Genomic DNA, 115,343 nt, shown 5'->3' with positions numbered 1-115,343 from the left:
TGAGTATTCGGAAGGCTAGCGCTTTTCATATTTAGGAGGAACCCAATGTACGCTTACATAAATGGCGAGTTAGAAACCGTAACCGATGAATATATTATTATTGATTTAGCAGGTATTGGCTATGAAATTATCTGCCCAAATCCACTGCGTTTTCAAGAGCGTTTAAATCAAAAAGTGAAAGTCTATACGTATTTTTACGTACGAGAAGATCAACAATTGTTATATGGCTTTAAAGAACAAGAAGAAAAAGAGTTATTTAAAAAGCTTCTAAACGTTTCTGGGATTGGTCCCAAAAATGCACTTAGTATCGTTGGTCAAACTTCTGCACATGATTTTGCAGTAGCAATTGAGCAGGAAAATGATACGTACTTAACCAAGTTTCCTGGTGTAGGTAAGAAAACAGCCAGACAAATGATTCTTGATTTAAAAGGTAAAGTACAAGAATGGATGTATAGCGATGGTGCTACTGAAACAGACGTTCAACAAGTACCACATGGTGCTTCTGGCTCAAGATCTTTAGATGAAGCAGTCGAGGCCCTAATGGCTTTAGGATATTCGAAAAGAGAAACAGATGAAGTTCGAACGAAGCTACATGCTTATTCTGACGAATCAACGGATGATTTAGTGAAAAAAGGCCTTCAAATCCTTATGCGATAGAAAGTAGGTGTAATGATGGATGATCGGATGATTTCAAATGAACAGAAAATAGAAGATGTTGATGTAGAACAATCTTTAAGGCCGTCTAATTTAGATCAGTATATCGGACAAGATAAAACCAAGGAAAATCTAAGTATTTTCATTGAAGCTGCTAAAATGAGAGAAGAACCTTTAGACCATGTGTTACTATATGGACCACCAGGATTAGGTAAAACAACTTTAGCTTCCATCATTGCTCATGAGATGGGAGTTCAATTTCGTACGACTTCTGGACCTGCAGTCGAACGGGCTGGAGATTTAGCGGCTATTCTATCTTCGCTAGAAGCGGGCGATGTACTATTTATAGATGAAATCCACCGTTTACCAAGGTCTGTAGAAGAGATTTTATACCCCGCAATGGAAGATTTCGTTCTTGATATTGTCATCGGTCAAGGTGATAGCGCGAGATCAGTTCGACTTGAACTACCACCTTTCACGTTGGTAGGAGCTACAACAAGAGCCGGATTATTATCTGCCCCTTTACGTGACCGTTTTGGTGTACTTAGCCGTCTAGAATTTTATAATGAAAAAGATTTAAAATATATTATTGAACGTACATCAAAGATTTTCGATTATCCAATTAATGATCAGGCTGCATCTGAAATTGCATCTAGATCTAGAGGCACCCCGAGGATAGCTAACCGATTATTAAAGCGAGTGAGAGATATCGCTCAAGTGAAGGGGGAGGCATCTATATCAATAGATACAGCAAAAAAAGCCCTAACGATGTTACAAGTAGATGCTTCAGGCCTTGACCATATTGACCATAAATATTTATTAGGTATAATTGATAAATTTCGTGGTGGCCCCGTAGGAGTGGATACGTTAGCTGCTACGATAGGAGAAGAATCTCAGACTATAGAAGATGTTTATGAACCGTATTTATTACAAGAAGGGTATATTCAAAGAACTCCTAGAGGCAGGGTTGCCACACATTTAGCGTATGAACATTTTAACCGGGAGGTACGTTAAACTTGACTGGTTTTGGAAAATTGTTTATTTTGTTAGGTGTTATCTTTATCATTATTGGTATTGTATGGACTGTATTTGGAAGATTACCAGGTGATTTAATTTTTAAAAAAGGAAATACAACGATCTATTTCCCAATTGTGACGTCGATTATTATTAGTATTATCTTAAGTGTTTTATTTATGATATTCGGTAGGTTTAGATAAAAGGAAGTGCGAGTTAAAATGAAAGTGGAAGATTTCGATTTTACATTACCAGAGGATTTAATTGCCCAAACACCTCTTAAGGAACGAGAGAGTTCCAGGATGATGGTGCTGGATAGAAACAAAGAGTCGATTCAAAATGAACAATTTACTAAGGTCGTAAATTACTTAGAAGCGGGTGACTGTTTAGTAGTCAATAATACAAAAGTTTTACCTGCTCGCTTACTAGGCACGAAAGAAGAAACAGGAGCAACGATCGAATTGCTACTCCTTCATCAAAAGGATGGAGACACGTGGGAAGTACTTGCCAAACCCGCAAAGAAATTTAAGCCAGGTGCAACCGTGTCTTTTGGTGATGGAATGCTTCAAGCCACTTGTAAGGAAGATCTGGACCAAGGCGGAAAAATTGTTGAGTTTGAGTATAATGGTATTTTCTTAGAAGTGTTGGATCAATTAGGTGAAATGCCGCTCCCTCCATACATTAAAGAGAAATTAGAAGACCGGGATCGTTATCAAACAGTATACGCTGAGGAGGTAGGTTCTGCAGCAGCTCCTACCGCTGGCTTGCATTTTACTAACAATATCCTAGATCAGTTGAGAGATAAAGGAGTACAGATTGCATATATAACTTTGCATGTAGGACTTGGGACATTTCGCCCTGTTCAAGTAGAAACAATTGAAAGTCATGATATGCATGCAGAATACTATCAACTCGATGAAAGTACGGCCGAAACGTTAGAACGCACAAAAGCCAATGGTGGAAAAGTGATTGCGGTAGGAACCACTTCGATTAGGACATTGGAGACGATTATGCGTGATCATCATAAATTTGTTGCAACTAGTGGATGGACTGATATATTTATATATCCCCCATATGACTTTCAGGCAGTTGATGGACTAATTACAAATTTTCACTTGCCAAAATCAACGTTAATTATGCTTGTGAGTGCATTTGCTTCAAGAGAATTAATTTTAGATGCCTACAAAGAAGCGGTGCAACAACGGTACCGGTTTTTCAGTTTTGGAGATGCGATGTTAATTATTTAAAAGTAGGAGAATAGACGACAATGGCTATACGATATGAATTGATCAAGACTTGTAAACAAACAGGTGCTAGACTTGGTAAAGTACATACACCACACGGATCCTTTGAAACACCCGTTTTTATGCCGGTGGGTACTTTAGCAACCGTAAAAACAATGGCTCCAGAGGAATTAAAAGACATTGGGGCGAATATTATATTATCCAACACCTATCATCTTTGGTTACGACCTGGAGAAGATATTATAAAAGAAGCAGGTGGACTGCATAAATTTATGAATTGGGATGGGTCTATTTTAACTGATTCTGGAGGATTTCAAGTATTTAGTTTAAGTGAGATCCGACAAATAAAGGAAGAGGGCGTCCATTTCCGCAATCATATCAGTGGAGAGAAATTATTTCTTTCACCGGAGAAAGCGATGCATATTCAAAATTCACTCGGGTCAGATATCATGATGGCTTTTGATGAATGTCCGCCATATCCAGCAAGTTTTGATTATATGAAAGCTTCTGTGGAAAGAACTAGTAGGTGGGCTGAAAGATGTCTAGAAGCTCATAAACGACCACAGGATCAAGGATTATTTGGAATCATTCAAGGTGGCGAATATGAAGAGCTTCGTAAACAAAGCGCTCGTGATTTAACGAGTTTAGATTTTCCAGGCTATGCTATTGGTGGATTATCAGTAGGTGAACCTAAAGATGTTATGAATAAAGTTTTGGATTTTACCACTCCGTTACTTCCGGATGATAAAGCACGTTATTTGATGGGGGTAGGTTCTCCAGACTCATTAATAGATGGAGCTATTCGCGGTGTGGACATGTTTGACTGTGTGTTACCAACTAGAATTGCTCGTAATGGAACTTGTATGACATCAAATGGTAGATTAGTGGTTAGAAATGCGAAATATGCAAGGGATTTTACACCGCTTGATGAGAATTGTAATTGCTATACGTGTCGAAATTACACAAAAGCTTATATTCGACATTTAATTAAAGCAAATGAAACACTAGGATTAAGATTAACTACTTATCATAACCTATACTTTTTGGTAGAATTAATGGGGCAAGTGAGAAATGCTATCATGGAAGATCGATTAGGTGATTTTCGAGATGCATTCTTTGAGCAATATGGCTTTAATAAGCCTGATGCGAAGAACTTTTAGAAAGGAGGAATAAATAGATGGAATTATTAGCGACGTTAGCACCGATATTGTTATTTGTACTGTTGTTTTGGTTTATTTTGATTCGTCCACAACAAAAGCGTCAAAAGCAAGTGAATGAAATGCAAAGCAACCTTCAAAAAGGTGATGAAGTGATTACTATTGGAGGATTGCATGGTTTAGTACATGCACTTGACGAGGGAACTGTCGTACTTGAAGTAAGTGATGGTCAAAAGCTTACATACGAACGTTCTTCGATTCGTGAAAAGAAAAATAATATGTAAGTAACGAGAAGAAGGTAGCTTAAAAGCTACCTTCTTCTTATATTTACGCCAAGGATTCCACCCGTGGTAGCAGCAAGTACAAATAATAGTAAATAGAAAGCTTGATTCGAGAATAGCCATGTGTCATGTGCTAGGAACTGATATAACAAAATAATAAATGCATACATTGTTCCTGTTAAAAGGCCTGTTAACCATCCACGGCCACCTGACATTGCCCCGCCAATCATTCCCCCAATGAATAAGATAACGATCCCTACTATAGAACTAATTTGACTCATATAGGTTGTACTCATGTCTAAAGTAGAAATAAGTAAGGTGAAAATGAAACTTACAGTAATCATTAATAATAAAACAACTAATAGACTAATACTTAATGCCTTTGTTCTCGTTTGCATGACATCTCTCCTTCATCACCATTTACTCTAAAGTATGCATGTTTGTCCTAAAAAAGACGTATGAATGAGTATCATGTATTTAAAGGAGAATAAACCGTGGAGGCATTATTAGCAATCATTGTTTTTGTCATTAGTTATATATTTTTACTCCAAGACAAACTTAACAGAGCTCTAGTAGCTTTATCAGGGGCCGCATTGTTAGTTTTGTTTGGATTGTTTGAACTAGAAGAAGCATTAACTACTTACGTTGATTGGGGAACGATTATACTTTTGTTCTCTATGATGGTCATTATTACGATTACTCAACGGACTGGATTGTTTGAATACATTGCATTGATGTTAATGAAACGAGTAAACGGGAAGCCTATTCCATTATTTATATGGGCTGGCATTTTAACAGCTGTTGGATCAGCTTTTTTAGATAACGTGACGACAGTCTTATTGTTTGTCCCGATTCTTCTACATATGATTAAACGACTAAACTTGCCGGCTTTTCCTTTCTTAGTCATGGTCATTATAACTTCAAATGTTGGCGGTACAGCAACTATGATTGGTGATCCACCAAATATTATGATAGGTCAAGCAGTCGAGCACCTAACTTTCACTTCTTTTATAATAAATTTAGGTCCAATCGTTTTGATAATTTTTGCCTTAACGATGCTCTTTCTATTATTGATTTTCTATAAACCTCTTCAACTTGCGGGTATGGAAGATCAAAGGGAAATACTATTGCACATCAACCCTAATGAAGTACTTAAAAAGACCCCTCTGTTTTATCAATCTATTACTGTATTAGTTGCAACTATTATCGGTTTTACACTTCATGGCTTTCTCCATATAGAGTTAACTATGGTAGCTACCGTAGCGGCATTAGTTCTACTTTTGCTTTCCGAGAAAGAAGTGGATTGTGATCAAATATTTTCTAAAATCGAATGGACGACATTATTTTTCTTTGTAGGCTTGTTCGTATTAGTAGGGGGATTAGAACAAGTTGGGATTATAGATTGGATTGCTGTACAGTTTATTGAATTGACAGAAGGGAATGTAATGACTTCTTCTTTTGTGATTCTGTGGTCGGCAGGGTTATTATCTGGATTTGTAGACAATATCCCATATGTAGCATCAATGATCCCTGTTTTATTTGAATTAGAAGAATACGGTATGGTAACAACCGATTCCATGTGGTGGGCGCTTGCGTTAGGGGCCTGTTTAGGAGGAAATGGTTCTTTATTGGGAGCTTCTGCCAATGTAGTAGTTGCTGGAATCGCAAGTACTCAAGGAGTTAAAATAAATTTCGTTAAATTTATGGGAATAGGTTTGTTGGTTGTTGTTGGTTCGTTAATCCTTGCAACGATTTACTTGCAATTAAGATATTTTTAAAGAGAACTGTATACTCTTATCTGCGAATGGAGAATATAAGAAAGAGACTCCATGTGGAGGGTGAGATATGCAAGAAGTCATTTTATTAATTATACGCACAGTAGGAGTATATATAGCTATTTATATAGTCTTTCGTTTCATGGGAAAAAGAGAAATTGGCGAACTAAGTGTCATGGATCTAGTAGTTTTTATAATGCTTGCAGAAATAGCGGTTCTTTCCATTGAGCAAGTGGAGGAATCGTTTTTTTTGATGTTAACTCCTATGTTTATTCTTCTAGGAATTCAATTACTTACTGCTTATGTATCGATTAAAAGTAATAGGCTCAGAACTTATTTGGACGGAAAACCGTCGATCATAATGAGGGAGGGTAAAATTGACCAAGGAGAAATGAAACGTCAGAGGTACAATTTAGACGACTTGTTATTACAGTTACGAGAAAAAGACGTAATCGATCTTCGAGAAGTGAGTTTAGCAGTGTTGGAAACAAGCGGTAAACTATCCGTATTCAAAAAAAAGGACCACCCTCCATCTACGATTGAACCAATAATCGTTGATGGGGTGATCCAGCAACAAGCCTTAATAGACCATAACCTATCTGAGGATCAATTATTAAACGAACTTAAGAGCAGGGGAATCACGACTCATAAACAAATATTGCTAGCTCAACGGTTTGACGATGGGTCCTATTTTTTGGATTTCAAAAATTAGCCTTTGTTTGAAAGACGAAAGTGACGAAATTCATCTTTTTGAATTAATTTGAAGCAAAATAGTAAGAACAAATATACAATGGATAGGATCAAAATAATGCTTATGATTGATAAAATGCTTCCATCTGTGAAAAAGATTTTTAAATTAAATCCTGTAGTATAAGTTATTCCTAATACTAATAGCATTCTGACAAAAAGCATTAACGGGAAAGTATAGTGAATTAACTTATATAAACTAATAAAGTGAAGTAGGGTAACTGTGATGATTCCAATTAGTAAAGAAAGCATGACCCCATCCATTCCAAAAGATGGATTTGTAGCAAGGATCCAAAGCGTAGCTAGTTTTACTAAGGCTCCAACTAAGCTATTCACCATAGCTTGTTTGGCGAAATTTAAAGCTTGTAGTGTAGCTTGTAATGGAGCTTGGAAATATAATAATAAGAAAAATGGAGCCATGAAAGTTAAAAAGGTTGCACCGCTTTGACTGCCGTACATTACTTCTAAAATGGAAGCTGCTAATAACATGAATACAATTGTAGCTAGTCCACCTGAAGCAAAGGATATTCTTAAAGCCTGCGTTAATCGGAATCGAATCGTTTCTTGATGGTTTAAACTATTTGATTCACTAATAGAAGGTATTAACGCAACAGATATCGAATGTGTAATAAATGTAGGTAGTAATAAAAGCGGGAGTACATAACCTGTCAACTGTCCATAAAGCTTCGTACTTTCTGCAATTGTATATCCTGCGATTAACAAACTCTGAGAAACTAAAATAGGTTCAAGAAAATACGTAGTCGAGCCGATCATTCTTGTCCCAGCCGTAGGAAGAGCAATTTGTAAAATGTTCACAAAAGTTTCTTTGCACTTTTGGATTGGTTTCCTTAAACTTGTAAAGATACTTATGTGTTTATATTTCTTAAAGCAGAGTAGCATGTAACAAAGGGATAGCAGTTCTCCAAGAACAACAGAGAACATTGCGCCAGCTGCTGCCCACTCGATACCATAAGGTAGTAATTGTTTTACAAATATTACTACTAAGAGAATTCGAAAAACTTGTTCAATGACTTGAGAAGTTGCCTGAGGAACCATATTCTGCATGCCTTGAAAGTATCCTCTTATGACAGAGGATATGGCGATTATTAGGATGATCGGAGTCATGACTAACATCGGTATGAACGTGCGGGAGTCTGTAATGAGATACGTTGTAACAAATGGTACAGCGACTACAAATAAGGCTGATAGTAAGATACTTAAACAAATAGTGATTGAGAAGGAAATCAATAGTATTAAACGTATCCTCTTTTGATCATTAACTACATTGGCTTCTGCAACTAGTTTAGAAACAGCAACAGGAATTCCTATTTGAGATAAAGTAATCATAAGAAACAAGGCAGGAAGTGAAAGCATGTAAATTCCAATTCCATCTTCACCTAAGAGACGTGCCATAACTATTCTGTTAACGAAACCTAGTAATCTGCTGATCATTCCAGCTATTATTAAAATTATTGCACCTTTAATGAAAGTCTGTTTGGACAATTTAGTAAACCTGCCTTCTCAAAAGAATGAATTTTCGGTACAATAATCTATATGCTTGTCTTTACCAATATCATGATTAATCTTTGATATTAATCATAGGGAGGCCAATATTATTGGAACCAATTAAAAAGCATGTAAACCAGTGGAGACCTTACATTCATGAAGCGATGAATAGTAAGATAGATGAATTAGAGATGCTCGGGTATGAACGCCCTACAAAGAAAGAATTATGGGAATGCCTGGAAGCAAAAGTGTGGAGAAAAGAGAAGGAAAAGACATTGCATCAGGTAGTACAAGATGTGCTTCATTTGAAAGACGCTATTTATATGAGTTATTTAACTGTAGAAGCACAGAAACAAGATGATAATTTAATGGAGTCAATTCAGGCATTAACAAATAAGCAAGGGAAAGGACAGTAAGTTTATTAACTTACTGTTTTAAGGGGGAAAACTACATATGAAAAGGAAGGGCAGAATCGTCGCCTTTTTTATAATTGTTCTTCTATTAGGAGGACTGATTGGAACGACGACGAATTCCATCACGAAAGAAATACCCTTAGGATTAGACTTGCAAGGTGGATTCGAAGTCTTATACGAGGTAGAACCGTTAAATGATTCACAAGAAGTGAATGACCAAATGCTAGAAGCGGTTGTTCAAAGCTTGTACCAACGTGTCGATGTCCTAGGTGTTAATGAACCTTTAATTGATATTGAAGGGGATAATCGAATTCGAGTACAATTAGCAGGTGTGAGCGATCAAAACGAAGCAAGAGAGATATTATCCACGACTGCTAATATATCTTTTCGTGGCGTAGATGATGAGCTTTACTTTGATGGTTCTGAGTTAGTGGAAGGTAGTGCAAGGCAAGATTTTGACCAAACGAATAATGCGATTGTAACGCTTGAGACAAAGCGAAATTTCGGTGATAGTGATTATGATAATTTTGCGGATGTAACGAGAGAAATTTCGCAAATGCCCGTTGGAGAAAACAGGTTAGTAATTTGGTTAGATTATGAAGAAGGAGATTCGTTTGAAGATGAAATTGGTTCAGAAGATCCTAAGTACATCTCTGCACCTTCTGTTGACCAAGTGATCTCTAGTACCAATGTGCAAATCACAGGCGATTTTACGATTGATGAAGCCCAAACTTTAGCAGACCTTTTAAACTCTGGTTCCTTGCCAGCTGATTTAGAAGAGGTTTATTCCGTAGCAGTTGGAGCTCAGTTTGGTGAACAAGCATTAGATCGAACCATCACTGCTGGTATTTTAGGTGTTATTTTAATATTAGTTTATATAATCGCTTTTTATAGGTTCCCAGGAATCATTTCAGCAGTAACATTAAGTGCTTATATTTACTTAATTTTAGTCGTTTTCGAGGCGATTAATGGGGTCTTAACCTTACCAGGAATTGCAGCTCTGGTGTTAGGTGTTGGTATGGCTGTAGACGCTAATATCATCACGTTTGAACGGATAAAGGAAGAGCTGAAGTCAGGAAAAACACTTCGTTCTGCCTTTAAAGCAGGTAACAAGCGATCGTTATCTACAATTCTAGATGCGAATGTGACAACCATTTTAGCAGCAACCGTCTTATTTATATTTGGTACGAGTTCTGTTAAAGGTTTCGCAACTATGTTGATTATAAGTATCCTATTAAGCTTTATTACAGCTGTATTTGGCACAAGGTTGTTATTAGGGCTATGGGTGAACAGTAAAGTGTTAAATAATCGCCCAAGATTATTTGGTGTGAAACCGACAGAAATTAAAGATATAAATAAAGGCGAGGAAGTAGAACCTCACCTCTTTGGTAAAACGTTTAATTTTGTGCAACATCGAAAGAAATTCTTTGCTATTTCAATAGCTGCCGTTCTCGCAGGTATACTCTTCTTATCTACTGCTGGACTAAACTTAGGAATTGATTTTGAAAGTGGTTCTCGAGTTCAAGTGTTAGCAGATGATACATTAACTCAAGAAGAATTAATAGATGAGTTTGCGGAGATCGGTCATGAACCAACACAGATTGTCATGGCTGGGGATGATGAAGAAATTGGAATGGTGCGATTTGATAAAGTGTTGTCGCAGGATGAGATTGCTGAAGTGAACTATCACTTTGAAGAAGTTTATGGCAATCAGCCAAGTGTAAGCACGGTCACACCAAAAGTAGGACAGGAACTTGCTATGAATGCCGTTTATGCGGTTTTATATGCTTCTATTGGTATTGTGATTTATCTAGCCTTTAGGTTTGAATTGTTCTTTGCAATTACTGCTATTGTTGCATTATTGCATGACGCATTTTTCATACTCGCGTTATTTAGCATATTCCAATTTGAATTTGATATCACTGTGATAGCCGCCATACTGACGATTGTCGGTTATTCGATCAACGATACCATCGTAACCTTTGACCGAATACGGGAAAACTTACAATTAGAAAAACGAGTGAAGACATTTAAATCACTAGCTGCGATTGTTAACAAGAGTTTAATGCAAACGCTGGCAAGAAGTTTTAACACAGTGATTACAGTAGTATTTGCAGCACTAATGTTATTTATATTTGGTGCCCAAGCCATCACTTACTTCTCGTTTGCTTTAATAGTTGGGTTACTAGCAGGTACGTATTCTTCCTTATTCCTTGGAGCGCAACTTTGGCTTGTATGGAGAGGGAAATCGATCGATAAGAATCCAGTTAATTATGAAAAGAAAGAACCTACAGGTGGTCCACAGGTATAATGAGTAAAGGTGAGGAGCTTATAATAAGCTTCTCACCTTTTTTAAACTGATTGGATCTTAAAATAGTTAAATTTCAATTACTACAACGAAAGCACTTAAGGAATATACTTCGTCTTCAAGTTTCTCTTCCAACTAAATAGGGAATATAATGAATATTATAATAAATAGTTATGAATAAGGAGGAATAAAATTGAAACAGCAATCATGGATCATCTTAACCTTAGTATTCGCAGTTATTATTGCGGTGTTTGCGGTAATTAATGTGGAAGCTGTCCAAGTAGATTTCCTATTTACAGAAACAGATGCTCCACTCATTTTAGTGATTTTATTTTCAGCATTATTAGGAGCACTATTAGTTACAGCTTTCAGTATTTCAAAATTTTATCAAATGAAGCGGGAGATTAAAGTATTAAGTGGCAAAGAAACGAAAGACGAATCTGCAACGGAGCCAAAAGATCCGCAATACGAACATGAAGATGATAATTCCGTTATCCATCATGATCAAAATGATTGGACAAATCGGTAATGAGGTAAGGGCAATTAAGTAAATAGTAAGATTGCTACCCCTGGTCTGCTCTTGTATAATGAGTAGGTCAGGGGTGAGTTATTTTGTTAGATAGTAAATATAATTGGCAGTTTAATGATGATATAGAGGATACGACTATTGATTTAAACATTTCGAATATAATCAAGAAAATTTTACATAAAAGAGGGATTAAGAATACACAGGAAGCTGAAGAATTCTTATATCCTAAAATTGAAAATCTGCATGACCCATATCTATTTCAAGATATGGACTTAGTTGTAAATCGAGTGTTTCAAGCGATTGAAAACCAAGAAAAAATTCTTATTTACGGTGATTATGATGCGGACGGTGTAACATCGACAGCGGTATTGGTTTATACCCTAAGAGAAATGGGAGCACTTGTGGATTACTATATTCCAAATCGCTTCACTGAAGGATATGGGCCAAATGTAGAAGCTTTTCAACTAGCAAAAGAAAATGGTGTATCAGTAATTATTACGGTTGATAACGGTATTGCTGCACCTAAAGAAGCAAGTCTAGCTCGTGAACTTGGTATTGATTTGATTATTACGGATCACCACGAGGCACAAGATGAAATGCCAGAAGCATATGCGATTATCCACCCAGGATTAGAAAAAGAATACCCTTTTAATGAGTTAGCAGGGGTGGGGGTTGCATTTAAAGTAGCACAAGCATTATCTAAAGAATTTCCGAAACACCTATTATCACTAGTTGCAATTGGAACAGTGGCAGACTTAGTTTCACTTAGAGGAGAAAATCGAATTTTAGTAAAAAGTGGACTAAAAGAAATGGACCGGTCAAGTTTTCCAGGGATCCATGCATTAAAGAAACTTGGTAAAATCGAAACGGAACTAACTACAGAGCATATAGGCTTTATCATTGGTCCAAGATTAAATGCGGTTGGAAGGTTGCAAGATGCCTCATTAGCAGTGGATTTATTACTAGAATCTGATGATGTGTTAGCTAATGACATGGCTGAGGAGATTAACGCAATTAATCAAGAACGTCAGCAAATCGTCCGGAAAATAGCAGAAGAGGCGTTTGAAGAAATAGAAGCAACAATGAAAGATGACGATATAATTATCGTTGCAAAAGAAAATTGGAATCCTGGTGTATTAGGTATCGTAGCATCTCGCATTGTAAATAAATATCATAGGCCTGCAATCGTACTTGGAATTAACGATGATGGTGAAACCGCAAAAGGTAGCGCTCGTAGTATCGATGCATTTGATTTATTTAAAGAATGTATGAATGTAAAAGATTTGTTCCTTCAAGTTGGTGGACATGCGCAAGCAGCGGGCATGACAGTAGAGTTAAGTAAATTGGAACAGCTGAGAGAAGCATTAAATGAACGTGCCTCTTTACTGACTAAAGAAGACTTCCAACAACATCTTATCGTGGAAGATACAGTACAGTGGAAAGACTTAGACCTGGAGTTTCCAAAAGAATTAGAACTATTAGCACCATTTGGGATGCAAAATGAAAAGCCGTTATTTCAAATAGAATCGATTGATTTAAAACATATACGTAAAATTGGAGCAAAGAAAAATCATTTGAAATTAACAGGGGAAAAAGAAGATGCAGCGATCGAGATGATTGGTTTTCAATTTGGTGAAGTAGCTGATGCTTTAACACCTGGTGCTTCTATTGATGTATTAGGTGAGATTGAAGTGAATGAGTGGAATGGAAATAAAAAATTACAAGTAAAATTACAAGACATCCGTTGTAGACAGTGGCAATTGTTTGATTTTAGAGGAAAAACAGTTCCTTTTGAAGTAGAAAAATCACTCGCTACAGAAAATACACTTGCAATAAGTTTTAACCAAAGACTAAAAAACGACTGGATCAATATCATACCTTATGAAGAGGTTCAAAGTTCTGATTTAGAAAAAACAAAGCGTTTAGCTCTCTATGAACTACCGAATAATATGAAGGAACTAGAATCCATATTACATCTATCTACTTACGAAGCTATTTACTTGTGTTATCAAAATTCTGATTCTCAACTGCTATCACGACTTGCAAACCGAGATGACTTTAAAGAATTATATATTACATTAAAAAAGCATAAAAGAATCATGGAAAACCAAAAACCTCAATTAGCAGAAGCAAAAAACTGGAGCATGAATCAAGTTGATTTTATGATTAAAGTGTTTTTTGAATTAAACTTTGTTAAAATAACTAATGGTGAGATTATTTTTCACCAAGAGAGTGAGTTCAAACCACTCGAAGAATCAAAAACATATCTTAGGAAAATAGACCAAAGAGAAGTAGAAGAGTTGCTTTATTTCTCTAATTATAAAGACATCAAAAGTTGGTTTAATGAGCGTTTACAGGCAAAAGCCTCGGAAGGAGAAGTAGTATATGAATTTTAAAGATTATATAACAATTGTGGAAGACTGGCCTAAAGAAGGTATTAGGTTCAAAGATATTACTACATTAATGGATAATGGCCCAGCTTTTAAGGCTGCTGTTGATGAGATTGTGAAATATGCAAAGGAACAGGATATAGATGTAATTGTTGGCCCTGAGGCTCGTGGGTTTATTGTAGGTTGTCCTGTATCATATGCACTAGAAGTAGGGTTCGCACCTGTTCGTAAAGAAGGGAAGCTACCGCGTGAAACCATTAAAGTTGATTATGGCTTAGAATACGGAAGTGATGTATTAACCATTCATAAAGATGCTATTAAACCTGGTCAACGTGTATTATTTGTTGATGACTTGTTAGCAACAGGTGGTACAGTTGAGGCGACGATCGATTTAGTAGAACAATTAGGTGGTAATATTGTAGGTTGTGCCTTCTTTATTGAATTGACATATCTTGATGGTCGTGACAAGCTTAAGGATTATGATATACTTACACTTATGCAATATTAATAAATTCTCTTAAGATATAATGAGATGGCTGACTCTTTTAAAAAGAGAGTCAGTCTATTTTATTCAAGAACATACTTTTCAAATACTTTACAATGAATATGTAATTAGGAATAATAGAAAAAAGAATACATAATAAAGATTTAAAACTACAAACTTCTAGGTGATCTTATGGCTAAACATGGAACGAAATCAATTGAAGAAGTTATTGAAGAGGCAAGCTGCTATTTGAATGAAGAAAATACAGCTTTTATTCGTCGTGCATATGACTTTGCTTATAAAGCTCACGAAGGGCAAACTAGAAAATCCGGAGAATCTTATATTGTCCACCCTGTCCAAGTAGCTAGTATTTTAGTTGAACTAGAAATGGACCCAGCTACGATTGCTAGTGGCTTCCTACATGATGTTATTGAAGACACGGGTATTACATTTGAAGACTTAACGGAATCTTTTAATGAAGAAGTGGCATTATTAGTAGATGGAGTTTCTAAATTAGGTAAAATAAAATATAAATCAAAAGAAGAACAGCAAGCTGAAAATCATCGTAAAATGTTTATCGCTATGGCAAAGGATATTCGTGTCATTCTAATCAAGTTAGCTGACCGCTTACATAATGTCAGAACACTAGATCACCTACCAGAGCATAAACAAAGACGTATAGCTAATGAGACATTGGAAATTTTCGCACCGCTTGCACACCGGTTAGGTATTTCCACAATCAAATGGGAGCTTGAAGACATTTCTTTACGTTATTTGAATCCTAAGCAGTACTACCGAATTGTAAACTTAATGAAGCAAAAGCGTGATGAAAGAGTTCATTATATTGAAAAGGTAATAGAGGAAATCAATACGCAGTTACATGACGTAAATATTACTGCTGAAATATCAGGAAGACCGAAGCATATTTACAGTATATTCAGGAAGATGGAGTACCAGAAAAAAGACTTTAATGAAATTTATGATCTATTAGCAGTTAGAGTTATTGTGAAAAGCATCAAGGAATGTTATGCCGTCTTAGGTATCATTCATACTTGTTGGAAACCAATGCCGGGTAGGTTTAAAGATTATATTGCAATGCCAAAGCCTAACCTATACCAATCCCTTCACACCACAGTGATTGGTCCTAAGGGTGACCCATTAGAAGTTCAGATTAGAACCCAAGAAATGCATGAGATTGCTGAATATGGTATCGCTGCTCACTGGGCCTATAAGGAAGGTACAACTCAATCTGAAAATCCAGAAGATATGTCTAAGCAACTTGCGTGGTTTAGAGAAATTTTGGAATGGCAAAATGAGACGAATGATGCGGAAGAATTTATGGAATCGCTTAAAGTGGACTTCTTTTCTGATATGGTCTACGTTTTTACACCAAACGGAGATGTGATCGAACTCCCTAGCGGTTCGGTACCACTAGACTTTGCTTACCGAATCCATACAGAAGTAGGGAATAAAACGATTGGTGCTAAAGTTAACGGAAAAATGGAGCCATTAGATTACAAACTCCATACTGGAGATATCATTGAAATGGTTACCTCTAAGCATTCCTATGGTCCATCAGAGGATTGGCTGAAAATAACTCAAACTTCACAAGCTAAAAATAAAATCAAACAATTCTTTAAGAAACAACGCCGAGAAGAAAATGTTGAACGCGGCAGAGAATTAATTGAAAAAGAATTAAAAAACATGGGGCTAAGTCCTAAAGAAGTACTGAATGAAACGAATATTAATCATGCGTTAGATCGATTACATCAGAATACACTTGAAGACTTATTTGCGATTGTTGGCTACCAAGGTGTTACTGCACTTCAAGCTGCCAACCGTCTAACGGAAAAGATAAACGAGAAGAAAAAACCTGTAGATCTAGAAGACACGTTAAAAGAAGTACAGCAAGAAGTGGAAACAAAGAAGAAGCGCTCTACTGGGGCAGGTGTAAATGTTAAGGGAATTGATAATTTATTAATTCGATTATCAAAATGCTGTAACCCAGTTCCTGGTGATGAGATTGTTGGTTTTATCACAAAGGGTCGTGGCGTATCGGTCCATCGCTCGGACTGTCCTAACATTTCAAGTGAGCCAACGGAACGTCTTATTGAAGTGGAATGGGAAAATGAAGTTCAACATAGAAAGAACTATAGTGTTGATCTTGAAATATCAGGGTTTGATCGCAGTGGATTACTTAATGAAATTTTACAAGTAGTCAATGAAACAAACACTGATATTGTTGCTGTAAATGGAAAGTCTGATAAGAATAAAATGGCGACCATTCATTTAACTATTTTAATTCATAATGTAGACCATTTACGTAAAATTGTAGACCGAATCAAAAAAATCCGAGATGTATTCACGGTTCAACGAACGGTTCATTAAGGAGTAGAATTTATGCGTGCAATTGTACAACGAGCTTCTAATGGTGAAGTGAAAGTAAATAATAAATCCACAGGTGCAATTGATGTTGGTTTAGTAGTTTTACTAGGTGTTACTCATGAAGACACAATAGAAGACGCAAAATACCTAGCGGATAAAATTGCGAATTTACGTATTTTCGAAGATGATGAGGGTAAAATGAATTTATCTGTTAAAGAGATAGGTGGAAAAGTACTCTCCATTTCGCAATTCACTTTATATGGGGATACTAAAAAAGGCAGACGTCCTAATTTTATGCAGGCTGCAAAACCACCTGTTGCTGAAGAGTTATATGAAAGCTTTAACCAGTGTATTTTAGACCAAGACCTAGGATTAGAAACTGGTGCATTCGGTCAATACATGGAAGTCTCTTTAACAAACGATGGGCCTGTGACTTTAATTATCGATTCAAACGATAAAAAATAACTTGACAACTTCATATTTCATTTATATGATATGTAGAACATTTTAATACGAAAAGCCGGTGAAGGAAAAAGTAAGAAGGATACGCGCATTTAGAGAGAGTTTATCATGGCTGAAAATAAACTTATGGGCGAGCTTTGTGAAAGACATTCCTGAGGCATCTAATCGAACTGGGTGAACCCCCATAGTAGGTTTTGATCGCGAGAAGCGTTATGCAGAAGAAGTGAAAGCAATATTTATTTGCTTTAATCAGGGTGGCAACACGGGTAATCTCGTCCCTATCGATCTATAGGATTGATAGGGACTTTTTTATGTTTTGTCTCAAATTTTACATAATTCCAAGGAGGAATCGACCATGAATATAAATGTTCCAAGAGGTACAGAGGACTTATTGCCCGAACAAACAAAAAGGTGGCAAGTGATTGAAAATACATTTAAAAGACTAGCTGAAGTGTATCATTATCAGGAAATACGAACACCAATTTTCGAACGTACGGAATTATTCCAACGCGGTGTTGGAGACTCTACTGATATTGTACAAAAAGAGATGTATACATTTGAAGATCGAGGTGGAAGAAACTTAACACTTAGACCCGAAGGCACTGCTTCTGTTGCAAGAGCCTATGTTCAGCACAAATTGCATGGCAAAGTTGATCAACCTTCGAAATTGTATTACATTGGTCCGATGTTTCGTTATGAAAGACCACAACAAGGTCGTACTAGACAATTTACACAGTTTGGAATCGAAGCTATTGGGAGTGCCGACCCAGCAATTGATGCAGAAGTAATAGCTTTTGCAATGGATAGTTACCAGGCGTTAGGTTTAAAATCATTAAAATTAGTACTCAATAGTTTAGGTGATAAAGAAAGCAGAGAGGCACATCGTCAAGCCTTAGTTAACCACTTCACCCCTTATAAGAACGAATTATGTGGGGATTGCCAAAATCGATTAGAACAGAATCCATTAAGACTGTTGGATTGTAAAGTAGATCGTGATCATCCTTCTATGAAGAATGCTCCTTCTATTCTTGAATATTTAAATGACTACTCAAGTAATTATTTTGAAGAAGTGAAAAAGCATTTAGATGCCATGGAAATAAAGTATACAGTTGATGAAACTTTAGTTAGAGGGTTGGATTACTACACTCATACAGCATTTGAAATCATGAGTGAATCTGAAGGTTTTGGAGCAATCACCACTTTATCTGGTGGTGGTCGATATAATGGATTAATTCAAGATCTTGGTGGACCAGAAATGTCAGGGATCGGATTTGCCTTAAGTATTGAGAGGCTACTTATGGCACTTGATGCGGAGAAAGTAGAGTTGGAACAACCAAAAGAGTTGGATTGTTTTGTTATTACTCTTGGTGATGAAGCGAAATATGCATCCTCGAAGTTAGTAAATACACTAAGGAAAAATAACTTAAAAATTGACCAAGATTATTTAGGAAAGAAAATGAAAGCTCAATTTAAGGCAGCGGATCGATATAATGCAAAGTTTGTTGTCATCTTAGGAGAAGAAGAGGTTCAATCTGGTGTTGTAAATGTTAAAAATATAGAAACTGGAGAGGAACAATCTGTTGAATTTGACGACGTAGCGAGACTTATTAAAGAGAGAGTTTAAGGAGGATATATCATGCATGAACGAACAATGAGTGGAGTATTAAGAAAAGAACATGTAGGTGAAACTGTAACGTTAAAAGGCTGGGTACAAAAAAGAAGAGATTTAGGTGGTTTAATTTTTATTGACCTTCGTGATCGATCTGGAATTGTGCAAACGGTCTTCAGTCCTGATCATGCAAAGGAAGCTCTAGAGATTGCCGAAAAAGTCAGAAGTGAATTTGTGTTAGAGATTACCGGTACAGTAAAAGAGAGAGATCGTTCTACAGTAAACGAACGCATGGATACTGGTGAAATAGAGGTACTAGCAGATCACATTAACATTATAAATCAATCGAAGGCATTACCGATAAAAATGGATCAAACAGAGGACTTAACAGAAGAAACAAGGTTGAAGTATCGTTATTTAGATCTTCGAAGACAGACGATGCAAGAAACAATGATGCTAAGGCACCAAACCGCTCAAGCCGTTCGTAATTACCTTAACAGTAACAACTATCTTGAGATGGAAACACCAATATTAACGAAAAGCACTCCAGAAGGTGCTAGAGATTATTTAGTTCCTAGCAGAGTCCATCCAGGAGAATTTTATGCTCTACCACAATCACCGCAGTTATTTAAACAATTATTGATGGTTTCAGGTTACGAAAAGTACTATCAAATTACTCGTTGTTTTCGCGATGAAGACTTACGAGCAGATCGTCAACCAGAATTCACTCAAATAGATATCGAGACTTCTTTCTTGTCTCAAGAAGAAATTATGCAAATGACGGAAGAGATGCTTCAGTCTGTCGTAAGACAAGTAAAAGGACAAGAAGTTACTGTTCCTTTTCCAAGACTGACCTACACAGATGCAATGAATCGCTATGGCTCTGACAAACCAGATACTCGTTTTAATTTAGAACTTGTTGACATGAATGAAACGGTTAGAAATAGTGGTTTTAAAGTATTTAATCAAGCTGTTGAGAATGGCGGCCAGGTAAGTGCCATTAATGTAAAAGGGCAAGCATCCCATTTTTCTCGGAAAGACATCGATAAGCTAACTGAATATGTCGCTGTGTACGGAGCGAAAGGACTTGCTTGGGTAAAAGTAGCCGATCAAAGCTTAACAGGACCTATAGCTAAGTTTTTCTCTGAGGACGATCAAGCAGCAATAAAAGACCAATTAGATGCAGTAGATGGGGACTTATTATTGTTCGTCGCAGATCAACCTTCTGTCGTACATGCAAGTTTAGGCGCTTTACGTTTGAAACTTGGAAAAGAACTTAATCTTATTGATGAAACGAAATTTAACTTCTTATGGGTAACCGATTGGCCATTATTTGAATATGATGAAGAGGAAGGCAGATACCATGCAGCCCATCACCCATTCACTCTGCCCCAAGAAAGTGATATGGAACTATTAGATTCAAATCCGCATGAAGTGAAAGCACAGGCTTACGACGTAGTGTTAAATGGGTTTGAACTCGGTGGTGGTTCCCTTCGTATTTATAAAAAAGACATGCAAATGAAAATGCTAGAGCTTTTAGGATTTAGTCAAGAAGAAGCGAAGGATCAATTCGGATTTTTGTTAGAGGCATTAGAGTTCGGTGCTCCGCCGCATGGAGGGATAGCGTTAGGGTTTGACAGACTTGTTATGTTACTTGCAGGGAAATCAAACTTACGAGACACCATTGCATTTCCTAAAACTGCATCTGCTTCTGATCTACTAACGAAGGCACCATCTAAAGTTAGTACCGATCAATTAGAAGAGCTTCATTTAAAAACAAGTGGGAAAGCAGTAAACGAAGAATAATTGTAGAATTTGTAAGGTGATTTAGCTTGAATAGCGAGATCATATATGCTATTATTCAATTACAATATAAATAACTAATCCTAATGTGTTCGTCTCATCCGAATATGTTTTGACCGAACACTTATATCTTTGGGAGTCCAACGTTTCCATGGTGCGTAAATGCCTTTTATAGGACTTACAACAGTACATGGAACAGGACACCCACCTGCCTTGAGCGGGTTCAAAACCACAAGGATGAACGGCACAATTGGGATTAATACATAAAGTCATTAAAAAGCTACTTCAAAGTTGAAGTAGCTTTTATTTTGATCTGATTGCTATTTAGCTAATTGTTCAAGGTTACCGTTTTTCTCCATTTTAAAAGCTGGAGAGTGAAGTTCTTCTTCTTTTTCATCAAAAAGCATCATTTTCCTAGCACGTTCCATCATATTAATAAAAAGTTGATAGTCTTGTTGTAATTGTTCATACGAATCCTGTAATCGCTCATTTTTCTTTTGTAATCTTTGATTCTCTTCTCTTAGTAACTTATTATCTTCTTGTAGTTCACGAAGTTGTTTTTCAGAAGATTGATTTAACACATCAGAAGCTTTCAAAAGTTCCAATTGTTTAATCATTTCATCTATTTTTATGTTTATTGGCTTAGAGTGACTCTGTTCCTTGTTTAATATATTCATTTCTTTTGGTTTATTAGATTTTTTGTCTGCATTCGCTTTTTTGTAAGTCTTTCGTTGTCTTTTAGCTAAATCTACTGCTTTTTCATAGTTTTGTCTTACTTCAGCATTCCATCTAAAACCACATGCAGCTGCAGTTCTATTAAGTTGATCTCCAACCTCCTCAAATGCAGTTAATTGCGTGCTTCCTTCCCTGATATGTCTCAATACTGTTTCTGCTAAAAGTAAATCATCTTCGTGTGACCAAGCATCTTGTCTAACTTTTACCATTGTGGTCATTCCTCTCTATTTAATAGTATCTTGTTTCTATCATGTGCAAGAGATTTTCATAATATACATACTTTCAATGGTGAATATTCGTCAGATCTCGCTATCTTATAGTAAAATAAGTAAGAATGTATGAAATGAAGTAGGTGAAAGTTCATGTTATATAAAGAACCCTTAGCATATCGTATGCGACCAGAAATTATTGATGAAGTAGTTGGTCAACAAGATTTAATAGGAAAAGACCAACCATTATATAGAATGATTGAAAAAGGACATGTTCCTTCTATGCTTTTATATGGCGAGCCTGGAACAGGGAAGACCTCATTAGCTTTTGCTATAGCTGGTTCTACCAATATGGAATTCTATGCTATCAATGCAACGACAGCTAGTAAAAAAGATGTCGAAGAAATTATAGCGAAGGCTAGAATGTCTAATAATGCCGTATTATTTATTGATGAAATCCACAGATTTAATAAGAGTCAGCAGGATTATTTGTTAAAGGCATTGGAAGAAGGAGTTATTACGTTGATTGGGGCAACTACAGAAAACCCTTTTCATAGTGTGAATAACGCAATTCGTTCTAGGTGTGGACAAATCAAACAACTGTCTCCACTAGGTAAAAATGATATTCTTTCTTTATTGCTAAGAGCTCTTAAGGATGACGAAAAAGGTCTAGGCGACTTATCTATAAACATTCAGGATGTGCACTTAGAGAAAATTTCTTCGATTACTGGCGATGCTCGAACTGCCTTAACTCTGCTTGAAGATATTGTATTCGCTTCGTTAGAAGATGAGGATGGAGTCTATCAAATAACAGATGAAACAGTGGAATATTGTTTAAAAAATAAAGGATTCACTCATGATAAAAAGGGTGATATTTATTTTAATCTACTTTCAAGCTTTCATAAAAGCGTCAGAGGAAGTGATGTAGATGCATCTCTTCATTATTTAGCAAGGTTATTAGAAGGTGGAGATCTTGAATCGATTACGAGAAGATTATTAGCTATCGCATATGAGGATGTTGGTTTAGCTAATCCTCAGGCAGGAGCAAGGGTACTTTCAGCTATTGAAGCGGTTGAAAGATTAGGCATGCCAGAAGCAAGGTTACCATTATCGGTTACAACAATAGAACTATGCTTATCTCCCAAATCGAATACTGCATATAAAGCTTTGGATAAAGCGATAAAACACGTTCAAAAAGGGGTTACTAGTGATATACCTGACCACCTTAAAGATACACATTATCAAGGGGCGAAAGAATTAGGTCATGGAGAAACGTATAAATATCCACACAATGATGAGCGTGGTTGGGTCTACCAAGAGTATTTACCAAAAGCACTTCAGCAAGCTTCCTATTATGACCCAAAGGAAATTGGAGAAGAAAAAAAGCTAGCTCAAGTTCATGAAAAGTTAAATAAACTGAAGCAAGACATGCGCAAAAAGAAGTAAGTGCATCCCGCATGCACAACCGTATTAAATGTGCTATAATCACATGTGGTTTTTTGATAAATGACGTCTCTTAAAACGAAACATGGCTTATTTGCTCATGTTATAATGGAATAGAGGAAACAGTAAGGAGGGCCATGTGTGAAAATCTCGACTAAAGGTCGCTATGGATTAACTATTATGATTGCTTTGGCTAAAAATTATGGTGAGAAACCATTACCATTAAAAGCAATTGCAAACGAATATAACCTATCAGAACATTATTTAGAACAATTAATCGCTCCTCTTCGAAATGAAGGGTTAGTTAAAAGTGTTCGAGGTGCCAAAGGTGGGTATCTTTTAACGAAAGAACCTAAACTGATCACAGCAGCAGATATCATCCGCACATTAGAAGGCCCTATTCGACCGGTAGAAGAAATGGATGATGAAGAGCCTGCTAAAAGAGAATTATGGAAGAGAATTCGTGATGCTGTTAAAGATGTACTTGAAACTACCTCCCTTCAAGATTTAGCTGAATATGAAAAAGGTGATTATCAAGAGGAACACATGTTTTACATTTAAGCATCCAGTTAAGTAGGTGATAAAATGGATTATATATATTTAGATCATGCAGCAACAACCCCTCTACACCAAAGTGTCCAATCGGAAATGAAAGAAATGATTTCCAAAGCTTTTGGTAATCCTTCTAGCATTCATCACTTTGGTAGAGAAACGAGAAAAGTATTGGACCGTGCCCGAGAAAACGTTGCAACTAGCATCAATGCAAAATTTAATGAAATAATATTCACAAGTGGTGGTACGGAAGCTAATAATCTTGCTATCTTTGGAGCAGTAGAGGCTAATAAGGATAAGGGTAACCATGTGATTACGAGCGAAATAGAACATCATGCAGTGCTTCATCCGTTTGAAGAGTTAGAACGCAAAGGGTATGAGGTTACTTATTTACCAGTAGATACTAGTGGCACCATTTCAATGGCTGATTTTCAAAAAGAACTACGTGACGATACTATTTTTGTGAGTGTAATGACAGTTAATAATGAGACGGGCATCCGTCAACCAGTTGAGAAAATTGCCGATCAATTAAAAGATCACCAAGCAATCTTCCACACAGATGCTGTCCAAGCTTATGGAGTAGAATCTATTGACGTTAATGAACTTCCAGTAGATTTATTAACCGTTTCTTCTCATAAAATTTATGGGCCAAAAGGAATTGGTTTTTTATATAAGAATCATTCGATCCATGTGAAGCAACAATTATTTGGTGGGGAACAAGAACGTAAATGGCGTTCTGGTACAGAGAATGTCTTAGCTATTGTAGGGTTTGATCAAGCAATTCGTTCTTTAAAGGAAGAATTAAATAGTCGCAAGAAACACTATGAGAAGCTTTCAAATGAATTCATTAAACAGTTACAAGCATCTGACGTGATCTGTTCTATAAATGGTGAGACTTCCTTAAGAAGTCCTCACATCGTGAATGTAAGCTTCGAACAAACAGATGTGGAACAATTATTAATGAATTTAGATTTAGAAGGAATTGCTGTTTCATCTGGTTCTGCTTGTACAGCAGGTTCTATTAATCCTTCTCATGTGTTAACTGCAATGTATGGAGAAGAAGATGCTCGTCTTCGTAATTCTGTACGATTTAGTTTTGGAAAAGATAATAATTTAGATGACATAAAACGAGTTGTGAACACATTAGAGAAAATAACATCGCGTTTACGTCGTTTGGCATAGGTGGTGAAAAAATGACAGATCGTTCAAATATTCGAGTAGTAGTAGGAATGTCGGGTGGTGTTGATTCCTCCGTAACAGCTTTACTGCTTAAAGAACAAGGTTATGATGTAGTAGGAATCTTCATGAAGAATTGGGATGATACCGATGAATTTGGTGTTTGCACTGCTACAGAAGACTATGAAGATGTAGCAAGAGTGGCCAACCAACTAAATATTCCTTATTACTCAGTTAATTTTGAAAAACAATACTGGGATAAGGTGTTTCAGTATTTCTTAGACGAATATAAAGCAGGTAGAACCCCTAACCCTGATGTAATGTGTAACAAAGAAATAAAATTTAAAGCATTTCTTGATCATGCTGTTAGTCTTGGCGCAGATTATCTTGCAACAGGTCATTACGCGCAAGTAGATGAGCAAAACGGAGAAGTGAAAATGTTAAGAGGGGTCGACCGGAATAAGGATCAAACGTATTTCTTAAATCAAATTCCCAAAGACATTCTACCTAAAATCCTTTTCCCTTTAGGTGAATTAGATAAGAAGGAAGTTCGGGAGTTGGCAAAAAAACATGAACTTGCTACTGCTACGAAAAAAGATAGCACAGGTATTTGTTTTATAGGAGAAAGAAACTTCAAAGAATTTCTAAGCGAATATTTACCTGCTCAGCCAGGTAATATGGAAACGCTAAATGGAGAAGTAAAAGGAAAACATGATGGTCTAATGTATTATACAATTGGTCAACGTCAAGGATTAGGCATTGGTGGTGCTGGCGATCCGTGGTTTGTAGTAGGTAAAAATGTGAAAGATAATATATTGTATGTGGAACAAGGTTTTCATCATGACGCGTTATATTCGGACTCCCTACAAGCAGTTGATCTTAATTGGTTGATTACAGACGTTCCAACAGAACCATTTTCTTGTACAGCGAAATTCCGTTACCGTCAGGAAGACCACGCTGTAACTGTATACCCAGCCAATAATCTTAAAGAGGCTAGTGTGGTTTTTGATGAAGCTGAACGCGCGATTACACCTGGACAGGCTGTTGTCTTTTACGACGGAGATATTTGTCTTGGTGGGGGAACAATTGAAGAAGTTTTTAAGGAAAATAAACCATTAGCTTATTTAGGTTAAGGAAGCAATAAAAGTCAGCACATAAAAGTGGTGGCTTTTATTTTACTACATAGAAATGAGGGATTTTATAATGAGTGAATTAACAAAAGGCATTGAACATATGCAAAACGGTAATATGGAAGAAGCAGCGCAGGCTTTTAATGATTATATTGAGGCTAATCCGAAAGATCCTGTTGGATATATTAACTTTGCCAACTTACTTGTTCACATCAAGGAATTTGACCGTGCGAAAACTTTTTTTGATAAGGCCACTTCACTAGAAGAGAAAATTCCGGCAGCTTATTATGGCTTAGGAAATTTATATTTTGAACAAGAACAATACAAAGAAGCAACGAAACACTTTCAAACCGCAATGAAACAAGGATTAGATGAAGCGGATTTATATTTTATGCTTGGTCTATCTTTATTAAATCAAGAAATGCCTAAACTAGCTATGCCCTATATGCAGCGCGCAAGTGAAATGAGCCCAGAAGATGTAGATGTGCAGTTTCAATATGGACTTACACTTGCTTTTGCAAAAGAAATTGAAAATGCTCTTCAACAAATGGACCATGTGTTAAAATTAGATCACGAACACCCAGATGCTTACTATAATAAAGGAGTTTGTTATTTGTATTTGGAACAAGCAGAAAAAGCGTTACTACAGTTTAATGAAGCGCTTCGCATCCAACCTGACCACTTATTAGCAGGAAACGGGAAGAAACAAGTGGAAGAGGCATTGAACGAAGAAGACTAAAGGAGTATCTTGATCATGCAGGAGCAAAATTATGTGAAAGCACAACTAAGCCATATGATCTTTCATAAAGCGGAAAGTCAATTTTCAATTGCTTCTGTGATCGTGGAGGATACTAATCTAGAGTTTGATGAAGAAGAATTGGTAATCAAAGGTCATTTCCCGCCGTTAACACATGGGAATGATTATATTTTTTATGGGGTGTTACAACAACATCCTAAATTTGGTGAGCAGTTGAATGTTTTCACATATGAAAAGGAACTTCCTAAAACGGAGGAAAGTTTAATAAAGTATTTATCTAGTGACCTCTTTTATGGCGTAGGGGAAAAGACGGCAGAGAAAATTGTGAACCATTTCGGCCTTTCAGCTGTTGACCAAATTCTACGGGATGAGTCATTACTTGATCAAGTAAGTGGACTAAAGCCAGATTTGAAGAAGCAATTTATTGCGGATCTACGTGTGAATCAAGGATTCGACCAAGTTACTATTGAGTTAGCCAAGTACGGGGTTGGCCTCCAATTGGCACAGAAAATTTATAAAGCATATCAGGAAAGCACCATTACTCAATTGAATGAAAATCCGTATCAATTTGTCTTTGATATTGAAGGGTTTGGCTTTCAAAGAGCAGACGAAATTGCAGCACAAATGGGAATTAAAGATGATCACCCAACGCGTGTTCAGGCCGGAGTTTTACATGTGCTAGAAATGGAGTCTATGAATGGACATGTTTACGTAGATGATGATTATTTAATGCAGCAATTAAATGTGTTACTACATAAAGGTCATCCAATAGAAAATCAACAGTCATTCGAAGAACATTTACAAGCTTTATTAAAAGAAGAAGTAATAGTAAAAGAAGGAAATCGAACCTATCTACCACAGTTGTTCTTTGCAGAAGAAGGTGTAGCTTCTCAGCTAACCCGAGTACTTGAGACAAAAGAAGACTCCTTTTATGACGAGAGTGAATTAATGCAGTTAATCGGTGAAATAGAAGAACAAGAAGGAATTGCTTATGGTAGCGAACAATATGAAGCAGTTAAGAAGGCACTTGAACATCAAGTTATGATTCTTACGGGTGGTCCTGGTACAGGTAAAACTACAGTGATTAAAGGGATTATTCATTGTTACGAAGCCTTGATACAAAAAGGCAAGACAAAACATAATTCTGACTTTGTGTTAGCAGCACCTACTGGAAGAGCCGCTAAACGTTTAACAGATTCCACTGGGTTAAAAGCAAAAACCATTCATAGTTTACTTGGATGGTCAGGAGAAAGCGAGTTCGAATATAATAGTAGTAATCAACTGAAGGGCAAACTTTTGATTGTAGATGAATTTTCGATGGTAGATATTTGGCTTGCGAACAGCTTATTAAAAGCAATTCCAAGTGGGATGAAAGTTATATTCGTTGGAGATGAAGACCAGCTACCTTCTGTGGGTCCTGGCCAGGTGCTAGCTGACCTATTAATAAGTAATTCTGTACCAATATGCCAACTCACTGAAATTTATAGACAGAAACAAGATTCATATATTGTTAAACTTGCTCATGATATTAAACATGATCAACTTCCAGAGAGTTCTGTAGGAAAAAAAGCCGACTTTAATTTCTTTGAAACCACTACAGATCATGCTTTACAAACTATCGAAAAAATCGTAACTAAAGCGATGGAAAAAGGTTATAGTCCTCGTGATATACAAGTTTTAGCACCAATGTATAAAACAAATGTAGGGATCCATAAACTAAATGAAACACTGCAAAATCTGTTCAACCCAGAAAAAAAGGGGAAACGAGAACTGCAGCATTTTGATTATATTTATCGTACAGGCGATAAAGTTATACAATTGGTAAACCAACCCGAGAAAGATGTATTTAACGGTGATATTGGAGAAATTGTAGCAATTAAAAAAGCAAAGGAATCAGAATCAAAGAAAGACGAACTGATTATTAATTTTGATGGTATGGAAGTATCTTATACGAAGAATGATTTTAATCAGATTATGCTAGCTTATGCTATTTCGATTCATAAATCACAAGGAAGTGAATTCCCAATAGTAATTGTTCCGATTGTGAGGTCGTTTAAACGAATGCTGGTAAAGAATTTAATTTATACAGCCGTCACTAGAGGGAAGTCGTCATTAATTATCTGTGGAGAATATGATGTTTTTTTAGAAGGTATGCAGAAGAAAAATGCGTATGATCGAAATTCCACCCTTGTTGAGCGGATTCAATCAATGATGGGTACTTCAAATAAAAGCTTAGACAATGGTGAAGAAGACGAAGATGAAGAAAATTTGTCGCCTTATGACTTTATGTAAATGAGCATAATAATAATTGACACATTTTACATGGTTACTTATACTTTTATTAGAAGATCAATTAATACGAAGAGTGACACGAGTAAATAGTCGTCTGCTTAAAGAGAAGTGCTTCATTAGCTGAGAGAAGTACAAAGTAAGACACTATTGAAGCTAGTCAGGAGTGCGGCTAATCCCCGCCGTTTTGCCGCGTTAAGGTGTAAGGAGATAAGTCTAATGCTGACTTATAATCAGGGTGGTACCGCGGTGAAGTCGTCCCTACATTCAATTGTAGGGGCGATTTTTTAACTTTTATTACAGATTCTTTAACTGTTGTGTAGTGATTCGATTATATAAAATATTAACCTGGAGGAATTATAAATGAAAAAGATGCAGTCTCAAGAAGTAAGGCAGTTATTTTTAGAATTCTTTAAAGAAAAAGGTCACGACATAGAACCAAGTCGGTCGTTAGTACCTCAGGAAGACCCAACATTATTATGGATCAACAGTGGTGTAGCAACACTTAAAAAGTATTTCGATGGGAGAATCATCCCTAACAACCCAAGAATAGTAAATGCTCAAAAATCCATTCGCACAAATGACATTGAAAATGTAGGCTTTACAGCAAGACACCATACATTCTTTGAAATGCTTGGAAACTTTTCAATAGGAGAGTATTTTAAAGAAGAAGCAATGCTATGGGCATGGGAATTTCTAACGAGTGAAAAATGGATAGGATTCGATCCTAATCTTCTTGCTGTTACCGTGCATCCAGAAGATGAAGAAGCATATGCCCTTTGGATTGATAAAGTGGGGCTTCAACCAGAACAAATTATAAGAATTGAAGAGAATTTCTGGGATATTGGTGAGGGACCAAGTGGACCAAATACGGAGATCTTTTATGACCGAGGTGAGAAGTACGGAAATGATCCTCAAGATCCTGAATTATACCCCGGTGGAGAGAATGAAAGGTATTTAGAGATATGGAACTTAGTTTTTTCACAGTTTAATCATAACCCAGATGATACGTATACTCCTTTACCAAAGAAGAATATTGATACTGGTATGGGCTTAGAAAGAATTGTTTCAGTCATCCAAGACACACCAACAAACTTCGAAACGGATTTATTTTTGCCAATTATTAAACGAACGGAAGAGCTTTCAGGAAAGAGATATGGACAAGATGCACGTCAGGACACAGCTTTTAAAGTAGTAGCAGATCATGTTCGTACGGTCGCTTTTGCAATAGGGGACGGGGCCCTTCCTTCGAATGAAGGTAGAGGGTATGTTTTAAGAAGGCTGCTACGCCGGGCTGTTAGGTTTGCTAAAGATTTAGATCTGAATAAACCTTTTTTGTATAATTTAGTAGATGAAGTTGCATCTGTTATGCATGATTTTTATCCAGAAGTAACAGAGAAGAAAGAGTTTATAAAAGATGTGGTGAGAAAAGAAGAAGAACGTTTTCATGAGACTTTACAAGAAGGTCTAGCAATCCTTGAGAAAGTGATGAAGGTTGAAAAAGACAAAGGAAGTAATACTTTCCCAGGAGAAGAAGTATTCACTTTATATGATACGTATGGATTTCCAAAAGAACTAACGGAAGAATACCTTGAAAATGAAGGATTTACGATTGATGAGGTTGGGTTTGAACGCGAAATGAAAGCTCAACGTGATCGAGCGCGCCAAGCAAGACAAGACGTAGGATCTATGCAAGTGCAAGATGAAGTTTTACAATCCATTACAGAACCTAGTGAATTTGTTGGGTATCAAATTCTTGATAGCGAAACTTCCATTGCAGCTCTTGTTCTCAATCAACAGAAAGTGGAACAGGTAAATGCTGGCGAAGTAGCTACAGTTGTATTAAATAGTACGCCTTTTTATGCTGAGAGTGGTGGACAGATTGCAGATGATGGCACGATTGAATCAGCTACAGGAAAACTGCAAGTCAAACAAGTAATAAAAGGTCCAAATGGTCAACATCTACACCAAGTAGAAGTAGTAGAAGGTGAACTTTCTCTTCATCAAGACGTTCGAGCAGTAGTAAACGCAGAAGCTAGAAAGCAAATTATAAAAAACCACACGGCAACTCACTTACTCCACCAAGCGTTAAAAGATGTGATTGGTGATCATGTGAACCAAGCTGGATCATTAGTTGCAACTGATCGCTTGCGCTTTGACTTTAGTCATTTTAATGCGGTTACGAAAGAAGAGTTAGAGCAAATCGAAAAAATCGTTAATGAAAAAATCTGGTCTGCTAAAGAGGTTTCGATCACTCATCAAAAATTAGAAGATGCTAAGCAAATGGGTGCAATGGCATTATTCGGTGAAAAATATGACAATATTGTTAGAGTAGTAGCAATCGATGATTACAGTATTGAACTTTGTGGAGGTTGTCATGTCCAAAATACAGCAGAAATAGGCATGTTTAAACTTGCAAGCGAAACCGGAATCGGTGCAGGAACAAGAAGAATAGAAGCTTATACTGGAAAAAGTGCGTATGAATACTTCCAAGGTAGAGAAGAACTATTAGGTAGTGCAGCTGCATTATTAAAGACAAGTACAGAGAAAGTTCCAAGTCGAATAGAAGTATTATTTGATGAACTTAAAGCATTGAAACAAGAAAATGAATCCTTATCGGCAAAAGTTGCGAATGCACAATCAGCTAATATTTTAGACCAAGTGAAAGAAGTTGGAGGCATACCATTACTTGCCGAAAAAGTACAAGTTAGTGATATGAATGCCTTAAGAAATATGGTTGATGAGTTAAAGCAGAAGATGAATTCTGGAGTTATCCTACTAGCGATGGAATCGAATGGGAAGGTTCAGTTAGCTGCAGGTGTAACAAAAGATTTAATGGAACAAGGATTCCATGCTGGAAATTTAATCAAAGAAGCTGCAACTAAGTGTGGAGGAGGCGGTGGAGGCCGTCCTGATATGGCTCAAGCTGGTGGTAAGCAACCAGAAAAAATGGAAGATGCATTACTGTCAGCAAAAGATTATATCGAAATGGTTTTATCTTCCTAGCTTTTGCGGTTATAATAAAATCAGAGTGCACTTAAGGGGGATCATAAAATGAGTAACGATCATACGATGAAATTTCAATTCTCAGAAGATCCGGAAGAACAAAAGGTGAATGAGATCTTACAAAGTGTTTATCAGTCACTAGAAGAAAAAGGGTACAACCCAATTAATCAAATTGTAGGTTATTTGTTGTCTGGTGATCCTGCATATATCCCTCGGCATAATGATGCTCGTAATTTGATTAATAAAGTAGAACGTGACGAAATCATCGAAGAAGTAGTTAAACACTATTTAAAATCGAATAAAGAGGAAGTTTAATGAAGTCATTAGGATTAGATGTTGGAGAAAAAACAATTGGTGTAGCTGTTTCAGACGCACTTCAATTTACAGCTCAAGGTATTGAGACAATAAGATGGGACGAATCTGATTATTCAACTGCCTTTGAGCGATTAAATGAAATTATTAAATCTTATGAAATTACAACTATAATTGTTGGCTTACCTAAGAACATGAATGGTACAATAGGACCTCGTGGGGAAGCCTCACAAGATTTTGCTGCTTATTTGAAAGACACATTTAAAGTAGAAGTAGTGTTGTGGGACGAACGATTAACTACAATGGCAGCAGAAAAAGTCCTTTTAGATGCAGATGTAAGTAGAAAAAAGCGCAAAAAGGTGATTGATAAAATGGCTGCTGTGATGATCCTTCAAGGATATCTTGACAGTAAGCAATAAAGGAGTGTTTAACATGGATGAAAAAGAACGCATCATCATCCCTGATGAATCAGGTGAAGAGCATTTATTTGATGTATTGTTTACTTTTGATGTAGACCATACGGAAAAGTCTTATTTAGTTGCAGTTCCGGCTGAACAAGACGAGGAAGAAGAAGTTGAAGTATTCGCTTTTCGTTTTGAAGAAACAGATGGAGACCCTGATGACTTAACGCTCTATCAGATTGAAACAGACGAAGAGTGGAAAATGGTAGAAGAAATGCTTGCTACATTTACTGAAGAAGAGCAAGAGTAGTAAGAATGAGCTGGGATAAAATATCCTAGCTCTTTCTTTTAATTATTTCCTTGTTCACATAAACCATAGAAGAACTTTTCCTCTTTAGTCGTTCATTGTTTTTACTAAATATATAGAAATATGTCGGGTTTTATTTTATACTTAACTGTAGTTTGAGTCGTTGTTAGAGGGGGAAATAGTTTGCCGAGTTCAAAAGAAGAGAAGTATTCATGGAAAAGGCGACGGATAAAAGAAGCTAGTCTGGCAAGAAAAATAATACTAATTGTTCTTTTAGTGTTAATTATAACTATTGGAATTGGGGCGTACCTAGTATATAACTACATAGAAGAAGGTTTAAGTCCTAAAGATCCTGATAATGATACATTAATCGAGGTTGAAATACCATTAGGTTCTAATGCAGAAGATATTGGTGAAATTTTAGAAGAAAATGAAGTAATAAACAATGCTACTTTGTTTAGGTACTATGTTAGCTTTAATAATGAGTCTGGGTTCCAAGCTGGCGAACATCAATTTGCTCAAAGTATGGAGTTCGATGAAATTATTGAATCATTAAAAACAGGACGAATTATGGTAGAACCAGATTTCACTGTTACCATTCCAGAGGGTGTGGGTGTGGAACAAATCGCTAGTATAATGGGTGAACAAACATCTATAGATGGAGAAGAATTCATGGAACAAATGCAGGACCTTGAATACATCGAATCTTTAATTGAGCTTTATCCTAACTTATTGTCTGAAGAAATATTGGAAGAAGATGTGCGATATCCTTTAGAAGGCTATTTATATGCTATAACTTACTCTTTCTATGAAGATGAACAATCCGTTAATCAAATCATAGAAATGATGTTACAAGAAACAGAGCGACAAATAGAACCATATCGTGAAGTTATCAACGAGCATGATTTTACTATTCATGAAGCAATTACCATGGCCTCGCTTATTGAAATGGAAGCTGTTGGTGAGGAAGACCGTTATACGATTTCTGGAGTATTTGAGAACCGTTTAAACGGAGATTCCGAAATGAGGTTACAAACGGATCCTACTGTCATCTATGCAATGGATGAAGATCGTGAACGACTGTTTAACGAAGACTATGAATATGAACATCCATATAGTACTTATACGAATGATGGATTGCCACCAGGACCAATAGCTAACTTTAGAGATAATGCTCTTGATGCGGCATTAAATCCTGAAGAGCATAATTATCTTTATTTTGTTGCTTCCTACGAGGGTGAAGTTTTCTATGCTGAAGAGTACGAAGAACATTTAGCTAATATTGAAGAACATCGACCAAATCGAGAAGACCCAGAAGAAGTAGAATAAGTATTTAAAGGTTTTGGGGTGCGTGTCTAATTCGCATTCCTTCCTTTTTTTATGTTAGAATAAACCAGTTGAAAATAGCTTTCTCCAAGGAAGTGAATGAAGTGAATAATAAAGATTATATTAATCAACTCCACCAAACTAACCATCCTCTACTTATAGAGATGGAAGAGTATGCAAAAGTAAACAAAGTGCCCATCATGGAGCGCGATGGCATAGAATTATTAAAACAGGTTATAAAAATACATCAACCAACGAATATTCTTGAAATAGGTACTGCGATTGGATATTCTGCTATACAAATGGCTCAAGCATATGATAGAGTTCGTATAGAAACTTTAGAAATAGATGAAAATCGGGTTCAAGAGGCTACTAATTATATCTTTAACGCAGAACTTCAAGATCGTATTCAAGTCTTACATGAAGATGCAAGTGTATGGCTGAAAAATAGTACCAGACATGAATTTTATGATCTTATTTTTATTGATGCTGCCAAAGGACAATATAAGTTTTATGTGGAGCAAGCAATGAAAGTGTTGAAACCTGGTGGCGTTATAGTGATTGATAATGTATTGTTTAAAGGTTTTGTGGCTGATCCATCTGAGGCTTCTAGTCGAATGTCTAATATAGCTAAGAAGATTGATCATTTTAATCAATGGCTAATGAAAGATAATCGTCTAGAAACAACGTATATAGATGCAGGGGATGGCGTTGCAATTGCTATAAAACGATAGCTTTTAAGAACGAAGGGAGAACTGAGAAAGTGGAAGATCGACCGATTATTATTGGTGTTGCTGGTGGCACCGGATCAGGGAAGACAACTGTAACACGAACGATTTGTGAAGAGTTTGAAAATACGTCTATTCTGATGGTGGAACAAGACGCATATTATAAAGATCAATCACACTTACCAATGGAAGAGCGGTTGAAAACGAATTATGACCACCCGTTAGCGTTTGATAACGACTTATTAATGGCACATTTACAACAGTTATTACAACGTCAAACCGTTGAAAAACCAATATACGATTATGAAATGCATACTCGTTCAAGTAAAACAGTAGAAATAAAACCAAAAGATGTTATTATTTTAGAAGGAATTTTAGTTCTAGAAGACGAAAGATTACGTAACATGATGGATATTAAAGTGTATGTTGATACAGACGCTGACATCCGAATTATTCGCAGGATGATGCGAGATATTGAGGAACGTGGAAGAACCTTTGAATCAGTGATGGAACAATATATAAATGTCGTAAGGCCAATGCATCTACAGTTTGTAGAACCAAATAAAAAATTTGCTGACATTATTATTCCTGAAGGTGGTCAAAATCACGTAGCAATAGATTTGCTTGCAACGAAAATTAAAAGCATAGTTGAAAAACAGACTAACTTTTAGCATATACACAATCATGTACAGAATATAATACAGAGAATTTATTAAAGGAGTGTACTTCATGGCAGAAGAGAAAAACTTTTACATGACAGAAGATGGGAAACAGAAATTAGAACAGGAATTAGAGGATTTAAAAATTACAAAGCGTCCAGAAGTAGTGGAAAGAATTAAAGTAGCAAGAAGCTTTGGTGATCTTTCTGAGAACTCGGAGTACGATGCTGCTAAAGACGAGCAGGCTTTCGTCGAGTCACGTATTTCTCAATTAGAAAACATGATCCGTTATGCTGTGATCATTGAAAATGATAATAGTAATACAGATGTGGTTGATTTAGGAAAAACAGTTCGCTTCGCAGAGATTCCTGATGGAGATGAAGAAGAATATCAGATCGTAGGTAGTGCAGAAGCAGACCCGTTAGAAGGAAGAATTTCAAATGATTCACCGATGGCTAAAAGTTTAATAGGCAAAAGAATTGGTGATAAAGTAATGGTTCAAACTCCTGGTGGAGAATTCCAAGTGGAAATAGTTGAAGTTAAATAATGATTCGTTTGTCCTACACATCTATGTGTGGGACTTTCTTAAACAAATTTATCTTGAACATGGAGGTTTACTAATATGGACGAGCATTCAAGCAGTAATTTCAGTCGATCAGAACGTTTTGAAAAAAGACGTAAGAATACTAAAATGCTTAACTTTTTAATCGGTTTAGGGGCAGTTTTGATTGTCGTTTTTTTAATCTTTTTCTTTGTTGGTGGCGGGGAAGATGATGTCGCAGATCAAGATGAAGAAACATCAGATGACACCACTGAAGAATCTACTTCCGATGAAGAAGTAGAGGAGAACGAGGAGACAGACACAGAGACGAATGAACAAAATGGTACGGATGAATCCACTGAAGAATCTGATTCCAGCGAGGGCAATGAAGAAGAGGAAGAGGATCCTTCACGTGAAGAATCCGAAGACTCAGATGAAGAATCAAACGATATGTCAGAAGATGTGGATTCAGTTGACGAAAGCAATGTTGAAAATGTTGTGAATGGTAGCTGGGACCCGATTGGCACAGATCAGAGTGAGCCTCATACGATTAATTTTAATGAAGGTAGTCAAGATCGTATAGAAATGGAAGAAGCTACATTATATGCGACAGATTTGTCAGCTGATAATGTGATTTTTTGGAGATTAGAAAGTGGAGGAATTCCGGATCGGGTAGTCGCTACTGTAACTGATTCCTCCCAGAATGAAATATATCGAGTATATTTATTCTGGATAGAAAATGAAGGTTGGCAACCTCAACGAGTAGAAGAGTTATATGAAAACGATCGACGATAACAACAACCTTAATGGAGGCGCATGATGAAATACGGTATTATAGGTGCTATGCAACAGGAAGTGCAATGGCTTCTTTCCCAAATTAATGTCACGAATGAAGTAACGATTGCAAATTGTAGATTTTATGAAGGTACGTTTGCAGGGAAAGAAGTCGTTCTATTACAATCAGGGATCGGTAAGGTAAATGCAGCTATGTCCACTACCATCCTACATGAACAGTTCCAACCAGATTATATTATTAACACTGGCTCCTCGGGTGGTACGGACCCTGATTTAAATGTAGGAGATATTGTCATTGGAGAACAAACTATTTATCATGATGCTGATGCTAGAGGCTTTGGTTACGAGTATGGTCAAATTCCTCAAATGCCTTTGCACTATTTTTCAGATGGTGATTTAATTCAAAAGGCAGAACAGGTAAAAAGTGTCCTACCACCTGATATTCAAGTGGTAAAGGGATTAATTGGAACTGGCGATTCATTTATGTCTGAAATAGATCGTGTAGAACAGGTAAAATCACTTTTAATTGGTGTCAAAGCATTAGAAATGGAAGCAACTGCAATAGCACAAGTCTGTTTTCAGTATAAAACGCCTTGTTTAATCATACGTTCACTTTCAGATATAGCAGGTAAAGAATCTAATATCTCATTTGAACAATATTTAGAAAAAGCTGCAAAAAACAGCGCTTCGTTTATTTTAGAAATGTTAAAGTAAATATATTAAAACCCAATTTATTTAAAATGAATTGGGTTTTATTTTGAATGTTTATTTTGTTCTTCTCTGTAAAACGCATGAAGCATTTTCATTAAAGCTCTTTTTTCAATTCTAGATACATAACTCCTAGAGATTTTTAATTCTTTTGCAATCTCTCGTTGAGTATATTCTTTATACTCTCCTAATCCATACCTCTTCACAATAACTTCTCTTTCTCGTTCGTCTAATAGATGAATAAACTGGAAAGCTTTTTGTATTTCAAGCTTTGTTTGGATTCTTTCTGTTAAATCAATTTCTTCCTCTTTTAATACATCCATTAAACTAATTTCATTTCCCTCTTTATCGTGTCCAATCGGATCTTGTAAAGAGATGTCTTTGTTACTTTTTTTCGTTGATCTTAAAAACATCAATATTTCGTTGTCTATGCATCTAGCGACATAAGTGGCTAGTTTGGTACCTTTACCTACTGAAAAGCTTTCTACCCCTTTTATAAGTCCAATGGTACCTATTGAAATCAAATCCTCTTGTTCCTCTTTATTATTTTCATATTTTTTTGCAATGTGAGCTACTAAACGTAAATTATGTTCTATTAATTTATTACGAGCATCTAAATCCCCTTTAGCTAATTGTTCTAAATAATAAGCTTCATCTTCTTTGGATAATGGTTGGGGAAAGGCGTTACCTTTAATATAAGCGAAAAACAAATATGGGTGACTACAGATCAACGCAACGAGCTTCATGAATGCAAGCATATGGATTCCTCCCGTGAAATTAGGTAATGGCCTATTTTTAAGTGTATGGGAGAAATCCTCGAAATGTGCCTGTCTTAATAGAATATATTTATTACTATTAAATTAGAAATTAAGCCAGATTTCGAGCGTAAAAAAACACCTGAACGAATGGATTGCATTCCATCGTTCAGGTGTTTTGGTTAATTCTTTTTTAAATCTTTACTCAAGTGGTCCTTTTCGGATCTTTCCCACAAATCGACTCCTGAGTTATAAGCTGCTCGAGAAATCATATGTCCACTAATAGGAGCTGTGATTAAAACAAACAAAATACCTAATAGTAGTTTTCCACTAATAATCCCTTGGTCAAAGAACAAGTAGATAAATGACCCGAGAAGTACACAGGCGACACCAAGTGTTGCTGCTTTTGTAGCAGCATGCAACCGAGTGTACACATCAGGAAAACGCAGGATGCCTAAAGAACCTGAAATTGAAAAGAAGGTGCCTAATAACAACAGTATACTAATCAGAATTTCGATCAATGATAACACCCTTTTCTAAGAATTTCGCAATTGCGATCGTTCCTATGAACAATAGGATCCCAATAACTAATACGACATCATTTAATTTGTTTGTTTGTAAGTCAATAGCGGTGATTCCGACAAGCGCCATCATATTAATACCTATTGCATCTAGTGCAGTTGCTCGGTCAGGATTCGTAGGTCCAATGACTGCACGAATGACAATCAAGAGTATGGAAAAAGCTATTCCGATATAGGCAACCCACACAGCGATCTGAAGGAAATTATCTCCAAATTGTTCTAGCATTAGCGAGTCACCTCCAAGATCGCTTTTTCAAACGTATTTTTAATATCGTTAATTTGAGCTTCCACATCTGGTAAATCCATAGCATGAATGTACAATGTTCGGTTGTCATCTCCAACAGCTACCGTTAAGGTACCAGGTGTTAAAGATATCAAATTACTTAAAAGCGATAATTCCCAATCACTTTTTAATTCAGTAGGAAGTTTAAAAATACCAGGCTCCATTGTCATTTTAGGTTTATACACTAAAGCAATAATAGCGAACGTGGAAAATATTAATTCTCTTAAGAAAATGAAATTGAGTTTAATTAATTTATAGACACGTACAATATAATATTTACCCGGAAGGAACCTTCTTAGGAAAAATAATAAGATGGCACCGATCATTAAACCTTTTACAAACGCGACAAAATCATACGTTTCACTGAGAAACATCCACATAAATGCAATTAGTACGTTAAAAATTATTTGTATAGCCATCAATCACTACTCCTTTAAGACAGAATCAATATATTCTGTTCTGTCCATTAGCATATTTGCGATTGTCTCAATGTGAGGATAAACTGCTTCTGCCCCTATACCTAAGAAAACAGAGATCGAAACAAGGATAGCTGCTGGTATGGTCAGATTTCTAACTTTCTTACGATTGGTCGTAATCCCCTCTTGCACTTCACCCCAGAAACCTCTGATGAAGATTCGCATCATAGAGAAAAGGATCAGCAAACTAGAAAGTAAAGCAATAATTACTACGAGAAACTCTTCTTGTTGAAGCCCACCTTGTAATAATAAAAGCTTACCTATGAATCCACTGAATGGAGGAATTCCTGCTAATACAAGAGAAGCAATAAAGAACAACCATCCTAATAGAGGGAACTTTTGAATTACTCCACTCATCTTCCTCAGGTCAGAGGTTCCTGCAGCTACAACGAGTGCACCAATTAGGAAGAATAACGCCCCTTTAATTACCATGTCGTGCATAAGGTAATATACAGACCCAGCAAGAGAAGTTTCCGTATACAATCCAATTCCCATCAGAATGAAACCTATTGCAGGAATAATATTGTAAGTGATGATTAACTTAACATTATTCGTAGATAAAGCTCCAATTACTCCAAATACCATCGTTAATACCGCTAGCCACAGGAATATCTGGTGTGTAATCCCTGTGTCGTGTACAAAGATTAGGGTGAATACACGCATGATTGAGTAAATTCCAACCTTTGTTAGTAATGCACCAAAAAGTGCTGATACTACTGGGTTTGGTACGGCATATGAATTTGGTAGCCAATAGTATAAAGGGAAAACAGCAGCTTTAACAGCAAATACGAAGAATAATACAATCCCCACTGTAGTAAGTATACCTTGCTGATCAACAGATTCAATTCTTTCCGCTAGTTGAGCAAAATTAACCGTTCCAGTTATCGCATAGATAAAAGCAACTGAAATGACAAAAAGCATAGAAGAAAATAAGTTAAACAGTACATATTTGAGAGATTCTCTCAGCTGAACTTTTCCATTCCCTAATATAATTAAGCCGTAAGAGGCAATTAATAATACTTCGAAAAATACGAATAAGTTAAACAGGTCGCCGGTCATAAAAGCACCAGCTACACCTGATACTAATAAAAAGAAAAAAGTGTAGAAATAAAAGCGTTCTTGTTGCTCATCTAAGGACGATGGAGCATAAAATACTGCCGCAGTACTCACTATATAAGTGGTGGTTACTAAAAGCATGGATAAGGGATCTGCTACTATCGAAATTCCGAAAGGAGCATCCCATCCACCAGACTGCATAACAATGGTTCCATTTGAAAATACATACCACGTAAGGTAAGCACTAATAATCGTGAAAATAACTGATAAAATCATAGACACTGGACGGACAATATTTAGTTTATTAGGAAAGAACGCAACGAGTGCACTTGCGATTAATGGCAAGACAATCGGTAAAATCATTAAGTTAGTCATGTTCATTACCTCGCAATTCTTCCATATTGTCTGTTTTGTTTAAAGTGTACGTTCGATATGCTAATACCAACAAAAAGCTAGTCACACCAAAGCTAATAACGATTGCCGTTAGTATTAAGGCCTGTGGTAGCGGGTCTGCATATTGGGTAACACCATCTTCTAGTACGGGAGGGGCACCACGTTTTAATTTTGACATGGTTAGTAAATATAAGTGTGCCCCGTGTGAAACTAATACGGTTCCTACTACAATTCGTAATAATTGTTTTTGAAGTAAGTTATATACACCTATTGCAAATAAAATAGATGCAAGAACAGTCATAATTATTTCCATCTATTTCGCCCCCTTATCACGGCGAAGTTTAATCATGGCATAGATTCCTAAAGCTGCTCCAAATAACACAGCAACCTCAAATAAGGTATCAATTCCACGAAAGTCGACTAAAATGACATTGACAGCATTATATCCGCCGCCAAGCTCAGAACTATTTTCAATAAAATAATCAGATATGGAGTCGAAAGAGCGGCTATTATAAGCGCTAATACCGATTACCATCATTAATAAACCGACACCGCTTGAAATTGCAATATTAATTGTTTTATGAGTAATTGATTGTTTCGCCTTCTCAAGATTCGGAAGGTGATAAAAACAAAGCATGAATAGTGTTACTGTAACTGTTTCTACAATTAGTTGAGTCAAAGCCAAATCAGGTGCTCTGTATAAAACAAATAAAATCGCTAACCCAAAACCAATAACACCAACAACTAAAATCATTCCGATGCGGTTATGAGTAAAGATTGTAGCAACTGCTGCTACAGTCATAATAATTGCTACAATAACCTCAACTGTTGTAATAGGAGCAACATCATTAACCTCGAAATTAGCACCGCCAGTTAATATTAATACGGTCGTGGTGATTAGGAATATCGCACTTAGTAATAAAGCCATATACAGTCTAAGAGATCCTGTCATATATCTAGAAGTGATCGCATTTGATCCAGTTTCTAGCTTTTCAACTCCCCAATCATAGACTCTATTAAAGCTTAATGTGCCAGGGAAAACTCTGTAAACTCCGTCCCACTTTGGTTTAAAGATGTAAAGGAGCGCACCAACAACGACAACTGCGATAGACATATAAAAAGCAGGTACTAAGCCATGCCAGAAATAAATGTCTCGATTATTCTCTGCCCCTGTAACAGCGTCTGCCGCATGTGTAATTAAACCTTGGTTAAAGAAACCAGGGAATAATGCAATAGTAATAACACCAATTACTAGAATGAATGGTGCAAGTAACATAAGTTTAGGTGCTTCATGTGGTTCTTGAGGAACCTTTTCTTTTTGGTATTCTCCTCTGAATGTACCGAAGAAAAGATACATAGAGTAAACAAAAGTAAAGATACTACCAACTACTGCTAAGATCGGGATTAATATTACTAAGAAATCACTGAATCCGCCATAACCAGCGTTAGCAAGTGTTGCTTCAAAGAACATTTCTTTACTAAAGAAACCGTTTAAAAATGGAAGTGGAACACCAGCCATAGAAAATGTTCCAAATAGGGCTAACGTTGCCGATATTGGCATGAATGTCATTAACCCACCGAGGTTTCGAATATCTCTCGTACCGGTTTCATGATCAACAATACCAGCAACCATGAATAAACTTCCTTTAAACGTAGCATGGTTTAAAATGTGAAAAACAGCTGCAAACAGTGCAATTTCTGTTCCAAAACCAAGCATAGCCATAATCATACCTAGTTGGCTGATTGTCGAGTATGCAAGAATCCCTTTCAGATCTGTTTGGCGAACGGCCATAAAAGAACCCCATGCTAGGGTTACGATTCCAAATAAGCTTAGGAAAATAAAGAAATTCGGTTCTCCTGCGAAAATAGGAGAAAACCTTGCCATTAAATAGATTCCAGCCTTAACCATTGTTGCTGAGTGTAAGTAAGCACTAACTGGAGTAGGAGCTTCCATTGCATCAGGCAACCATATATGAAATGGAAACTGTGCAGATTTGGTAAAAGCTCCGAGTAATAAGAAAGTTAAAATTAATGGTAAATAACTGCTTTCTAATATTACGTCGGACTGTGAAACCATCTCTCTAATACTAGTTGTGCCTGTAACAATAGTTAAAAGAATTAGTCCACCAAGCAAGCTAAGTCCACCGAAGACGGTGATTAACATAGATTTCAACGCACCATATCTTGATTTTTGGCGATGATGCCAATAACCAATCAATAAGAAAGATGAAATGGAGGTAAACTCCCAGAATGTATAAAGAACAAATACGTTATCTGATAAGACGACACCTAACATTGCGAACATAAAAATATATAAGTAAGTGTAGAAATGCCCAAGCTGCTCTTTATTATTTAAGTAGTAAATGGAATAGAAAACTACTAACGCCCCAATTCCGCTTATTAATAGCGCAAATAGTAAGCTAAGACCATCTAAATAAAAGCTTAAGCTAATGTCCAGTGAAGGAATCCAATCAACCGAATAGGCTTGCGGTTCAAAATTGGGACCAGCAAATTGAACAAAATAAATAAAAACTGCCACCGGCACAGGCAAGATTAGCCAACCAGTATGTACTTTTTCTTTCCATCTACTTAAGAATGGTATAAGTATGGCAATTATTAAGGGTGCGAATATTGCAAAGATCATTCTTGTTCATCCTTTCAAAAAAATAAACCCATATAAATACTACTTCATTATAACGATAAAATTATTGGTTTGAAAAGAAATACTCTGCACATAAATAAAAAAAAAACTGACACAGATAAACTGTGCCAGTTACTTATATATAGGAAGAAACTCAAATTATGAAGATTCTTTGAAATGTTCTATTATGCCCCTTTTTTCGAGTTCTATTTCAAATAATTGGATGAAATCTTCGTTAAGTTGCATTTTCTTCGCCTTTTTATAAGATTCAATTAATAGCTCATTACTTAAAGTGTCCATATCTTCGACTCGAAGTTCGAGTTCGCACCTCCAACACAAATTAAGTTTAACTTGTGTTAAGATTATCACTATTGTTAATAAAAAAACAAGTTGGATAACATGTGAATAACTTGTTTATAACCTGTGTTTATTCATAAATGGAAGTTTGAAATCAGTTGATATAATAGCTTTCTTTCTGTGGATTGAATTATCCACAAGTTCGAAAGGTGAAGTAATTTGTCGAACGAAATCTGCTTCATATTAGGCATATTTACTGAATAGTAGGTGTAACAAACGAGTTGATTCTTCATGTCTAACCGTTGTGGAATTTGTATAGTGAGGCGAAGCTGGTCGTTTAAAATTTACCTTTTCTCCTTCGTTTTAGTGTGAATTCCTTTGAAACGTAGTTGTTTATTGTATATTATTGAAGATAGTCAGTTTTTAAAATATGAGGTGAATGAAGTGTTTAGTAAATTTTTACCGAATGATCACGTAGATACTGTCTTCAAATTATCTCCTGAGTTTTTGAAAGAACGTGGAATCAAAGGGGTCATTACGGATTTAGATAATACACTAGTGGCTTGGGACCGCAAAGACGCTACGCCAGAGGTAATTGCGTGGTTTAAAGAATTAAAAGAAGCAGGAATTAAGGTTACGATTATGTCCAATAATAGTAAATCGCGCGTCGCATATTTCTCTGATCCTTTAGAAATTTATTTTATTTCTAAGGCTAGAAAACCTATGCAAACTGCATTTAGAAGAGCAAAAAAAGAGATGGAATTAAATAACGATGAAATTGTAGTGGTTGGGGATCAGTTATTAACTGATGTTTTTGGCGGTAATAGAGCCAAACTTCACACTGTTTTAGTAGTGCCTATCGTAAAGACTGATGGTTTTTTTACTAAGTTTAACCGTCAAATAGAAAGAAGATTAATGGAATATTTCCGTAAAAAAGGAAAGTTAACATGGGAGGAATAGTATGGAAGTGATTCATTGCCAAGGTTGTGGTGTTAAGATTCAAACAACTGATGAGAATGCAATTGGATATGCACCACCTGCGGCACTAAGTAGAGAAGATGTAATTTGTAAAAGGTGTTTTCGCCTCCGTCATTATAATGAAGTTCAAGATGTAGACCTTACTGCGGATGATTATTTAAAAATGTTACAGAGTATTGAAAAAGAAAAAGGTCTAGTTCTAAACGTAGTTGATCTATTTGATGTTCAAGGTAGTTTAATTAAAAGTTTACACCGTTTTGTAGGAGATAATCCTGTAGTCTTAGTAGGTAATAAAGTTGACTTGCTACCTCATTCTGTAAACTTAAATAAAGTAAAGCAGTGGATGAAAAAAACAGCTAAAGATTTTGGGTTGACTGTAAAAGATGTTTATTTAGTCAGTTCTACTTCTGGAGTTGGGATGGACGAAACCGCTTTTGAGATTGAACGCTTACGTAATGGTAAAGACGTTTATGTAGTGGGTTGTACAAATGTTGGTAAATCCACTTTTATCAATTACCTCATAAATAAAAGTATAGAGCAGCAGAACGTCATTACTACTTCTTACTTTCCAGGTACAACATTAGGTTTCATTGATATTCCTTTAGATGAAAATTCATCTATGATTGATACACCTGGGATAATTAATAAGAGTCAAATCTCACATTATTTATCGGAGAAGGACCTTAAAGAGATTACCCCGAAAAAGGAAATTAAACCAATCGTATTTCAATTAGATCAGGAACAAACTGTGTTTATTGGCGGATTAGCTAGAATAGACATTACAAAATCTGATAAACGAGAAGGGATTATTTTTCATTTCGCAAATAACCTTCATTTACACCGAACGAAAACAGATAAAGCCGACTTATTATATGATCAGCACCTTGGGGAATTGTTATCACCCCCTACAGAAGAATCATTAGATACTTTACCAGAATTAACTTCACACACGTTTAAATTAACAGGTGGTAAAAAAGATATTGTCTTTTCTGGATTAGGTTGGATTACAGTGCCTGATAGAGAGATTACTATTACTGCCTATGCACCCAAAGGAATAGAAATTATTGTCCGTGATGCAATTATATAAAAGGGGACAAGAGATATGTATTTTTTTGGATTAATCGGAAACCCAGTAAAGCACTCCAAATCGCCAGAGCTACACCAATCCTTTTTAAATAAATTAGGTTTAACAGGTGAGTACCATCTATTTGAAATAATGCCTCATGAAATATTAGAAACGATTGAATATATGAAAGAGAATAACTATTCTGGCTTTAATGTTACTGCCCCTTATAAGTCAGAGATTATTCCATATTTAGATGTGCTTGACCAAGCTGCAATAGAGATGAATGCAGTTAATACAGTTAAACTAACAGAAGGTAAATTAATTGGGTATAATACGGATGGACAAGGGTATATTGCTTCTTTACAGAAGGAATATCCAGAGTTTGTTGATCAGGCACGAGAAAAAAGAGTTTTAATTATTGGAGCCGGTGGTGCTGCTAGAGCGCTTGTTTATGCACTCACTCAACACCAGTGGGGGAGTTTAGACCTTGCAAATCGAACACAATCAAATGCAGATCATATGGCACAGCGTTTTAACATAGATAATGTTTTGTCTTTAGATGAAGCTTCAAAAAAGTTAAACGAGTACGATTTAATTATACAAACAACTACAGTAGGTATGGGTGAAAGAAGTTCTGAAGAGGTCATAAATTTAGATAGCTTATCTTCAAAAACGATTGCCAGTGAATTAATCTATTTTCCGAAATGGACTAATTTTTTACAAAAAGCTTACCAGAAAAATTGTAGATTATTATTTGGTGAATCCATGCTATGGCATCAAGCTGCAATTGCTTTTGAAATTTGGACAGAAGAAAAAGTATATTAATGATAAAGGTTATTATTAACACAGCTTAAATGAAAAGAGGGTACACATTGCTAACAGGAAAACAAAAAAGATATTTAAGAAAAGAAGCGCACCATTTAAACCCAATTTTTCAAATCGGAAAAAGTGGTGTGAATGAAAATATGGTTGTGCAGATTTCTGAAGCATTGGAAAAGAGAGAGTTAATCAAAGTAAGTATTCTACAAAATTCTATGGAAGATAAAAACGAAGCAGCATCAATGATCAGCCAGAAGACAAATGCACATATTGTGCAAGTAATTGGAAACATTATTGTGTTGTATCGTGAATCTAGAGAGAATAAAGAAATAAATCTACCATAGAAAGAGGTAGTCTCATATGAAAAAGATAGCTCTGTTTGGAGGCACATTTGATCCTCCTCACATAGGACATTTAGCTATTTGTAACGCCGTGTGGAAACAAACGAACGTAGATGAAATATGGTTTATTCCAACCTATACTCCACCTCACAAAGAACCTGCAAACGTTTCTTTTGATCACCGGTTGAATATGTTGAAACTACTGATGCAGAAGTTTGATTCTGTGAAAGTACTCTCTATAGAGAAAGAAAGAGAAGGTAAATCTTATACAATCGATACGGTCTTTCAAATTAAACAAAGGTTTCCTGATTATGAGTTTAAATTTATCATTGGTGGAGATATGGTAGAGTATTTACCGAATTGGCATAGAATTGATGATTTAAAAAAATTATTAACATTCATCGGAATTAGTCGGGTGGGGTATACATTTAGTGATGCTGATATAGAAAAAATAGAAATGGATCCGGTCAATGTATCTTCCTCGACAATTAGGTCTAATATAAAGTCACGAGGGGTTTATGATGGCCTAACTGCTTCCGTAGCTGAGTATATAAAGGAGCATCGGCTTTATGAACATTAGTCAAGCATTACTAGAATCAAAAAAGGTGATGAATCCTAAAAGATTTGAACATGTCGAGCGAGTAACGGAGACTGCATCTGATTTAGCTGCGTTTTATGAGGTGAACCAGACAGAAGTTGGACTAGCAGCTGCATTTCATGATTATTGTAAAGATTTTGATTCAGACGATCTTAGAAGATGGATTCAAGATGATGTAACATTACCAAAAGATTTGTTACATTATCATCATGAACTATGGCATGGTCCGGTGGGAGCTAAATATGTTTCCAAGTGGTATGGGGTGGATACTCCTGAAATTTTGAACGGTATATATTATCATACCACTGGTAGAAGGAATATGAGTAAAGTAGAACAGATCGTATTTGTAGCTGATTATATAGAGCCTGGAAGAACATTTCCAGGTGTAGAAGAAGCAAGAGAAAAAGCTTATAAAGATTTAGATGAAGCTTGTCATTATGCTTTAAAACAAACCATTTCTTTCTTATCTTCTAAGTCACAGCCGATCTATCCTGATACGTTTCATGCATATAATTATTTTTTAAAGAAAATTAAAAACGGGGGTTTGAATGATGGAAAGTAAACAATTATTAGAAATAGCCGCAAAAGCATGTGATGATAAACAAGCGCAAGACTTAATTGCACTAGATATGAGAGAAGTGTCGTTAATATCAGATTATTTCTTAATTTGTCATGGGAATAATGAGCGTCAAGTAGATGCCATTAGTAAAGCTATTAAAGATGCAGTCGAAGAACACGGCTTAGAAGTTAAGAAAATCGAGGGGAAAGACCAATCACGATGGGTACTAGTTGATTTAGACGATGTGGTTGTTCACATTTTCCACAAAGAAGAACGCGCTTATTATAACTTAGAGAAATTATGGGGAGACGCTGATCAAGTGTCCTTACCTGTGTAACTGGGATTATTATGATGTACCAAAGCCTAGCTACAGTATATGATGAATTAATGAAAGATGCCCCATATGAAAATTGGGTCGAGTTCACTAAAAGCTGTTCCAAAGAATCAATTTCAGATCTAACTATTCTTGAGTTAGGTTGTGGAACAGGTGAAATTGCTACACGTTTAGCTAGAGAGGGTAGCAAGATAACAGCAATTGATCAGTCAGAAGAGATGATTAACTTGGCAAAGGAAAAGGCTATGAAAAGTAATCTTGATATTACTTTTGATAATAAAGATATACGATCCTATCAAACAGATAAATCGTTTGATCTCATTCTTTCCTATTGCGATGTTATAAATTATTTACTAACGGAAGAAGATGTAAGGCAGACTTTTCAACAGGCATTTCACCATTTAAGCGAAAATGGACAATTCCTGTTTGATGTTCATAGTCTTAGCTATATTCATGAATTAACGGATAATGAGATCTTTTCACAAATAAGCGAGGAAGTTAGTTATGTTTGGTTTTGTAAACAAGGAGAAACAGAAAACCAAGTTGAGCATGATTTAACCTTTTTTGTACAAAAAGAAGCGGATCTATATAAAAGGTTTGATGAAGTTCATACTCAACAAGTATTCCCTATGGAAAAATATAAAGAATTATTACAGGAAGTCGGGTTTACTGAAGTAGAGTTTAGTAGTGATTTTTCTTTAACAAAAGCAACTGATGAACAAACAAATCGATTTTTTTTCCGTTGTAGAAAATAAACTTAAATAGAACCTTTTAAATATTTGTTGTATTTATTAGGTTCTATTTTTATTTTCTTAAAGTTTCACTATTTTTAAAGTCTATAGTTCCTCTTGCTATTTAAAATTTTTATCGTAATATTAGATTATCTACTAAATTTCAGTATCTAATTGTTTCAAATAATGATGCATATTTTTCTTTTCAAGCGCAAACTTTTCATGTGTGGCGTGAAAGACTCCTTGAAACCCACTTGAAAATAATTTTTCAAAAACGATCATCCCTTCACCAGTAATCCCCCCTTGAACCATCACCTTTTTTTGGAGCGTTTGAAGGTCAAAATGATCCCCTTGAAGTAAGCTGCCATATCCTTGGACCATCGTCGTAATTAATTCTGTAGCTTGGTCTCTTTCTAAAGACGTATACTCATTTGCACCATCAATAAGTTTTTCAATAAAGAAGCTCATAAAAGCCGGACCACATGACACAAGGTCTGATGCCACACGAACATGTTCCTCCTCCACTAAGAAAGGTTTGGAGAACAGTTTACATGTTTGTAATATTAAATGCTTATTCTCTTCTTTCATATTCTCTCCAAAAGTTATAAGCGTAGCACCTTGATGTACTTGGTTAGTAATACTAGGAATAACCCTCGCTACTTGGCACGGTAATTGTTCTTCAAGTAACTCTACTGATACAGAGCTCGTAATTGAGATTACGCATTGGTTTTTATTTAGATTAGGTTTTATTTGATGAGCTACTTTAATAATATCTTTTGGCTTTGCACATAAAAAAATAATGTCACAAGTATTTGTGATGGCATCAAGTGTTTGAACTACATGGATATTAGAATATACCTTTTTTAAGTCGTATGCTTTTAATAATGTACGATTCTGAACGTACATATCATTTTCCTCTACTGCCCCGCTGGTTACTAAAGCATGTAATAATACTTTACCCATATTTCCAGTTCCAATGATTCCCCACTTCATATAAGGTCCCCCTATTAAAATACTATTCTCTGAGAGAAAGTTGGATTGCGATGCGTAAAATCAGATCTTGGATCATTGTTTTCACCTTAATTATTATGTTTATTGCTGCTGTTTTATTACAAACAAGTGATGGAAATAAGGCATTGGACATATCGACAGAAACAACTTCAAATTTGAACGCGTCAACAGATGTACAAAACGAAAATAGAGTTATGGAAGAAAAAGAGACAGAGGATCATATAGGTGAAATTGTCATTGATATGAAAGGGGAGGTAAATGCTCCAGGTGTTTATGAACTTCCTGTTGGTTCTAGAGTTCATGAAGCAGTTGAGAAGGCTGGTGGTTTTACTTCCCATGCTGACGAAACATCAGTTAATCTCGCACAAATAATCGCAGATGAAATGGTTATACTCGTTCCGAAAGAAGGGGAGGAAAATGTTTCTATACCACAGGAGAGTGGAGAAACAAAGATTTCTATTAATCACGGATCTGAAACAGATTTAATGAGTTTACCTGGAATTGGTGCTCAAAAAGCAAAGGCGATTATTGAATATCGAGAGGAGAATGGTCCATTACAATCTACAGAGGAACTTCTTCAAATTAGTGGTATTGGTGTGAAAACACTAGAAGGATTTGAGGATCAAATATCGATTCATTAATTTATCTTTACTAGTAACAAGTGCTTCTATACAATGATTGAAAAGGGGGCGTGTTAGATGGAACGAATTTCATGGGATCAATACTTTATATCACAGAGTCAATTAATTGCTTTAAGAAGTACTTGTGAGCGTTTAGCAGTAGGAGCAACAATTGTAAGAGATAAGCGTGTTATTGCTGGTGGATATAATGGAAGTGTATCAGGTGGTAGCCATTGTATTGATGAAGGCTGTAAAGTAATAGATGGACATTGCGTGCGAACCATTCATGCGGAAGTAAATGCAATATTACAATGCGCTAAATTTGGTGTACCTACTGAAGGTGCAGAAATATATGTGACTCACTTTCCTTGTTTGAACTGCTGTAAAACAATTATTCAAAGTGGTATTAAAAAGATTATATATGGACAAGATTATCGAAATAATGAATACGCATTAGAGTTATTAGACCAAGCAGGAGTTATATACAAGAAGGTAGAGCCTGAGTATTTACATATGGAACAGAATGCGAAGGATAAAATACAACTCATCTCCACATTGCTTCAAGAATTAGAGCAAAAAGGGATGGACGAAGAAGAACTTAAGGAATTTCGGATGAAAGCGAATGAATTATTTACGATGGTGGAATAAATGATTAGATCAAATCCCCTTTTCAGTTCTATTTCTGGAAAGGGTTATATTCTTGTGATTGCCTATTTATTAGGGTATCTTCATCCTTTTATTCTATCCTTCATTATACTCCCCCTTATACTCTTCTTATTGCATTTCTTTCCGCGACACTTCTTATTATATGTACTATCTTTCCTTTGTTTTTTTATATCGTATTTGATTACACCTACTGTCGGAGAAAACTCACTAATTGAAAGTGAAATTCCATTAGATGGCCAAGTGAGGATAAATTCTTTTGGGAATCAATCTGAACAATTTCAGCAAGTGGAAGTTGAACTTCTAGATCAATCATCTAAAGCAATACTCTTCGTACCGCTTACCAATCAATTACCTAAAATTGGCGCTACTTGCCGTGTGAAAGCTACTCTTGCTCCACCTACGCAAGCAAAAAATCCAGGTCAGTTTAATTATAGAAAATATCTTGCTGATCAGGGAATCACTTCTGTTGGGTATCAACCTGAGCTATTCCATTGTTCTGGAGAAAATTTAAAAAATAATTTATGGAATTTAAGAAAAGAACTCATAAACAAAGTGGAAGTTAGCTATCCAGATAATGTTTCAGTTTGGATTAAAGCATTAGTTTTTGGTGATCGTTCACAAGTATCAGAAGATGTTATTGAAGCATTTCAATTCTGGAATATCTCCCATCTTCTTGCTATATCAGGGTTACATGTAGGGTTAATTCTAGTAAGTATGTATTATTTACTTCAATATATTTTCTCTTTATCAAAAGCACAAACAAAGCTTGTATTATTATTTTTTATACCAATCTACATATTTTTAGCAGGGGCGAACCCGCCAGTCATAAGGGCTGGAATGATGGCTGTTATTGTAATAATTTTAAGCTTCTTTAAAAAGAAGGTAGATCAAACAGATATACTATCCTTTCTATGTATTTTCTCCCTGTTCATTAACCCCTATTTAGCTTTCGAATTGTCTTTTCAATTTTCTTTTGCTGTTACATTCTCATTGTTACTATCTAAAAACCTCTTTCGTTCGAACAACTGGTTCCTTCTATCTTTGAAAATTAGTTTAATAAGTCAGTTAGCAGTGCTGCCAATTCAATTAATTAATTTTTACTTCACAAATGTTTTTTCATTTCTTCTTAATTTAGTGCTTATACCGTATTTTACTTTAATACTCATTCCACTATCTCTATTTCTTGTCTTGATCAGCTTATTACATCTTCCAAGTTTTATACTAAGTATTTTCAGTTCCATCTTCTACAAGGTTCATTCTAATGTCATTGATTTAGTGCTTGTTTTAGGAGAACCTGACCTTGCAAACTGGGTTGTGGGCAAACCTTCCATAGCATTTATAATGTTTTATTACTTATTCTTTATACTATTTATGAAGTATTGGGATTTAAAAAAGCTACGAATTGCAGCATTATTTGGTAATTTAGCTATTGGTGTATTTCTAGTTTTTCAAATGCTCCCATACTTTAACAATGATTTGAAAATTACCGTTATGGACGTTGGTCAGGCAGATCAAATTATTGTGGAGTTACCACGAAGAGAGGCCGTTTGGATCATCGATGCAGGAGAGGAAGTGAAATTTCCATTTGATCAAATTGTTCCTGAAAATGCTCAAAATATTACGAAACCATTTTTATATTCAAATGGAATAAAGCAGGTGGATGCCGTGTTTATTTCGCATTTTGATTATGATCATGTTGGAGGACTATCCTATATAAATACACATTTTAAACCGAAAAATGTATTTACCCATCCATATAGTGACGCATCCACATACTTAGAAGAATTGGACCAGGAAAAGGTGATCAAGCTTGAACAATCGAACCAATTGTTACTGGAGGATACAGTATTGGAAATATTGTGGCCTCCAAGCGATCAACTTTCACAAAGTGAGAATGAACAGTCATTAGTATTTGTAATATCAAATAAGGAATTTAACATGTTGTTTACGGGAGATATTTTACAAGAGAATGAAAAGGATCTAATAAATTGGGATATGGAAAGGAGTATTGATGTTCTTAAGGTTGCCCATCATGGAAGTTCTTCCTCTACCTCGGATTCCTTTTTAGAACATTATGATGTTCATGCTGCGATTATCTCAGTAGGTGAAAAGAATTCCTATGGACACCCGCATCCTGAAGTACTAAACAGACTTCATACTAATCTAATACCATATTGGAGAACAGATGAACATGGAGCTATTATGATTGAAGTAAAACATGGACAAGGTACAATTAACTCATTCCTACCATAGGATATAAAAAAGAGAGAACCAAAAGGCTCTCTCTAAACAGACATATTAGTTTGCAAAAATCGTAAAGATTGTACCGATAAAGAAAATGACAAAAAAGAAAATGAAAGAAAAGCCAAAACCTTTAATGGAGTCGACAACATCATTATTTTTTGATTGCACATCTTTTTCAAAATCGTTCACGTCCATCCCTCCTAAATCCCTTTCAGTATAAGCGAATTTAAAATAAAAAGCTATTATTTTTTTGTAAGTACAAAAAATTGTAATAAACGTTTTTAGCAAGATACAAATCTTAACAGATATAATTCCGCTTAAAATAGACATGATAATTATAACACCAAATATCGTTAGAAACAAAGTTACCCGGGGGTTTGTTTTTAACGTTTATATAAATGAGAGAGGGAATACCAAGCCCTCTCTCTTTTACATCTGTTCGTACAACCTATCTTTATTGTATAATAAGGGTAAGGGAGGCAAGGAATATGCATGCACAGCAATTTATACAATCCAAAAAAGCAATCAAGCAAGCTTCTATATATGTATTATTTGGTGAAGAAAGTTATTTTATTCAAGCTGTACAAAAACGAATCTTTGAGTCCGTATTCCATAGTCAGACAGAGCATGATGTTCAACGATATGATATGGAAAGCATTCCCGTGCAAGAGGCAATCCATGATGCCGAAACGTTTCCTTTTTTTACTGATCATAAGGGAATAATTATTGATCGCGCGTATTTCTTAACAGGACAAACAAAATCCACAGACTTTGAACATTCTATGGAGGCATTATCGGAGTACATAGAACAACCGACAGATTTTACTACGCTTGTAATCGTTGCACCATATGAAAAAATGGATTCACGTAAAAAGATAGTTAAACGTTTAAAAGAAAAAGCGGAATTAATTGATTGTTCTAGTCCAAATGAAAATAATATGCGGAATATTATCTTGGAGATGGCAAAACAGAAGAATTTAACCATACCTGAAGAGGTTACTGATTTATTATTAGAGCGGATAGGGGATCAAATTGGCCCTCTGCAACAAGAGTTAGAAAAGCTTTCCAATTACTTTAAAGACGAGGAAATTAATCTAGAGGAAGCAAAAGACTTAATAAGCCCTTATGCAGAGACAAGTACTTTTTCATTGATTGACTCTTTAGTTAAGAACCGTTTACAAGAAGGTTTGTTAATTCTAAAAGAATTAAGAAAGCAAGGGGAAGAACCTATAGCTTTGTTAGCATTAACAACTTCTCAATTAAGACTGATTTTGCAAGCTAAACTGCTTAAAAAGAAAGGCTACCAACAAAATCAAATAGCTAAACAACTTGGTGCTCACCCATATGCTGTTAAAATGGCTTTATCAAGAGAGCGATTATTTAACTCATATGACTTAAAAGAGATTCTTAAATTGGCTTGTCTAACGGATGAGAAAATGAAAACTGGTCAAGAAGATAAATGGTTAGCGCTGGAGCTATTCGTACAAAAAATTGTTCAACAGCTTCAAAAGGCAAGTTAATTACATTAAAAAATAAATGTTAAATAAAAAGATCGTGTACTTAATATAAGTACACGATCTTTTTACTTTATAAAGTTACCCTTGATCAAAGGTAAGTAAGTGAATGCTTTATTTATTTAACAGAATTAACTTCTTGCATTAACTTACTCTTCTTACGGTCCCCATTGTTCTTCTGTAGGATATTACGTTGAACAGCCTTATCAATTTTACTAATAGCTGTACCTAACTTTTCTTGTGCTTCTTCAGCATTTTTAGCTTTAACAGCTGTTTGTACTTGTCTGATTGCACTGCGCATATCTGTACGAATTGCTTGGTTACGTTTACGTTTGTCTCCATTGATCTTAATACGTTTAACTGCTTGTGGAGTATTTGCCATGATTTTTCACCTCCTGAAAATGTTGTCCATAATATATAGATTTCTATTCATGGACAAAAGTCATTTTATCAAAGGAGGACAAAGTTTTCAATAGTTTGGTGTCAAGATTAATCACTTGTCGAATAATTTTTTGAAAATCGGAGATGGTAATTCTTAATGGAGGGTGTTAAATGGAAGAACAAAATTGGTTGAAACGAACAGATCTAGCATTAGAAGCTAAAGAAATGTTTGTAGAAGAAAATCCGGAGAAAAAACATGAATTAGACGGTATTATTATTCATGAATTTGAACAAGAAAATGTGAAATTAACACGTGTAGAAATAGATCAAGAAGGGTCTGAACGAGTTGGGAAAAATCCCGGGGAGTATATTACGCTAGAATCACAGGAATTAAGAAAACCCAATCAAACATTTGATAAGAAGATGGCTGTCTTATTAGCAAATGAATTAAAAAGGCTCATTAAAATTCACCAAATAACGAACGAGTCTACATGTTTAATTGTTGGTCTAGGAAACGGCTATGTAACCCCGGATGCTTTAGGTCCTAATGCGATCAACCAGCTTTATGTAACGACGCATTTATTTAAATTACATCCAGAAGTCGTGCAAGAAGGTTATCGTCCAGTATCAGCGTTCACCCCCAGTGTAATGGGACTAACAGGACTAGAAACAAGTGATGTGATCTTTGGAGTAGTAAAAGAGATAAACCCAGATTTTGTGATCGTAATTGATGCGCTAGCTGCAAGGTCAATTGATCGCGTCAACGCTACCATTCAATTATCAGACACAGGCATTCACCCAGGATCTGGAGTTGGAAATGACCGAAAAGAAATAAGCGAATCAACTATTGGGGTGCCCGTATTTTCCATTGGGATACCTACTGTAGTTGATGCAGTAACTATAACGACAGACACACTTGATTATTTATTAAAGCACTTTGGTAAACAAATGGACCAACAAGACCAAGCAAGAACTGTTTTAGCACCATCTGGAATGACTTTTGGGGAGAAACCTGAATATGATGAGGAAGACTTACCAGATGAAGATTCTAGGAAAGCTTATATGGGTATGGTAGGAAATTTATCAATCGAAGAAAAAAGGAAATTAATTAGTGAGGTTTTACAGCCTATGGGACATAATTTAATGGTAACCCCTAAAGAGGTCGATGAAGTGGTGAACAGGCTTAGTAGAGTAATTGCTTCTGGAATTAATCAAGGCTTACACCCGAAAATTAATCAAGATAACAGTGCAGATTTTCTAAAATAAGAAGGTTCTAGCTTTTCAAATACCAACATACTATTTTAATAGTATTTTAGTAGAAAGGTTGAAAAGCTAATGATGACAAAACACTCATTTAGAAAATCATTTAATAGAAAACTGAATAGTCAACCTGTGTATTTACTAGCAATCCTCTTGGTTGTGTGGTTATTAATTCCTTTATTCTCTAATAACCAGTTTCAAGAAGCGTCTTCAAGTTCACTCAAACAATTAGTTGGTGAAGTTGATGGGGCTTCTCTATCTTATTTGCTCACCTTAGATCAGCCCTTGTTCACTGATATAAATCAAAACAACGAACAAAGTGTGTTTAAAGAATTTATCTTTCCCCTAATGACAGATCTTCCTTATTATGACTTACGATTATTATTTGGCAATGAACTGCCTAATTTTCCTGGTGTAAATAATAATATTTTAATTGCCGGAAGCGGAACAAATATTTATACAACTTCGATCGAGTCAGCCCCTCCAGAATATATATTTGAACAAGAAGAGGAAGAACAAGTACCTGAAGAGATAGAAACATATAATGACCAGGCAGTCTTTATTTATAATACCCATAACAGAGAAGCGTTTTTACCGTATATGTCGGAAGGAACAAAGCCTCACGAAGCTTTTCAATCTACTGATAATGTTACAGACCTAAGCTGGATGCTTTCTGATTTATTGAAAAAGCGTGGAATTGAAGCACATGTAGATCAAACAGACTTTTATTATCAACTTCAACAAGGTGGACTTGCCTATCATCAATCCTATGACGTTTCTAGAAGTGTGCTAAAAGAGGTTGTGAGCGAGGAAAATGATTCCTACTTAATAGATATACACCGCGATGCCCAACCTGGACATATTACAACTACTGAAATTGATGGAGAGAAGGTAGCAAAACTAATGTTTGTGGTAGGCGGGGAACATGAAGGTTACGAAGAAAACACGAAGATAGCTACTGAATTACACAAACTACTAGAAGAAAAATACCCAGAGATTAGTAGAGGTGTAGAGTTGAAGCGAGGTCCGTCTTCTAATGGAGTATATAATCAGGATTTAGGAGAAAAGGCGATGTTGTTAGAAGTAGGTGGAATTGACAATACTTTTGAGGAGATGGAAAGAAGTTTGGAAATTTTCGCTGAAGTCTTTACGGAGTATTATGAATCGGATCAAGAAGCGGCTAACTAATTAGAGGAGGGCTTACAATGCGGTTAATCGGTTATATAACAGTAATCTGTCTTATTGTATATTTTGCAAATTCTCTTATGGATGAGCCAACTTCCATATCTGAACAAGTTATTCACGGAGAAGCGGATTTAACAAATCATACAGCGACTGATTTTGAGGAAAAACATGAAGAAGTGCTTGATCATCATGAGGGTTCTGAAGCAGATGATTCCGTATACAAAGTGGCGAGTGTTTTAGAGAATGTGATTCGTGGTTTATTTGAATTAATATTTTATATTCTTCATCGAGTGGTCTATACATTTTTTTAATCTAGAACCGATACGGTAAAGATAATTGAATAATACCATTTTCATTGCTATAATCGAGCTAGCGAACGGACGCTATTACAGGAGTGATTATTAGTGAACAGAGACAGACAGAAGAACATTAGAAACTTTTCGATTATAGCTCATATAGACCATGGAAAGTCAACTTTAGCTGATCGAATTTTGGAGAAAACAAAAGCACTAACACAAAGAGAAATGAAAGAACAAATGTTAGATGCGATGGATTTAGAAAGAGAACGTGGAATTACTATTAAATTAAATTCCGTACAATTAGAGTATGAAGCGAATAATGGAGAAGACTATATATTTCATTTGATTGACACTCCGGGGCACGTCGATTTTACATATGAAGTATCCCGAAGTTTAGCTGCATGTGAAGGTGCTATTTTAGTAGTCGATGCTGCACAAGGAATAGAAGCTCAAACATTAGCAAACGTTTATTTAGCACTTGATAATGATTTAGAGATTATACCAGTTATTAATAAAATTGATCTTCCAAGTGCCAACGTAGAACGAGTAAAGCAAGAAATTGAAGATGTTATTGGAATTGACGCAGATGATGCTATTTTAGCTTCTGCTAAAGATGGCGTTGGGATCGATGAGATTTTGGAACGCATAGTGACAGATATTCCTGCACCAAGTGGTAATGTAGAGGACCAAACAAAGGCGTTGATATTTGATTCATTGTATGACCCTTACCGTGGTGTTATTGCTTATGTATGTGTAAAAGAAGGAACTATTAAACTAGGCGACAAAATAAAAATGATGCAAACTGAAAAGGTTTTTGAAGTTGCGGAAGTAGGAGTATTCACCCCAAAACCAGTTAAGAAAGACGAGCTCTCTGTTGGGGATGTTGGATTTCTTACAGCAGCAATTAAGAATGTAAAAGACAGTCGTGTAGGTGACACGATTACGCTAGCTAATAATTCTGCGGAAACACCACTTCCAGGTTATAGACGTTTAAATCCAATGGTTTATTGTGGTTTGTTCCCTGTAGATGCAGATAATTATAATGATTTAAGAGATGCTTTAGAGCGCTTAGAATTAAATGATTCCGCGCTACAGTATGAACCAGAAACTTCTCAAGCATTAGGATTTGGTTATCGTTGTGGTTTCCTTGGACTCCTTCACATGGAAATTATTCAAGAGAGAATTGAGCGAGAATTCAATATTGAATTAATCACAACCGCACCGAGTGTAATTTATGAAGTATTATTGGCAGATGACCAATTTGTAGAAATTGAGAATCCATCTTTAATGCCAAACTCTCAGGAAATAAAAGAAGTCAGAGAACCTTTTGTTAAAGCTACCGTTATGGTTCCAAATGATTATGTTGGACCTGTCATGGATATTTGTCAGAAAAAGCGTGGCCAATTCCAGGATATGCAGTATCTTGATGAAAACCGAGTAAATATTATTTACGACATTCCATTATCTGAAATCGTGTATGACTTTTTCGACCAATTAAAATCCCAAACAAAAGGGTATGCTTCGTTTGATTATGAATTAACTGGATATCAAGCTTCTGACCTAGTTAAAATGGATATACTATTAAATGGTGAAACAATTGATGCCCTATCATTTATAGTTCATAGAGACTTCGCATTCCATCGCGGTAAACAAATTGCGGATAAGTTAAAGGATTTAATTCCAAGACAACAGTTTGAAGTTCCAGTTCAAGCGGCAATTGGAAACAAAATAGTTGCAAGAACTACAATAAAAGCAATGCGTAAAAATGTCCTATCTAAATGTTATGGTGGTGACATTACCAGAAAACGTAAACTACTTGAAAAACAAAAAGAAGGTAAGAAACGTATGAAAATGGTTGGGAAAGTAGAAGTTCCACAAGAAGCGTTTATGTCTGTGTTAGAAATGAATGACGATTAAAATTTGAAAGGCCAGGCCGTAAACGGTCGGCCTTTTCTTACTTATGCGAGCGTGTTTCGTTCGACTAATAATAAATCAAAAATAACCTTTAGAAAGTCTATAGATTAAAGAGAAATGCAAAGGGAGAGTTTATTATGCATCCAAAAGCCGTTTACATTCATATCCCATTCTGTCATGAAATTTGTCATTACTGTGATTTTGCTAAAATGTATTACAATGAAAAAATTGCTGATGACTATTTAGAAGCCTTACACAAAGAAATGAGTTTATATATATCAAATGAAAAAATTGATGTAGAGACCATATATTTAGGTGGAGGTACGCCTACAAGCTTGAACCCTAATCAACTAAAAAAATTATTTGAAACGATCCATCACTTTATAAATGTAGAACAGGTAAAAGAATTTACAATAGAAGCGAATCCAGGGGAGTTTAAAGAAGAGCATGTGCAATTGATGAAAGAGTACGGTGTTAACCGGATTTCATTGGGAGTACAGGTTTTAGATGATGCCTATTTAAAACAACTAAATCGAATTCATGGTATTGCGGATGTGGACACATCGGTTCATTCATTACAAAAGTACGGACTAACAAACATTAGTATGGACTTTATTTATGCATTGCCAAATCAAAGCTTAAATCATTTTGAAAGCACACTTTCTCACGCATTAAGCTACGACTTACCACATTATTCTTCTTATGCTCTACAGATTGAACCGAAAACAGTGTTTTATATTCGGTACCAAGAAGGAAAATTAACAAAACCGAAAGAGGAAACAGAGGCAAAAATGTTTACCTCTTTAATAAATATGATGGATGATAAAGGACGTAAACACTATGAGATTAGTAATTTTTCAAAACCAGGTTACGAGAGTCAACATAATTTAATGTATTGGGATAATGTTCCTTATTATGCCTTTGGTGCAGGTGCACATGGGTATTTTGAGCAAGAGCGTTATGTGAATTTGCGACCAGTTAATCACTACTTAGATGCAATCAAAAAATCTAATAAGCCTGTTTTACACAGGGAGCCAGTTGATCGTAAGGCCCAAATTGAAGAAGAAATGTTTCTCGGGTTGCGTAAGAAAATAGGAGTTAGCGAAGAACGCTTTAAAAATCGCTACGGTTTATCGATGTTTGATTTATATAGTCAAGAGATCAATTCCTTTATTGATAAAGGCTGGATGATCCATAAAGATAACCATGTTTCCTTAACTCAAAGCGGGATGTTATTTGGAAATGAAGTGTTTGCATCCTTTTTAATAGATAATAATTCAAAGAATGCTAACAAGATAATTGACAGCCAGTAATGTATTTGGTAATTTATTATTAGCATTAGCACTCGGTACTGTTGAGTGCTAACAGAGGTGATGGATATGCTTACAGAACGCCAGTCTTTAATCTTACAAGTAATTGTAGATGAATTTATTCAGACTGCACAGCCAATAGGTTCAAGAAATATTGCAAAGCAAGAGCATATATCGTATAGCCCTGCTACTATTCGAAATGAAATGGCCGACTTAGAAGAAGCAGGTTTTTTATCAAAAACTCACAGTTCTTCTGGTAGGATTCCATCAGAAAAAGGCTATCGTTTTTATGTAGATCATTTAATGTCACCATCTCAACTTTCTAAACAAGAAATTAAAACCATTAAAGAACATTTTAATGATCGGATGATTGAACTTGAGAAGGTTATGCGAAACTCTGCAAACATCTTGTCTGAACTAACAAAGTATACAACTTTTGTTTTGGGTCCAGAAGCTTATGAGACGAAGTTAAAGCAAATACAGATTGTACCGATCAATCAGCAATCTGCAATTGCAATTTTGGTAACTGATTCTGGTCACGTAGAACATAGGTCGTTTGCTTTACCTGGTCATATCGAACAAGGTGACGTAGAAAAGATTGTTAACATTTTAAATGAAAAGTTAACAGGTGTGCCTTTGATTTATTTAGAGCGAGTAATTCAGTCTGAAGTTGTGGACTTACTACAACAATACACAACTAGTTATGAACAATCCTATGAATTACTTCAAGATGCCTTATTTGGAAAACAAGCTTCAAATATTTATGTAAGTGGTAAATCGAATATTTTAATGCAGCCAGAATTTAATGACATTAATAAAGCAAGAAGTTTGTTTAATATGATGGAAAGCGAAGATCAAATTGCTCCAATACTAAAAATGAATCAAGATGGACTTCATATTTCTATCGGCCAAGAAAATAATATGGAGGCAATGAGCCAATGTACGCTTATTACTGCCACATATTCCTTTGGTGAAAAGCAAGTTGGAACGATTGCATTATTAGGTCCGACGAGAATGGAATATTCAAAAGCTGTTTCTTTATTGGATCTATGGTCGAAGCAAATGAGCCATTCGTTTCAAAATTGGTATAAGGACTAAAAATTAAATGTTACTTCAATAGTCATCTTTTGACTTAAGCATTGAAGTTTCTTTGTTATTACTTGTTTTTATTTTATGTAATAACATGATATATTCTACAATTGGATAACTTGAGTTTAGTAGGAGGTGCAGTAAGAATGGAAGACAAAAAAGAAGAAGAAGTGAACCAGGAAACATTAGATCAACAAGAGCATGAAGAAATCAATGAAGAAGTAGAGGCTGAGTTATCAGAAGTAGAACAGCTTCAACTAGAAAAACAAGCCCTTCAAGAAAAAGTTGTTCGCTTACAAGCTGATTTTGATAATCACAGAAAGCGGGCTAAAAAGGAAAAAGAAATGGATTTGAAATATAAATCCCAGGACTTAGCTACAGAGTTGGTACCTGTTTTAGATAATTTTGAAAGAGCACTTCAAACTGAGGTAAATGATGAAAGTTCTCAGACATTTGTTGATGGTATGAAAATGGTGTATGGTCAATTGACACAAGCTCTTGAACAGGCTGGTGTGGAAGAAATTGAAGCAGAAGGTGTGGAGTTTGATCCACAAAAGCACCAAGCTATTATGCAAGTAAGTGAAGAAGGTTATGAATCTAACCAAGTGATTGAAGTCATGCAAAAAGGGTATCAATTAAAAGACCGCGTGATTCGTCCAGCAATGGTTAAGGTTAATGAATAAATAAAAAATTTAGAAATAGTAGGTAAGCTAAAAGGAGGAAGTTTTCATGAGTAAGATTATTGGTATTGACTTAGGTACAACAAATTCATGTGTAGCAGTTATGGAGGGTGGAGAATCAAAAGTAATTCCAAACCCAGAAGGAAACCGTACAACTCCATCTGTTGTTTCATTTAAGAATGGAGAAAGACAAGTAGGGGAAGTTGCAAAACGTCAAGCGATTACTAACCCTAACACAATCCAATCTGTTAAGCGTCACATGGGTACTGATTATAAAGTACAGATCGATGATAAAGAATATACACCTCAAGAAGTTTCAGCGATTATTTTACAACACATTAAATCATACGCTGAAGATTATTTAGGGGAAGAAGTATCAAAAGCAGTAATCACAGTTCCGGCATATTTCAACGATGCAGAACGTCAAGCTACTAAAGATGCTGGTAAAATTGCAGGCTTAGAAGTAGAACGTATTATTAATGAGCCTACTGCTGCAGCACTTGCTTATGGAATTGACAAAGATCACGATCAAACGATCTTAGTATATGACTTAGGTGGAGGTACGTTTGACGTTTCTATCTTAGACATTGGTGAAGGTACATTTGAAGTTGTAGCTACTGCTGGAGATAACAAACTTGGTGGAGATGACTTTGATGAAGTTATCATTAACCATATGGTAGCAGAGTTTAAAAAGGAAAACGGAATTGATTTATCTCAAGATAAAATGGCAATGCAACGTTTGAAAGATGCAGCTGAGAAAGCTAAAAAAGACTTATCAGGTGTAACTCAAACACAAATCTCTCTTCCGTTTATCACAGCTGGAGACGCAGGTCCATTACATTTAGAGATCAACATGACTCGTGCGAAGTTTGAAGAGTTAGCTTCTGAATTAGTAGAACGTACAATGGGACCAACTCGTCGTGCATTAAAAGATGCAGATATGTCTCCTTCACAAATTGATCAAGCAATCTTAGTAGGTGGGTCTACTCGTATCCCAGCGGTACAAGATGCAATCAAGAAGGAGATTGGAAAAGATCCATCCAAAGGAGTTAACCCTGATGAAGTGGTAGCATTAGGTGCTGCAATTCAAGGTGGAGTTTTACAAGGTGACGTTAAAGACGTTGTCCTATTAGATGTAACACCTCTATCTCTAGGAATTGAAACAATGGGTGGCGTATTCACTAAATTAATTGAGCGTAATACAACGATTCCAACTAGCGAATCTCAGGTGTTCTCAACTGCTGCAGATAACCAAAACGCAGTAGACATTCACGTCTTACAAGGTGAGCGCGAAATGGCTCAATACAACAAGACACTTGGTCGCTTCCAACTAACGGATATTCCACCAGCACCACGTGGCGTACCTCAAATCGAAGTTAAGTTCGATATTGATGCTAACGGTATCGTTAACGTTAATGCGAAAGATTTAGGAACGAACAAAGAACAATCTATTACTATTAAATCTTCTTCAGGTCTTTCAGAGGAAGAAGTAGAGAATATGGTAAAAGAAGCAGAAGAAAATGCAGAAGAAGATAAAAAGCGTCGTGAAGAAGTAGAGCTTCGTAATGAAGCTGACCAATTAATCTTCACTACAGATAAAACAATTAAAGACCTAGGCGAAAACGTAACCGAAGAAGAAAAACAAAAAGCTGAAACTGCAAAAGAAGAGCTTCAAACAGCTCTTGAAGGTGAAGACTTAGATGCTATTAAAGAAAAGAAAGAAACTTTAGAGCAGGAAGTTCAAAACTTATCAGTGAAAATGTATGAACAAGCACAACAGCAAGCAGAACAAGCTCAATCAGAAGGCGAAGGTCAAGAAGATGACGTTGTAGATGCTGATTATGAAGAAGTGAACGAAGACGAGCAAAAGTAATGAATGAGAAGTAATTAAAAGTCAAAGTCAAGGCCTTTCGTTGCTTGGCTTTGACTTTTTTACATCTTATTAAATTGAAATCGAATTGCAGGAATGAAATAATTAATGTTACTATAAATTTTATGCGAGAAAAGACGGGAGTGTGGTCTTCAATTGAGTAAGAGAGATTACTATGAGGTCCTTGGAGTTTCTAAGGATGCTTCAAAAGAGGAAATAAAAAAAGCTTATAGAAAGATGGCTCGAAAATACCATCCAGATGTTAGTGAAGAAGCAGATGCATCTGACAAGTTTAAAGAAGCAAAAGAAGCGTATGAAGTACTAGGTAATGACCAAAAACGTCAGCAGTACGATCAATTTGGTCATACTGGTGGACAACAAGGCCAAGGATTTGGTGGAGGCTTCGGCGACTTTGGTGATATATTTGATATGTTCTTCGGGGGGGGCGGCAGACAAAGAGACCCTAATGCTCCTAGACAGGGCCAAGACTTACAATACACAATGGAAATTAACTTTGAAGAGGCGATTTTTGGAAAAGAAACAGAAATTCATATACCAAAAGAAGAGTCATGTGATACTTGTGATGGTTCTGGTGCAAAGCCAGGCGCAAAGGTAACTACATGTTCTCACTGTAACGGTTCAGGGCAATTAAACGTGGAACAAAACACACCATTTGGTCGTGTTGTTAATCGACGTGTATGTAATCACTGTTCTGGTACTGGTCAATTCGTAGAAGAAAAATGTTCTACTTGTGGTGGCGCAGGAAAAGTTAAAACACGTCAAAAGATTGATATTAATATTCCAGGTGGAATTGATGATGGTCAACAAATTCGTATCACTGGTCATGGTAACCCAGGTGTAAACGGAGGACCTCCAGGTGACTTATTCGTGGTTGTTCGTGTAAGAAGACACGAATTTTTCGAACGTGATGGCGACGACATTATGTGTGAAATTCCAATAACATTTACACAAGCGGCGCTAGGAGATGAAATCGAAGTTCCAACGGTTCATGGTAAAGTTAAATTAAAAGTACCAGCTGGAACGCAAACGGGTACTCATTTCCGCCTAAAAGGAAAAGGTGCACCAAATGTTCATGGGTATGGCCAAGGAGATCAACATATCTTGGTGAAAGTTGTTGTTCCAAAGAATCTTGATGATCACCAAAAGGAATTGTTACGTGAGTTCCATGAAGCTAATGGCGATCAATCTTTAGATGAACAACAGGATAATTTATTTAAGAGAATGAAACGCGCTTTTAAAGGTGAATAAAAGATAAGTGAGCTGATCCAAGATGAAATGGTCTGAAATTAAAATTCATACTACAAATGAAGCAATTGAACCAATCTCAAATATTTTGCATGAATCTGGCGCCAGTGGCGTGGTTATAGAAGATCCTGCAGATTTATATAAAGAGCGTGTTCCGCTTTATGGTACGATTTATGAATTAGATCCAGATCAATACCCTACAGAAGGTGTCTACATCAAAGCCTATTTACCGGTAAATAGTTTCTTAGGAGAAGCAGTAGATGAAATCAAAGCATCAGTCTCGAATCTTGTAACTTTTGATATTGATATTGGAAAAAATAATATTACTATTTCAGAAGTTAACGAAGAAGAATGGGCAACGGCATGGAAGAAGTACTATAAGCCTGTGAAGATTTCTGAAAAGATAACTATTATTCCTACTTGGGAAGACTATACTCCAGTAAATAGTGATGAGCTCATTTTAGAACTAGACCCAGGAATGGCATTTGGAACGGGAACACACCCTACCACTGTATTAAGCTTACAAGCGCTTGAACAATATACTGATAAGGGTGATGTGGTTCTAGATGTCGGCTCTGGCTCTGGAGTACTATCAATTGGTGCAGCATTACTTGGAGCCAAATCTGTTATTGCCTATGATTTGGACGAGATCGCAGTAAAAAGCACAACGATTAATGTAAAATTAAATAAAGTTCAAGATATAGTTACTGCTCAACATAATGACTTATTAAATGATGTAACTTCAGAAGCGGACGTAATTGTTTCAAATATATTAGCAGAAATCATTGTGCAATTCACTGATACTGCTTTTAAGCGACTGAAAAAAGGTGGCTACTTTATTACTTCTGGGATTATTAAAGGAAAAAAGGAATTGGTCAAGCAAGATTTGATAAAGCAAGGATTTGAAATTCTTGAAGTAAATCAAATGGAAGATTGGATTTCTATTATCGCTAAAAAACCAGAATAATGAGGGGTTTACATGCAACGTTATTTTGTATCGGAACAAAATTGGGATGATCATTTAAGAAAAGTCAGTGTGAGTGGTGATGACTTTCACCATATAGTGAATGTGATGCGTATGAAAGTGGACGACCAACTTATTGTTTGTCACCCTTCAGGCAGAGCATTCACTGCTTTTATTACTAAAATCAATGATGAGAATAAATTAGTATCTGTTACTGTTTTAGAAGAACTGACTGAATCCAATGAATTACCAATTCACATCACTTTAGCTCAAGGCTTACCCAAAAGTGATAAACTAGATCTAATTATACAAAAATCAACAGAACTTGGTGTGAGTCAAATCACTCCATTACAAATGGATCGATCTATTGTAAAATGGGATAATAAGAAGCAATCAAAAAAAATAGCAAGGCTAGAAAAGATTGCGAAAGAAGCAAGTGAACAGTCACATCGATCTAAAATACCAATGATTACACAGGTCAATAAACTCGAAAAACTGCTGTCAGATAATGCATTTGATTGTATAATGGTAGCAAGTGAGTATGAAGCAAAAAAGAGTGGGATAACACCTTCAAATTTTAAGGAACAAATGAAAGAATTGAAGGATGGAGCAAAGGTGTTAATTGTTGTTGGACCTGAAGGAGGATTTTCCGAGCAAGAATTGGATCGTCTTTTTTCAATTGGTGCAACACCAATTAGGCTAGGAAAACGAATATTAAGAACAGAAACTGCACCAATCTATATTTTATCTGTTCTATCTTTTTATTTTGAGGAATGGAGGTAAGCTTATGAGTACTGTAGCTTTCCATACATTAGGATGTAAAGTTAATCATTATGAAACAGAAGCAATATGGCAATTTTTCAAAGTTCATGAATATGAACGTGTAGAGTTCACGCAACATTCAGATGTGTACGTAATAAATACTTGTACGGTTACAAATACTGGGGATAAGAAAAGTCGTCAGGTTATTCGCCGTGCTATTCGGAATAATCCAGATGCAGTGATATGTGTTACAGGCTGTTATGCACAAACATCTCCAGGGGAAATTATGGAGATCCCGGGTGTGGACGTTGTTGTAGGCACACAAGATCGTAAAAAAATGCTTGATTACATAGAGCAGTATAAAGAGGAAAGACAACCTATAAATGCGGTAACGAACATTATGAAAACACGTGTGTTTGAAGATATGGATGTGCCTGCTTTTACGGACCGTACGAGAGCTTCTTTAAAAATACAAGAAGGTTGTAACAACTTTTGTACTTTTTGCATTATACCTTGGGCTAGAGGTCTAATGCGTTCTCGACCAAAAGAAGATGTTTTATTTCAAGCGCAACAATTAGTTGATGCAGGTTATAAAGAAATTGTTTTAACAGGAATTCATACAGGTGGTTATGGTGAGGACTTAAAAGATTATAACTTGGCACAATTATTAAGAGAACTAGAAGCAAATGTAAAAGGATTGAAACGAATTCGTATCTCATCGATTGAAGCTAGCCAGATCACAGATGAAGTAATAGAAGTTCTAGATCAGTCTGAGATGATTGTTAGGCACTTACACATTCCTTTACAAGCTGGTTCAGACACTGTCTTGAAACGCATGAGAAGAAAGTATACTGCAGATTTTTATCGAGGAAGAATTGAAAAGGTGAAGAATGCTTTGCCGAAATTGGCAATCACATCCGACGTGATAGTAGGATTCCCAGGAGAAACAGACGAAGAATTCATGGAGACATATAAGTTTATTCAAGAAATCGGTTATTCCGAATTGCATGTTTTTCCTTATTCTCAAAGAACAGGGACACCTGCAGCACGTATGAAAGACCAAGTGGATGATGAAGTCAAAAACAAACGTGTCCATCAGTTAATTGAACTTTCTAACCAACAAGCAAAGGAATATGCGTCTCAATTTGAAGGTGAGGTGCTTGAAGTTATTCCTGAAGAGGCTTATAAGAAAGCCCCTAAAAGTGGAATGCTGGAAGGTTATTCTGATAATTATATGAAAGTTGCTTTTAAAGGGGCCGAAGAACTAATTGGCCAAATTGTTCGTGTTAAAATAACAAAAGCGGGCTATCCTTATAACGAAGGAGAATTTGTCCGTGTGATGGACCAACCTAAAGGAAGCCCAATCGCTACTACAAATTAGAAAAGGAAGTGTTTTAATGGATAAAAATTTAGCAGCTATGATCGACCACACTCAATTAAAACCAGAAACACAGGTAGAAAAAATTAACCAAGTATGTGAAGAAGCTAAGACTTATAATTTCGCTTCTGTATGTGTGACTCCCACATGGGTAACACATTGTCATGAATTATTGAAAGATACAGAAGTGAAAGTTTGTACAGTAATTGGATTTCCACTTGGGGCTACGACTCTAGAAACAAAAGCTTTTGAAACAAAGCAAGCAATTGAAAATGGTGCATCCGAGATTGATATGGTCATAAATATCGGTTCACTTAAAGATGGTCATTACGAAGAGGTTGAACAAGATATCAAAGCGGTTGTAAATGAAGCAGAAGATAAAGCAATTGTTAAGGTAATAATTGAAACTTCCTTGTTAACAAAGGATGAAAAAGTAAAAGCATGTGAACTAGCAAAACGTGCTGGAGCAGACTTTGTAAAAACTTCCACTGGCTTCTCGGGTGGAGGAGCGACTGCTGATGATATTCGCTTAATGCGTTTAACAGTTGGTCCGGAAATGGGAGTGAAAGCATCAGGTGGAGTTAAGAATGCAGCAGATGCCAACGCAATGATTGATGCTGGGGCTACACGTATTGGGGCCTCTTCAGGTATTGAGATTGTAACAGGTAACACATCAGACTCTGATTATTAAAATAAAATGTTTATCTGAACAAGGAAGAAGGTGCGAGTTAATCGCACCTCCTTTTTTTGTACATCAATCGAATTTCCACTTAATTTTCTTTCAGGTTTATTCCCTGATTTTATGTAATTTAATAATGAAACGATGTAGAGGTTTTAAAAATATTAGCAAAACGATTCCCGATAAAAGGTTTATACATATAGACAGGATCACAATTTGTTGCATTTCATTTTCACTGATTAACTGTGTGAAAGTAATTATATAGTGACTAATTATTTTAGGAGAGAATAGTAACGCTGTGAAAATGTTTATCCATAAATGGGAGTAACCTATAAATTTGAGTAGATTAGATTGACCCATTGCTACAATCAATATTGTCGAACAAGTACCGATGTTAGCTCCGAGCAGCAAATAGTATACTGCTTCGATTGAAAATATATGATTTGAGCTTGTACCTATTAATATCCCAACCAAACTGCTAGAAGACTGAATGAAACTAGTAAATGACAAACCAGCAAGTGTCGCTTTCCAATTAGAGTCATTGGCAAATTGAATAACTTGGTTTGAATCAGAATCAGTTAACAACAATGAAATATTTTCAAAGCCTTTAATTGCAATGAATATAAGTGCCGAACCTATAAAAACACCGCTAAGAGAAAAACCAATTCGGTTACGATGAAAGAATATTGCCAAACATGCTCCGAGTATAATGCAGCTAATAATCACTAAATCGTGGTTATAAATAAAGATTTGTGAGGAGACAGTAGTGCCTAAATTCGCTCCTATTATATAAGTCAAAATAAAATAGTAAGGAGTGCGTTTAGTAGGTTGAATGAAGCTCATTAGTAATGCGATCGAAGCAGAGCTACTTTGAATCGCTATAGTAATGGCAAGTCCCATTAGGAAGCCATAAAAAACATTCATTTTTGGTTCGAATTGTTCAAACCTTTTTAAAAAAACGGTGTGAAAACATATTCTCATCCACAATAAACCATATATAAAAATAGTTAGATAAGTAAAAAAGGGTATTAATAAGTAAAACATATCATTCACCTCTATAAATGATATGAATAGAAATTCATATACATACAATAAGATGTTTGGATATTGACCTAACTGAAAAAATTTAATATAATAACTAGTGATGTGCAAGAGTTAGCACACATTGATTTATGCGTTTTATTTGGAGGGAGGGTAGAGCATGTCAAACGAAACTCGCGTTAGAAAAAATGAGTCTATTGAAGATGCTCTTCGACGCTTTAAACGTTCGGTTTCGAAGAACGGTACACTTAATGAGTATCGTAAACGTGAATACTATGAGAAACCTAGCGTACGTCGTAAGAAAAAATCAGAAGCTGCAAGAAAGCGTAAATAGTAACGAAGAGGGTGTATTTTTTAATGGCTTTGCTTGATCGTTTGAACGAAGATATGAAACAAGCTATGAGAAATAAAGAAAAACAAAAGCTTACTGTCATTCGTATGATCAAAGCTTCCTTACAGAATGAAGCGATTAAAAAGAAGGACGGAGAGCTTACGGAAGAAGAAGAATTACAAGTTCTTATTCGAGAAGTTAAGCAAAGAAATGACTCCCTCCAAGAGTTCAAGAGTGCTAATCGTGATGATTTAGTGACTAAAACAGAGCAGGAAATAGAGATTTTAGAAGTTTATTTACCTGCACAATTGTCGGATGAAGAATTACAACAAATAGTTGATCAAACAATTCAAGAAGTAGGCGCTACTTCTAAAGCCGATATGGGTAAAGTGATGAGTGCAGTTATGCCTAAGATTAAAGGGAAAGCTGATGGCTCTCGCGTAAACCAAATGGTTGCAAAGCAATTGCAATAAGTAAGATGAAATAAGTGTTAAGGAAACGTTTAACTTTATGTTGAAGTCAAACGAAGTACTTAACACTTATTTTTTTAATTTCGTATTTTTGAATTTGTAAGAAAATTTTCTTGTTTTCAAATGATTCTTACTTCCTTAAATCAAACTATTGTTGTACGATAGTATTATAGAGATTACTTTTCCTTACATAGATGACAACATTATAAGGTAAAAATAGATAAAAATGTTGTTTGTTAAAATTGTTTTGAATTTAAGGGGGGGATTCAATGCGAAAAGGAATTTATAGTGTACTGATTATCTTATTATCATTTATGTGGATAAATTACGGTCAAATGTCAGCAGATGAACATGAAGAAAGTGGAACAATCGTTTATTTTATACCTGTTGAAGAAGAGGTAGAAAGAGGTTTAGTTTCATTTTTGGACCGAAGTATACAAGAAGCTGAGGAAAATTTTGCTGATTTAATTGTATTTGAAATTGATACCCCAGGTGGGCGAGTGGATTCAGCAAATGAGATCGCTGGTTTATTATCTTCTACTCAAATTCCAAGTGCTGCATATGTAACTAGTCAGGCATTATCTGCAGGTTCATATATTGCACTGATGGCTGATGAAATATACATGCGTCCTGGGTCGACTATGGGAGCTTCAGGAGTGATTACCGGAGATGGGAGCGCTGCTGATGCGAAAGCTCAATCGGCTTGGATCTCTGCTATGGTAGCGGCTGCAGAAAGAAATGACCGTGATCCATTATATGCTAGAGCTATGGCTGATGATTCCATTGATATGCCGGAGTATGGGGCTGGAGAGGGCAGTTTCTTGACCTTGTCACCTCAAGAGGCAGTAGAAGTGGAATATGCAGAGGGTATAAGTGAGAATCGTGAAGCATTACTCGAAACACTAGGATATGACCAAGCAGAAATTTATGAAACATCACCTACATTTTCTGAGAACATTGCAAGATTTGTAACTAGCCCAGTAGTTATTCCTATTTTACTATCGGTTGCGAGTATTGGTTTAATTGTTGAATTGTACTCACCTGGATTTGGTATAGCAGGTATAATGGGTGCGTCCTCGCTAGTATTGTTCTTTTATGGACACTTAATAGCAGGTTTTGCAGGTTACGAATCCCTCATATTATTATTGGTTGGGCTGGTACTGATTATCTTAGAGTTCTTTATACCGAGTGGCATTTTAGGCATTATAGGTGGAGGTGCTATTCTCGGGGCTATATTACTATCTGGTGCAGATATGGGTCATATGGCACTTAGTATTGGTATATCATTAATCATGGCGATTATTATCGCGTTTATATTATTTAAGAAATTGGATACAAATAAAGGAATCTTTAGGCATTTAGTTTTATCTGATCAAACAACTACGGAATTAGGTTATGTAACTACTGTTAATAGAAATGAGCTAGTTGGAGAAGAAGGTACCGCATTAACATATTTACGGCCTTCTGGAACTGCAATATTTAATGATGAGCGATTAGACGTAGTATCTGAGGGCTCATTCATCGATCGGAATAAACCGATCAAAATTGTCAAGGTGGAAGGTTCTCGGATTGTAGTTCGAGAAATTACACATATAGATTAATATAATATTAGGAGGAATGTACAAATGGAATTAGTTGATTTATTTCCACTCATAATAGTAGCTTTACTTATTATCGGTATTGCTATTCTATTTACTTTTGTGCCTGTAATGCTATGGATTAGTGCACTAGCTGCAGGAGTTAAGATTAGTATTTTCACACTTATAGGTATGCGTTTACGTAGAGTTGTACCTAAAATGGTTATTAACCCGTTAATCAAAGCACATAAAGCAGGATTAACCGTTCAAACGAATCAGTTGGAGAGTCACTACTTAGCTGGTGGTAACGTCGACCGAGTGGTTAATGCTTTAATTGCTGCTCATCGTGCGAATATTGAACTAAGCTTCGAACGTGCGGCTGCAATTGACTTAGCAGGTCGTGACGTACTAGAAGCTGTGCAAATGAGTGTTAACCCGAAAGTAATTGAAACACCATTTATCGCTGGTGTTGCTATGGATGGTATTGAAGTTAAGGCAAAAGCTCGTATTACAGTACGTGCCAACATTGACCGACTTGTCGGTGGTGCTGGTGAAGATACAGTTATTGCTCGTGTTGGTGAGGGAATTGTATCCACAATGGGTAGTTCACAAAGCCACAAGAAAGTACTTGAAAATCCGGATATGATTTCTCAAAATGTCCTTTCAAAAGGATTAGACGCTGGTACAGCATTTGAAATCCTGTCTATTGATATCGCAGACATTGACATCGGTAAAAACATCGGTGCGATCTTACAAACTGACCAAGCTGAAGCAGATAAAAACATTGCACAGGCTAAAGCAGAGGAACGTCGTGCGATGGCTGTAGCACAAGAACAAGAAAACATTGCAAAAGTACAAGAAATGCAAGCTAAAGTTGTAGAAGCTGAAGCTGAAGTTCCAAAAGCATTAGCTGAAGCATTGCGTAATGGTAACATGGGTGTAATGGACTATGTTAACTATAAAAACGTATTAGCTGACACAGATATGCGTGAAATGATTGGTAAGTTAAGCAAGCATGAAGATGATGAAGATGACAAACATTCACGTTAAACTCCCTATAAAGGAGAGTCGATCGCTATGGGCGGTATAATTGAAATAATTTTTGGTAACATTTTTATTTTAGTTGCTATATTAGTTGGGTTACTTAGTTTATTTCAACGTGGGGAGCAAAATCGAGACGACCAGGGACCTGTGAGGAATGATCAGACGCGAGAAAGAATGGAACAGCGTAGTGAAGAAATTCAAGGGCAGGCAAAAGAAAAAGCTGAAGAAGTTGTTACTCACGGGGGAAATGAATGGTACGAGGCAATGAAAGATTCAAGAGAACGCCTTGATGAAAGTGAAGGCCAACAATTAAAGGATTCTATTCAATCTGAGGCAATTGGTGGAACGGATCTAATAAAACAAGGATCTCTATCCGAAAAGGATTTACCAAAAGTTTCCAGAATCTCTGTAGCTAAGAACATTAATAGAAAAAGAATTGTTGAAAGTGTTGTTATGAGTGAAATATTAGGTAAACCGAAATCAAAACAAAAAAAATCAGTATAAATAGCATACGAATTTAAGCCATAGGATATGAATATATCCTATGGCTTTTTTCATATATTGGGGTATAGGGAGGCTTTTTCGTGAAGACATTCAAATCAAGAATAAAAGAAATCGTTGCAAAATATAGCGAGTTACCGAGCGACTATATATTAAATTACCCTAGAATAACCATGGTAGGTTCTATACATGCATATATAGAAAATCACAAAGGACTAATTTCTTTTACGGACCAATCTGTAGTCATAGCACATCAAAATGGTAAGCTTACTGTTTTGGGAAAGGATTTAGTCATTAAGCACTTTTTAAAAGAAGAAATTGTAATTGAAGGTTCAATTGAAAGAATAAATTGGGATTAATGATTGATGGAGGGGATTCATTTGAGAAAAGGGCTATATAATAATTATATAGATCTAATGATTTATGATGGACAACCATTAGAATTAATACAAGCTTTACATACGCACAACATAAGTTTATATGATATTAAAGAACATAAAAAAACGTACTTAAAGTTACAATTAGAAAACAAGATCTAAATTTTATTAGAAAATTGAGAAAAGATTATAAATGTAAAATTAAAATTAAAAGAAATGTAAATGATAGAAAATTAAAAGTAAATCAAAAAGCAATAATAGGAAGTATATTATCTTCTATTATAGTCATATTGTTTTTCTCAAATGTGGTATGGAAAGTTTCTGTGGCAGGAGGTAGTGAAGAAGTACAATATAAAGTTAAGGGGCTTGTAGAGGAGTTCGGTCTCGAACAAGGAAATTGGATCCAGCGGGTGGAAGATATTTCTACTTTGGAAAGAGAAATAATGAACCAGATTGATACTGTTTCCTTTGTAGGGATTGAAAAGCAAGGTGTAGCTTTTCATATTACTGTAGAAGAAACATCTAGACCACCACTTATTAGTCAAGAAGATCCTACAAATATAATTGCTGGTAAAGATGGTACTATTCAAAAAATGTTAGTTACAAACGGTAAACCAGAAGTTTCTATTTATGATGTTGTATCAGAAAATGATTTGTTGGTAAGTGGTTTATTAGATGAAGAGAATGAGGTATGGGTGAAGTCTGAAGGAGAAATAATAGCAGAAGTATGGTATGAATTAAGTTTGACGATTTCACTAGCAGATTATCAATACAATAAACTATCCGACTCCAATCTTCACTACGGCCTAAATATTTTCAATCGATTTGACCTTACCCCTTTCTATAATGAGACACATGCGCTAACGATTGAAGCGAAACCAATCCGCTTTCTTCATTGGGATTTACCCCTTCAAATTATTGAGTATGTTGAAGTTGAAGAGGAAGCCCAAGAATTATCAATTGACCTGAAGAATGACCTAGAACAAATAGTGTCTACTCACTTAAAAAGAGAATTAGACCCGACGATTAAAGTGGATTCGCTAAAAGTTTTGCACGAACATAAGGACAATGATAAAGTTAGATTAGAAATGTTTGTCAAAGTATTAGAAGATATATCGATACAACAAATAATTGATCAAGGAGATTGATTTATGCAAGATAAAAAACAAACGATTGATTTACATTTAGAGGATCATGCGGATACATTGAATTTATTCGGCACAAATGATCGTCACATTAAACAAATAGAAGAGTATATTCCTGTGAGCATTATTACTCGTGGTGGACAGGTTAAAATAGAAGGAAAACCCTCTGACGTGGAATTAGTCCACGATTTATTAGGCAAAATAATGAATGTTATAAAAAAAGGTATTTCAATTACAGAGCGAGATATTATTTATGGAATTGAATTAGGTAAAACAGATAAACTAGAACAATTCGAAACCCTGTTTGAAGATGAAATTACAAAGAATCAGAATGGGAAACCAATACGTGTAAAAACCCTTGGTCAACGCGACTATGTTTCTTCTATGAAGATCAATGACCTGGTATTTGGAATTGGACCAGCAGGAACTGGTAAAACGTATTTAGCAGTAGTCATGGCTGCAAAAGCTTTAAGAAATGGTGATGTGAAACGCTTAGTCCTTACGCGTCCGGCAGTTGAAGCCGGAGAAAGTCTTGGTTTTTTACCTGGGGACTTGAAGGAAAAAGTGGATCCATATTTACGTCCGTTGTATGACGCATTGCACGATGTTATAGGTACAGAACATACCGCCCGATTATTAGAACGTGGCACAATTGAAATTGCTCCACTCGCCTATATGCGCGGAAGAACATTAGATGATGCGTTTGTGATTTTGGATGAAGCGCAAAATACTACTCCAGAACAAATTAAGATGTTTTTAACAAGACTAGGTTTCGGTTCAAAGATGGTAGTAACTGGTGATATCACTCAAATTGATTTACCTAAAGGTGTTCATTCTGGGTTGAAAGTTGCCGAAAAGAAATTGAAAAATATTAAGGGCATTTCCCTAAATTATCTTACTGGTACAGATGTTGTTAGACATCCACTTGTACAACGTATCATCGACGCTTATGAAGGTGATGAAAACTAAAGGGGGTTATATGTATGGAAATCGAATTAATGGACGAGTATGATCATCTATCTATAGAACACAAAGATCTACTTCAAAATGTTTTATCATTTGCAGCAAAAGAGGAAAAAATCGAAGACCATGCAGAATTATCACTAACGATTGTCTCTAACGAAGACATTCAACAAATAAATAAACAATATCGTGGCAAGGACCACGCTACAGATGTAATTTCTTTCGCACTTGAAGAATCTGGTGAGGATGAATTAGATATTATAGGCGATGATTTGCCTCTTATTTTAGGTGATATTATTATATCTATAGATCAAGCGAAATTACAGGCTATAGAATATCAGCACTCGATAGAAAGAGAATTAGGTTTTCTTGCTGTACATGGCTTACTTCACTTGATCGGGTATGACCATCAAACAAAAGAAGAGGAAACCGCTATGTTCCATAGACAAGACCAAATCCTTGAAGCATATGGTTTGAATAGAAATGCGACGTGATCGTATAGGTTTTAAGTATGCCTTTTCAGGTATTGCAACAGCCTTGAAGCATGAGCACAATATTAGAATACATTTTATTATTACATTTTTGACAATCTTCACTGGCATTTGGATTGGTCTTTCAGCTATAGAATGGTTATTTATACTAATTGCGATTGGTTTAGTTCTAGCATTAGAACTAGTTAATACAGTGATTGAAACTATTACGGATGTGTTATTTACGTCCACTCATGAAACAGCAAAACGAATAAAAGATATGAGTGCAGCTGCTGTTCTTATTGCTGCAACATTTGCCTCCCTAGTAGGTATTATTATATTTTTACCTAAAATAATGGATCTATTATTTTAAGACACCGTGACATTCACGGTGTTTTACTCTATTTTCACGCAATTTTATAGTACAATATACAGTAATCACAAAAGTAGGAGAATGATACAATGAATGAAGATTTCCACTCTGGATTTATAGCAATCGTTGGGCGCCCTAATGTAGGTAAATCAACGTTTATGAATCGAGTTATCGGACAGAAAATAGCAATTATGAGTGATAAACCTCAAACGACTAGGAATAAAATACAGGGCGTTTTAACAACTGAAGAAGCTCAGTATATTTTTATTGATACACCTGGAATTCATAAGCCAAAACACCGCTTAGGAGATTTCATGGTGAAGTCATCTATAGATACATTAAACGAAGTAGACATTGTATTATTCATGGTGAATGCCGATGAAGGTTTTGGAAGAGGAGATGCTTTTATTATCGAAAAGCTTCAACAAATTTCTAAACCAGTTTTATTAGTTTTAAATAAAATTGATCAAGTTCACCCTGACCAGTTATTACCTTTAATTGATACGTATAGAGAAAAGCATGATTTTACAGAAGTAATTCCAATTTCTGCATTAGAAGGTAATAATGTCGACCAATTGATGAATGTTATGAAAGATTTATTACCTGAAGGTCCGCAATATTATCCTGAAGATCAGGTTACGGATCATCCGGAAAGGTTTATCATTAGTGAACTAATCAGGGAAAAAGTTCTTCACCATACGCGAGAGGAAATCCCACACTCTATTGCAGTTGTGATTGATTCGATAAAAGCAAGAGAAAATAAAGATATGATTGACATACAAGCCACTGTAATTGTGGAAAGAAAGTCTCAAAAAGGCATTATTATTGGAAAGCAAGGTAGTATGTTAAAACAAATTGGTTCAGAAGCAAGAAAAGATATAGAGCTTCTTCTTGGTTCCGGTGTGTTTTTAGAATTATGGGTAAAAGTTCAAAAAGACTGGAGAAATCGCTCACACTATCTAAAAGATTATGGATATCGTGAAGACGATTATTAGGCCTATACTCTATCTAATTTAAAAAGTCAAATGGTAATTATTAATATTCATGTTTCAACTTAAAGGGGAAATTCTATAAGTAAAGGTTTTCAGTTTGATTAGCTGAAAGGTGGAGAAATTATGAATGAATTACCTTGGAAATGGTTCGAGAAAACAGGTGACATAGAAGCATATTTATTGGCTAAACAACTAGATGAATTAAAAGATCCAGAGGTTGAAGAGACAGAACAAGAGGAACTTTATTAATTGTTCTAGCTAAACGGAAAGCAAGGGATGCATATGTTTGAAAAAGTGCATGGTATTGTTTTAAGGACAAGGGATTATGGTGAAACAAATAAAATAGTAACGTTGTATACGAAGGAATATGGATTAATGAGTGCTGTAGCAAAAGGTGCAAAGAAGTCTCGTAGTAGAATGGCTGCCGTAACGCAGCCATTTATCTATGGGCAATATATTATGCACGTTGGGAAAGGTTTAGGTTCATTGCAGCAGGGTGAACCGATAGATAGTATGCGTGCAATTAGAGAAGATATTGTAAAAACTGCTTACGCTACATATATGAGTGAATTGTTAATGAAGTCGCTAGAAGAGAAAGAACCAATTAGTTGGGTCTTTGAAGAATTACAAGTGAGTTTAGAAAAAATTGCAGATAATCAAGAAGCTCTTGCAATTACTTGTATGTTTGAATTAAAAATGTATCGTGTCTCTGGAATATCGCCGATGATCACATCATGTGTAAACGGGCATGATAATTCTCCCATTGTCTCTTTTTCCATTGCAGAAGGTGGAGTATTGTGCCAACAATGTCGTTTTAAAGATACAACTGCAATCCCTTTAGAAGCAAATACGTACCGCGTCCTTCGCATGATGCATGATTTAAGTGTAAAACAAATTAGGGATGTTCAATTAAAACAAGAGACATTAGTAGCTATAAGGAACATACTGGAAGGTTACTATGACTGGTATGGTAGTATTCCTATTAAGTCACGAAAGTTTCTAAAACAACTCCATTTATTTGAATCAGAGTAACAATTAGTATAACTAAATTGCAAAATAGGATATTCTATATTTTCATTTTACACACAATGTTATATAATTATACTGTTGAGTATGACCTAATTAAGGTGGTGAATGACGATGGATTTAACTCACCGTCAAGAACAGATCATTGAAATAGTAAAAGGTAATGGTCCAATTACAGGTGAAAATATAGCAGAGCAACTGAGTTTAACTCGAGCAACATTGCGGCCTGATTTAGCTATTTTAACAATGGCTGGTTTTTTAGATGCGAGGCCAAGAGTAGGATATTTTTATACAGGTAAAACAGGCACGGAACTTTTAACAGATAACTTAAAGAAATTAAAAGTACGTAATTATCATTCTGTACCAGTGGTAGTTAATGACCAAGCAAATGCTTATGATGCAATTACGACGATGTTTTTAGAAGATGTCGGGACCTTGTTTGTTGTAGATAAACAAGCATCTTTGGTAGGTGTTCTTTCTAGGAAGGATTTATTAAGAACAAGTATTGGACAACAGGATTTAACTGACGTACCAGTACATATTATAATGACAAGATTACCTAAAATTAAATACTGTGAGAAGGATGATCTTCTGATTGACGCAGCGATTAAATTAATCGAGAATCAAATCGATGCTTTGCCTGTCGTAAGTCAAGATAAACAGTCTTTTGAAGTAGTGGGTAGGTTAACAAAAACAAATGTGACGAAAGCATTTGTGGAATTAGTTAAAAATGATCATGTTTAAAGGGGGAGTCATACAGTGAGCCCAAGTACATTTTATATTATTTCTGATTCTGTAGGTGAAACCGCGGAATTAATGACAAAGGCTGCATTAAGCCAGTTTAAAAACTCAGAAATAAGAATACAAAGAATTCCGTACGTCGATGATGTTGCAACAATAAAGGAAACGGTTTTAACGGCTAAAGAAACGAATGGAATGATTGCATACACATTAGTGAAGCCTGAGTTACGTAAATATATAAGTGAGTTATCACATGAACATGAAGTTGTAGCATTAGATTTTCTAGGTCCTTTACTAACAGAGCTGGAAAACCATATCGGTGAAGCTCCTGTACTTCAACCAGGGTTAGTTCATAAACTAGATGAAGATTATTATAAGAGAATAGAAGCGATTGAGTTTGCGGTTAAGTATGATGATGGTAGAGATGCTAAAGGGATTTTAAAGGCTGACCTAGTCCTTTTAGGAGTTTCTAGAACTTCGAAAACACCTTTATCACAATTTTTAGCGCACAAAAAATTAAAAGTTGCAAATGTGCCCTTGGTCCCAGAAGTCGAACCGCCTGAAGAGCTGTTTCAAGTAAGACCTGAAAAATGTATTGGTTTAAGCATAAGTGCAGAGAAATTAAATCATATTCGAACGGAAAGATTAAAATCATTAGGGTTAGATGGATCTGCAAATTATGCAACGGAGAACAGAATTCAAGAGGAAATAGATTACTTCAATAAAGTTGTGGATAAAATTGGCTGCCGCACAGTAGATGTATCAACCAAAGCTGTAGAGGAAACAGCTAATGCGATCTTAGATGAAATTAAAACAACCTATTGAGGCTTGGCAATTGCCTAGTCTCTTTTTTATGTAAATAAGTATATAAAATAGTGCACTAACTTAAGTAAATAGTGGAATTTTTTCTTGAAATTAAATAATAGAAGATAAAGAATTTGTGTGAACTGTTTTCATTCTACGAGGATTTAAGGTATAATTTTATTTTGTGATACAAGACAAAAGGTTACATAATTCAACATATAATTCTTTTATTTTATGCCTAGCTCTTCGTTTAACTTTAACTTTCGAAAAAAGTTGTCGATTAATGCAGGGATTATTTAATTTTTATCGAATAAATTATAGACATGGTGATGTGTATGCAACAAAAAATTCCTGATGAAATTATTGATCAAATAGTTTCACAGCATGATATTGTCGATGTTGTAGGCAATCATGTAAAGCTAACGAAAAAAGGTAGAAATTACTTTGGATTGTGTCCCTTTCATGGGGAAGACACTCCTTCTTTTTCTGTTGCCCCTGATAAACAAATATTTCATTGCTTTGGATGCGGAAAAGGCGGTAATGCCGTTAAATTCATTATGGAATATGAATCGATTTCTTTTGTAGCAGCTGTTAAAAAGTTAGCTGACGAACAAGGTATTGAAATACCATCCGAATATGTAAAAACTGCCGAAAGTAACCTTACTCATGCAGACCAACAATCAATAGAAGCTAATCAATGGGCTTCAAAGTTATTTCATCATGTCCTTAAAAATACAAGCGATGGAAGTAATGCAATCGAGTATCTTTCGAATAGAGGATTTGATTCCTCTGTTATTGAAACATTTCAACTTGGCTATTCTCCACCTAAAGATCAATTTCTTACAACTTTCCTCGAAAAGAAGGGTTTTGTCTTACAAGAGCTTGCTGATGTGGGTTTAATCAGCACCAGGAATGGGAATAGCTTTTTTGACCGGTTTAAGGGTCGTATCATGTTTCCAATTCATAATCATCAAGGGAAAATTGTAGGCTTCGGTGGAAGGGGAATTGATTCAGAAACAGAGCCAAAGTATTTAAACAGCCCTGAATCAAAGCTTTTCCAAAAAGGAAAGCTGTTATACAATTTTCACCAATCAAGAAAGCATGCCCAGAAGTTAAATGAAATAGTTCTTTTAGAAGGTTATGCAGATGTGATTAAAGTTCATCAAGCTGGTGTATATCACACTGTCGCCACCTTAGGGACAAGCTTGTCGAGTTATCAAGCCAATCTTCTGAAACGATATGTGGATCGTGTTAAAATTTGTTTCGATGGAGATCAAGCTGGTCAAAATGCTAGTTACAAAACTGCGCAATTGCTCCATAAAATGGGGCTGAATGTTTTAGTAGCGACTATTCCTGATAATTTAGACCCAGATGACTATATTGATCAATTTGGATCTGAAAAGTTCAAGAATAAAGTAATTGATCAAGCCCAAACTTATACAGCATTTATGCTGCAATATGAAAAGAAACAATACAATCTACAGGTGGATCATGAGCGTTTAACCTATATTGAGCGAGCATTAGATTTAATTTCAGAAGTGGACCAAGGTGTAGAAAGAGACTTTTATCTTAGAGAACTAGCTGAATCGTTTGAACTATATAGGGAAACATTAGAAAAAGAGATAGATGAACGTCGAAGAATAAAGCGACCTCAATATGAAAATGCTAAACGTGTTACGAACAACCAGAATTCGGGTAAACAAAGTAATGATAAGGGAAAAATATATTTGGCATATCAAAATGCAGAGAGATATCTTTTGGCCCATATGTTACAAGATCAGTTTTTATCCGATACAGTTCAGAAGCGAATAGGTTCAAAATTCAATATGCAACAACATCAAGTATTAGTTACTTACCTATATGCATATTATGAGGAAGGTAATGAACCTAATGTGAGTAAGCTGATGGAGCGCTTACCAGATGATGAATTAAAAAACTTGGTTGCTGAGTTATCTTTAATTTCAATTAATGATTCTCTTGATCAAGATGAATTAGAGGATTATTTATTTGCAATCTCGAAAGAGTCCAATATAGATAATGAAATTCGTGAACTTGAAAGAATGATGAAACAAGCTGAAAAAGAAAAAGATCCAAAATCAGCCGCAAGAATAGGTATGAAAATTTTGGAATTGAGAAAGAAAAGTAATAAATCCAAGCTACGGTAGATGGTTTGGAAGGAGGGGTTTCCATGGCAGATAAGCCGATTGAATCAAAAGCAACAGAACAAGACCAGGAACTAACATTAGAACAAGCAAAAGAACAGTTATTAGAAATGGGTAAAAAGCGAGGAGTCCTCGTTTATGAAGAAATAGCTGACAAACTCGGCCAGTTCGAGTTAGATTCTGATCAAATGGATGAATTTTATGAGTCTATGGCTGAGCAAGGTGTGGACATTATTGGGGAAAATGATGATCCAAACATGCAAAAAATTGCCAAAGAAGAAGAATTCGATTTATCAGATTTAAGTGTACCTCCTGGAGTTAAAATTAATGATCCAGTGCGTATGTATCTTAAAGAAATTGGAAGAGTTGACTTATTAACAGCCGAAGATGAAATCAGCTTAGCAACTCGAATTGAAGAAGGAGACGAAGAGGCAAAACGTCGTCTGTCTGAGGCCAATTTACGTTTGGTTGTAAGTATAGCTAAGCGTTACGTTGGTCGAGGTATGTTATTCCTGGATTTAATTCAAGAAGGTAATATGGGCTTAATTAAAGCTGTTGAAAAATTTGATTACCGCAAAGGGTTTAAGTTTAGTACGTATGCGACATGGTGGATCCGACAAGCTATCACTAGAGCGATTGCAGACCAAGCAAGAACGATTCGTATTCCTGTTCATATGGTGGAGACAATTAATAAACTTATCCGTGTTCAGCGCCAGCTTTTACAAGACCTTGGTCGTGAACCGACACCTGAAGAGATTGCAGAAGAAATGGACCTAACTCCAGATAAAGTTAGGGAAATACTAAAAATTGCTCAAGAACCTGTATCGTTAGAAACACCAATAGGTGAAGAAGATGATTCTCACTTAGGCGACTTTATTGAGGATCAAGAAGCAACTTCCCCTTCAGATCACGCAGCTTATGAATTATTAAAAGAACAACTTGAGGATGTTTTAGATACACTTACAGACCGTGAAGAAAATGTACTTCGTCTTCGCTTTGGTTTAGATGATGGAAGAACTCGGACCCTGGAAGAAGTAGGAAGAGTATTTGGTGTAACAAGAGAACGTATTCGCCAAATTGAAGCAAAAGCGCTTCGTAAGTTAAGACACCCAAGTCGCAGCAAACGATTAAAAGATTTCTTAGAATAATTTGAATAGGTTGTTCATAGGGGGATATCATGAACCATGAACGAAATAAAATTATTATCGATGAAATAAAACATTGGAAACAGTCAAGACTATTGCCAAGTGAGTATTGTGATTTTTTATTAGCTTTATACACATTTGGTGAAGGGGAGGAGGAAGAGGTACCAAAAAATAAGAAAAAGTGGAAAAACACTCTTTTCTTTTTGGATCTCTCCTTACTCTTATTATTATTACCAGCTATTTTCTTAATTAGTTTTTGGTTTAATGATCAACTTATCATTCAGCTAGTGACATTTCTTATTAGCTTAGCAATTATCCTAGCACATATTATTTATTATAAGAATAAAAACAGCATATACATCCATGTTCCAATCGTAGTTTTCTGTTTGGTATTTTTGATTAGCACTATTTCCGTCACAGATATACTAATTGGCCAAGGGTTGGCATTAAATTTAATAATTCTTTTTCATTGTTTAGGATGGATCATAGGTGGTTATTTTGCTAAATATTATTATTTAATCGCTTCTGGTATAATAGGAATTGTATTAATTCTATTTTTCATGTTCATATAAAATATTCACAATTTTGCCCTTTCCGTAGCGGCGATTTTCGAGTAAAATAAATATAGCTTTAATTGGCTACATAGAGTCGGATCAAAGGAGGTTTCATTTATGACTAAAAACCCAATTGTACCTTTCGCATTAATAGCAACTTTAGGAATTATTGCTATGATTGTAATGGGAGGCGTAGGCTTATCCCAAATGGATGTCGCAGAAGATGGAGAATCTACTGAAGAAGAAGGTTCAATGGAACCCGAAGCCATTTTCGAAAATAACTGTATGAGCTGTCATGGTGGAGATTTAGAAGGTGGGACAGGTCCTGCCCTAACGGATGTAGGCAGTGACTACGATATGGAAGGTCTAGTTGATGTTATTGCAAATGGTGTAGAAGGTAGTTCATTAATGACTGGGGACTATGCTAATGATGAAGAAGCAGAAGTTCTTGCAGAATGGTTAATGGATCAATAACCCAAAATATATTCAGAAACACGCTTGAGAACATACTACAAGCTGTTTCTGAATTTTTTTTGCTATATAGACTCTACACTAATTATTTTGGTGGGTATTCATGTTAAACTTAAGAAAAAGAGGATAGAAAATAATGAGCCAAGAATTATCTTTAAGACTAACTAAAGTGAAAAATTTTATACCAAAAGATTGTAAAGTTATAGCAGACATCGGATCAGATCATGCGTATCTTCCCTCAATGTTCTGTTTAGAAAACCCTAATGCTCAAGCGATAGCAGGCGAAATAAATGAGGGCCCCTTATTAGCAGCTAAAAATCATGTGGAGAACTTCCATTTAAGTCATCGTATCGATTGTAGGTTAGGTAGTGGATTAGAAGTTTTAAAAGTGAATGAAGCGGAGTGTATCGTTATCGCAGGAATGGGAGGTAAATTAATTACCACCATTTTAAATGAAGGTATTGAGAAGATATCAAATGCGAAAAGGTTGATATTGCAACCCAATATAGATGCAGCTTCCATTAGACAATTTGCAATTAATCATCATTTTCAAATTGTAGAAGAAGAGATTTTTAATGAAGATGGATATATATATGAAATTATCGTATTAGAGCCTTCTTTGAGTCAGGTTGTATTGACGAACAAAGAAATTTACTTGGGCCCTCAATTGTTAAAAGAAAAAAATTCAGCTTTTCAACAAAAGTGGAAGCGTGTTGCAGAAAACAAACGTAGAATTATTGATCAAATGCAGCAAGCACAATCTCCAGATAATGAAAAAATCAATAAATTTAAGCAGCATTTATATTGGATTGAGGAGGAACTAATACATGGCTGATTTAACAGTAAAAGATGTAATAAAGCATGTGGAAGAACTGGCTCCTAAGAATTTAGCATTCGACGGAGATCCGATTGGGTTACATGTAGGGAGTATGAATCAAAAGGTATCTAAAGTGATGGTTACATTAGATGCACTCGAGGATGTTGTTGATGAAGCTGTTGAGAATAATGTAGATTTAATTATTGCTCATCACCCTTTACTATTCAAACCATTAAAATCGATAAATTTGAATACAGAAAAAGGCAGGATTATAGCTAAACTTATAAAAAATGATATTTCTGTTTATGCAGCTCACACAAATTTAGATATTGCTACAGATGGTGTGAATGATATGCTCATGGATCAGCTCGGGTTAGACATCCAGGGAGTCGTAGTAGAAACAGAAAAAGAATCTCTTGTTAAATTGGTTGTATATGTGCCAAGTAGTCATCAAGATGAAGTTAGAAACGCAATTTCAGAAGCTGGAGCCGGTCACATCGGAGATTATAGTCATTGTACTTTTAATACATTAGGGGAAGGAACGTTTAAACCTTTAGAAGGAACCAACCCTCATATTGGAGAACAGAATCAATTAGAAAAAGTGGAAGAATATAGAATGGAAACCATTATGCCGGCAAATATAATAACCGAAGTAGTCTCCGCTGCTAAAGCAGCCCATCCTTATGAAGAGATGGCTTATGATTTGTATCCTCTCGAATTAACAGGGGCATCGAAAGGTTTAGGAAGAATCGGAAAACTAAGGGAACCAATGAATTTAGATGATTTTTCATCTTATTGCAAAACAGCTTTTGGCATTGCAGCCATTCGATTTGTTGGGGATGCAGATAAACAAATATCCACAGTTGCCATGATTGGTGGAAGTGGTGGTAAGTTCATCAATCAAGCAAAAATCAGTGGTGCGGATGTCCTGATTACAGGTGATATAGACTACCATACAGCTCACGATGCAAAGGGATTAGGACTTACTATGATTGATCCTGGACATCATATAGAACAAGTGATGAAAACAGCTTTAACTAGAATTTTAGAGAATAAAATTAATTCTGAAGAAAAAGTAATAGATATTATTGTTTCAACAATTAATACGGACCCATTTTCTTTCATTTAATTTTCTAAAATAATTTGAATATTTGTATTTATTGGAGTTCAGTTGACAGCCAAGCATGCCATTGATAATCTACTAATAATATTTAGGGAAGGGGATTGATTATTTGTGTGGGAAAATAAGTTTAATAAAGAAGGGTTAACCTTTGATGATGTCTTGCTGATGCCAGCAGAATCGAATGTTCTGCCGCGAAATGTAGATTTGTCTGTTCAATTAACAGATAAAATCAAGTTGAATATTCCGATGATTAGTTCGGGTATGGATACGGTAACAGAAGCTGAAATGGCAATAGCTATGGCGCGACAAGGAGGCCTAGGTGTAATTCACAAAAATATGTCTGTAGAAGACCAAGCTGATCAGGTAGATAAAGTAAAGCGGTCAGAAAGAGGAGTAATTACGAATCCTTTTTATTTAACACCTGAACATCAGGTTTTTGATGCAGAGTATTTGATGGGTAAATATAGAATTTCTGGAGTGCCGATTGTTAACAATGAAACTGATAAGAAATTAACAGGTATTATTACGAATCGTGATTTGCGATTTATAGAAGACTATTCTATTTCAATTAATGATGTGATGACAAAAGAAAACTTAGTAACTGCACCAGTAGGAACTAGTTTGGATCAAGCAAGTGAGATTCTACAAAAACATAGAATTGAAAAACTTCCTTTAACAGATGCTGAAGGGAAATTAAAAGGCCTTATCACAATTAAAGATATAGAAAAAGAAGTAGAGTTCCCTAACTCAGCGACAGATGAACATGGGAGATTATTAGTTGCAGCTGCAATCGGTGTTTCTGGAGATACGGATTTACGAGCTCAAAAGTTATTTGAAGCAGGTGTTGATGCTTTCGTAATTGACACAGCTCATGGTCATTCTCAAGGAGTTTTAGATACCATTGCTAATCTACGTAACCAGTACAAGGATATTACAATTATCGCTGGTAATGTTGCTACGCCAGAAGGTACAAAAGCTTTAATCGAAGTCGGAACTGATATAGTTAAAGTTGGAATTGGTCCTGGTTCAATCTGCACAACAAGAGTCGTTTCAGGTGTAGGTGTTCCTCAAATTACAGCCGTTTATGATTGTGCTACAGAAGCGAGAAAACACAATATTCCCGTTATAGCTGATGGCGGTATTAAATATTCTGGTGATATTGTAAAAGCGCTAGCCGCTGGTGGACATGTTGTCATGTTAGGTAGTATGTTAGCTGGAACTACGGAAAGCCCGGGAGATACAGAAATTTACCAAGGTAGACGTTATAAAACGTATCGTGGCATGGGATCTGTTGCTTCTATGGAAAAAGGAAGTAAGGATCGCTATTTTCAAGAGGAAAATAAAAAGTTTGTCCCTGAAGGAATTGAAGGGCGTGTACACTATAAAGGTGATGTTGCTGACACGATATACCAAATGACTGGAGGATTAAGATCCGGTATGGGATATTGTGGAACACCAAACTTACAATTTCTTAGAGAAGAAGCTACTTTTATAAAAAACACAGGTGCTGGCTTAAGAGAAAGTCATCCACATGATGTACAAATTACAAAGGAAGCACCAAACTATTCTTTATAAACAAAATATAATATTCAATCCCTATAAATGATTAACTTCATATATGCTTTCGAATATGGCGAAAGCGTCTCTACTGAGTTACCTTAAATGACTCAACTATGAAGGTAGTATTGATGTACAATTCTGCCTTCTCCCACTAGGTAGATTTGTACATTTTTTATAAGGAAAATGTATTTCTATCTATTACGCGTATATAGGTGATGAAGAGACACTTGAGCTTTTTTTGTACTCTATTAATCGTGTTAATCATTGGGAACGTAATAATAAAGAGGTGAATAGCTTGCAGGAAATTAAAGAGCGAATCATAGTTCTTGACTATGGTAGCCAATATAATCAATTAATAACTAGAAGGATAAGAGAGTTTGGGGTGTTTAGTGAATTACACTCTAACAAGATAACTGCAGAGGAATTAAAGGAGTTAAATCCAAATGGAATTATATTATCTGGAGGACCAGGTAGTGTGTATGATGAAAATGCTCCTAAAATCGACCCTGAAATCTTTGAATTAGATATTCCGATCTTAGGCATCTGTTATGGCATGCAAATTATGGCGAAGGAACTAGGCGGTAAAGTAGAAAAGGCAAATCATCGTGAATATGGAAAAGCTACGATTGATGTTGTTGACCACGCAAGATTGTTTCAAACATTACCAAATGAGCAAACGGTTTGGATGAGCCATGGAGACTTAGTTCTTCAGCCACCAACTAATTTCACAGTAGATGCAACAAACCCTTCCTGTCCTATAGCTGCATTCAGTAATAGTGAGCGTCAATTTTATGGGGTCCAGTTTCATCCAGAAGTAAAAAATTCGATATATGGAAATGACTTGTTGAAGAATTTTGCTTTTGATATTTGTAACTGTTCTGGCAATTGGACGATGGAAAACTTTATTGAGATGCAAGTAGAAAAAATTCGTGAAGAAGTGAAAGACCGTAAAGTATTATGCGCTTTGAGTGGAGGAGTAGATTCGTCCGTTGTTGCGGTGTTACTGCATGAAGCCATTGGAGATCAGTTAACTTGTATCTTTGTTGATCATGGTCTATTAAGAAAAGATGAAGCGGATCAAGTGATGAAAATGTTCCGAGAAGGTTTCCAAATCAATGTTATTAAAGTAGATGCTCAAGACCGGTTTTTAGATAAACTAAAAGGGATCTCAGACCCTGAAGAAAAAAGAAAACGTATTGGAAATGAATTTATTTATGTATTTGATGATGAAGCAGCTAAATTAACGGAAGTGGATTATTTAGCACAAGGAACGCTCTATACAGATATCATTGAAAGTGGTACAGATACGGCTGAAACGATCAAATCTCACCATAATGTTGGTGGATTACCAGAGCATATGGAATTTCAACTAATCGAACCTTTAAACACGTTATTTAAAGATGAAGTGAGAAAATTAGGAGAAGAACTTGGTATTCCTGAACATATTGTTTGGAGACAACCTTTTCCAGGTCCAGGCTTAGCAATCAGAGTGCTAGGAGAATTAACAGAAGAAAAATTAGAGATTGTACGCGAGTCGGATGCAATTCTAAGAGAAGAAGTTCAATTGAATCATTTAGAACGAGAGATTTGGCAATACTTCACCGTTCTACCTGGTATTCAAAGTGTTGGTGTGCAAGGTGACAAACGAACATATGATCATACCATTGCGATCCGCGCTGTTACTTCCGTAGATGGTATGACTTCCGACTGGGCAAGAATCCCTTGGGAAGTATTGGAGAAAATTTCAAACCGAATCGTCAATGAAGTAAGTCATGTGAACCGAGTGGTTTATGATATTACTAGTAAGCCGCCATCCACGATTGAGTGGGAGTAAATAATACGCAGTTTTTGTATACATTAAAAAACCTCCGCACGGGTCCAAATTAATTCATTTTGGATTCGGTCGGAGGTTATTTTTATACGTAATTAGACGCGTTTCTTAGGTTTTACTTTTGGTAAGATCTTATTATTCGTAACCTTACTTTCAGCTTGCCACTTTTCATTTGTGTCAGGTTCATACGCTTCTATAAATCGGATTACTTCTTTTGTAATTGGAGTTGGTGTTGATGCGCCCGCAGTAATTGCGATGGTTGAACATCCTTCTAACCATTCTTGTTTTATTTCAGAAACATCTGCAATACGGTATGCATTGGTTCCTGCCTTTTGAATAGAAACTTGCGCTAAACGGTTTGAGTTATTACTTTTAGGATCTCCTACAACTAAAGTTAAGTCAGCGTCTACAGCTTGTTCAGCGACAGCTTCCTGTCTAACTTGTGTTGCCATACAAATTTCTTGCACCATATCTGTTTGTGGATATTTTTCTTGCACAGCAAGCATAATATCGTAGACATCCCATTGACTCATCGTTGTTTGATTGGTTACAACAACTTTCGCATCTTCTTTAAGATTAAGAAGTTCCACATCTTCTTCTGTTTGAATTAAGTGAACATGGTCAGGTGCGACACCAACAGCTCCTTCTGGCTCAGGATGTCCCTTTTTACCGATATAGACAATTTCAAAGCCTTCACTGACTTTTTCACGAATTAAATCATGGGTTCTAGTAACATCTGGACAAGTGGCATCTAATACTGTAAGACCCTTGTCTTCTGCTACTTTCTTCACTTCTGGAGAAACACCATGAGCTGTGAAGATTACGGTTCCCTCATTAATGTCTTTCAGTAATTGATCACGTGTTTGATCTTTACCATCCAATGTAATGACACCTTCATCTTCGAAAGCTTGAGTGACGTGACTATTGTGAACGATCATTCCTAATATATAAATTGGTCGTGGTAAATTTGGATCTTTTGCAGCATTACTTGCAATGACCATCGCGTCAACCACTCCATAACAATATCCCCTTGGTGCTATTTTAATGACTTCCATGTAAACATGGCCCCCTCATAAATACATCTCTACTTGTCATTATAATGGTTATTTGATACTTTGACAAAATCTTTCTATATGTAGCATTTATATACCTTCTGTTTTATAATTAAGGATGGTAGAAAAGGAGAATGATTATGAATAAACGCTATTTCCAATCGTTTCAACTAAGTGAAGAGATGTTAAATACAATAGATGAATTAAAATTTAAGCATCCTACAGAAATACAGCACAAAGTAATTCCTCAAGTTTTAAAGGGTAAAAATATTATTGGACAATCTCAGACTGGCTCTGGTAAAACACATGCCTTTTTAATTCCATTGATTGAAAACCTTCACTTAGAAAATCAAGAAATTCAAAAAATTATTATTGCACCAACACGTGAACTTGCTGTGCAAATTCACGAAGAAGTGAAAAAAATGCAAGCCCTATCAAAAGTGGAGAAGAAATGGACTTCCAAGTTAGTAATCGGGGGTACGGATAAACAACGATTACAGCAAAAGCTACAAACTCCTCCGCATATAATTGTAGGTACACCAGGTAGAATTTTGGACTATATGAAAGAAGGAACGATTAATCCTTCTAATGTGACAAGTGTAGTGATTGATGAGGCAGATCTATTAATTGATTTAGGCTTAATGGATGAAGTAGATCAATTATTGTATCGTATGCACAATGATGTACAAACATTAGTGTTTTCTGCAACTATTCCAACAGGATTACAGACATTTTTAACGAAATATATGCATAACCCGTCTCATATTCAAATCGATGAAGATATTCTTAGTCCTGAGCAATTAGAGCACCGTTTAGTTCCATTACGTCATCGGGAGCGTGCAGACTTAATTGTTAAAGCTTCTAAATTAATAAATCCTTATATTGCACTTGTATTTGTTAATAAAAAGGAAAGTGCAGACACATTAGCTGGTGAGTTGTTAGATCGTGGATTAGAAGTGGGTATTATTCATGGTGGACTTAAACCACGTGAAAGAAAACGGAAGTTAAAAGATATACGTAGTCTAAGATATCAATATATTGTAGCTACCGATTTAGCTGCAAGAGGTATTGATATCCCAGGTGTTAGCCATGTGTTCAATGCTGAGTTTCCTAAAGAAGGAGAAGCATATATTCACCGGGTTGGTAGAACTGCTCGTGCTGGATTAGAGGGAACTGCCGTAAGCTTGTATGAAGAAGATGATTTGCCAGTTATTGCGAAACTGGAAGAACGAGGCATTACATTTGATAATTATGATATTAAAGGGAACGAGTGGAAAGAAGTTAAGGAATGGAATGAACGAAAGAAACGTAAGAAAGAATCCAATGAAACAGATCAAGAAGCATGGAGCAAGGTCAAACGTAGAAAAAAAGTTAAACCAGGCTATAAAAAGAAAATGAAATATGAAAAAGATCAAATTCATAAAAAGATGAAAAGACAGCAGTTTCGAAAAGGGAAGAAAAAGTAAAAGGGGGAGTTTAACATGATATTAGGTTCTCACGTATCCATGAGTGGAAAGAAAATGCTTTTACATTCAAGTGAAGAAGCGGCATCTTATAATGCGAATACATTTATGATATACACCGGTGCTCCACAAAATACTCGCAGAAAACCAATTGAAGAATTAAATATTCCAGCTGGTAGAGAGCATATGGCTGAAAATGGTATTGAACATGTAATTATACACGCGCCTTATATAATCAATATAGGAAACACTCAAAAACCTGAGACATTTCAATTGGGAGTCGACTTTCTCCAATCTGAAATGGAAAGAACAGTCGCGATTGGCGCGAAACAAATTGTTCTTCATCCAGGTGCGCATGTTGGGGCTGGAGCAGAAGCGGGAATACAACAAATTATCAAAGGACTAAATGAAGTATTAGAAAAAGATTTAGATGTTCAAATTGCTCTGGAAACAATGGCTGGAAAAGGATCCGAGTGTGGAAGAAGCTTTGAGGAACTGGCAAAAATTATAGACGGTGTTACAAACAACGATCGTCTATCTGTTTGTTTTGATACTTGCCACGTTCATGATGCAGGGTATGATATCGTCAATAATTTTGATAATGTATTAAAAGAATTCGATTCTATTATCGGTTTAGACCGCTTAAAAGTATTGCACATTAATGATAGTAAAAATGAGCGAGGAGCTCAAAAAGACCGTCATGAGAACATCGGATTTGGACATATTGGTTTCGATGCTATTCATAATATTGTACATCACCCAGACTTGATGCATATTCCAAAAATTCTAGAAACGCCATATGTAGGCACGGATAAAAAAGATAAGAAGCCGCCTTATAAATTTGAAATTGAAATGTTAAAAGGCGACAACTTTGATGAGAAGTTAAAAGATAAAATTTATAATCAATAGCTTATAGTAAATGTTCTAAATTATACTGTTTGGCTAGCTGAAGAATAAGGCTTTCAAATGAACGCGCTTCATGCGCACCTATATTATCTTCGATGAAACGAATGGTTTGGAGTCGATCTTTTTTATTAAAAGGATCGATTCTTTTTTCTTTTATAAATTGAAGAATCTGTTCCGCTTGACGAATACTAATGGGAATTTCATATTGCTTACTTAAATCAGAAAGCTTCTTTGGTGATAATTGGTTTAAATAGTGTTGAACAAAGTTTCTGTACATAATTTCACACCTTTTCTTAGGGTAATCGATTAGGTTTCATGCAAATAATGACAAAATGTGACATGAAAAAAGCTTATTCTTTGCATTTCTTTCCTAGGTCATTTAGTATGTGGCAGTAGGTTAATTTTAACTTTATCTAGTTATATTGACTTAGGAAAGGATGTTTTGATGACATTAAAGGCTTATGCAGTATTTTTTACTGCAATTGTGGTAGTGGCTGCAGGAATCATAATTAATACTATGCAATACGAACAAGAAATTACACAATTGCAAACAGAAAATAATGAACTGCAGGCACTTCAAGTTACAGAAGACTCTGTAAACAACGACAAAGAACAGAAAAATAGAGAGAATTATTTAAGCGTAACAAATTTTGGGGAAGTAGAAACGTTGTCATATGAAGACTGGGGAAAAAATACGTCCACTGCACAAAAAATGGTGGAAAACAGTGAGAATCAGTTCCAGGAGTCTTGGGCATTGTTTTTAACTAAAAAAGCGAGAGAGTATGATATTGATCCTTTTATTGTTTATGAATTAATTAAGATTGAAACAGGAGGGACATTTGACCCAGAGCTGGTTGGTCCTCCAACGAAATACGGACATGCTTATGGTTTATCTCAATTTATGGAGAATACTGCACCGTGGATTGCAGAGATGGCTGATTTGCCTTATGAGAAGGATTTACTTTTTAACCCTGAATACAGTATTGAGTTATCCGTAGTGTATTTGGACTTCTTATATGGACAATATGGTAATTGGGATGAAGCATTGACTGCCTACCACAGAGGTATAGGTGGATTAGAACAATATATAGGAGAAAACGGTAATGCTGCGAGTTGGTATGCGGTGGAAATTCAAGAGGAAGCCGAAAAAAGAAGTACATTTGCAGTGGCGCAGTAACAATCGTATATTAAATGAAAGAAACGTCGACAGTTTATGCTGTCGACGTTTCTTTATGTATAAATTAATTCTCCTCACATAAACTAAGCGTAATTTCTAGAAAGTGAGGAATGATCATGGACGAAGAAAAGAACAATCATCCGAGGAGTTATAGTGAAGATGATAATTACTTTGACAGAAATGAAGGATTAATGCCTTCTAACGATCCGATTACTGGGATCCGTCAAAAAGAAGATACCGAATTTTCATCCGAAACAGCAACTTTTAATCCAAGCGAATTAGATAGAGATAAAATGAAACAAGAGGAAAGAGAATCTCGCATGGAAGAACATGTTGATGCCGGATGGGGATGGATCGCATTAGTTTTGTCTTTATTAGCGTTCTTTGTTTGGACCTTTTTATTTGCAGTAGTAGGAGCTATCATGGGTATCTATGCAAAACGACGAGGCGCAAACACTTTGGGTAACATCGCAATTGGATTAGCCTTAGTTGCAATTGTCATACGTTTATTTGTTTACCCAATATTATAAAAAAATCAGGTATAGTTATAAACTATACCTGATTACATAAGTTAAACTTCTTGAGCTTCTTCTCGTTGTTTTTTATAATGTTCTTCTGCTAATTTGTCTACTTCTTTTTTCAGTTCCTCTACCATAATTTCTTCTGGTACTTTTCTAATAATTTCTCCGTGTCGGAAAAGTAATCCTTCACCTCTTGCACCAGCAATCCCTATATCGGCCTCACGTGCTTCACCTGGACCATTTACAGCACAACCAAGAACAGCTACCTTTATTGGTGCTTTAATTGTCTGAATGTACTCTTCTACTTCATTTGCGATAGAAATTAAATCAATTTCAATTCGTCCACATGTAGGGCAAGAAATTAAGGTTGCTGCGTTTGCTGCAAGCCCGAAAGATTTTAGTAATTCCTTGGCAACTTTGACCTCTTCGACTGGATCGGCACTTAAGGAAATTCTTACGGTTGATCCGATTCCTTTACTTAAAATAGCTCCAAGTCCGGCCGCACTCTTGACTGAACCGGCAAAAAGGGTACCTGACTCCGTAATACCCAAGTGGATTGGATATTGTATCTCTTTGGCAGCCTTTTCGTATGCCTCTATAGCAAGATGAACATCAGAAGCTTTTAACGAAACAATAATATCGTGGAAATCTAAGTCCTCTAGGATTTTAATATGGTGTAACGCACTTTCTACCATGGCATCTGCAGTAGGGTAGCCATATTTCTCGATTAAATGACGTTCTAATGATCCGGCATTTACACCAATTCTAATAGGAATCCCCTTTTTCTTGGCCGCATTAACCACCGCTTCAATTCTCTCACGCTTCCCAATATTACCAGGATTAATTCTTATTTTATCTGCTCCACCTTCAATGGCTTTAAGAGCTAAACGGTAATCAAAATGAATATCCACTACTAGAGGGATATTGATTTGTTTCTTTATTTCAGGAATAGCATCTGCCGCACGTTCATCAGGGCACGCCACCCGGACTACTTGACAACCTGCTTCTTCTAAACGGTGAATTTCATTAACTGTTGCTTCTACATCATGTGTTTTTGTAGTAGTCATTGATTGAATAATAACTTCATTTTTTCCACCAATCATGACATTACCTACACGAACTGGTCTTGTATCTTTACGATGAGTAATCGTAGACATCATCCAACTCTCCTTTGATTAACCTAAAAAAATATATTATTTGTTCTCCATTATTGATAATAACATATGCAGGAGGTACCATGCGAATGTTGGAACCTACTATATATTTACTATATAATGAATGAAGAAGAATGGAAATACATATTTAAAAATAAATAATTATTATACGGATAGAAGAGGGGGATCATAATGTTTATAGAGACAGTATTAGGAGTATTTGTTGTTATCTTTTTCGCCATGTTCTTTTTATTTGGTGAAATCTTAGTCAAGTTGAAAGGAATAGGTGCGATTTTAGGAGTTGGATTAATCGGCTACTATTTTTTCAATTATTTATCGACTACAGATATGATTTTAGTTGGGTTAGGATTCGCGGTTGGAGTAGGGTTAATAATTTTGGATGGTAAATTTATAAATGATGGGATTGTAGGTTCAATCGGTTTTGTCGTCGTGTTGTTTTCTGTTGCTTTCGCAGCTCCAGATTGGTTATATGCTTCGTATAGTATTGCAGGGGTTGTAGCCGGCACATTATTCAGTTTAGTTCTACTTCGGTTTGTGCCAAAAAGAGCCATGTGGGGCAAATTAGCCTTAGCAGATCAATTAACAGGTGACCAAGGTTACAACTCAATGAATGAATCGTATAAAGAGCTTGTTGGGAAAGAAGGAACGACGTTAACGGATTTAAGACCTTCAGGTACGATTGATATAGAAGGGGAAAGGTATAGTGCAATTACCAAGGGGAGTTGGATGAAACAGGGAGTGGATATTTACGTGTCGGAAGTGGACGGCACAAAAATATTAGTAGAAGAAAAAAATGAAAGTTAGCCGCGTATTCGGCTAACTTTTTTTCTTTGGTACTTTGGATAAAATCATGTATAAAATAATAAAGCTTCCAATCCAAAAAATAACTCCTGAGTAATTTTGATTCATACCCGTAGTCTGAATAGTCGTTACAATAATAGTCGGAATGGTAATAGCATAAACAGATAACTTCCAAAGCTGAGCATAATTCACATTTCTTTTTAGATTTCGATTTATTATAAATCCACCAAAAGCAAGTAGAGTAATTTCCGCAAGTTTAATAAATACGGATAAACAATAATAAATTGCTGTAGATAAAATCATAAGTACTAAAATGAAGTTAAGAAGTTCACTTCCTAATTGTTCAATGGTAAAGGATTCGCCATTTGCAAACATACTTTCATATAGAAATGTGTAACTATTACGGTTTGTAAATAATGTTCCTTGTTCCTCTTGCATCAGTAAAACGGTATCTTGGTCTACTTCGGTAATTAAAGATTCATCAAAGACAATAGCGAGGTTATGATGTTCAATGACATCTTCTGATCCATCATAACTTAATCCTGATCTTTGATAAGTGAAAGAGAGGTCTTGAATCTCTTCATTGTCTTGAAGTTGATTTAGTGATTGGTTGGCGTCAATGACTAATGTAGTTACATAAGGAATAGTTAACAACAACATGAACAATAATAAGTACCAAATTGATTTACCAACTTTTTCAATTCTTAAAGCAGAAGCTTTTTTAAAGTTATGTATACTCCAACTAAAGCGTTTAATCATATTTACTTTCATACGTATGCCCCCATTCTATCCATATATATCTTATCTGAGAAATAAGTTAGAAACAATCTTAAAAGGGTATTACTAAAAGTAAAAATATAGATTGTAAAGTTTGTGTAAAGTTTTTTGTAAATATATTTACGTTTTCACGTATTGTACTCATAATGTACATGGCTCAACAAATTTAGTCATATTTTTAATCGGGGTGAGGATCATGGAACTTTCAATTCAAGAGATGTTATTTTTATTCTTTGGTGGACTTGGTTTGTTTCTATTTGGAATCAAGTACCTAGGAGATGGTCTGAAAGCGTCAGCCGGGGATAAGCTGCGCGATATTTTAGATCGTTTTACTACTAACCCATTTATGGGTGTTTTAGCGGGGATAGTTGTAACGGTATTATTACAAACAAGTACTGGTACAACGGTTTTAACGATCGGGCTAGTAAACGCTGGTTTTATGACGTTAAGACAAGCTATTGGAGTAATTATGGGTGCAAATATCGGTACGACAATGACTGCTTTTATTATTGGTATTGATATTTCTGCATATGCACTTCCTATCATTGCAGTAGGAACATTTTTATTATTTTTCTTTAAGAATAAGAAGATTACTTACATTGGACAATCAGTCTTTGGTTTTGGTGCATTGTTTTATGGACTGGAATTAATGAGCAATGGTTTGAGACCGCTCAGAGGAATGCAAGCATTTCAAGATTTAACGGTTCAAATGAGTGAAATACCATTGTTAGGTGTAGCGATTGGTACAATTTTCACAGTAAGTGTACAAAGCTCATCAGCAGCAATAGGTGTTTTACAGTCATTGCATGCAGAAGACGCCATTTCACTTGCTGCGTCACTTCCTGTATTGTTCGGAGATAATATAGGTACAACAATCACTGCTGTACTAGCTGCTATTGGTGCAAGTGTTGCTGCTAAAAGGGCTGCGGCTTCCCATGTTATTTTCAATTTATTAGGAGCGACCATATTCTTAGTCTTTTTAGTTCCATTTACCGCTCTAATCGAATGGTTTACAGCAACTTTAGGGCTAGAACCAAGAATGTCCATTGCATTTGCACATGGTACGTTTAACATTACAAATACAATCATTCAATTTCCGTTTATAGCTCTTATTGCGGTACTGGTTACAAAATTAGTGCCTGGAGACGATTCAGCTATAGATTATAAACCTAGACATTTAGATCCTATCTTCTTAGACCAATCACCGTCTGTTGCAATTGCACAGGCTAAGGAAGAATCTCTACACATGGGTGAGATTGCAATTCATGGTTTAGAAGAGTCAAGGAAATATCTAAATACAAATCAACCTAAACATGCGGAGATTGGTTATTCGCTTGAAGATGCAATTAATAATCTAGATAAAAAAATTACAAATTATTTAGTTCAAGTTTCTAGTTCATCCATTACAGATGCTGATAGTGCTACTCACTCCGCAGTAGTGGACATCGTTAGAGATATTGAACGAATTGGGGACCATTTTGAAAACATTATTGAATTAAATGATTATAAAATCACTAATAAAGTACATTTAACGGACCAAGCGTTGGATGATCTAAATGAAATGTTTGATTTAACTGTTGATACTGTTAAAGAAGCGTTAGAATCCTTTGAAAATATGGATGAAGAATTAGCAAGAGATGTAATGAAAAAAGAAGATGAAATTGACCAGATGGAGCGTGTATATCGTAAAAAGCACATCTTACGCTTGAATGAAGGTAAGTGTTCTGGAACAGCTGGTATCATTTTCGTAGACATTATCAGTAACTTAGAACGTATTGGAGATCACGCATTAAATATCGCTCAAGAAGTAACTAATAAAGAGTAATAGTTTAAGAGGCTGGGACAAATCAAAGTGTTAATATGAAAATCCGAACAATGAAATGCGGTGCGACTAACTCGCTCCTGAAATAGACTGCGCTTTCCGTGGGGAGCTGGAGAGCCTCCTCATGCTACGCATTCCGGGGTCTCACCTAAGCTCTATTTCCCACAGGAGTCTCCGTCTATTTCATCCGCTTTTTATAAGCTTTGTTCGGAATATTCATGGCTTCATACACTTCTGTCCCAGCCTCTTTAATTACTATTTGAAAATAGATTTTTTTATTTCTCAATAGCAAGTTGACAAGAGAAACGTATCATGGTAAATTATATTTCGTCGCTGATAAAGAAAAACAACTTTTATATTCCAGCGTAGCTCAGTGGTAGAGCAGTTGACTGTTAATCAATTGGTCGCAGGTTCGAATCCTGCCGCTGGAGCCATTGGCGGTGTAGCTCAGCTGGCGAGAGCGTACGGTTCATACCCGTGAGGTCGGGGGTTCGATCCCCTCCGCCGCTATTTTTCATAAACTACTTAGAATAATACTTTCATATGGCGGCCGTGGCGAAGTGGTTAACGCACTGGATTGTGGCTCCAGCACGCGTGGGTTCGATTCCCACCGGTCGCCCCATAAGAAGGACCCTTAGCTCAGCTGGTTAGAGCTATCGGCTCATAACCGATCGGTCGCAGGTTCGAGTCCTGCAGGGTCCACCAATAACATCATACGGAGGAGTACCCAAGTTCGGCTGAAGGGAGCGGTCTTGAAAACCGCCAGGGGGTTAACGCCCCGCGGGGGTTCGAATCCCTCCTCCTCCGCCATTATTAAACAAGCAGATGCTTGTTTTTTTATTTTATAGGAACTTGTTTTGTTAGATCATGTTTATGTTGCTTATAATAACTCACCATCACTGGTACATAATCTTTAAAATCAGGGCAATGAATAGAAGCTTCAGCTAAATCATTTTTTGCCTCCGTACAGTCATAGAATGATTCGCAATTAAAGTAGGCTAGTGCTTGCTTTTCAACTTTCAACCATTTTCGCATTGTAGGAAAGGAGAGGGCACTTTTACCGATAAGTAGTGGTAAAGTTCCTCTAGGTTCTTTATTAATATAGGTGTTCATCAAAAGTTGGTAAACTTCTTTGATTGTATAGGGGTTAGGATCAATTAAATGATACGTCTTTCCATTACTAATTGTGGTATGGGCTAAATATATTGTTGATTCTAATATATAGTCTATAGGCACAAAATTAGCCTCAGCATTCCCAGTCCCTAAGTATGGTATAAAAGGAAGCTTTTGAAGTCGATCGAGATAATTCAACAAAAAATAAGGTCCATCAAATTTTGTAGTTTCACCTGTGTGGGAGTGCCCCACGACAATACCAGGACGTATAATCGTTATTGGTAAGTCAGGTTTAAGATCTGCAACTAGTTTTTCTGCCTTAAATTTTGTTTCTTCATAATGATTTTTAAATGATTGCCCCGCATCCAATTCATGTTCATAAATTATTCCTTCACGGTTTCCTGAAACATAAGCAGTGCTAAAATAAACGTATTTTTCAAGGGCTACAAGTTGTTGAGCAAGTGAGTTAACATTATTTGTTCCCTCCACATTTACTTTGTAAGCTATATCTCGTGGTACAGCTAAATCATAAATTGCAGCAAGATTAAATACATGAGTGACTTCTTTTTTTAGAATAGCTAATTGCTCTTCTTTTATATTTAAGTGTTTTTTTGTAATATCTCCGTATATGATTTTAAGCTTGTTAAATAAGTTTGGTTGGAACTGAATTAACTCATTGATTTGTTGTTGAGCTTTAGCTTTCATCGATGGCAGAACCAGTAAATAAATCTTATTTATTTCAAGATTACTCGTGGATATTTCTTTAATTAAATTGGAAGTAATGAATCCTGGAAAGCCAGTAAAAAAGTAAGTCTTTGCCATTTGTTGTGCCTCCTTAAATATAATTATATAATATCATAATTTTCTGTAAAATTAAGTGTCTCGAAGGTTTATGTTTAAAAATATTTGAATATGGTAATGGAACAATATAAGCCAATGACAAAAGTTTAAATGCAAAAAGCTTGCAAGGTTTTTTGCTGATTGGTAATCTAAAAGTTGAGTGGGAATTCAGAATTAACTTGAATGAAGCTCTCACCGTATTATGTTTAAGGAGGATTTTAATTATGGCTAAATTTGAACTACCAGAATTACCTTATGCTTACGACGCACTAGAACCTCACATCGATAAGGAAACAATGAACATTCACCACACAAAGCACCATAATACGTATGTAACAAAACTGAATGCAGCTTTAGAAGGTCATTCAGATCTACAAGACAAATCATTAGAAGAGCTTTTAACAGGATTAGACTCTCTTCCAAGTGATATTCAAACTGCAGTAAGAAATAATGGTGGCGGACACGCAAACCACACATTATTCTGGACTGTTTTATCTCCTAATGGTGGAGGTAATCCAACAGGAGAACTAGCAGATAAGATTAATGAAAAGTTCGGAAGCTTTGACCAATTTAAAGAAGAATTTACAACAGCTGCTACAGGCCGCTTTGGCTCAGGTTGGGCATGGCTAGTAGTTAAGAACGGTAATTTAGAAATAACATCTACACCAAATCAAGATACTCCAGTTATGGACGGAGTTACACCTGTATTAGGTCTTGATGTTTGGGAACATGCATACTACTTGAAGTATCAAAACCGTCGTCCTGACTACATCAAAGAATTTTGGAATGTAGTTAATTGGGATGAAGTTGCGAAACGCTACGAAGAAGCAAAATAAACGAATCAAAACTCACTCATTCAATGGGTGAGTTTTTTTATGCTCTAATTAAGCATAAGCACGATTGAAATGAGAAAACTAACGTTTAGAAGCGAGGGAAAACTATGTCTTTTAAACGTATACCTGATATAAGCGACCACGAAAAGAAAAATTTAACTTTACTTTTAACAATTGGATTGTTATATACACTCGGAATTTATTTATCAAGTATTTTTGTCAATATATTTTTATGGAAGCAGACCTCTAGTATCCAAGTTGTTGCACTTTATAATTTGTTTGTCGTAACTTCTCAAATGTTCGTCTATTTTATATTTGGCTCTTGGGCGAAAAGAGTTGATCGAGTTGTCATTTTGCGGATAGGAATTTTATTTATATCTATATTTTTTATGACAGTATTATTACTTGGAGATTATGCCTCTAATTATAATATGATGTTAGGTGCCATATTAGGAATAGGATATGGTTTTTTTTGGCTTGCATTTAATGTGCTTACATTTGAAGTTACAGAACCATATAGTCGAGATCTCTTTAACAGTAATTTAGGGAAGTTGCAGTCTTTTAGTGGGATGGTCGGTCCTTTATCTGCAGGATTAATTATACGATATGCAGAAAACAGTGGAGGATATTTAATTATATTCTTTATTTCTTTTATGTTATTTATAGCAGCAATTGTTACTAGCTTTTTCATGGAAAGAAGAAAGGTGAATGGAAAATATGCTATTTTTAAAGCAAGTAAAGAAATAAGAATAGAAAAGAAGTGGCGATTACTTCTTGTTGGTCATTTTTCACAAGGACTAAGAGAAGGTGTCTTTCTGTTTTTGGTTGGTTTATTAGTTTACATTGGTACGGAAAATGAATTAGTAGTAGGAACATACAATTTCATTTATGCGCTCACTTCCTTGGTCGCCTATCAATATGTTTCTAAAATTGTCCACCCTGATAATAGGTTTTATTTTATATTTGCTGGTACGGTTGGTTTATACGGATCAATATTCATTTTGATTCAGGCTAATTCATCAATTGAATTCTTTATATATGCGGCGATAATCGGCTTGACGTTCCCATTGTTTTTTGCTCCTTATATGTCCATTTCTTATGATGTAATTGGAAAATTAAATTACGCAAGGGAATTGAGAATTGAGTACGTCATACTAAGAGAGATATTTTTGAATTTTGGTCGAGTAATGTCAATTGGCTTCTTTTTAATTGGTGTATTGTATCTACCTATAATGCAGTGGGTTAATATTACACTAATCATTTTAGGAAGTGGCTATTTATTCACAGCTATTTGTATTTATTTAATAAGAAGACGATTGTCGAGAAATTGATAAATTGTAGACGGTTCCCCTCTTATTTCCACTTTAAAAAGATGCTATAATGAAAAGAGGAAAAGGCAGGGGAACTTAATGGCTATTAAGAAACAGAAATCACATCTACCTTTAAGATTAAATTTATTATTCTTTGCAATATTTTTGCTGTTTTCATTATTGATATTGCAACTTGGTGTGGTGCAAATTTTATATGGGCAAGATGCACAAGAAGAAATTGACCGTACAGAAAATGTAACATCTCAAACACCTGTACCAAGAGGACGCTTCTTTGACCGAAATGGTGAGATGTTAGTTGATAATAATGCAACGTTTGCTATTACATATACACCTCGAAAAAATGTCCAACCTGATGATAATTTAGAATTAGCTGAGACTTTAGTTAACTATATAGATATTGATCCAGAAAGCGTAACGCAAAGAAATATTGAAGATTATTGGATTATGCAAAATACTGAAGAAGCAGCTAGTCGATTAACTGATGAAGAGTTAACTGGAAATGACCAAGAGCAGTACTATTCTATGCTTGAGCATATTTCAGAGGATGATTTAAATAGTATAACCGATGAGGAATTAGAAGTTATAGCTGTAAAAAGAGAATTGGACCAAGCATATGAGCTGACACCTCATATTATAAAACGCGATGAAATCTCGCAAGAAGAGTATGCAATCATTGCTGAGAATTTAACAAGACTTCCAGGAATTAATGTAACAACAGATTGGGAAAGAGTAGATACGCAAGATGGCACATTTAGTAATTTTATTGGTAGAATAACTTCTGCAGAAGAAGGTTTACCACGTCAAAGACTTGATTATTTCTTATCTAGAAATTACAGCAGAAATGATCGGGTTGGACGAAGTGGGTTAGAAGAGCAATATGAAAACTACTTAAGTGGTCATAAAGAAGTTAGAAGACATGAAACTGATTCAAGTGGAAGGGTAATTAATAGTGAGCTTATTCGACAAGGAGAACGAGGTAAAGACCTTGTGCTTTCCGTTGATATTCAATTACAGAAGCAATTAGATCAAATCGTTCAAGAGGAATTAGAAAATGCAATTAATGCTTATCCACAAAGAAACCAACATATGGATGACGCGATGGCCGTTATGATGGATCCTAATACCGGCGAAATACTAGCGATGTCCGGACAGACATATAACAGGGAAGATGGTGAATTTATAGATAACTCTAACCGTGTTTTATCACATGCGTTTATGCCAGGTTCAACGGTGAAAGGCGCAACAATATTAGCTGGTATAGACTCAGGTGTTATCTCACCTGGAGAAGTTATTAATGATCGCCCTATAAACATCGCAGGTACCGCGGAAAAAAGTTCCTACCGAAATTTAGGAAATGTAAATGATATTGAAGCATTAAAACTATCTTCCAATGTTTATATGTTTTTGACTGCCTTACGAATGGGAGGGGAATTTGACTATCAAGAAGGAGAAAATGTAAATGTCGGTGCCAGTGGTTATTATGATATGGTCAATTATTTTAAACAGTTTGGTTTTGGAGTGGAGACTGGAGTAGATTTTCCGAGTGAATCTACCGGTTTTCGTGGAAGTGTTGAAGGTAGGGAGGATATAGGTGGTATTATGATGGACCTAGCGATTGGACAGCATGAAACTTATACCACACTACAACTAGCCCAGTATGCTTCTACAATTGCAAACGGTGGCTACCGAATGGAACCGCGTATTGTAAAACAAATTCATGATCCGATTAGTGCGGAAGGGTTAGGCCCAGTATATGAAGTAAGGGAGCCTAAAGCTCTAAACAAGATTGGGATGGAAGATCAATATCTTGATCGTGTCAGAGAAGGGTTCAGACAGGCTTTCCAAGAAACAAATGGAACAGGTTATAGTGAATTTGATGATGCGGAATATAGCCCAGCTGGGAAAACAGGAACAGCCCAAGAATACATTTATCATGATGATGGTAGTCGAACGGATGTGGAAAACTTATCCTTAGTGGGTTATGCTCCACATGATGAACCAGAAGTTTCTTTTGCGATTATTGTACCAAAAACAGGAATCGTTAGAGATATGAATGAAACGCAGTATTCAGCTAACTTAAAAATCGGCAGGAGAGCTCTCGATGCTTACTTTGACTTGAAGGAACAAAGAGGAGAAGAAGCTGAAGAGTTAGAAGAGCAAGAAGAGTAATTACTGAATTTGTAAATTGAAAAGTACCATTTAAATTGCCCTCCATCATTTGATTAGTTTTAGTGAAAACTTCAAATGAATGAGGGCTTTTTTATACGTGTGATATTATTCAACACTTAAAGTATGGATGATTCTTTGGTTAGTAATAATGGAGTGAACAGGGATATCAAAGTGGTCATGAGGTATGCTTGGTAGGATTTGTTCTTCCATAGCTATAGATATTGTCGAGCCATTGAAACCACTTAAATATCGATCATAATATCCCCCGCCGTATCCGATACGGAATCCATTAGAATCATACAACAAACCTGGAACGATAATTAGATCAATATACTCTTTTTCAACAAAATTAGATTTAATTTCTTTCGGTTCGTATAAGTCTAGATAAACATTTTCTAATTCATTTTTATTAGAATACGTATAAAATGACATCGCGTGATCGTCTTTAGGGTAACATTTTGGAATGACTATTCTTTTAGACTCACGCCATGCTTGTTCAATGATTGTTTCGTTAGGTATTTCAAATTCTCTTGGGATTGTTATGGCAATAGTTTTTGCGCTTTTCCAACTCGGAGACTGAAATAACGAGTCTTCAATGGAACGAACAGCGTGGCTTTTGTCATTTCTTGGTATATTCTTTAAGAGCCTTTTTCCAAGTATACGAAATGAACTTTTATACATCTAGAATAACTCCTATCTCGGAGGATATTTTAAGTAATTGTTTTGCGGTGATTAATAGGTTTAGCTACTACATTAAGATATAAAAAAAACAGCAGGCGAGTACCTACTGTTTATTTCGTTTCACGGTGTAACGTATGCTTTCCTAATCTAGGAGAATATTTTTTAAGTTCAAGACGATCAGGGTTTGTACGTTTGTTTTTAGAACTAATATAGTTACGATCACCAGTTTCAGTGCATGCTAACGTAATTTGTACACGCATTAGGAATCCCTCCATTTCTTTCTATCTTTCATTTTTGACTTAACCATCATACCAAATATACGAATATAGTTCAAGGTGCTTTATTTTATTTACCATTAAATACTACGAAATCGGAAAAAGAAATATTTAGAAACATTTCTATTATGTCTTTTAAATGATAAACTAATTTTTAGCAGTTAAAAGGAGTGAAATCATGCTAGAAGCACTAATTATATTATTTTCAGTAGGTCTATTATTATTAATTATGTCATTTTTCATGCATAACCGTTTATCTGAATTAGAAAAAGACGTTGAGCAAATGAATGTTAATCACGCTCAAGAGGTTTATATGATGAAAAATAAACTCAGAATCATTGAAGAAGAATTATTATCTGATTCTCTTCAATATGATCAGTTATCACGTAAGCCTGTTGAAAAGTCAAAGACTGATAAATCTAAACGTTACGGGGAACCTAACATCGTACAGAAGGTAAAGCAACTTAATAAAGAAGGTTTTAATGTGAGTGAAATAGAAGAGAAAACAGGTTTAGCAGAAAGTGATGTCAAGATCATTATTCAACAACAAGAAAATAACCATTCATTTGGTTAGAAGCTTTGCATATGAATAGGAGTGTGATTCAATGAGACATTTAATGATGGCTTTCTCTCTTGGGATTTTAATTACTGTTGGAGTCATAGGAACAGTATATTACATAGAAGCTGAAGTTAAGGAAGAGGATTCTTCTGTTCCAACGAATGAAAATAGCTCTTCTACTACAGAAGAAAGTGTGTATGACGTAGAAGGTGCTATAAATTTCCTTGAAGCAGAGGATTATGAAGTGCTACCAGTTGAAGAATATAATGAGTTAGTAAGTGATATGGAATCATTAAGGGAAGAAGCAGAAGCAGAAACGAGTAGTTCTGATCAAAGTGATGACGTGCAAGAAGGGGAATCAACTATATATACATTAGAGATCGTCTCCGGAATGAGCTCTTCAGATATTGCTTCTGAACTGGAAAATGAACAAATTATCGAATCTGCTGATTCATTTAATGAATTTTTACAAGATAATGATTTTAGTAGAAGTATTCAGTTAGGAACATATGTATTAACATCAGAGATGAGTCAAAACCAAATTGCAATTACAATTACAAATTAGATGACTCGCTTTTGATTTAGTTATAAGGAGAGGATCCCTTGTTTATAACTGAAAAATATAAATTCTATAAGCTTACGAATTATTTAATCGAACAAGCAGGATTTGAAATAAGATATATTACAAAGTCCGGAGAAGGAATTGTCTTAGAGAAATATGAGAAGAGAAGAAATAAAGTGATTTTTATTCAGCATCAATCATTTGATTGGTCGAATCATCTAGAGAAGCATATGAACAGACAAATTAAGTTTCTTATGGAGCAAGTTAGACAATTTCGCGGTAGGAAAACAGATTATCACCTTGTCTTTGTATCCGACTTCGCCCCAGTTGACAACTGGCAACGACTTCAAGAAACAAGAAACATTAACGAAAGCGGAACAAAAACCTCAAGTTTATATTATGTAACCAGTGAGAATATAGATGAAGAATTGCAACGTTTATCTCAATCGGTAGATGATACAATTGACATCCGATTTACTCAAGTTCCTTCCATTCCAGAACAGGAACAACAATCCATGTATTTACATCAAAAGATTGAGTCTGAATACAGGAGAAAAGATCAACAGTTTAAAGAAGTTTTTCAATATGGAAAAGTGAAATGGACGTATACATTAATTTTAGTTAATCTACTGGTTTTCTTCCTTTTAGAGTCAGAAGGAAGTAGTACAGATAGTATGCATTTGATTGAATGGGGGGCAAAATTTAATCCAGCTATTGCCAGTGGAGAATGGTGGAGAATAGGATCATCTATGTTCTTACACATTGGAGTCTTCCATTTATTCATGAATATGCTGGCGCTGTTTTTCTTGGGTGAGGTGAACGAACGAATTTACGGTTCTAAACGCTTTTTAGGGATCTATTTTACTGCTGGTATCTTCGGAGGAGTAGCTAGTTTTGCAACCAACAATGCAGTGGCAGCAGGGGCATCTGGTGCGATTTTTGGTTTGTTTGGGGCTTTACTGTTTTTTGGTCTTCATTATAAAGAGCTGTTTTTTAAAACAATGGGAAGTAGTTTGTTAATTATCGTAGCAATTAATATTGCATTTGGTTTCACGATCCCTCAAATTGATAACGGTGCACACCTTGGAGGACTACTTGGGGGCTTCTTAGCAGCTCAAGTATTACACTTGCCAAAGAAACAAGAAAAATTAAAGCAATTTACAGCAAGCATACTGGTAGTCGGGCTGATCATTGGAATGGGTTCCTATGGGTTAATGAATGTTAAGTCCACAGAAAACCCAGAGGAATTAGCGATGATTGTTCAGTATTATATAGATCAGGAACAATATACACAAGCAATTGATGTGACAGACAGGTTCATAGAGAATAATACGGATCATCATTATACTTATTTTTATCGAGCGATTGCCTATATGCAAAAAGGATCAACGGAACGTGCTGAAACGGATTTTCAACGAGCAATTGAGCTACATTATGACTTTCCAGAGGCGCATTATAATTTAGCTGTTTTATATGATAGAAATAATCATAGTGATGCCCGTAAACATGCAGAAATTGCTCACGAACAAAGACCTCAAAACGAGCAATTTAAAAGTTTATATGAAGAATTATCACAATAAAGGAGCTGCCAATGAATAATTTTTATGATGTCCAAAGACTTCTAAAACAGTTTGGAACCATTATTTATGTTGGGGACAGACAAATAGATCTTGAGCTAATGGAAGATGAAATAAGAGAATTGTACAAAAATAATTTAATATCTAATCAGCAATTTCAAAGTGGCATGCTAATTCTAAGGTCAGAAAAAAGGAATTAGAAAGATTAAGTTTGCGAAGAATAAAATTCGGGAATAGAAAAGATGTACTTATTTTTGAAACTTTTTATATAATATCTCGTCATATATACGTGTATAATTATATTTAGTTTTAGATGGAAAGGAAGCGGGGAAATGAGTTTTCTAAAGAGAATTCCTCTATTTATCATTGCCGCTCTCTTAGTAGGAATTAAAACATACGTTGTTTATCGCTTTTATTTCGGATTATCAATGGAAACGTCATTCCAAGAGATCATCTTGTTCATAAACGCTATTGCTGTAAGTATGTTGATTTTCTTCATAGCGGTTTGGCTTAAACCAAAAAGCCAAAAAAGATTTATAATAATTACTTCTGTGGTTTTATCCACAATTGTATTAGCGAATCTAATGTATTATCGTAATTTTACAGACTTTGTGACTGTACCAACTTTATTTCAATTTAATAATGCGGGTGATCTTGGATCTAGTGTAGGTTCTTTAATCTACTTCTCAGATCTATTATTGCTATTAGACGTCATTTTAGTTATTGCCTTTACAAAAATGAATTGGTTCAGAGTTGAAACCTTTTCTAGTATGTTTAGAAGAAGAATAATTGTTATTTCTTTTGCAGCTATAATGATTAATATCACATTAGCTGAAATAGAAAGACCGATGTTATTTAAACGCGGATTTGACCGAGAGTATTTAGTTAAAAATGTTGGTTTATTCACTTTCCATGCTTATGATGCAATCATAACTGCCTCCACGCAATCAAAACGTTTGTTTGCTGATGGATCAGAAATGGATGAAATTGATGAATATGTAGATGAAAACGTAAGAGAACGTGAGGAAGCAATTGATTTAACAGGAGTTGCAGAAGATAAAAATATTATTTATGTTGCTCTGGAATCTGTTCAGTCATTTGTAATTGATGAAGAACTAAATGGCGAAGAGATAACCCCATTTTTAAATGACTTGATAGAAGATAGTTACTATTTTGAGAATTTCTATCATCAAACTTTACTTGGTAAAACTTCTGACCATGAGTTTCTATTAGACAATGGTCTATATCCATTGCCTAATAGTGCAGTGTTTTTCACTCATGCTCAAAACGAGTTCAATGCTCTACCAGAAATTTTAAAGGAAAATCGAGATTATAATTCTTATGCCTTGCATGCTAACAATGGTAGCTTTTGGAATAGGAATGTTATGTATGAAACATTAGGATATGATGAGTTTTATGATATTGAATCGTATGACTTTGATGAAACAGATGAAATTGGTTGGGGATTGAATGACAAAAAATTCTTTGATCAATCTGTGGATATGTTAAAAGATGCAGAAGAGCCTTTTTATTCTAAATTGATTACATTAACCAATCATTTTCCGTTTGAAATGCCACAGGAAGAAGCAACAATCGACCAGTATGATTCTAGTTCCGTTACGCTAAATCAATACTTTCAAACAGTAAAGTATACAGATGAAGCTGTAGAAGGATTTTTTGATCGATTAAAAGAAGAAGGTTTATACGAAGATTCCATTATTATTTTAATGGGTGATCACTATGGAATTAGTTCTTACCATAATGAATCAATGGGGAACTTCTTAGGCAAGGAGATTACGCCTTATGAAGAAGTGAAACTACAACGAGTTCCTATGATTGTTCATATACCTGGTCATGAAGGTTCTGGGACATTATCAAGAATATCGGGTCAAATTGACTTCAAACCTACGATCCTTAATATGATGGATATTGAAAATGAAAATGATATTGTGTTTGGAAATGGTCTTTTTGCGGAAGAACGAAAGCCGTTTGTAGCTCTTCGTGATGGTAGGTTCGTTGGCGAAGACTATATATACTCTGGTGGAAACTGTTATGATGACAGTACCGGTGAATTGACTGATGAATCAAGCTGTAACGAGCTTGTTGAACAAGCAGAGCAAGAATTAAATTATTCAGATGAAATAATATATGGCGACTTATTCCGCTTTTATGACTTTGAAGATGGAGAAGTTGTCCAAGATTAGAAAATGGAAAATGTATAGAAATTGAACCCACTCTTATTCTAAGGGGTGGGTTCAATTTCTATTGAGATTTAGGAGGAAAATAGGTGAGTAACCATTTATTTGAATTGAGTCAAATTAACAAACGGGTGGTAAGTAATGTCTCTTTTACAATGAAAGAAAAAGAACGACTTGTTATTTTTGGACCCTCTGGAGCGGGTAAATCCACTTTACTGCATTTATTTAATCGTATGGAAGACCCGGACGCAGGGGTTATTTATTATAAGGATAAAGAGTTAAACACGTATTCGATACCAACACTAAGAAAAGAAGTGGGACTAGTTCTACAGGAGCCACATCTTTTTCCAGGAACGGTAGAAGATAATTTAAAATTCGGACCATCATTATTCGATGAGTGGAGCCCTAATCAAGGGGAAAAGTTGTTAGGGTATGTTAACTTGTCTAAAGAATATCTAAACAAAGATGTTACAGAGTTATCAGGTGGCCAGAGACAACGTGTGTCGCTTGCTCGAACATTAGCTAATAATCCAGAGGTGTTATTATTAGATGAGCCCACCAGTTCACTTGATGAACAAAATATTGAGCTTATTGAGCATGATCTCCAACGTTTAGTCGAAGAGGAACATGTATCCTTAGTGCTTGTAACACATAGTATGCAACAGGCAAAAAGACTAGGTACAACCGGAATTTATATGGAGGAAGGTAAAATTAAGGAGCATGGCCAAATGGAAAAATTATTGAGTGACCCCGAAACGGAGGAATTAAAGCAATTCCTTCAAAGTAATTCGATTTAGGAGGCAATTATGGAAAGAGATATACCCACTTATTCATTATTTTTATTAATTGTATTTGTAATGATTCCTTTCACTATTGCTTATTATTATCAATTAGGCTTAAAAAAGGATATTATTTGGTCAACGGTGAGGGGAACTGCACAGTTATTTTTAATAGGTATTATATTAACGTATTTATTTGAGTTAGAGCCAATAGTTGGTATACCCCTGATGTTATCTGTAATGATTACGGTTGCAACTTTTCACGCCCGTAAAAAAGGAAAAGAGTTGCCCCACGTTTTTATATCCATTTTGCTCGGTTTAATTACAATTGAACTAATTGTTTTAGCTATGTGGCTAGGATTTGGAATGATCTCATTCA

120 protein-coding genes, 5 tRNA genes, 1 other RNA gene, 1 riboswitch and 2 other annotated features (1 of these 129 only partly in view) are annotated in these 115,343 nt (G+C 35.7%); of the genes, 104 read left to right on the top strand and 22 right to left on the bottom strand.

What is annotated here, in order from left to right:
• Positions 1–45: 45 nt before the first annotated feature.
• From ruvA to yajC, 6 genes are read left to right on the top strand one after another with little or no spacing between them, the layout of a single operon-like run.
• The gene (ruvA, locus tag G532_RS0103455; protein ID WP_027963545.1) at positions 46–657 is read left to right on the top strand and encodes a Holliday junction branch migration protein RuvA; all 612 of its coding nucleotides are present in this window, start codon (positions 46–48) and stop codon (positions 655–657) included.
• Between the two features lie 15 nt (positions 658–672).
• Complete coding sequence (gene ruvB / locus G532_RS0103450) at positions 673–1,668, top strand: Holliday junction branch migration DNA helicase RuvB (RefSeq protein ID WP_027963544.1); 996 nt, start codon at positions 673–675, stop codon at positions 1,666–1,668.
• 2 nt (positions 1,669–1,670) lie between these two features.
• A complete protein-coding gene (locus tag G532_RS0103445) occupies positions 1,671–1,871 on the top strand; it encodes a DUF2905 family protein (RefSeq protein ID WP_027963543.1) in 201 nt (66 codons plus the stop codon).
• A gap of 18 nt (positions 1,872–1,889) precedes the next feature.
• Positions 1,890–2,915 carry a tRNA preQ1(34) S-adenosylmethionine ribosyltransferase-isomerase QueA gene (gene queA, locus G532_RS0103440; RefSeq protein WP_027963542.1) on the top strand — a complete coding sequence of 342 codons (1,026 nt, stop codon included), beginning with the start codon at positions 1,890–1,892 and terminating at the stop codon, positions 2,913–2,915.
• 20 nt (positions 2,916–2,935) lie between these two features.
• Positions 2,936–4,072: a tRNA guanosine(34) transglycosylase Tgt gene (gene tgt / locus G532_RS0103435; protein WP_027963541.1), complete on the top strand. Its 1,137-nt coding sequence runs from the start codon at positions 2,936–2,938 to the stop codon at positions 4,070–4,072.
• 17 nt (positions 4,073–4,089) lie between these two features.
• Positions 4,090–4,353: a preprotein translocase subunit YajC gene (gene yajC, locus G532_RS0103430; protein WP_027963540.1), complete on the top strand. Its 264-nt coding sequence runs from the start codon at positions 4,090–4,092 to the stop codon at positions 4,351–4,353.
• Positions 4,354–4,379: 26 nt separating this feature from the next.
• Here yajC and G532_RS14665 read toward each other — a convergent pair whose 3' ends face one another.
• Positions 4,380–4,748 (bottom strand): TIGR04086 family membrane protein, encoded by a 369-nt coding sequence (locus G532_RS14665; RefSeq protein ID WP_051189037.1) that lies wholly within the window; start codon positions 4,746–4,748, stop codon positions 4,380–4,382.
• A gap of 96 nt (positions 4,749–4,844) precedes the next feature.
• Here G532_RS14665 and G532_RS0103420 point away from each other — a divergent pair, with 96 nt between their 5' ends.
• Together G532_RS0103420 and G532_RS0103415 are read left to right on the top strand one after the other, a co-directional pair.
• Positions 4,845–6,128, top strand: coding sequence for an ArsB/NhaD family transporter (locus tag G532_RS0103420; RefSeq protein WP_027963539.1), 1,284 nt, complete (start codon positions 4,845–4,847; stop codon positions 6,126–6,128).
• A gap of 67 nt (positions 6,129–6,195) precedes the next feature.
• On the top strand, positions 6,196–6,837 hold the full coding sequence (locus G532_RS0103415) for a DUF421 domain-containing protein (protein WP_027963538.1): 642 nt from the start codon (positions 6,196–6,198) through the stop codon (positions 6,835–6,837).
• Here G532_RS0103415 and spoVB read toward each other — a convergent pair.
• A complete protein-coding gene (gene spoVB, locus G532_RS0103410) occupies positions 6,834–8,375 on the bottom strand; it encodes a stage V sporulation protein B (protein ID WP_027963537.1) in 1,542 nt (513 codons plus the stop codon). The two genes, G532_RS0103415 and spoVB, sit on opposite strands and share 4 nt — an antisense overlap.
• A 113-nt stretch (positions 8,376–8,488) precedes the next feature.
• Between spoVB and G532_RS0103405 the strand changes: the two genes are divergently transcribed.
• The 10 genes from G532_RS0103405 to ssrS all read left to right on the top strand — a co-directional run bounded on the left by G532_RS0103405 (position 8,489) and on the right by ssrS (position 21,022).
• The gene (locus G532_RS0103405; RefSeq protein WP_035512476.1) at positions 8,489–8,794 is read left to right on the top strand and encodes a post-transcriptional regulator; all 306 of its coding nucleotides are present in this window, start codon (positions 8,489–8,491) and stop codon (positions 8,792–8,794) included.
• 37 nt (positions 8,795–8,831) lie between these two features.
• Positions 8,832–11,102 carry a protein translocase subunit SecDF gene (secDF, locus tag G532_RS0103400; protein ID WP_027963535.1) on the top strand — a complete coding sequence of 757 codons (2,271 nt, stop codon included), beginning with the start codon at positions 8,832–8,834 and terminating at the stop codon, positions 11,100–11,102.
• A gap of 190 nt (positions 11,103–11,292) precedes the next feature.
• Positions 11,293–11,628 (top strand): LapA family protein, encoded by a 336-nt coding sequence (locus G532_RS0103395; RefSeq protein ID WP_027963534.1) that lies wholly within the window; start codon positions 11,293–11,295, stop codon positions 11,626–11,628.
• An 83-nt stretch (positions 11,629–11,711) separates the two neighbouring features.
• Positions 11,712–14,024: a single-stranded-DNA-specific exonuclease RecJ gene (gene recJ, locus G532_RS0103390; protein ID WP_027963533.1), complete on the top strand. Its 2,313-nt coding sequence runs from the start codon at positions 11,712–11,714 to the stop codon at positions 14,022–14,024.
• Positions 14,014–14,526 (top strand): adenine phosphoribosyltransferase, encoded by a 513-nt coding sequence (locus G532_RS0103385; RefSeq protein WP_027963532.1) that lies wholly within the window; start codon positions 14,014–14,016, stop codon positions 14,524–14,526. Before recJ ends, G532_RS0103385 begins: the two co-directional genes overlap by 11 nt.
• A 168-nt stretch (positions 14,527–14,694) precedes the next feature.
• Complete coding sequence (locus G532_RS0103380; RefSeq protein WP_027963531.1) at positions 14,695–16,890, top strand: RelA/SpoT family protein; 2,196 nt, start codon at positions 14,695–14,697, stop codon at positions 16,888–16,890.
• A 12-nt stretch (positions 16,891–16,902) separates the two neighbouring features.
• Positions 16,903–17,352: a D-aminoacyl-tRNA deacylase gene (gene dtd, locus G532_RS0103375; protein ID WP_027963530.1), complete on the top strand. Its 450-nt coding sequence runs from the start codon at positions 16,903–16,905 to the stop codon at positions 17,350–17,352.
• A gap of 49 nt (positions 17,353–17,401) precedes the next feature.
• Positions 17,402–17,632 (top strand) — a binding site (T-box leader).
• Between the two features lie 72 nt (positions 17,633–17,704).
• Positions 17,705–18,973: a histidine--tRNA ligase gene (hisS, locus tag G532_RS0103370; protein WP_027963529.1), complete on the top strand. Its 1,269-nt coding sequence runs from the start codon at positions 17,705–17,707 to the stop codon at positions 18,971–18,973.
• Between the two features lie 12 nt (positions 18,974–18,985).
• Positions 18,986–20,764 (top strand): aspartate--tRNA ligase, encoded by a 1,779-nt coding sequence (aspS, locus tag G532_RS0103365; protein WP_027963528.1) that lies wholly within the window; start codon positions 18,986–18,988, stop codon positions 20,762–20,764.
• 74 nt (positions 20,765–20,838) lie between these two features.
• Positions 20,839–21,022, top strand: a non-coding RNA gene (gene ssrS / locus G532_RS15790) — 6S RNA.
• A 59-nt stretch (positions 21,023–21,081) separates the two neighbouring features.
• Here the strand turns inward: ssrS and G532_RS0103360 are convergent.
• Positions 21,082–21,705 (bottom strand): RsfA family transcriptional regulator, encoded by a 624-nt coding sequence (locus G532_RS0103360; protein WP_027963527.1) that lies wholly within the window; start codon positions 21,703–21,705, stop codon positions 21,082–21,084.
• Between the two features lie 153 nt (positions 21,706–21,858).
• Between G532_RS0103360 and G532_RS0103355 the strand changes: the two genes are divergently transcribed.
• The 16 genes from G532_RS0103355 to G532_RS0103280 all read left to right on the top strand — a co-directional run bounded on the left by G532_RS0103355 (position 21,859) and on the right by G532_RS0103280 (position 37,841).
• The gene (locus G532_RS0103355) at positions 21,859–23,151 is read left to right on the top strand and encodes a replication-associated recombination protein A (RefSeq protein WP_027963526.1); all 1,293 of its coding nucleotides are present in this window, start codon (positions 21,859–21,861) and stop codon (positions 23,149–23,151) included.
• 138 nt (positions 23,152–23,289) lie between these two features.
• Entirely contained in the window at positions 23,290–23,709 is a 420-nt protein-coding gene (gene cymR, locus G532_RS0103350; RefSeq protein ID WP_027963525.1) for a cysteine metabolism transcriptional regulator CymR, read from the top strand.
• Positions 23,710–23,733: 24 nt separating this feature from the next.
• Complete coding sequence (locus G532_RS0103345; protein WP_027963524.1) at positions 23,734–24,882, top strand: cysteine desulfurase family protein; 1,149 nt, start codon at positions 23,734–23,736, stop codon at positions 24,880–24,882.
• A gap of 11 nt (positions 24,883–24,893) precedes the next feature.
• Positions 24,894–26,009 carry a tRNA 2-thiouridine(34) synthase MnmA gene (mnmA, locus tag G532_RS0103340; RefSeq protein WP_027963523.1) on the top strand — a complete coding sequence of 372 codons (1,116 nt, stop codon included), beginning with the start codon at positions 24,894–24,896 and terminating at the stop codon, positions 26,007–26,009.
• A gap of 70 nt (positions 26,010–26,079) precedes the next feature.
• A complete protein-coding gene (locus G532_RS15975) occupies positions 26,080–26,745 on the top strand; it encodes a tetratricopeptide repeat protein (RefSeq protein WP_027963522.1) in 666 nt (221 codons plus the stop codon).
• Between the two features lie 15 nt (positions 26,746–26,760).
• The gene (recD2, locus tag G532_RS0103330; protein ID WP_027963521.1) at positions 26,761–29,055 is read left to right on the top strand and encodes an SF1B family DNA helicase RecD2; all 2,295 of its coding nucleotides are present in this window, start codon (positions 26,761–26,763) and stop codon (positions 29,053–29,055) included.
• 60 nt (positions 29,056–29,115) lie between these two features.
• Positions 29,116–29,318: a binding site (T-box leader), on the top strand.
• Between the two features lie 97 nt (positions 29,319–29,415).
• The gene (gene alaS / locus G532_RS0103325; RefSeq protein ID WP_027963520.1) at positions 29,416–32,058 is read left to right on the top strand and encodes an alanine--tRNA ligase; all 2,643 of its coding nucleotides are present in this window, start codon (positions 29,416–29,418) and stop codon (positions 32,056–32,058) included.
• A 48-nt stretch (positions 32,059–32,106) separates the two neighbouring features.
• Entirely contained in the window at positions 32,107–32,373 is a 267-nt protein-coding gene (locus G532_RS0103320) for an IreB family regulatory phosphoprotein (protein WP_027963519.1), read from the top strand.
• Positions 32,373–32,789, top strand: coding sequence for a Holliday junction resolvase RuvX (gene ruvX, locus G532_RS0103315; protein WP_027963518.1), 417 nt, complete (start codon positions 32,373–32,375; stop codon positions 32,787–32,789). The genes G532_RS0103320 and ruvX overlap by 1 nt, the downstream gene beginning before the upstream one ends.
• A 13-nt stretch (positions 32,790–32,802) precedes the next feature.
• Positions 32,803–33,081: a DUF1292 domain-containing protein gene (locus G532_RS0103310; protein WP_027963517.1), complete on the top strand. Its 279-nt coding sequence runs from the start codon at positions 32,803–32,805 to the stop codon at positions 33,079–33,081.
• A gap of 180 nt (positions 33,082–33,261) precedes the next feature.
• Complete coding sequence (gene mltG / locus G532_RS0103305; RefSeq protein WP_027963516.1) at positions 33,262–34,407, top strand: endolytic transglycosylase MltG; 1,146 nt, start codon at positions 33,262–33,264, stop codon at positions 34,405–34,407.
• 68 nt (positions 34,408–34,475) lie between these two features.
• Positions 34,476–35,138: an O-methyltransferase gene (locus G532_RS0103300; protein ID WP_169513892.1), complete on the top strand. Its 663-nt coding sequence runs from the start codon at positions 34,476–34,478 to the stop codon at positions 35,136–35,138.
• Positions 35,139–35,167: 29 nt separating this feature from the next.
• Positions 35,168–35,803, top strand: a complete 636-nt coding sequence (gene udk, locus G532_RS0103295; RefSeq protein ID WP_027963514.1) for a uridine kinase — start codon at positions 35,168–35,170, stop codon at positions 35,801–35,803.
• A gap of 58 nt (positions 35,804–35,861) precedes the next feature.
• On the top strand, positions 35,862–36,338 hold the full coding sequence (gene greA, locus G532_RS0103290) for a transcription elongation factor GreA (protein ID WP_027963513.1): 477 nt from the start codon (positions 35,862–35,864) through the stop codon (positions 36,336–36,338).
• 75 nt (positions 36,339–36,413) lie between these two features.
• Complete coding sequence (locus tag G532_RS0103285; protein ID WP_027963512.1) at positions 36,414–37,127, top strand: YrrS family protein; 714 nt, start codon at positions 36,414–36,416, stop codon at positions 37,125–37,127.
• Positions 37,128–37,151: 24 nt separating this feature from the next.
• A complete protein-coding gene (locus G532_RS0103280; protein ID WP_027963511.1) occupies positions 37,152–37,841 on the top strand; it encodes a 5'-methylthioadenosine/adenosylhomocysteine nucleosidase in 690 nt (229 codons plus the stop codon).
• A 38-nt stretch (positions 37,842–37,879) separates the two neighbouring features.
• On the opposite strand, the gene sigK is transcribed toward G532_RS0103280, so the two are convergent.
• The 8 genes from sigK to sda all read right to left on the bottom strand — a co-directional run bounded on the left by sigK (position 37,880) and on the right by sda (position 44,320).
• Entirely contained in the window at positions 37,880–38,593 is a 714-nt protein-coding gene (sigK, locus tag G532_RS0103275) for an RNA polymerase sporulation sigma factor SigK (RefSeq protein ID WP_051189036.1), read from the bottom strand.
• Between the two features lie 179 nt (positions 38,594–38,772).
• Entirely contained in the window at positions 38,773–39,111 is a 339-nt protein-coding gene (gene mnhG, locus G532_RS0103270; protein WP_027963509.1) for a monovalent cation/H(+) antiporter subunit G, read from the bottom strand.
• Positions 39,092–39,397: a monovalent cation/H+ antiporter complex subunit F gene (locus G532_RS0103265; RefSeq protein WP_027963508.1), complete on the bottom strand. Its 306-nt coding sequence runs from the start codon at positions 39,395–39,397 to the stop codon at positions 39,092–39,094. Before G532_RS0103265 ends, mnhG begins: the two co-directional genes overlap by 20 nt.
• Complete coding sequence (locus tag G532_RS0103260; RefSeq protein WP_027963507.1) at positions 39,397–39,873, bottom strand: Na+/H+ antiporter subunit E; 477 nt, start codon at positions 39,871–39,873, stop codon at positions 39,397–39,399. The genes G532_RS0103265 and G532_RS0103260 overlap by 1 nt, the downstream gene beginning before the upstream one ends.
• A 6-nt stretch (positions 39,874–39,879) precedes the next feature.
• Positions 39,880–41,361: a Na+/H+ antiporter subunit D gene (locus G532_RS0103255; protein WP_027963506.1), complete on the bottom strand. Its 1,482-nt coding sequence runs from the start codon at positions 41,359–41,361 to the stop codon at positions 39,880–39,882.
• Positions 41,354–41,692: a Na(+)/H(+) antiporter subunit C gene (locus G532_RS0103250; RefSeq protein WP_027963505.1), complete on the bottom strand. Its 339-nt coding sequence runs from the start codon at positions 41,690–41,692 to the stop codon at positions 41,354–41,356. The genes G532_RS0103255 and G532_RS0103250 overlap by 8 nt, the downstream gene beginning before the upstream one ends.
• Positions 41,693–44,023, bottom strand: coding sequence for a Na+/H+ antiporter subunit A (locus tag G532_RS0103245; RefSeq protein ID WP_027963504.1), 2,331 nt, complete (start codon positions 44,021–44,023; stop codon positions 41,693–41,695). It abuts the gene before it with no gap.
• A 156-nt stretch (positions 44,024–44,179) separates the two neighbouring features.
• Positions 44,180–44,320, bottom strand: a complete 141-nt coding sequence (gene sda, locus G532_RS14660; protein WP_035512470.1) for a sporulation histidine kinase inhibitor Sda — start codon at positions 44,318–44,320, stop codon at positions 44,180–44,182.
• Between the two features lie 441 nt (positions 44,321–44,761).
• Between sda and G532_RS0103235 the strand changes: the two genes are divergently transcribed.
• The 8 genes from G532_RS0103235 to G532_RS0103200 are packed head-to-tail and all read left to right on the top strand — an operon-like array spanning position 44,762 to position 49,767.
• On the top strand, positions 44,762–45,277 hold the full coding sequence (locus tag G532_RS0103235; protein ID WP_027963503.1) for a YqeG family HAD IIIA-type phosphatase: 516 nt from the start codon (positions 44,762–44,764) through the stop codon (positions 45,275–45,277).
• A 1-nt stretch (position 45,278) separates the two neighbouring features.
• The gene (yqeH, locus tag G532_RS0103230; protein ID WP_027963502.1) at positions 45,279–46,382 is read left to right on the top strand and encodes a ribosome biogenesis GTPase YqeH; all 1,104 of its coding nucleotides are present in this window, start codon (positions 45,279–45,281) and stop codon (positions 46,380–46,382) included.
• Positions 46,383–46,397: 15 nt separating this feature from the next.
• A complete protein-coding gene (gene aroE / locus G532_RS14655; protein ID WP_051189035.1) occupies positions 46,398–47,186 on the top strand; it encodes a shikimate dehydrogenase in 789 nt (262 codons plus the stop codon).
• A 47-nt stretch (positions 47,187–47,233) separates the two neighbouring features.
• Complete coding sequence (gene yhbY / locus G532_RS0103220; RefSeq protein ID WP_027963501.1) at positions 47,234–47,524, top strand: ribosome assembly RNA-binding protein YhbY; 291 nt, start codon at positions 47,234–47,236, stop codon at positions 47,522–47,524.
• A 16-nt stretch (positions 47,525–47,540) separates the two neighbouring features.
• On the top strand, positions 47,541–48,101 hold the full coding sequence (locus G532_RS0103215; protein WP_027963500.1) for a nicotinate-nucleotide adenylyltransferase: 561 nt from the start codon (positions 47,541–47,543) through the stop codon (positions 48,099–48,101).
• A complete protein-coding gene (yqeK, locus tag G532_RS0103210) occupies positions 48,091–48,681 on the top strand; it encodes a bis(5'-nucleosyl)-tetraphosphatase (symmetrical) YqeK (protein WP_027963499.1) in 591 nt (196 codons plus the stop codon). Before G532_RS0103215 ends, yqeK begins: the two co-directional genes overlap by 11 nt.
• Positions 48,671–49,015 (top strand): ribosome silencing factor, encoded by a 345-nt coding sequence (gene rsfS / locus G532_RS0103205; RefSeq protein WP_027963498.1) that lies wholly within the window; start codon positions 48,671–48,673, stop codon positions 49,013–49,015. The genes yqeK and rsfS overlap by 11 nt, the downstream gene beginning before the upstream one ends.
• Positions 49,016–49,029: 14 nt before the next feature.
• Positions 49,030–49,767, top strand: coding sequence for a class I SAM-dependent DNA methyltransferase (locus G532_RS0103200; protein ID WP_051189034.1), 738 nt, complete (start codon positions 49,030–49,032; stop codon positions 49,765–49,767).
• Between the two features lie 132 nt (positions 49,768–49,899).
• On the opposite strand, the gene comER is transcribed toward G532_RS0103200, so the two are convergent.
• Complete coding sequence (gene comER / locus G532_RS0103195; RefSeq protein ID WP_027963496.1) at positions 49,900–50,736, bottom strand: late competence protein ComER; 837 nt, start codon at positions 50,734–50,736, stop codon at positions 49,900–49,902.
• 50 nt (positions 50,737–50,786) lie between these two features.
• Here comER and G532_RS0103190 point away from each other — a divergent pair, with 50 nt between their 5' ends.
• The 3 genes from G532_RS0103190 to G532_RS0103180 are packed head-to-tail and all read left to right on the top strand — an operon-like array spanning position 50,787 to position 54,293.
• Positions 50,787–51,395 carry a helix-hairpin-helix domain-containing protein gene (locus tag G532_RS0103190; protein ID WP_035512467.1) on the top strand — a complete coding sequence of 203 codons (609 nt, stop codon included), beginning with the start codon at positions 50,787–50,789 and terminating at the stop codon, positions 51,393–51,395.
• Between the two features lie 57 nt (positions 51,396–51,452).
• Entirely contained in the window at positions 51,453–52,022 is a 570-nt protein-coding gene (locus G532_RS0103185; protein WP_027963494.1) for a ComE operon protein 2, read from the top strand.
• A complete protein-coding gene (locus G532_RS0103180; RefSeq protein WP_027963493.1) occupies positions 52,023–54,293 on the top strand; it encodes a DNA internalization-related competence protein ComEC/Rec2 in 2,271 nt (756 codons plus the stop codon).
• Between the two features lie 45 nt (positions 54,294–54,338).
• Here G532_RS0103180 and G532_RS15785 read toward each other — a convergent pair whose 3' ends face one another.
• On the bottom strand, positions 54,339–54,473 hold the full coding sequence (locus G532_RS15785) for a YqzM family protein (protein ID WP_027963492.1): 135 nt from the start codon (positions 54,471–54,473) through the stop codon (positions 54,339–54,341).
• 299 nt (positions 54,474–54,772) lie between these two features.
• On the opposite strand from G532_RS15785, the gene holA reads away from it, so the two are divergent.
• Complete coding sequence (gene holA / locus G532_RS0103170; protein ID WP_027963491.1) at positions 54,773–55,804, top strand: DNA polymerase III subunit delta; 1,032 nt, start codon at positions 54,773–54,775, stop codon at positions 55,802–55,804.
• 112 nt (positions 55,805–55,916) lie between these two features.
• Here holA and rpsT read toward each other — a convergent pair whose 3' ends face one another.
• A complete protein-coding gene (rpsT, locus tag G532_RS0103165) occupies positions 55,917–56,180 on the bottom strand; it encodes a 30S ribosomal protein S20 (RefSeq protein WP_027963490.1) in 264 nt (87 codons plus the stop codon).
• Between the two features lie 170 nt (positions 56,181–56,350).
• Here rpsT and gpr point away from each other — a divergent pair, with 170 nt between their 5' ends.
• The 13 genes from gpr to deoC all read left to right on the top strand — a co-directional run bounded on the left by gpr (position 56,351) and on the right by deoC (position 70,847).
• The gene (gene gpr, locus G532_RS0103155) at positions 56,351–57,445 is read left to right on the top strand and encodes a GPR endopeptidase (protein ID WP_027963489.1); all 1,095 of its coding nucleotides are present in this window, start codon (positions 56,351–56,353) and stop codon (positions 57,443–57,445) included.
• A 69-nt stretch (positions 57,446–57,514) separates the two neighbouring features.
• On the top strand, positions 57,515–58,627 hold the full coding sequence (spoIIP, locus tag G532_RS0103150) for a stage II sporulation protein P (protein ID WP_051189033.1): 1,113 nt from the start codon (positions 57,515–57,517) through the stop codon (positions 58,625–58,627).
• A 17-nt stretch (positions 58,628–58,644) separates the two neighbouring features.
• A complete protein-coding gene (locus G532_RS0103145; RefSeq protein WP_027963487.1) occupies positions 58,645–58,935 on the top strand; it encodes a hypothetical protein in 291 nt (96 codons plus the stop codon).
• A 93-nt stretch (positions 58,936–59,028) separates the two neighbouring features.
• Complete coding sequence (gene lepA / locus G532_RS0103140; RefSeq protein ID WP_027963486.1) at positions 59,029–60,840, top strand: translation elongation factor 4; 1,812 nt, start codon at positions 59,029–59,031, stop codon at positions 60,838–60,840.
• A gap of 134 nt (positions 60,841–60,974) precedes the next feature.
• The gene (gene hemW / locus G532_RS0103135; protein WP_027963485.1) at positions 60,975–62,150 is read left to right on the top strand and encodes a radical SAM family heme chaperone HemW; all 1,176 of its coding nucleotides are present in this window, start codon (positions 60,975–60,977) and stop codon (positions 62,148–62,150) included.
• A 66-nt stretch (positions 62,151–62,216) separates the two neighbouring features.
• Complete coding sequence (gene hrcA / locus G532_RS0103130) at positions 62,217–63,245, top strand: heat-inducible transcriptional repressor HrcA (RefSeq protein ID WP_027963484.1); 1,029 nt, start codon at positions 62,217–62,219, stop codon at positions 63,243–63,245.
• Between the two features lie 137 nt (positions 63,246–63,382).
• Positions 63,383–63,919, top strand: a complete 537-nt coding sequence (grpE, locus tag G532_RS0103125) for a nucleotide exchange factor GrpE (protein ID WP_027963483.1) — start codon at positions 63,383–63,385, stop codon at positions 63,917–63,919.
• A 46-nt stretch (positions 63,920–63,965) separates the two neighbouring features.
• Positions 63,966–65,789, top strand: coding sequence for a molecular chaperone DnaK (gene dnaK / locus G532_RS0103120; protein WP_027963482.1), 1,824 nt, complete (start codon positions 63,966–63,968; stop codon positions 65,787–65,789).
• A gap of 153 nt (positions 65,790–65,942) precedes the next feature.
• Complete coding sequence (dnaJ, locus tag G532_RS0103115; RefSeq protein WP_027963481.1) at positions 65,943–67,055, top strand: molecular chaperone DnaJ; 1,113 nt, start codon at positions 65,943–65,945, stop codon at positions 67,053–67,055.
• A 22-nt stretch (positions 67,056–67,077) separates the two neighbouring features.
• On the top strand, positions 67,078–68,019 hold the full coding sequence (gene prmA, locus G532_RS0103110) for a 50S ribosomal protein L11 methyltransferase (protein ID WP_027963480.1): 942 nt from the start codon (positions 67,078–67,080) through the stop codon (positions 68,017–68,019).
• Between the two features lie 12 nt (positions 68,020–68,031).
• Positions 68,032–68,799 (top strand): 16S rRNA (uracil(1498)-N(3))-methyltransferase, encoded by a 768-nt coding sequence (locus G532_RS0103105; protein WP_027963479.1) that lies wholly within the window; start codon positions 68,032–68,034, stop codon positions 68,797–68,799.
• 4 nt (positions 68,800–68,803) lie between these two features.
• Complete coding sequence (gene mtaB / locus G532_RS0103100; protein WP_027963478.1) at positions 68,804–70,159, top strand: tRNA (N(6)-L-threonylcarbamoyladenosine(37)-C(2))-methylthiotransferase MtaB; 1,356 nt, start codon at positions 68,804–68,806, stop codon at positions 70,157–70,159.
• A 16-nt stretch (positions 70,160–70,175) separates the two neighbouring features.
• Complete coding sequence (deoC, locus tag G532_RS0103095) at positions 70,176–70,847, top strand: deoxyribose-phosphate aldolase (RefSeq protein ID WP_027963477.1); 672 nt, start codon at positions 70,176–70,178, stop codon at positions 70,845–70,847.
• A 96-nt stretch (positions 70,848–70,943) separates the two neighbouring features.
• Here the strand turns inward: deoC and G532_RS0103090 are convergent, their stop codons facing one another.
• Positions 70,944–71,879 (bottom strand): Na/Pi symporter, encoded by a 936-nt coding sequence (locus G532_RS0103090; RefSeq protein WP_027963476.1) that lies wholly within the window; start codon positions 71,877–71,879, stop codon positions 70,944–70,946.
• A 157-nt stretch (positions 71,880–72,036) separates the two neighbouring features.
• Here G532_RS0103090 and rpsU point away from each other — a divergent pair, with 157 nt between their 5' ends.
• The 24 genes from rpsU to guaA all read left to right on the top strand — a co-directional run bounded on the left by rpsU (position 72,037) and on the right by guaA (position 92,356).
• The gene (gene rpsU / locus G532_RS0103085; RefSeq protein ID WP_027963475.1) at positions 72,037–72,210 is read left to right on the top strand and encodes a 30S ribosomal protein S21; all 174 of its coding nucleotides are present in this window, start codon (positions 72,037–72,039) and stop codon (positions 72,208–72,210) included.
• 23 nt (positions 72,211–72,233) lie between these two features.
• Positions 72,234–72,680, top strand: a complete 447-nt coding sequence (locus tag G532_RS0103080) for a GatB/YqeY domain-containing protein (RefSeq protein WP_027963474.1) — start codon at positions 72,234–72,236, stop codon at positions 72,678–72,680.
• 266 nt (positions 72,681–72,946) lie between these two features.
• A complete protein-coding gene (locus G532_RS0103075; protein WP_027963473.1) occupies positions 72,947–74,278 on the top strand; it encodes an NfeD family protein in 1,332 nt (443 codons plus the stop codon).
• 24 nt (positions 74,279–74,302) lie between these two features.
• Positions 74,303–75,304 carry a flotillin-like protein FloA gene (floA, locus tag G532_RS0103070; protein ID WP_027963472.1) on the top strand — a complete coding sequence of 334 codons (1,002 nt, stop codon included), beginning with the start codon at positions 74,303–74,305 and terminating at the stop codon, positions 75,302–75,304.
• Positions 75,305–75,331: 27 nt separating this feature from the next.
• The gene (locus G532_RS0103065) at positions 75,332–75,802 is read left to right on the top strand and encodes a hypothetical protein (RefSeq protein WP_027963471.1); all 471 of its coding nucleotides are present in this window, start codon (positions 75,332–75,334) and stop codon (positions 75,800–75,802) included.
• An 80-nt stretch (positions 75,803–75,882) separates the two neighbouring features.
• A complete protein-coding gene (gene yqfC / locus G532_RS0103060; protein WP_035512463.1) occupies positions 75,883–76,158 on the top strand; it encodes a sporulation protein YqfC in 276 nt (91 codons plus the stop codon).
• A gap of 21 nt (positions 76,159–76,179) precedes the next feature.
• Positions 76,180–76,338: a hypothetical protein gene (locus tag G532_RS15970; RefSeq protein WP_156882521.1), complete on the top strand. Its 159-nt coding sequence runs from the start codon at positions 76,180–76,182 to the stop codon at positions 76,336–76,338.
• 14 nt (positions 76,339–76,352) lie between these two features.
• The gene (locus G532_RS0103050) at positions 76,353–77,324 is read left to right on the top strand and encodes a sporulation protein YqfD (protein ID WP_245570107.1); all 972 of its coding nucleotides are present in this window, start codon (positions 76,353–76,355) and stop codon (positions 77,322–77,324) included.
• 3 nt (positions 77,325–77,327) lie between these two features.
• Positions 77,328–78,290 (top strand): PhoH family protein, encoded by a 963-nt coding sequence (locus tag G532_RS0103045; RefSeq protein WP_027963468.1) that lies wholly within the window; start codon positions 77,328–77,330, stop codon positions 78,288–78,290.
• A gap of 29 nt (positions 78,291–78,319) precedes the next feature.
• Entirely contained in the window at positions 78,320–78,778 is a 459-nt protein-coding gene (gene ybeY, locus G532_RS0103040; protein WP_425402118.1) for an rRNA maturation RNase YbeY, read from the top strand.
• Positions 78,768–79,127 (top strand): diacylglycerol kinase family protein, encoded by a 360-nt coding sequence (locus G532_RS0103035; protein ID WP_027963466.1) that lies wholly within the window; start codon positions 78,768–78,770, stop codon positions 79,125–79,127. The genes ybeY and G532_RS0103035 overlap by 11 nt, the downstream gene beginning before the upstream one ends.
• 89 nt (positions 79,128–79,216) lie before the next feature.
• A complete protein-coding gene (era, locus tag G532_RS0103030) occupies positions 79,217–80,122 on the top strand; it encodes a GTPase Era (RefSeq protein ID WP_027963465.1) in 906 nt (301 codons plus the stop codon).
• Between the two features lie 120 nt (positions 80,123–80,242).
• Positions 80,243–80,368 (top strand): YqzL family protein, encoded by a 126-nt coding sequence (locus tag G532_RS15780; protein ID WP_084500513.1) that lies wholly within the window; start codon positions 80,243–80,245, stop codon positions 80,366–80,368.
• A 33-nt stretch (positions 80,369–80,401) separates the two neighbouring features.
• Positions 80,402–81,151: a DNA repair protein RecO gene (gene recO, locus G532_RS0103020; protein WP_027963464.1), complete on the top strand. Its 750-nt coding sequence runs from the start codon at positions 80,402–80,404 to the stop codon at positions 81,149–81,151.
• Positions 81,152–81,259: 108 nt separating this feature from the next.
• Positions 81,260–81,889 carry a transcriptional regulator CcpN gene (gene ccpN, locus G532_RS0103015; RefSeq protein WP_027963463.1) on the top strand — a complete coding sequence of 210 codons (630 nt, stop codon included), beginning with the start codon at positions 81,260–81,262 and terminating at the stop codon, positions 81,887–81,889.
• A 15-nt stretch (positions 81,890–81,904) separates the two neighbouring features.
• Positions 81,905–82,711, top strand: a complete 807-nt coding sequence (locus G532_RS0103010) for a pyruvate, water dikinase regulatory protein (RefSeq protein WP_027963462.1) — start codon at positions 81,905–81,907, stop codon at positions 82,709–82,711.
• Positions 82,712–83,025: 314 nt separating this feature from the next.
• Positions 83,026–84,855, top strand: coding sequence for a DNA primase (gene dnaG, locus G532_RS0103005; RefSeq protein WP_027963461.1), 1,830 nt, complete (start codon positions 83,026–83,028; stop codon positions 84,853–84,855).
• Between the two features lie 23 nt (positions 84,856–84,878).
• Positions 84,879–86,000, top strand: coding sequence for an RNA polymerase sigma factor RpoD (rpoD, locus tag G532_RS0103000; protein WP_027963460.1), 1,122 nt, complete (start codon positions 84,879–84,881; stop codon positions 85,998–86,000).
• A 29-nt stretch (positions 86,001–86,029) separates the two neighbouring features.
• Positions 86,030–86,569 carry a hypothetical protein gene (locus G532_RS0102995; protein WP_027963459.1) on the top strand — a complete coding sequence of 180 codons (540 nt, stop codon included), beginning with the start codon at positions 86,030–86,032 and terminating at the stop codon, positions 86,567–86,569.
• Positions 86,570–86,668: 99 nt separating this feature from the next.
• On the top strand, positions 86,669–87,025 hold the full coding sequence (locus G532_RS0102990) for a c-type cytochrome (protein ID WP_027963458.1): 357 nt from the start codon (positions 86,669–86,671) through the stop codon (positions 87,023–87,025).
• 133 nt (positions 87,026–87,158) lie between these two features.
• Positions 87,159–87,857: a tRNA (adenine(22)-N(1))-methyltransferase gene (locus tag G532_RS0102985; RefSeq protein ID WP_027963457.1), complete on the top strand. Its 699-nt coding sequence runs from the start codon at positions 87,159–87,161 to the stop codon at positions 87,855–87,857.
• Positions 87,850–88,968: a Nif3-like dinuclear metal center hexameric protein gene (locus G532_RS0102980; RefSeq protein WP_027963456.1), complete on the top strand. Its 1,119-nt coding sequence runs from the start codon at positions 87,850–87,852 to the stop codon at positions 88,966–88,968. Before G532_RS0102985 ends, G532_RS0102980 begins: the two co-directional genes overlap by 8 nt.
• A 105-nt stretch (positions 88,969–89,073) precedes the next feature.
• On the top strand, positions 89,074–90,537 hold the full coding sequence (guaB, locus tag G532_RS0102975; RefSeq protein ID WP_027963455.1) for an IMP dehydrogenase: 1,464 nt from the start codon (positions 89,074–89,076) through the stop codon (positions 90,535–90,537).
• Between the two features lie 17 nt (positions 90,538–90,554).
• Positions 90,555–90,656: riboswitch (purine riboswitch) on the top strand.
• 152 nt (positions 90,657–90,808) lie between these two features.
• Positions 90,809–92,356 carry a glutamine-hydrolyzing GMP synthase gene (gene guaA, locus G532_RS0102970; protein ID WP_425402117.1) on the top strand — a complete coding sequence of 516 codons (1,548 nt, stop codon included), beginning with the start codon at positions 90,809–90,811 and terminating at the stop codon, positions 92,354–92,356.
• A 92-nt stretch (positions 92,357–92,448) separates the two neighbouring features.
• Here guaA and G532_RS0102965 read toward each other — a convergent pair whose 3' ends face one another.
• On the bottom strand, positions 92,449–93,408 hold the full coding sequence (locus G532_RS0102965) for a 4-hydroxy-3-methylbut-2-enyl diphosphate reductase (protein WP_027963453.1): 960 nt from the start codon (positions 93,406–93,408) through the stop codon (positions 92,449–92,451).
• 137 nt (positions 93,409–93,545) lie between these two features.
• On the opposite strand from G532_RS0102965, the gene G532_RS0102960 reads away from it, so the two are divergent.
• Positions 93,546–94,871, top strand: coding sequence for a DEAD/DEAH box helicase (locus G532_RS0102960; protein ID WP_027963452.1), 1,326 nt, complete (start codon positions 93,546–93,548; stop codon positions 94,869–94,871).
• Between the two features lie 15 nt (positions 94,872–94,886).
• Entirely contained in the window at positions 94,887–95,777 is an 891-nt protein-coding gene (locus G532_RS0102955; protein ID WP_027963451.1) for a deoxyribonuclease IV, read from the top strand.
• 1 nt (position 95,778) lies between these two features.
• Here the strand turns inward: G532_RS0102955 and G532_RS14650 are convergent, their stop codons facing one another.
• Positions 95,779–96,051: a DUF2624 family protein gene (locus G532_RS14650; RefSeq protein ID WP_035512460.1), complete on the bottom strand. Its 273-nt coding sequence runs from the start codon at positions 96,049–96,051 to the stop codon at positions 95,779–95,781.
• A 168-nt stretch (positions 96,052–96,219) separates the two neighbouring features.
• Here G532_RS14650 and G532_RS14645 point away from each other — a divergent pair, with 168 nt between their 5' ends.
• On the top strand, positions 96,220–96,951 hold the full coding sequence (locus G532_RS14645) for a transglycosylase SLT domain-containing protein (RefSeq protein WP_035512458.1): 732 nt from the start codon (positions 96,220–96,222) through the stop codon (positions 96,949–96,951).
• 116 nt (positions 96,952–97,067) lie between these two features.
• A complete protein-coding gene (locus G532_RS0102940) occupies positions 97,068–97,481 on the top strand; it encodes a UbiA prenyltransferase family protein (RefSeq protein WP_051189032.1) in 414 nt (137 codons plus the stop codon).
• Positions 97,482–97,522: 41 nt separating this feature from the next.
• On the opposite strand, the gene ispG is transcribed toward G532_RS0102940, so the two are convergent.
• Positions 97,523–98,629 (bottom strand): flavodoxin-dependent (E)-4-hydroxy-3-methylbut-2-enyl-diphosphate synthase, encoded by a 1,107-nt coding sequence (ispG, locus tag G532_RS0102935; RefSeq protein ID WP_027963449.1) that lies wholly within the window; start codon positions 98,627–98,629, stop codon positions 97,523–97,525.
• 189 nt (positions 98,630–98,818) lie between these two features.
• On the opposite strand from ispG, the gene G532_RS0102930 reads away from it, so the two are divergent.
• Positions 98,819–99,451 (top strand): NfeD family protein, encoded by a 633-nt coding sequence (locus tag G532_RS0102930; protein WP_027963448.1) that lies wholly within the window; start codon positions 98,819–98,821, stop codon positions 99,449–99,451.
• Positions 99,452–99,463: 12 nt separating this feature from the next.
• On the opposite strand, the gene G532_RS0102925 is transcribed toward G532_RS0102930, so the two are convergent.
• Positions 99,464–100,219 carry a DUF1189 family protein gene (locus G532_RS0102925; protein ID WP_027963447.1) on the bottom strand — a complete coding sequence of 252 codons (756 nt, stop codon included), beginning with the start codon at positions 100,217–100,219 and terminating at the stop codon, positions 99,464–99,466.
• 202 nt (positions 100,220–100,421) lie between these two features.
• On the opposite strand from G532_RS0102925, the gene G532_RS0102920 reads away from it, so the two are divergent.
• The 6 genes from G532_RS0102920 to G532_RS0102895 all read left to right on the top strand — a co-directional run bounded on the left by G532_RS0102920 (position 100,422) and on the right by G532_RS0102895 (position 102,857).
• The gene (locus G532_RS0102920) at positions 100,422–102,050 is read left to right on the top strand and encodes a Na/Pi cotransporter family protein (protein ID WP_211220351.1); all 1,629 of its coding nucleotides are present in this window, start codon (positions 100,422–100,424) and stop codon (positions 102,048–102,050) included.
• Between the two features lie 356 nt (positions 102,051–102,406).
• Positions 102,407–102,481, top strand: a tRNA-Asn gene (locus G532_RS0102915).
• 2 nt (positions 102,482–102,483) lie between these two features.
• A tRNA-Met gene (locus tag G532_RS0102910) sits at positions 102,484–102,557 on the top strand.
• A gap of 36 nt (positions 102,558–102,593) precedes the next feature.
• Positions 102,594–102,669, top strand: a tRNA-His gene (locus G532_RS0102905).
• A 6-nt stretch (positions 102,670–102,675) separates the two neighbouring features.
• Positions 102,676–102,752 (top strand) — tRNA-Ile (locus G532_RS0102900).
• Between the two features lie 12 nt (positions 102,753–102,764).
• Positions 102,765–102,857 (top strand) — tRNA-Ser (locus G532_RS0102895).
• Between the two features lie 27 nt (positions 102,858–102,884).
• Here G532_RS0102895 and G532_RS0102890 read toward each other — a convergent pair.
• Complete coding sequence (locus G532_RS0102890) at positions 102,885–103,982, bottom strand: SDR family oxidoreductase (RefSeq protein ID WP_027963445.1); 1,098 nt, start codon at positions 103,980–103,982, stop codon at positions 102,885–102,887.
• A 242-nt stretch (positions 103,983–104,224) separates the two neighbouring features.
• Here G532_RS0102890 and G532_RS0102885 point away from each other — a divergent pair, with 242 nt between their 5' ends.
• The 3 genes from G532_RS0102885 to G532_RS0102875 all read left to right on the top strand — a co-directional run bounded on the left by G532_RS0102885 (position 104,225) and on the right by G532_RS0102875 (position 108,333).
• On the top strand, positions 104,225–104,836 hold the full coding sequence (locus tag G532_RS0102885) for a superoxide dismutase (RefSeq protein WP_027963444.1): 612 nt from the start codon (positions 104,225–104,227) through the stop codon (positions 104,834–104,836).
• A gap of 104 nt (positions 104,837–104,940) precedes the next feature.
• Positions 104,941–106,164: an MFS transporter gene (locus tag G532_RS14640; RefSeq protein WP_051189031.1), complete on the top strand. Its 1,224-nt coding sequence runs from the start codon at positions 104,941–104,943 to the stop codon at positions 106,162–106,164.
• A gap of 78 nt (positions 106,165–106,242) precedes the next feature.
• A complete protein-coding gene (locus tag G532_RS0102875; protein WP_027963443.1) occupies positions 106,243–108,333 on the top strand; it encodes a peptidoglycan D,D-transpeptidase FtsI family protein in 2,091 nt (696 codons plus the stop codon).
• A gap of 105 nt (positions 108,334–108,438) precedes the next feature.
• On the opposite strand, the gene G532_RS0102870 is transcribed toward G532_RS0102875, so the two are convergent.
• Positions 108,439–109,014 (bottom strand): 5-formyltetrahydrofolate cyclo-ligase, encoded by a 576-nt coding sequence (locus G532_RS0102870; protein ID WP_027963442.1) that lies wholly within the window; start codon positions 109,012–109,014, stop codon positions 108,439–108,441.
• A gap of 110 nt (positions 109,015–109,124) precedes the next feature.
• Positions 109,125–109,274 carry a 50S ribosomal protein L33 gene (gene rpmG, locus G532_RS0102865; RefSeq protein ID WP_027963441.1) on the bottom strand — a complete coding sequence of 50 codons (150 nt, stop codon included), beginning with the start codon at positions 109,272–109,274 and terminating at the stop codon, positions 109,125–109,127.
• Between the two features lie 193 nt (positions 109,275–109,467).
• Between rpmG and G532_RS15575 the strand changes: the two genes are divergently transcribed.
• The 7 genes from G532_RS15575 to G532_RS0102830 all read left to right on the top strand — a co-directional run.
• Positions 109,468–109,863: a hypothetical protein gene (locus tag G532_RS15575; RefSeq protein WP_051189030.1), complete on the top strand. Its 396-nt coding sequence runs from the start codon at positions 109,468–109,470 to the stop codon at positions 109,861–109,863.
• Between the two features lie 31 nt (positions 109,864–109,894).
• Positions 109,895–110,413, top strand: a complete 519-nt coding sequence (locus G532_RS14630) for a hypothetical protein (RefSeq protein ID WP_035512455.1) — start codon at positions 109,895–109,897, stop codon at positions 110,411–110,413.
• Positions 110,414–110,451: 38 nt separating this feature from the next.
• Complete coding sequence (locus tag G532_RS0102850) at positions 110,452–111,990, top strand: rhomboid family protein (protein WP_027963440.1); 1,539 nt, start codon at positions 110,452–110,454, stop codon at positions 111,988–111,990.
• 11 nt (positions 111,991–112,001) lie between these two features.
• The gene (locus G532_RS0102845) at positions 112,002–112,187 is read left to right on the top strand and encodes a YqgQ family protein (RefSeq protein ID WP_027963439.1); all 186 of its coding nucleotides are present in this window, start codon (positions 112,002–112,004) and stop codon (positions 112,185–112,187) included.
• 132 nt (positions 112,188–112,319) lie between these two features.
• Positions 112,320–114,191 carry an LTA synthase family protein gene (locus tag G532_RS0102840; RefSeq protein ID WP_027963438.1) on the top strand — a complete coding sequence of 624 codons (1,872 nt, stop codon included), beginning with the start codon at positions 112,320–112,322 and terminating at the stop codon, positions 114,189–114,191.
• Positions 114,192–114,274: 83 nt separating this feature from the next.
• Positions 114,275–114,982: an ATP-binding cassette domain-containing protein gene (locus G532_RS14625; RefSeq protein WP_035512453.1), complete on the top strand. Its 708-nt coding sequence runs from the start codon at positions 114,275–114,277 to the stop codon at positions 114,980–114,982.
• Positions 114,983–114,991: 9 nt separating this feature from the next.
• Positions 114,992–115,343, top strand: the beginning of a protein-coding gene (locus G532_RS0102830) for an ABC transporter permease (protein ID WP_027963437.1). It continues 431 nt past the right edge of the window; only the first 352 of its 783 coding nucleotides appear in the window; the start codon lies at positions 114,992–114,994; the stop codon falls past the right edge of the window.

Origin of the sequence: Halalkalibacillus halophilus DSM 18494 (assembly GCF_000423105.1) — a bacterium.
Taxonomy (GTDB): domain Bacteria; phylum Bacillota; class Bacilli; order Bacillales; family Alkalibacillaceae; genus Halalkalibacillus; species Halalkalibacillus halophilus.
This window is presented reverse-complemented; position numbering and strand designations above follow the sequence as displayed.

Bases quoted from the DNA above. Each gene is read 5' to 3' on its own strand.
- ruvA (WP_027963545.1), top strand. From the start codon at position 46: ATGTACGCTTACATAAATGGCGAGTTAGAAACCGTAACCGATGAATAT.
- ruvB (WP_027963544.1), top strand. From the start codon at position 673: ATGGATGATCGGATGATTTCAAATGAACAGAAAATAGAAGATGTTGAT.
- queA (WP_027963542.1), top strand. From the start codon at position 1,890: ATGAAAGTGGAAGATTTCGATTTTACATTACCAGAGGATTTAATTGCC.
- tgt (WP_027963541.1), top strand. From the start codon at position 2,936: ATGGCTATACGATATGAATTGATCAAGACTTGTAAACAAACAGGTGCT.
- yajC (WP_027963540.1), top strand. From the start codon at position 4,090: ATGGAATTATTAGCGACGTTAGCACCGATATTGTTATTTGTACTGTTG.
- G532_RS14665 (WP_051189037.1), bottom strand. From the start codon at position 4,748: ATGCAAACGAGAACAAAGGCATTAAGTATTAGTCTATTAGTTGTTTTA.
- G532_RS0103415 (WP_027963538.1), top strand. From the start codon at position 6,196: ATGCAAGAAGTCATTTTATTAATTATACGCACAGTAGGAGTATATATA.
- secDF (WP_027963535.1), top strand. From the start codon at position 8,832: ATGAAAAGGAAGGGCAGAATCGTCGCCTTTTTTATAATTGTTCTTCTA.
- G532_RS0103385 (WP_027963532.1), top strand. From the start codon at position 14,014: ATGAATTTTAAAGATTATATAACAATTGTGGAAGACTGGCCTAAAGAA.
- G532_RS0103380 (WP_027963531.1), top strand. From the start codon at position 14,695: ATGGCTAAACATGGAACGAAATCAATTGAAGAAGTTATTGAAGAGGCA.
- dtd (WP_027963530.1), top strand. From the start codon at position 16,903: ATGCGTGCAATTGTACAACGAGCTTCTAATGGTGAAGTGAAAGTAAAT.
- hisS (WP_027963529.1), top strand. From the start codon at position 17,705: ATGAATATAAATGTTCCAAGAGGTACAGAGGACTTATTGCCCGAACAA.
- aspS (WP_027963528.1), top strand. From the start codon at position 18,986: ATGCATGAACGAACAATGAGTGGAGTATTAAGAAAAGAACATGTAGGT.
- G532_RS0103360 (WP_027963527.1), bottom strand. From the start codon at position 21,705: ATGGTAAAAGTTAGACAAGATGCTTGGTCACACGAAGATGATTTACTT.
- G532_RS0103355 (WP_027963526.1), top strand. From the start codon at position 21,859: ATGTTATATAAAGAACCCTTAGCATATCGTATGCGACCAGAAATTATT.
- G532_RS0103345 (WP_027963524.1), top strand. From the start codon at position 23,734: ATGGATTATATATATTTAGATCATGCAGCAACAACCCCTCTACACCAA.
- mnmA (WP_027963523.1), top strand. From the start codon at position 24,894: ATGACAGATCGTTCAAATATTCGAGTAGTAGTAGGAATGTCGGGTGGT.
- G532_RS15975 (WP_027963522.1), top strand. From the start codon at position 26,080: ATGAGTGAATTAACAAAAGGCATTGAACATATGCAAAACGGTAATATG.
- recD2 (WP_027963521.1), top strand. From the start codon at position 26,761: ATGCAGGAGCAAAATTATGTGAAAGCACAACTAAGCCATATGATCTTT.
- alaS (WP_027963520.1), top strand. From the start codon at position 29,416: ATGAAAAAGATGCAGTCTCAAGAAGTAAGGCAGTTATTTTTAGAATTC.
- G532_RS0103320 (WP_027963519.1), top strand. From the start codon at position 32,107: ATGAGTAACGATCATACGATGAAATTTCAATTCTCAGAAGATCCGGAA.
- ruvX (WP_027963518.1), top strand. From the start codon at position 32,373: ATGAAGTCATTAGGATTAGATGTTGGAGAAAAAACAATTGGTGTAGCT.
- G532_RS0103310 (WP_027963517.1), top strand. From the start codon at position 32,803: ATGGATGAAAAAGAACGCATCATCATCCCTGATGAATCAGGTGAAGAG.
- greA (WP_027963513.1), top strand. From the start codon at position 35,862: ATGGCAGAAGAGAAAAACTTTTACATGACAGAAGATGGGAAACAGAAA.
- G532_RS0103285 (WP_027963512.1), top strand. From the start codon at position 36,414: ATGGACGAGCATTCAAGCAGTAATTTCAGTCGATCAGAACGTTTTGAA.
- G532_RS0103280 (WP_027963511.1), top strand. From the start codon at position 37,152: ATGAAATACGGTATTATAGGTGCTATGCAACAGGAAGTGCAATGGCTT.
- sigK (WP_051189036.1), bottom strand. From the start codon at position 38,593: ATGCTTGCATTCATGAAGCTCGTTGCGTTGATCTGTAGTCACCCATAT.
- G532_RS0103265 (WP_027963508.1), bottom strand. From the start codon at position 39,397: ATGCTAGAACAATTTGGAGATAATTTCCTTCAGATCGCTGTGTGGGTT.
- G532_RS0103260 (WP_027963507.1), bottom strand. From the start codon at position 39,873: ATGGCTATACAAATAATTTTTAACGTACTAATTGCATTTATGTGGATG.
- G532_RS0103255 (WP_027963506.1), bottom strand. From the start codon at position 41,361: ATGACTAACTTAATGATTTTACCGATTGTCTTGCCATTAATCGCAAGT.
- G532_RS0103250 (WP_027963505.1), bottom strand. From the start codon at position 41,692: ATGGAAATAATTATGACTGTTCTTGCATCTATTTTATTTGCAATAGGT.
- G532_RS0103245 (WP_027963504.1), bottom strand. From the start codon at position 44,023: ATGATCTTTGCAATATTCGCACCCTTAATAATTGCCATACTTATACCA.
- sda (WP_035512470.1), bottom strand. From the start codon at position 44,320: ATGGACACTTTAAGTAATGAGCTATTAATTGAATCTTATAAAAAGGCG.
- yqeH (WP_027963502.1), top strand. From the start codon at position 45,279: ATGGAAGTGATTCATTGCCAAGGTTGTGGTGTTAAGATTCAAACAACT.
- aroE (WP_051189035.1), top strand. From the start codon at position 46,398: ATGTATTTTTTTGGATTAATCGGAAACCCAGTAAAGCACTCCAAATCG.
- G532_RS0103215 (WP_027963500.1), top strand. From the start codon at position 47,541: ATGAAAAAGATAGCTCTGTTTGGAGGCACATTTGATCCTCCTCACATA.
- yqeK (WP_027963499.1), top strand. From the start codon at position 48,091: ATGAACATTAGTCAAGCATTACTAGAATCAAAAAAGGTGATGAATCCT.
- rsfS (WP_027963498.1), top strand. From the start codon at position 48,671: ATGGAAAGTAAACAATTATTAGAAATAGCCGCAAAAGCATGTGATGAT.
- G532_RS0103200 (WP_051189034.1), top strand. From the start codon at position 49,030: ATGTACCAAAGCCTAGCTACAGTATATGATGAATTAATGAAAGATGCC.
- comER (WP_027963496.1), bottom strand. From the start codon at position 50,736: ATGAAGTGGGGAATCATTGGAACTGGAAATATGGGTAAAGTATTATTA.
- G532_RS0103190 (WP_035512467.1), top strand. From the start codon at position 50,787: ATGCGTAAAATCAGATCTTGGATCATTGTTTTCACCTTAATTATTATG.
- G532_RS0103185 (WP_027963494.1), top strand. From the start codon at position 51,453: ATGGAACGAATTTCATGGGATCAATACTTTATATCACAGAGTCAATTA.
- G532_RS0103180 (WP_027963493.1), top strand. From the start codon at position 52,023: ATGATTAGATCAAATCCCCTTTTCAGTTCTATTTCTGGAAAGGGTTAT.
- holA (WP_027963491.1), top strand. From the start codon at position 54,773: ATGCATGCACAGCAATTTATACAATCCAAAAAAGCAATCAAGCAAGCT.
- rpsT (WP_027963490.1), bottom strand. From the start codon at position 56,180: ATGGCAAATACTCCACAAGCAGTTAAACGTATTAAGATCAATGGAGAC.
- gpr (WP_027963489.1), top strand. From the start codon at position 56,351: ATGGAAGAACAAAATTGGTTGAAACGAACAGATCTAGCATTAGAAGCT.
- spoIIP (WP_051189033.1), top strand. From the start codon at position 57,515: ATGATGACAAAACACTCATTTAGAAAATCATTTAATAGAAAACTGAAT.
- G532_RS0103145 (WP_027963487.1), top strand. From the start codon at position 58,645: ATGCGGTTAATCGGTTATATAACAGTAATCTGTCTTATTGTATATTTT.
- hemW (WP_027963485.1), top strand. From the start codon at position 60,975: ATGCATCCAAAAGCCGTTTACATTCATATCCCATTCTGTCATGAAATT.
- hrcA (WP_027963484.1), top strand. From the start codon at position 62,217: ATGCTTACAGAACGCCAGTCTTTAATCTTACAAGTAATTGTAGATGAA.
- grpE (WP_027963483.1), top strand. From the start codon at position 63,383: ATGGAAGACAAAAAAGAAGAAGAAGTGAACCAGGAAACATTAGATCAA.
- dnaK (WP_027963482.1), top strand. From the start codon at position 63,966: ATGAGTAAGATTATTGGTATTGACTTAGGTACAACAAATTCATGTGTA.
- prmA (WP_027963480.1), top strand. From the start codon at position 67,078: ATGAAATGGTCTGAAATTAAAATTCATACTACAAATGAAGCAATTGAA.
- G532_RS0103105 (WP_027963479.1), top strand. From the start codon at position 68,032: ATGCAACGTTATTTTGTATCGGAACAAAATTGGGATGATCATTTAAGA.
- mtaB (WP_027963478.1), top strand. From the start codon at position 68,804: ATGAGTACTGTAGCTTTCCATACATTAGGATGTAAAGTTAATCATTAT.
- deoC (WP_027963477.1), top strand. From the start codon at position 70,176: ATGGATAAAAATTTAGCAGCTATGATCGACCACACTCAATTAAAACCA.
- G532_RS0103090 (WP_027963476.1), bottom strand. From the start codon at position 71,879: ATGTTTTACTTATTAATACCCTTTTTTACTTATCTAACTATTTTTATA.
- rpsU (WP_027963475.1), top strand. From the start codon at position 72,037: ATGTCAAACGAAACTCGCGTTAGAAAAAATGAGTCTATTGAAGATGCT.
- G532_RS0103080 (WP_027963474.1), top strand. From the start codon at position 72,234: ATGGCTTTGCTTGATCGTTTGAACGAAGATATGAAACAAGCTATGAGA.
- G532_RS0103075 (WP_027963473.1), top strand. From the start codon at position 72,947: ATGCGAAAAGGAATTTATAGTGTACTGATTATCTTATTATCATTTATG.
- floA (WP_027963472.1), top strand. From the start codon at position 74,303: ATGGAATTAGTTGATTTATTTCCACTCATAATAGTAGCTTTACTTATT.
- G532_RS0103065 (WP_027963471.1), top strand. From the start codon at position 75,332: ATGGGCGGTATAATTGAAATAATTTTTGGTAACATTTTTATTTTAGTT.
- G532_RS0103045 (WP_027963468.1), top strand. From the start codon at position 77,328: ATGCAAGATAAAAAACAAACGATTGATTTACATTTAGAGGATCATGCG.
- ybeY (WP_425402118.1), top strand. From the start codon at position 78,320: ATGGACGAGTATGATCATCTATCTATAGAACACAAAGATCTACTTCAA.
- G532_RS0103035 (WP_027963466.1), top strand. From the start codon at position 78,768: ATGCGACGTGATCGTATAGGTTTTAAGTATGCCTTTTCAGGTATTGCA.
- era (WP_027963465.1), top strand. From the start codon at position 79,217: ATGAATGAAGATTTCCACTCTGGATTTATAGCAATCGTTGGGCGCCCT.
- G532_RS15780 (WP_084500513.1), top strand. From the start codon at position 80,243: ATGAATGAATTACCTTGGAAATGGTTCGAGAAAACAGGTGACATAGAA.
- recO (WP_027963464.1), top strand. From the start codon at position 80,402: ATGTTTGAAAAAGTGCATGGTATTGTTTTAAGGACAAGGGATTATGGT.
- ccpN (WP_027963463.1), top strand. From the start codon at position 81,260: ATGGATTTAACTCACCGTCAAGAACAGATCATTGAAATAGTAAAAGGT.
- dnaG (WP_027963461.1), top strand. From the start codon at position 83,026: ATGCAACAAAAAATTCCTGATGAAATTATTGATCAAATAGTTTCACAG.
- rpoD (WP_027963460.1), top strand. From the start codon at position 84,879: ATGGCAGATAAGCCGATTGAATCAAAAGCAACAGAACAAGACCAGGAA.
- G532_RS0102995 (WP_027963459.1), top strand. From the start codon at position 86,030: ATGAACCATGAACGAAATAAAATTATTATCGATGAAATAAAACATTGG.
- G532_RS0102990 (WP_027963458.1), top strand. From the start codon at position 86,669: ATGACTAAAAACCCAATTGTACCTTTCGCATTAATAGCAACTTTAGGA.
- G532_RS0102985 (WP_027963457.1), top strand. From the start codon at position 87,159: ATGAGCCAAGAATTATCTTTAAGACTAACTAAAGTGAAAAATTTTATA.
- G532_RS0102980 (WP_027963456.1), top strand. From the start codon at position 87,850: ATGGCTGATTTAACAGTAAAAGATGTAATAAAGCATGTGGAAGAACTG.
- G532_RS0102965 (WP_027963453.1), bottom strand. From the start codon at position 93,408: ATGGAAGTCATTAAAATAGCACCAAGGGGATATTGTTATGGAGTGGTT.
- G532_RS0102960 (WP_027963452.1), top strand. From the start codon at position 93,546: ATGAATAAACGCTATTTCCAATCGTTTCAACTAAGTGAAGAGATGTTA.
- G532_RS0102955 (WP_027963451.1), top strand. From the start codon at position 94,887: ATGATATTAGGTTCTCACGTATCCATGAGTGGAAAGAAAATGCTTTTA.
- G532_RS14650 (WP_035512460.1), bottom strand. From the start codon at position 96,051: ATGTACAGAAACTTTGTTCAACACTATTTAAACCAATTATCACCAAAG.
- G532_RS14645 (WP_035512458.1), top strand. From the start codon at position 96,220: ATGACATTAAAGGCTTATGCAGTATTTTTTACTGCAATTGTGGTAGTG.
- G532_RS0102940 (WP_051189032.1), top strand. From the start codon at position 97,068: ATGGACGAAGAAAAGAACAATCATCCGAGGAGTTATAGTGAAGATGAT.
- ispG (WP_027963449.1), bottom strand. From the start codon at position 98,629: ATGTCTACGATTACTCATCGTAAAGATACAAGACCAGTTCGTGTAGGT.
- G532_RS0102930 (WP_027963448.1), top strand. From the start codon at position 98,819: ATGTTTATAGAGACAGTATTAGGAGTATTTGTTGTTATCTTTTTCGCC.
- G532_RS0102925 (WP_027963447.1), bottom strand. From the start codon at position 100,219: ATGAAAGTAAATATGATTAAACGCTTTAGTTGGAGTATACATAACTTT.
- G532_RS0102920 (WP_211220351.1), top strand. From the start codon at position 100,422: ATGGAACTTTCAATTCAAGAGATGTTATTTTTATTCTTTGGTGGACTT.
- G532_RS0102890 (WP_027963445.1), bottom strand. From the start codon at position 103,982: ATGGCAAAGACTTACTTTTTTACTGGCTTTCCAGGATTCATTACTTCC.
- G532_RS0102885 (WP_027963444.1), top strand. From the start codon at position 104,225: ATGGCTAAATTTGAACTACCAGAATTACCTTATGCTTACGACGCACTA.
- G532_RS14640 (WP_051189031.1), top strand. From the start codon at position 104,941: ATGTCTTTTAAACGTATACCTGATATAAGCGACCACGAAAAGAAAAAT.
- G532_RS0102875 (WP_027963443.1), top strand. From the start codon at position 106,243: ATGGCTATTAAGAAACAGAAATCACATCTACCTTTAAGATTAAATTTA.
- G532_RS0102870 (WP_027963442.1), bottom strand. From the start codon at position 109,014: ATGTATAAAAGTTCATTTCGTATACTTGGAAAAAGGCTCTTAAAGAAT.
- rpmG (WP_027963441.1), bottom strand. From the start codon at position 109,274: ATGCGTGTACAAATTACGTTAGCATGCACTGAAACTGGTGATCGTAAC.
- G532_RS15575 (WP_051189030.1), top strand. From the start codon at position 109,468: ATGCTAGAAGCACTAATTATATTATTTTCAGTAGGTCTATTATTATTA.
- G532_RS14630 (WP_035512455.1), top strand. From the start codon at position 109,895: ATGAGACATTTAATGATGGCTTTCTCTCTTGGGATTTTAATTACTGTT.
- G532_RS0102845 (WP_027963439.1), top strand. From the start codon at position 112,002: ATGAATAATTTTTATGATGTCCAAAGACTTCTAAAACAGTTTGGAACC.
- G532_RS0102840 (WP_027963438.1), top strand. From the start codon at position 112,320: ATGAGTTTTCTAAAGAGAATTCCTCTATTTATCATTGCCGCTCTCTTA.